Here is a 112419-nt window from a genome sequence, read left to right as displayed (position 1 = left end):
TCCGCCCGTGGAGACTATGATGTCGGCCCTCTCCTGTACCTCCGGCTCGCATTCCGGGTGAACCATCAGCTTGGCGTTGGGGTAGAGCTTTCTTGCGCGCTCGACATCCTCAAGGGTGAACTGCCTGTGCACGTAGCAGTGGCCGTACTCAGGAACGGGGATGACCTTCTTTCCGGTGACCTTGGCGACGTAGTGGGCCAAGTTTTTGTCGGGACCGAAAATGATGACGTCAGAATCGAGCTTTCCAACGATTTTCGCGGCGTTGGCAGAGGTAACCGTAACGTCGGCATAGGCCTTGGTCTCGGCGGTGGTGTTTACGTAGAGAACCACCGGCGCGTCCGGGTACTGCTCCTTGGCCTTGAGGATGTACTCCACCTTGAGCATGTTGGCCATCGCACAGGTTGCCCTCCTCGCTGGCAGCAGGACGGTCTTCTCCATATTGAGGATTTTGGCAGTTTCAGCCATGAAGTCAACGCCCGCAAAAACTATGACGTCCGCATCAACGTTAACAGCTTTCCTTGCGAGTTCAAGGCTGTCACCGAGGAAGTCCGCTATGTCCTGAATCTCGGGCAGCTGATAGTTGTGGGCCATGATTATGGCGTTTCTCTCCTCTTTGAGACGTTCAATCTCCCTAACGAGCTCATCCATTTTCATGATCTCACCTAGAGAATGCTATGCTCAGGGGTATAAAAGCTTGTTCTAAAGCACAACGGTGATGTAAAGAAGCCCGAGCAGGAAGATGGCCAGAGCGGGAACCAGCAGCCTCAAATAGACCTTCCGGAGCTCGGCCCCGTAGTACTCGGCCGAGAAAACGAAGCAGAGATGGACAGGACTGAATAGCATCCCCATGTAGCCGCTTAGATAGGCAAGGGCGACCCTGTCAAAGCTCGTGAAGAAGGGGAGCAACAGCGGAAAGGTCATGCCGACGTAGGCGAAGCTTATGCCCGTCATCAGGCCGACAACGAAGGGCGTCACCATGAGGACAAGGATTACTGGGAGGTTCATGGCCAACATGCCCTTTGGGAGGGCCTCCACGGCCCCCGTAACCTCAAGGACGTATTTGAAGTACATGACCGAAACGAGGAGGAAGACTATCTTGGGCTGGAGGGCATGAGCAATGACCTCTTTCAGGCTCACCCTCTTCAGGTTGGGAATGAGAACCGAGAGGAAGCCGAGAAAAGCACCGTAGACCATGTCGATGCCCAGAACGATTGAAACGAGTATGATAACCAGTATGGGGTACGTGCTCTTCAGGAGGAGCTTTAGGCCGGTTCTGAAGTCGCCCTCGCCACTCCCGTCATCCGGAAGGGGCCGAATCAGCATCAGGTAGCCGATGATAGCCATAAGAACCGTCAGGGGGAACATCTTGGTGCTTATCTCCCTTATGGAAATCCCGACGATGGCGGAGGCGATTACTATGGCCTGGTACATCGGCCAGGAGTGCTCCCATATGTGCCTGAACCAGTAGTTGACCAGCGTCTTATCCTCTGGCTTCAGCTCAAACCTGCCCGCGACGGGCTCTATCATGGGGGCCGAAACGAGGGCGCCAGCGGGCATCGGCATGAGGCCTATGAGGGCCGGAAGCATTGCCAGTGAGTACTTGGCCTTGGGGAAGAGGTTGCCCGCGGCGGCCTCCATATCCTTCAAATAGCCGATCTGTGAGAACACCGAGGTCATCCCCATGATGAAGGCGATGATAAGTACGAGCCTGATGGTCTCCCAGGAGGTGGCAGAATGATAGAGGGCCACAACCGCATCGGAGGGGCTCATGCCGAACAGAAAGGCCAGAACAAGTGAGCCGACGAATATCGAGACGCCGATGTTGATTTTAAGCCAGATGAGGGCGATGATGACTGCGAAGGAGGCTATGAGGTAGAGGAGCTCCACCCGTTTCACCGGGTATGATAATGATTCGATGAGAAGTTAAATGTTTGGGCTCAGAGCCTGCACCTCCCGTCGAAGAAGCTCGGCCTCTCAAACTCCTTCCTCATGACGGAAAAGTCATCACGGTAGTGGCTCCCCCTGCTCTCCTCCCTTGCCAAAGCACACTCAAGAACACCCTTCGCGAGCAGCTTAAGCCTTCCATCAACCTCAATCCCATTAAGCTTCTCCAAGCCAAACCTCAGGCCTTCGGCAGTTCTCACTATTCCAGCGTGCTCCCACAGTATTTCCCTGAGGGCTTCAACATCACCCAGAGAGTCAAAGGTGTAGGGAACCTCTGGAACCCCGCCAAGCTTCGGCCTATCTCTCGCTATGGTTCTGGCAACTTCAAGTCCGCTCACGATGCACTCCAGCAGAGAGTTGCTCGCCAGCCTGTTCGCCCCGTGGAAACCGTTGCTCATGGCTTCCCCAACTGCGTAGAGATTCTTAATACCCGTGCGGTACCCCAGGTCGACCGCTACCCCGCCGATGGTGTAGTGGGCTATTGGAAAGACTGGAATAAGGTCCTTGGAGGGGTCTATTCCCTCCTTGATGAGGAAGGCGTATATCTGGGGGAACTTACGTTTGAAGTTCTCTATGCCAGTTGCATCGAGATAGACTCTCTTTCCAGCCTGCATCTGGTGGTATATGGCCCTCGCTACGATGTCCCTCGTGGAGAGCTCGTTCACGAAGCGCTCGCCGTCATCCGTCACGAGCTTAGCTCCAGCTCCCCTGACGGCCTCACTCAAGAGCTTGATGCCCTCCTTCCCGATGAAGCCTGTGGGATGGAACTGGACGAACTCCAGGTCCCTTGCTGGAGCACCTTTTATGACGGCATCGCCTATCAGCGTTCCGAGGTTGAGGGGCGAGCCGGAGGTGTACTTAAACAGCGAAGCGAAGCCGCCCGTGGCCAGAATGGTAGCGTCGAACTTCAGCAGCCCCCCATCGAGAAAGACGCCGTAGGCTATACCATCTCTAACGGCGAGCTCTTCGGCAAGGCCTTCGACGAAGTTCACCCCATGCTCTCTTGAGGCCATGTGGAGGAGCTTTATCAGGTGCTTTCCGGTCTCGTTCCTTATCGTGAAGACCCTGTGGAAGGAGTGTCCCCCCTCCGTCTCGTTGGCCTCAAACTCAAGACCGAGCGATGTTAGAAAATCGTAAGCCTCAGAGGATTTTGTCACGACGTTCCAGACGACCTCTTCGTCGTTGAGGTACTTGCCGGCCTTTACGGTGTCGAGAACGTGGGCTTTAGGAGAATCACCGCCTAGGATTGGAAAGGCTATCCCCGCCTGGGCGAGGTATGAGTTAGTGTTTTTGAACCCCTTTCCGATGACAGTGACATCAAAGCCGCGCCTCGCGAGGGCTATTGCAGCGGTCAACCCCGCGGCACCGCTTCCAATGATTCCAATTCTCATCCCACCACCAGGAGAAGAAAAGTGGAAGGGCTTAAACGGTTTTCCCCAGGCCAAAGAGCATGGCCGGGATGTCTCTGATTCTTTCATCGGTGTAATTGATGAACCGTTTGAGAAGGTTATAAATCTCGAACAGCCGTTTCTTGGTTTCGTCTCTCGGTTCCTCCTTTCGGTCAGCGCGGGCGAAGACTTCAACGACGTTGAACTTTCCGGCAAGAATCATCGGAGTTCCCTCTTCCATCAGTGTGTTGATGAAGTGGTAGACGTTAAAGGCCCTCTCTTTATTAACAGGGTAGAGCTTTCTAACGTACTCAAAGGCCCTGGGTATCGTTGTTTCAAGTTTTCCATCATCCAGTTCCTGAAGTGCCGTTAAGTACCCCTCCCTGAGCTTTTTTGTGAGCTCGTCTTCCTCCCAGCTCGCCTCCCAGAGATTGAGTCTCCCAAACATCTTTCATGGATTTCTGATGTAAACAGCCCCCTCATCACCGTCCACGATAACCTCGTCACCCTCTCGAATTACCTCACATCTACACCTGTGACGCACGGAATTCCGAGCTCCCTTGCTATTATCGCGGAATGAGAGAGAATGCTCTCAACCTTTGTCACTATACCAGAAGCCTTCATGGAGAGGCCGTAGTATTCAGCGTGGAGTACGTACGTCACGAGTACCCCTCCCTTGGGGAAGAGCTTTTCAGCCTCCTCAGGTGGCTGATCATCGAGAACGAAGTAAGCCTTTCCTCTTACTCTTCTAGGACCGGCTGGAACTCCAGTGAGCCTGTGCCATCCTTGTGAGGCCCTTGAGCTCTCCTTCACTTTCTTTGATTTTCGAGCCAGTACCGTTATGTCCCTCAACTGGAGGAGCCATAGGGTTCCGTCGTGGGCCCACTCGATGTCGTGGGGTTTCCAAAGAGTTCCTCAATTTCAAGAGCGGTTTCAATGAGTTCCCTCATCAAGGGGTCTTTGACCTTGGTGGGGTCGCGCGGAAGAAGGATACGCTTACCGCCCTCTTTCCCCCAACAAGCTTCTCGGGAAAACCTTTGACGAACTCAACTAATGCCTTATCTAATTCGTTTGGAGAGCGGGTGAAGAGTACTCCGGAGAGCTTTGGGTTTACCTGCCTCTGGACTACGACTGCCATCTTTGCCTCCCTGTCAATCCCGAGGCGCTTCATGTACTCCTTCACGCGCTTTGACTCTGCGCTCCTAAAAATCCGCTCAATCGCTTTGATTAATTCATCGAAGTAGTTAACTCCAGTTACGCTCTCAAAAACACCGGCAAAACTCGCAATTCCACCAACTAGCTTTGGGTGGTTCAATTGCCGCAGTGCAGGGCGTTAGAACAGTCAAAGCTTTCGTCTTCATCCAAAGGGAAGTCTTCTTCTCAAGACGTTTTGACCTGCTTTTGCAGTTCATAGGCTTAGCTTTGAACATAATCTTCATAGGCATCTTTGCCAAGCTGATAACAATCAACGCCAACATCGCTCAATATGGCACTCCAAACTACCTTGACTACCTTACTCATAGGCTCAATAATCCACAACCTCGTCTCTCTGCCGAGAGGGAGCATCTCATCACTTCGTTCTTGGAAGGGTGTTCCCAGTCCTTTACAACTCTCCGGCCTCACTAACTTCCATTTTCATTAGAATCAACGCTTGGCGAATTCTGTGGAACTTAGGATTGACATTTCTCATAACACTTGCGTACATCCTGTTTTTCGGTTTGAGAATTCACTTTAACCTCGGCGTTCTGGTCGTCATCTTGAGCGGTATCCTGCTAATTTTTGCCCTCGACCTGTTCTCAGCCGGATTCAGAATAGCAACCAAAGCCACCTAGGACCCTTTAAACTGGTTCTTCAATATAACTGCCCAGCTCGTCAGCGGGCTTTACTTTCCGCCCGATAAACTCCCCTCTTGACTCCAGCCCCTCTCAAAAATCCATCCCGAAACCTACATCCTTAAAATGGGCAAGCTCACAATGGGTGGCGGCTACTCGTTATCTCAAATCCTCCCCAGCCTGATGAACATGCTCCTCATCACGGCCATAATGCTCCTCGTAGGGTACCTCCCCTTCAGGTGGGGCTTTAACAAGGCGAGACGGCTGGGAACGCTGGGGCACATGTGAGGTGAGTCTAATGAGAGTACACATTCTCAAGGAGGAATGTGAAAACGGAAAACTTGTGTTGCTTCTCAAAGTGGAGATCGAACTAAACAATATACACAAGCACGAGCTGGGCGAGCTGGAGAGACAAATATTAGACTTCATTCTTGACAACAATGAGGTAACCCAAAAAGAATTAAGTAAGCTGTTCAGCAGAGCTAACACTTGCAGGGCTATCAGGAATCCTGAAGACATGGGATTGGTTCGACGTGAAAGAAAAAGAAGAACGTACGTAATCAGGGTGGTTTAAGTGATAGAGGCTGTTAATCTGACCAAGTACTACCTTCCTCCAATAAAGTCCCTGTTCGACTTGAAAAGCCTGTGGGACTTTCTCAGAACACCGCGGGAAGAGATTGCCGCATTGGTTGATATCAACTTTAGAGTTAAAGAAGGCGAAATATACGGCCTCCTTGGTCCGAACGGCGCTGGAAAAACTACACTCTGCAAAATCGCCAACGCCCTTGTTATACCAACGAGGGGCCACCTCTACATCAGCGGATACGATTCAATCCAAGGGCACAACAAAATCAGGGGTAAAATCTTCACAATTTTCGGCGGGGATAGGGATTTATTTGGTCTCTTCCAGTGGAGGGTCAGCGTGGAAAAAACCTTAAGTTCATGGCCGAACTGTGGAGAATTCCCAAGACAGAGGCCGAGAGAAGAATCAATGGACACTATCCTAAAACCTTCAGAGGAGATAGGGACAACAGTACTCTTGACAACCTACAACCGGAAGGAGGCTGAAATTCCGTGCGATAGAATCCTGTTGTTCAACAAGAGAAAAATATCTGAAGGAACTCATAAAGAGCTTATAGAGAAAGTTGGGGCCCTCAAAGCGGAGAGGAAAATCATTGTCAAAATTAAAGGAAAAATTAATCTCAAAGATTTTGATGGAATGGCTCAAAAAAATCGAGATTCAAAGCGATGGGAAGTGCTCGACGCTTTGTCAAAATACAACGCCGTCAATGTTCACACTTCTCAAGTTATCCTGGAAGAACCTTCATGCACCTCTGCAAAAGGGAAAAAGAACAGACTCAAAATCACTTCCCTACCGGATAGTTCGGCGCCTCGTTGGTGATGAAGATGTCGTGGGGGTGGCTCTCCTTGACACCCGCCTGGGTTATAATCACAAACTCACCCTTCTCCTTGAGCTCTTCGATGTTTGCTGCACCAACGTACCCCATTCCCGAGCGCAGGCCGCCGACGAGCTGGTAGAGAACCTCTCCAACACTTCCCGTGTAGGGGACGACCCCCTCGACTCCTTCGGGGACGAACTTGCGCGTCTTCATGTGACCCTTCTGGTAGTATCTCTCAGCCCCGCCCTTCATCATCGCTCCGAGGGAACCCATGCCACGGTACTGCTTGTATTTCCTGCCGTTTATGACGACATCCTTTCCAGGGGCTTCCTTGGTTCCAGCCAAGAGCGAGCCGAGCATAACAGCGTTGGCTCCAGCGGCTATTGCCTTGACGATGTCGCCGGAGTAGCGTATACCCCCGTCGGCGATGATGTGAATACCGTACTCCTGGGCCCTATCAGCCACCATGGCTATAGCGGTAATCTGTGGAACGCCGACGCCAGCGACAACGCGTGTGGTGCATATGCTTCCTGGCCCTATCCCAACCTTTACGGCATCGGCGAAGGTTAGGTCATCGACGGCCTTCGGGTTGGCGATGTTTCCGACGATTAACTCGGCATCAACGGCGTTCCTTATCTCCTTCATCGCCCTTATCGCTTTGAGGTTGTGGGCATGAGCTGTGTCGATGACTATAACATCAACCCCTGCCTCGTCAAGAGCCTTGGCCCTCTCCAAGTCGAAGGGACCAACCGCGGCGGCAACCAACAGGTCGCCGTTTTCATCTCTCACTGCGTTCCTGTACTTCTTCCTCATCATGAGGTCGCTCACTGTGATGATTCCGACCAGCTTACCGTCCCCATCGACCACGGGGAGGCGAGCAATCCTGTTCTCAACCATAAGGTTGAGGGCATCCTCGACGGCGATGTCCTCCGGAACCGTTATGACATCCCTGGTCATGACCTCCCTCACGAGCCTGCCTTCCTTCACAGCTATGTCCTTCTTGGTGATGATTCCGATAATTTTTCTGTCTTCTCCGACCACCGGAAGGCCGTCGATGTCGTTCTTCTCCATCAAGACGAGCGCATAGTCAAGAGTCTCGTCGGGTTCGATGGTTATAACGTCCTCGACGATGAAACGCTCGGCGCGCTTGACTTTTTTTACCATCTCGACCTGCTCCTCGATGCTCATGTTCCTGTGGATGACACCGAGGCCGCCCTCCCTGGCCATCGCTACCGCCATCTCCCACTCGGTGACGGTGTCCATAGCCGCGCTGAGAATCGGGATGTTGAGTCTAATCTTCGGAGTTATCTGGGTCGAAACGTCAACGTCCTTCGGCTCGACCTCGGTTGCCTGCGGAACCAGAAGAACGTCGTCGAAGGTGTAGCCCTTAATTGCATTGACAAGTTTTTGTTCAAATTCCCCCATAATTCGTGAACCTCCCCTTCCTTTTTAACATGAATCTGGCAGGGGTTTTTAAGGGTTTTCACATCGAGGATCGAACTCGGCCGCGGTTTCAATGTACAGCTTCGAACCAGTAGCTTTATATTTGACAACTTTACAAGTGTAGACTTTATAAACAAATGTGTACATTTGGACACGGTGGCACCCATGAAAAGACTCGCAATAGCCCTATCCTACGCGGCACCGATACTGCTCACGCTCGGCGTCATTGCCCTGATGATGTGACAAAAAGAGCAGAAATAAATGGCAGTTCGTCCGAGAGTTAGGTCCTTTTTCTCCACATTTTGTCATCACATCAAGACTATTGCCGAAAAGCCAAAATACTTCCAAACATCCTTCCTTTTGGTGATTCCACAATGAGGGGGGAGTACCAAACCCATCGCTAAGGAAAGGATTTTGAATGTGAGGGGATTTAGTTTTGAGGAGATTTTGGGTGAAATACTGAAGGAAGGCCTTTTCTGGGCGGCCCTCGGAAGGCCGTCGGAAGTGATACCGTTTCTGAGAGGCAAGCTTTTGAACAACGGGTACAGTGAAAGCACCAAGAGGGAGCTCGCGGATCTACTCAGGGAGCTGGAGATATTCTACAACCGCGTCGCCTGCTGCGGTCGCGTTGAAGAAAGGCACATGAAGGCAGTGAAATCCTTCCAAAGGGATATCATCGCAGTAATTTCCTTTGGGAAGGCTTAGCTTTTTTAACCCCCTTTCTCTACTCTTCTTGGGATGATGAGGGAAGTTTCGTCCGAGCGGTGAGGAAACTCGCATGGGCTGACCAACCCTCAACCTTTTAAGACGTTCTTCTTTCCTCCGTTTGGGAGCGAGAATGGAGCTTGAGAAGTTCATCAACCACCTCAAGGTTCTCGTAGAGTACGAGAGAAAGGCCGAGATAGAAGCTATGAGGGCAGAGATGAAAAGGCTGAGCGGCAGAGAGCGTGAGAAGGTAGGCAGAGCAATTCTTGGCCTGAACGGCAAAATCATCGGGGAAGAACTAGGATACTTCATGGTAAAATACGGTCGAGATCGGGAACTTAAAACGGAGATAGGCGTAGGAGATTTGGTAGTTATCAGCAAACGCGACCCCCTGAAGAGCGATTTAGTTGGAACCGTCGTCGAGAAGGGTAAGAGGTTCATTACAGTCGCCCTTGAAACTGTCCCGGAGTGGGCGCTTAAAGGAGTAAGGTTAGACCTCTACGCCAATGATATCACATTCAAGCGCTGGATTGAAAACCTTGAACACCTCTATGAGGGCGGAAAGAGGGCACTGGAGTTCTATCTCGGCCTAAGAGATCCAGAAGAAAGCGAGCCGGTCGAGTCTGATCCGATCGATAAAAGCCTGAACGCGAGTCAGAGGAGAGCAATCAGCCAGGCACTCGGGAGCCCCAACTTCTTCCTCATCCACGGGCCTTTTGGAACGGGCAAAACCAGAACGCTGGCCGAGCTGATAATGCAGGAAGTAGAGCGCGGCCACAAGGTTCTTGCAACGGCAGAGAGCAACGTGGCTGTGGACAACCTCGTTGAGCGATTAGCAGAATCGGGCCTGAAAATCGTCCGGGTTGGACACCCAAGCCGCGTTTCCAAACACCTCCACGAGACAACTCTTGCATATCTCATGACCAAGCATGACCTATACGGCGAGCTGAGAGAACTCCGAGTCACGGCACAGAACCTCGCGGAAAAGCGTGACACCTTCACAAAGCCCCTGCCGAAGTACAGGCGCGGATTGACCGACAGTGAAATCCTTGCGTTGTCGAGGAGGAGGCGGGGCACGAGAGGGGTATCAGCAAAACTCATCAGGGAGATGGCCAACTGGATAAAGCTCAACAAGCTCGTCCAGAAGACCTTCGACGATGCCATAAAGCTGGAGGAGAGAATAGCCAGAGAGATAATCCAGGAGGCAGACGTTGTTCTCACCACCAATGCTTCGGCCGGGCTGGAGGTAATCGGCTACGCAGACTACGATGTGGCGATCATAGACGAGGCGACACAGGCAACAATACCAAGCGTGTTAATACCTATAAACCGTGCCAAACGCTTCGTTTTAGCGGGTGACCACAAGCAGCTGCCGCCGACGATTCTGAGCGAAGAGGCAAAGGCGCTGAGCAGGACGCTCTTTGAGGGCCTGATAGAGAGGTATTCAGCCAAGGCCCAGATGCTCGAAGTCCAGTACAGGATGAACGAGAGGCTCATGGCGTTTCCGAGCAGGGAGTTCTACGGCGGAAGGATAAGGGCCGATGAGAGCGTGGGGAACATAACGCTGGCCGATTTGAAGGTGATGAGGCCAGGATTTGGAGAGCCCTGGGACTCAATTTTGAACCCAGGCGAACCGCTCGTCTTCGTGGACATATCCAAACACCCGGAGAAGTGGGAGAGGCAGAGGCGCGGGAGCGAAAGCAGGGAGAACCCACTTGAGGCGAGGATAGTGGCCGAGACCGTTGAGAAGCTCCTCGAGATGGGCGTCAAGCCAGAGTGGATTGGCGTGATAACGCCGTACGACGACCAGCGTGACTTAATCAGCTCACTCGTTCCCGAGGAAATAGAAGTCAGAACCGTGGATGGCTATCAGGGCAGGGAAAAGGAAGTCATAATCCTCTCCTTCGTGCGCTCAAACGAGAGGGGCGAGGTTGGCTTCCTGAAGGATTTGAGAAGATTAAACGTCTCGCTGACGAGGGCAAAGAGGAAGCTGATAGTGGTTGGGGATTCCGAAACTTTAAGCGTTCGTTCAACTTACAAAAGGTTCATCGAGTTCGTGAAAGCTGAGGGTAGGTTCGTTGAGATTGGAAATGATTTTAAGACCAACGGGGGATGAGGGGCCATGTTCCTATTTACCAAGAACTTCGACGAGCAGAAGGCCAGGGCGATGGCAGGCCTTAGGAAGGCACTGGAAGAGGGCAAGGTGGATGAGGACATAATTCCGCTCTTGGAGAAGATAAACTCGCTTGAGAACTACTTCACAACGTCCTCCTGCTCCGGAAGGATTTCGATAATGGAGATGCCCGAATTTGGAGACAAGGTTAACGCTGAATGGCTCGGCAAGTGGCACCGGGAAGTTACCCTTGAGGAGGTCCTCGATGCCATAGGGATGCACTCAAAGGGTCAGCTCTGGTTCCTCGTGAGGAGCCCCATCATACACGTTTCGGCGAGAACAATGGAAGATGCTGTTAGGATTTTAAACCTGGCAATAAACTGCGGCTTCAAGTATTCAAACATAAAGAGCATCAGCCACAAAAAGTTGCTCGTTGAGATACGCTCCACCGAGAGGATGGATGTCCCTTTGGGAGAAAACGGCGAACTCTGGGTGAGCAGGGAATACATCGAGAAAATAGTTGCCATAGCGAACGCCCAGCTTAGAAGAGCTAAAGGGAAATTGAAAAAGCTTGAAGAGGAGATTAATTCTGGAAGATAAAAAATTAAAACCACTGTCTAACGCACAAGAATCCAACAAGCATTCCTATAACTGTTCCGGCACTTGTTATTATCCAAGAACAGGAAGTATCAGCTATAAGTTTCTTAGCCACGATAACGATTAATCCACCTATCACCATTCCAATTGCTGTTCGAAGTACATTGCTCACTTTTGAATATACCCATCCTCCACTAAAAACTAAAACAAAAGAGATAAAAAATGCTGACGCGAACCCCACAATGCAATTCATAGACCTACCCCCCTAACAATATCAACAGCGTGGCAAGCAAGAAGACAGCACCAACCTTCTTGGTCCAGCCTTCCACGGAGGCACCCCCCAGGGTTGTCATTAGATGTAACGTTAAAATCCTTAAAAGTCTTTCTAATTACAAGTTTGAATAAGTTATGTTTTTTTTCGTAGGATATTTAATTTCCAATCGTAGCATCACGAAGAGAAGAAGATGAAAAAACCAGAGTAAAAGAATGGACAGATGAATTCAATTATGCACCATCCATCTCAAGTTTCAACATTATTGAAAATTTCAGTGGGAAGAACGAATGGGAACTAAGATCTACCTGTCGATGAATATTAAGCCCAAAAATCCAGCATTCCGACCAAAGAGACGGTTCAAAGAAAATCATTCTCCAAAAACAGGCCATCTATCAGGATATTCACATCTACAACTATCATTTCCTATCCTGTCCTCCTCAAGGAGCTCCGAGGGATTTTTGAATTTTGGAAGACTCTCGCTCAGTTCCTCAAGATTCCTAAGGGTAAAGTCAGACCTCCAGCGGAAGCTTCACGTACTCAAGAACACTCCCGCGGCTCTTCTTTGTCTCAACGTGCTCCACTAAGCCTTTGAACCCTCCGCCGGCGAGGCCATCCGCTATTATCGCGCTCCCCTGGGCGGCTTCCTTAGCCCTACCCTCAAGACCCCTCTGCTTGACAACGGGAAGTCCAAAGCGCTCCTCGAAGAGGTCTTCCACGTCCTTTCTGAGCTCGTCTATGCGCATCAGCCTGCCGGAGAGAATTATCTCCTTAGCGTTGCCCACAACGGCCAGCTCGCTTGCAACGGCCTTTAAGAAGCCGTCCTTCATGGCCTCCCAAGCCTTTGCGAACGGTTCCTCGTCGAGCCTCTTGGCAAACTCCCCCTGCGGGAGTATCCCGTTGGCGGCTATTACCGTAGCTCCGCCCCAGAAGCATACTCAGTTCCGAACCTTTTCGCTTGGTCGTAGATACCGAGCACTGTTATCGCCATCTTGTCGGCCGTTCCCATGTCAATCTTGTTGTACTTCCTCCACTCCGGCACCGTCGGGAGGTGGATAACGCCAGGGATGAACCAGACGTTCATGCCCCCCTCAGCCATCTCGCTTACTATCTTCTGTAACCCTATGAGAACAGGGTCATCTCGAAGCGGTCCCTGTCTGTCAGCTCGCTTATGTGCTTCAGCGGGACTCCGTAGCCGGAGGGCCCGATTATAAGATCGGCATTGAAGTCCTCCATGGCCTTGACAATCTTTTCAGGTGCCTCTGCAACCACTTCACTCGGAAAGGTAAGGTCAAGCTTTATCCTCCCGTCTTCAAGTCCGATAACGTCGAAGCTCTTCGTTCCGGGATCGACGCCTATGACCCTCATGGAAAACACCCCCTCGTTTATCCCAGTTAAGAATGAAATGTTCTTTAAAAGGCTTGCCACCAGAGAAGCCCAGCCAAAAGTCGGGAGAACAGAAAAGGTAGAAGAGCTAAAGCTCAAAGCCTTCAGTCGAGGTCGCTGCCGAAGTCGTCGCCGCCCTTGTCTCCCTTGTCCTTCTCAAGCTTGCTGGCGGCGATGACGTCATCTATGCGGAGTATCATTATTGCCGCCTCGCTGGCGCTCTTGATGGCCTGCTTGGTGACCCTGAGCGGAGCAATGACACCCTTCTCCATCATGTCGGCCGGCTCGCCCTCGAAGACGTCGACACCGATGGTCGGGCCCTTCTCCTTGTGGGCGGCGATGACCTTAACGAGGGTCTCGACCGGATCAAGGCCAGCGTTCTCGGCGAGGGTCCTCGGGATGACCTTGAGCGCCTCAGCGAAGGCCTCGATGGCGAGCTGCTCCTTGCCGCCAACCTCCTTGGCGTACTCGTCGAGCCTGATGGCGAGCTCGATCTCCGGGGCACCGCCGGCAGCGACGATCCTGCCGTCCTCGACGATGTCCTTGGCGACCTTGACGGCATCCTCAAGGGCCCTCTCAACCTCGTCGACGACGTGCTCGGTACCACCCCTGATGAGGATTGTTACTGCCTTTGGATTCTTGCAGCCCTCGACGAAGATCATGTTCTCTCCGGCAACTTTCCTCTGCTCGACAAGCTCGGCCTCACCGAGGTCTTCGCTGGTGAGGTCGCGGATGTTGGTGACTATCTTGGCACCGGTGGCCTTGGCGAGTTTCTCCATGTCGCTCTTCTTGACGCGCCTGACGGCGAGAATGCCGTACTTGGCGAGGTAGTGCTGGGCAAGGTCATCAATACCCTTCTGGACGAAGACGACGTTGGCGCCGACCTCCTTGATCTTGTCGACCATCTCGCGGAGCATGCGCTCCTCCTGCTCGAGGAAGGCCTGGAGCTGCTCTGGGCTGGTGATCCTTATCTCGGCGTCGGTCTCGGTCTCCTTGACCTCGAGGGCGTCGTTGATGAGGGCTATCTTAGCGTTCTCAACCCTCTTGGGCATGCCTGGGTGAACGACCTCCTTGTCGATGACGACACCCCTAATGAGCTGAGTCTCCTTGACGCTGCCACCCTCCTTCTTCTCGAACTTGATGTTGTCGAGGTCGACCTTGTACTTGTCGCCGACCTTCTCGGCGACCTGCTTGACGGCCTCGACGGCAATTTCGGCGAGGTACTCTCTTTCCTCCTCGGCGGCCTTACCGGTAATTGAGGTGACCGCGGCCTTCTTGAGGATCTCCTTGTCCTCGACGTCAACGTCCTTGGAGATCTCGTCGAGGATCTGCTGGGCCTTCTCGGCAGCTAAAGCATAACCCTTGATGACAATGCTCGGGTGGATGTTCTGGTCAAGAAGCTCCTCGGCCTTCCTAAGAAGCTCGCCAGCGATGACGACAGCAGTGGTGGTACCGTCACCGGCCTCCTTATCCTGAGTCTTAGCAACCTCAACCATCATCTTAGCAGCAGGGTGCTGAATGTCCATCTCGTCAAGGATGGTGGCACCGTCATTGGTGATGACGATGTCGCCGAGGCTGTCGACGAGCATCTTGTCCATGCCCTTCGGACCGAGGGTGGTCCTGATGGTCTCGGCAACAATCCTCGCGGCGAGGATGTTAAGCCTCTGGGCGTCCCTTCCAACGTACCTCTGGGTCCCCTCAGGCAGAATAACAACCGGCTGTCCAGTGAGCTGGGCCATCTCCCCTCACCCCCACCCGTTCTCTTTTTTATTGTTGGGAGACTTTTAGTTACAATTAGTGTATCCATTTTATCGTTCCTTAGGGCTATTTATAAATTTTTCGGTATAGCTTAGTAGCATCTATAGTAAAAGATTATATAAAAATAATATTTCATATACAACGTGAAGATTCGGAGGTGAAATTCTATGATAAAAAAGAAAATCTTTAACATACTATTGGGGTTACTTGTAATAGGACTTGTAGCTGTGGGCGCTTTTACCTCCGAACATTCACCCCAAAATGCCGGGACAGAAAAGCCGATAAAGAATACCGTACCTGTTTATTATCTCGGTCGCGATCTTTATGGCGTCTTTGAAACTATCCATCCCTTCCAGAACGGGATTCCCAAAGAAGCGCACATACTAATCGTTGATGGGCCCTATGTTGCCGAACATCCTGAGACTAAGGAAAGCATAAAAGACGAACTTCTTAGAGGGATTCCCGTAATAGTGGTGAATGGACACACAGAAGTCATAAAGTCACTACTTCCTCACCAGTTCAAACCTGAGATTATTAGTGGCAAAACACCTGATGGCAGGCCAATAAAAGGAGAGAAAGTCTACGGTTACATAGTGTATCCCATAAGTGAGGGCGTACTTGTGACAAAGGTATTTATTTCACCAGATCCTGGAAGAAGAGCCGTAGAAGAAGCATACAGATGGGCAGTTCGCAACATGCCCCCCAACGCAGGAACTATTGATGTGAGCATAGAGTCCACTGGGGAGTGGACTCAGATATACCAGCTGGATTTCTCTACTGTTGATCTCTGGGAACCCTACGGTAGGTTAAACGTTAGATCATTATATTATAAACTCTCCAACGATGGTTCGTATACCTACGACTGGTACAGCGTTCACGTTAGGCAGCAGTCTGTTCCGGGAGAGTATCTCTGGGACTCCAGCTGGAAAACTGCTGATATGTACACGTGGATCGACGCTGACTATTATAACAGTGACTACTTCCTTTCAGACTATGCTCCCACCACAACCGTTGGCTCCACCACAGTTGGGGTTTCAATTGGCGTCTCCGCAGGTGAAGATGGTGCATCAATCTCCGCCTCGCTTTCTTGGAGCTATACTCTACCTGATGTCGTCGTATATGATCAAAGCGACTACTACCTAGAGCTGGCTAAATGGTGGCATAACGTTGACGAAGGTGCACCCGTGGGCTCTTCAACCTACCAGATAGAGCCAGGCGCAACGATTCGGGTCCCCCAAGGCTCTCCCATGGACTGGGTGGAACACTATGGGGCAAAGTATGGGAAAAAGACCCTGTTTTGGTGGGACTACACCACTGAAGGATACGTGGAGTTCCATATTTACAGTGGATGAAGTATTTCCCTTTTCTACTTTGTTTTAGAGACGATTCTATTGAGATACTAAAAAAACTGATGGCTTTTAGGCAGACTAAACTTTGTGTACCTTCGCCCCCACAACCTGCTCCAGGATGGGGACGTAGGACAGGCCCGGGTTTATCCCCCTCCCTCTCGTGTCATAAATTATAAGCCCAATATCCTTCTTTTTCAATGCTTTCGCTAATTCAACTATTTCCTCCTTAATCCTCTTTCCAAAAAGTGGAACGTTGGCCTTTCCGTCAGTTATCAAGAATGCCCTAACTTTCAAGGACTTGTCTTTTCTCCTCTCATGTTCAGCAAGCAGAAGAAGATTATAGAGGGCAGAGCTTAAAGGTGTTCTGCCCCCAGTTGGAACGCTCTCTATTTTCTCGAGCACCTCCCAGTAGTTCTTTGTAGGTGGGACAAATATTTCCGCCTGATTACCTTTTGCGACTATCAAAGCTACCTTTGACTTTTTGATGTAGCCGTTCTCAACCAGCTTTTCCGCTATTCCCTTCGCGATGCTTATCCTCTTCTGCACGGCCATGCTTCCGCTCGAATCCAAGAGCAAAACCCAGAGTGTTGGTGCCTTTGCCTTCCTGACCCTAACGCGAAGGTCGTTTAAATCAAGCTTTATTGGAGGCTTTTTTCCATTCAACACCGCCCAGACCAGAGAGCTGTAAAAATCAACGTCCTTAATTTTGCCGTTGGCCGGCGGAAGATACGAAACTGGAACGCCCTTGGGGAAGTTTACCACTGTAACGCTGACGTCCCTTGAGGAGCGGTATCCCATGAATTCGCTTCCATCAAAGTTTTTGCTCTCTATCCTTGGGATTCTAACTTCACTTGAACGAAAATTCTGCTCCAAATTCCCGATCCCCTGACTTCGAGACTCCTGGTTTCTCCTTTCACTTTTTTCTTCCTTCTTGTGCTCATGCCTGTGATCGTGTTTATGATCGTGATCCTGCTTGCTATCGTCCTTAGGCTTTGGGGGCCCCATCTGGGGTGGCTTTTGGAACGGTCTGTCCCTCAGGCGGTGCGGTAAAGCCAATTCCATAGCTTTTTCTAAGTCTTCCAGTGAGACCCTTCTCCTTCCATTTAGGGCAGCTATCGCTTTGGCTGTCTTTATCGTGGCTATCTCAGCTCTGTTGGTTTTAATTCCCAAATTGACGACTGTTTCAGCCAAAAGCTTCAGCAAATTGTCGCTTATCTCAACCTTCGGCAGAATTTTCCTTGCCTTAACAATCCTCTCCGTGAGCTTCTTCTCTTCGCTTTCGAACTTCTTATAGAAGCTTATCGGGTCTTCATGAAACTCTTCGACTCTCTTAACTATCTCTATTCTCTCCTCGGGATTCATTGGAGCGCTTACCTCAACGCATAAACCAAACCTATCGAGGATTTGAGGTCTGAGCTCGCCTTCCTCTGGATTCATACTTCCAACCAGGATGAACCTCGCCGGATGTCTGAAAGAGATTCCTTCCCTCTCTATCGTGTTCCATCCCATTGCAGCAGCATCTAAGAGTGAATCGGCTATGTAGTCATCCAGGAGGTTCACCTCATCGATGTAAAGCACGTTTCTGTTTGCTTCTGCCAAAATTCCAGGCTGTAATGCCTTTCTTCCTTCTTTTAAAAATCTCTCGACATCAACGGTTCCAACGAGCCTGTCTATTGTAACGCTTAAGGGCAGGTCCACAACGCGCATCTTCCTCTTTGCTACCGGTAACTCTTCTCCCCGCTCATACCTCTCATAACAGCTGTCACACATCTCCAAAGGATTCCTCGGATTGCAGTTGAAGGGACAGTTTGCCACGACTTCAATCTCGGGCAAAACGTTAGCCAAAGCCCTAACCAGGGTCGATTTCCCTGTTCCCTTATCACCCTTAAGCAGGACACCACCGATCAGCGGATTAACAGCTACACAAAGTAAAGCTAATTTAGCCTTTTCCTGCCCGACTATTGCAGAAAATGGAAATACTAAGCGTTTTTCACGAGGCTCCATATTTTATCCACCTCCTCAATGTTTTCATTCCAGTGCTCATCGTCCCGGGCAGTGAAGATTTCAATCACTCCTCCCTGGACTTCCCCTTCGCCGAGACTTTCCTCCAGAATTCCCTCAATTTCAGAATAAACCTCCCTGAGCTTTTCAATCAATTCCTCACTCGTCTTCCACAAGCCACGCTCATAGGCTTCCATCAGCCTTCTCGCGATTTCCTCAATGGCGTAAGGATTGTGCTCCTCGAACCATCTCCTCATCTCTTCATCCAGAACGTATTTCCCTGCTATCTCGTCAAAAACCCAATCTTCAACGAGTTTCGTCGTTGCCTCCCAGCCGTATAGGTGGAGGATCTTCCTCGAGAACTCACTAGCCCCTCTGTAGCCGTGCTTCTTCATCTCCTCAATCCACCTCCCATTGAGAAGCTTTGCCCTAACGACCCTTTCAAGCTCGACTTTCATCTCAACGATTTTGGCGTCACTTATGTCTCTCGTGTCCGTCTGAACCACCTCAACGTTCTTGCCCGTTAGAGCATCAACGGCTGTCTTAAAGCCCCCGTGATATGCAAAATAGCAGCAGCAGTTCGTCGGATCGTGCTCATCGCTTATGTGGTTCCTGTTGATTATATCCACCTCCCTCAGGTTCAAAACAAATGAGTCATATGCCTCGACGCCAAAGGCCTCTTTTCCATAGGCATAGCCGCTCCACTGAACCCACACTTTAGCTAAATCCTCGTCATTCCTCCAGCCCGATGACTCAACCGCCAAATTTACTCCAGCCCCGTAGGCACCCGGCGGGGCTGAAAAAACTCTAAAGCGTGCAAACCTTTGGGCTTCTTCAAAACTCTTGCCGAGTTCAACGAGCTTTTTAATGTGCTCAATGTAGTGCTTTTTAATGTAGTTCATCTCCAAAGGCTCATCCAGCGCAACAACTTTTTCTATGGCCTCGTCAATTAGGTAGATGTAGTTTGGCAGAGTATCTCTCACGATTCCACTTATTCTGACCAGAACATCAATCCTTGGTCTTCCGAGCTCTTCCAAGGAAATTACCTCAAGCCCAGCAACTACATCTCCTTTCCAAACCGGCCTAACTCCAATCAAATAGAGGATTTGAGCTATCTGCTCCCCATCCGCCTTATAACCGTCTATGCTCCAGAGAACCTGTCCGACGCTCTCCGGATATCTCCCGTGCTTTTCTTTGTAAGCTTTCAAAAGTTTTTCAGCAGTTTCAACTCCTATCTGCCATGCTGCCTTAGTTGGTAGAGTTCTTGGATCAACTGCATAGAAATTCCTTCCCGTCGGTAAAATCTCGAATTTCCCCCTTGTTATCGCTCCCGACGGGCCAGGCTCGATGTATTCCCCACCAAGTCCCTTCAGAAAACCGTCGTATTCTCTTTCACATTCAGCTATTTTCTTTGCAACTTCAAGGGCTTTCCTAAACATTTCTTCGAGCTTTTCCTTCTCCTTCTCCTTAACTTTGAATCCGAACTTTTCAATTTCCTCCTCGATGACATCGAAGCTCTCCCCATTAAGTAGGCGCTCCAGGCTTTTGACAGCTATCTTGTGGAAGATATCCAGCAGTTCCCTGTTCGTGAACCCGTTTGTGGTTCCCAATGGGTTCTTTTTTAGTTCATCGTAATCCAGACCCATTGCCTCAGCTATAACGCGCTTAATTGAAGGAGAAGAGTAGGAATCATAAGCCATTGCTGTGGCAACGTATCCCGCTAATCTATTGGGCTCTTTTGGGGGACAGCCAAAGACGTGGAGGCCGAGGTTTATCTGGGAACCTCTCATCAGCTCAACGTAGCGGTGTATTTCCTCTACAGTCTTCTCTTCGTCTTCGGGATTCGCTATTCTCAGCCTGTTTTCCCTTGCCTTCTCAAGAATCTGCTCGTAAATCTTCTGTCTCCTCGCATCATCTCCAAGGTTCTTTGCCTTTGCATACTGGGTCAGGAGGGAATCCAAATCGTCCAGAACCTCCGCCATCCCCATTGGGGGATAGATGTGGTCTATAAGTGCTGCATAGCTCCTCCTCTTGGCAATAACACCCTCCATCGGATTTGAAACCACGTAAACGTACAGGTGTGGAATGTCATCTAAGCTTGCCTCGGGAACGCATGAGGGGGAAAGACCAACGCCTTTTCCGGGCCTGAATTCAAGGTAGCCGTGGGTCCCAAAGTGTATAACCACATCAGCACCAAATTTGCGCGTTATCCATCTGTAAACGGCCCACCACTGATGCGGAGGGACTATCCTTGGATCATGCAAAATTCTACACACCTTTCCGTCGCACCTGGCCCCAGCACAGCCGAACTTAGGCTGGGGCGTAATGAGGACGTTCCCGAACCTTATTCCCGGAACTACAAACCTCCCGTTATAGACCATCCCAACCATTTCTTTGTTCACCTTTCCAGCCAGGACATCCTCCGGCTTTCCCCAGTCCTCTATGATTCTCTCCCTTAAATCTTCAGGAAGCTCGTTGAACCACTCCAGATACTCCTCCAGGCCCACGAAGTCAATTGCTCCGCCGCTTTTGACTATCTCATCAACGCTTGTCCATCTGAACTCACTTATCGCTTTTCTCCTCAAAATCAACTGTATAAGCTCTTCACCGTTCTCCGGCAAGTCTTCGCCAACGTGGTAGCCCTCCTCCTTAAGCCTGTGCAGGAGTCTGACGATGCTTTCCGGGACATCCAAACCAAGGCCAACGGCAACGTTTGCCTCAAGCCCCTTACATGGGGGGTTTATCAGAACTATGGCGATTTTAACTTCCCTTTTTGACTTCTTCCTGAGCTCGACCCACTTCTTCACCCTCCGGGCCAGATATTTCATATGCTCTTCGTAGGGCTCCCCCACCTTGTAACCTTCAATGTTCCTTGTCCCGGATATGAAAATCGGCTCAATTGTTCCAGCAACTTCCGGAATTATTACCCCATAAACCTGAGTCATGTAGTCTACGCCTCGCTCGCTCCTCCTCCATTCCTCAAGGGACTGGTAGTAAGACCTTACTGGGGCAAAAACCGGAACGTTAAGCTTTTGCAGATTCTTTAAATCAACTGTGCCAAAGGAGATTAAGCTCACAAGGGCCTCTATAATCGGCCTTCCGTCCTTAATGAAGAACTCCTCAACAGCCTCACTTTTTTCCTTCCCGAGACCGGTAGTTGAGTCTTTTCCGTAGGTGAAGACAGGAATTACCCCGAGGCCTTCCTCTTCAAGGGCTTTGATGAGCTCTTCAATTGGTTTAAGCTCATTATAGAGCCATGCACTCCTCCAGAAGAGGACTCCAATGAGGAACCTCTTCTTGTAAACCGTTAAGTAATCATCCAGGCTTTCAAAAAGGCCCAGCTCGGGGTGATAGATACCGTGCATAGGGATCTCCTCCGGTTCTTCATATTTGACCGTTTCCCCAGATAGGCTTACCAAAAACCTGACCATGTTCCTGAGATTCTTCTCGCCCCCGAGAACGTAGTAGGTCTTCGCTTTGATCAGAACATCTTCCGGAACGTTGGTCAGGCTTTCAAGCCCGGCACATGCAATGACCTTTGCATTGCTTTCCTTGACTTTCTCCATCACTATCTCGGGAAGCTCGTGGACGTAGATGAAGATTACATCCGACTTCTCTATCCCCTCCAGCTCACTCTCACAGTTCTGGTCGGTGAGCACAAGCCCATCTATTCTCTCCCCCTCAAGTATCTCTTCCAGCAGGGGCAGGGGCCTCGCGCCGTATCCTAAGATGAAGCATATCATTGAATCACCTCCGTTTTTGGAAGTATGATCCTAAGCCCGTTGAATTCAAGGACACAGACCGGAACACCATAAACATCTTCAAGAATTTCCTCCCTCAGAATCTCATCTGGTTTTCCAATGGCCTTAATCCGTCCGTCTTTAAGAAGGGCTATCCTATCAGAATACATCGAGGCCAGATTCGGATCATGAAGGGCCATAACTGCCGATATCCCTTCCCTCCCTGCCAATCTCTTTACAATTTCGAGAACCCTGACCTGGTTCTTAAAATCCAGATGGGCGGTGGGTTCATCCAGGAGAAGAACCCTTGGCTCCTGAACCAGGGCCCTCGCTATTAACACCAGTTGTAACTGACCCCCGCTCAGCTCCGTGTAGGGCTTATCCTTAAAACGCACCATTCCCACGAGCTTAAGTTTCTCCAGAGCCTTTTGATAGTGCTCTTTTTTGGGGCTCTCAAAAACTCCAAGCTGAGAGGCCAAGCCCATGACCACAACGTCCAGAACTGTGTAGGGAAAGGGAGGATGATGGGACTGTGGAACGTAGCCAACCAACCTGGCCCTCTCCCTTAAAGGTAGGGAGTGACAATCTTTGCCATCTATGAAGACGCACCTTTCCCTGGGCCTTAGCAACCCGTAAATGCTTTTCAGAACCGTCGTTTTCCCACTGCCATTCGGGCCGAGCAGTGTTAAAATCTCACCCTCTCCCACCTCAAGACAGACATCATCAACGCTGAAATCACCGTAGCTAAATGATAAACCTCTAACCTCAAGCATTCCAACCACCGCCCGTCTTTCTCAGCAGGTAAGCGAAGAATGGAATCCCAAGGAGAGTTGTCAAAATACCAATCGGAATTTCATAGGTGGCTATTGACCTCGCCAGCGTATCGGCCAGAACCATGAATGAAGCCCCCACAGTTATCGTCAGAGGTATCAGGGTTTTATGATCAGGTCCAAACGCCATTCTAACGATGTGCGGAATCATCAGGCCAACCCACCCGATTATCCCACAGAAAGCAACTGAGACGGCAGTTATGAGGGAGATTATCACAATAAAAGCAAACTTCAGCTTCTCGGTCTCGACACCCACGATTTTAGCCTCCTCACCGAAGGAGAGCACATTCAGCTGCCAGCGCATTGAGTATATCATGAAACAGCCAGCGAGGATCACCGGGAAGGCCACTCTGACCGAGCCCCAGTCAGAGTTGGCGAAGCTCCCCATGAGCCAGTAGACGATGCTCGCCAGCTTATCGTGCTCCATAAGGAACTTGAGAAGGGACGTTAAAGCTGAAAAGAAGGCGTTGACTATGATTCCAGCGAGTACGAGCGAGACTGGGGTTATCCTCCCACCAATTTTGGCCAGAGAGGTCGTCATAAACACAGCGAGTAGGGCAAAGGCAAACGCCAGAGGTGTAACGCCCAGGCTCAGAGAGAATCCTATGGCCAAAGCAGCCCCGAATGCCGCCCCGGAAGAGATGCCCAATATATAGCTATTCACGAGGGGGTTCCTGAATATGGCCTGCAAGACGGCGCCCGAAATGGCAAGGGCCGAGCCGACGAGCATGGCCATCAAGACGCGGGGGAGGCGTATCTCAAAGAGTATGGTCTGGTAAACGCTCGGGTAGGGAATTATGACGGGGAAGGATATCTTCCCGAGGGTTAGAATTTTCAAAACCTCGGAGATGAGCTGAGCCCCTTTAAGGAGCACCATACTCACTACGGCGGAGGGAGGAATTGGATAGGTCCCTATACACAGGCTTACGATGAGGGCAAGAACTGGAGAGAGCAAAAAGGAAAGGTGGAAGGCCTTCCTCATGCTCACTCACCAGGGTAGAACGGGCTGTAGAACTTCTCAATCAGCTCGTCCCTGACCGACTCCCAGCTCTGGTAGCGGTCGGGGTAGATTATGTTGGCCATCTGGTAGAGGCCGACTATTATCCTCGGGCCCCAGTCGAGATAGCCCTTTGAACCTGCGAGGATGCCGTAGACGTGTCCTTCCTTCACGGCCTTGATTTCCTGCCACCTTGAGTCATTTTTAATGCCGTTCATGGCGTCCTCAAGCCTGTCCTGACTGAATGACGTCAGGATTAAAACGTCCGTGTCGTTGCCCCAGTAGGCGATTATCTTCTCGAGGTCGAGCTTGGGCCATTGGGTATCGAAGGTCATGTCGGAAGCTAAATTGTGGGCACCGATGAGCTCCACCATGCTCGCCCACGCGCTTCCGTTGGCGTAGACAGTGACCGGGCCCGCGATGTCCTTGGGGGCACTTATGAGGAGGGCGTTCTTCCTCTCACTCTCCGGAATCTGGGCGGCGGTTTCCTTCACGGCGCTGAGCTTCTCCTCCATCCATCCAGCCAGCTCACCGGCCTTCTCTTCTTTATCAAAGACCTTTCCAAGGAGCTCGACGACCTTCACATTGTCCTCGATGGTCCTAGCAGTGAGCGCTATGACGGGTATGCCGAGCTCTTCCGCCTTCTGTATCGTCTCGGCGTCGGCGTACTTGCCGCCGTACCAGTCGATTATTATGAGGTCCGGGTTTAAGCCGACGACGGTCTCCCAGTTGAGGCCCTTGAAGTTGCTGCCAACGACTGTCCTGTTCTTCACATCATCCGGAAGGTAGGTGTCATAGGGGACGTACTTGCCTATGCCGACTATCCTGTCCTGGACGCCGAGGACGCATAGTATCTCTGCCCAGTAGCCGGAGAGCACTATCACTCTCTCGGGCGGCTTCTCTATGGTGACGGTCCTTTCCGCGAAGTCCGTAACGGTTATCGGGTACTTGGGAGCGGCAGTGGTGGTTGTTGGGGATGAAGCAGCCTCCGTTGGGCTGGAAGAGGGCGCGGTGATGGTCGTTGTAGTAGTTTCGCCACCTATACAGCCGCTCGCCACGACGGCGAGGAGCAAGACGCCGACCAGAAACAGGGTGAATATCTTTCCGCGGGATTTCATTGTGCTCACCACCATGTTGTGCCACTGATTTCAAATCTAGTAATACAAAACCGATGGGATGTAGCTAACTTTTAACACTTTTTAAAACAACAAGTTCCAAACTTATGGTTTTTGATGATACCAAAAACGAAAAGAATTAGATCCATCCGTTCATGTGGACCTCGATGCCGAGCCCCTCAAGCCTTTCCCTGTACGCTCCACCCCTTCCTCTAACCAGGGATTTAGCACTAGTCATTGTTCCCGAGCCTTTAGAACCAAGCAAGGTCCAAGTCTTTGATGGCACATCGACCGGATATAGGCCCATACCTTTTTAACTGGTTTAGGCTAATCGAAGGCAGGTGATGAGGAATGAACGAGTTTGAAACGGCGTTAGCCGAGAAGGACTGCGAGAAGCTGCTCGAGCTGTTTGACGACTACATTGAGAACATCGAAGATGAAGATACTCTGAGGGAAGAGCTGAAGAGGCTTGAGGAAGTCGTCATCGAGTGCAAGGATCCCTACGATTTGGCCCACGAGATAGCTCACGTTTACGCTCACCTCGACGACGCCGAGAGCGGCATTGAGCTCTACAAGAGGATAGCCGAGAGGAAAAAGGAAGATCCGGAGGAGTACGCGACGGCGCTCTACTACTTGGCCGATGCTTACGAGCACTTTGGCATGCCAGAGGAGGCAATAGAGACCTATGAGGAGCTGCTCAAGCTTGAGGAGAAAGTCCTCAAGAACGAGAGGGAGATAGCGCTAACGCTGGCCAACATTGCGGTGAACCTCGACGAGATCGGCGAGACCGAGAAAGCCATAGAGCTCATGGAGCGCGCGAGGGACATATTCGAGAGGCTCAGCGACGAGAAGAACCACCTCATAAGCCTCCTCGACCTGGCGCACTTCAGATACGAACTCGGAGACTATAACACGGCCGAGGCGCTGATAAACGAGGTTCTCAAGAACCCGAGGGACAACGAGATAGAGATAAACGCCAAGCTGGTAGAAGCTGAGATCTGGGCTGGCAGAGAGGACTACGGAAAGGCCTTCAGGGCCCTCCGCGACGCGCTCTTGAAGGCCGTCGATACGAACGAAGAGATTTTCGGCCTCGTCTTCGACACGCTCGTTGACTTCATCGAGGGGCTATTCAACGAGGAGGCCTACGAGGACATCCACGAGAACATCGGGCTCTTTGTTGAAGCCTTCAAGGATGATGAAGGTTACAGAACTTTCTTTGAAGCTTTGAGGGAGCTCGCAAAGTTTAAACTTGGTGAGGAAAGCAGCCTTGAAAAAATTTACAGCAAGATCCCGGAGGAGCTCAGGGAATTCATCGATGAACTGAGGAAGCCCAAACTGAATATGTCCCTTTAGGATTCACCCTTCCGCATAAAGCCAGAAGTTTCCGGTTTCTCCAGATACGAGCATAACCTTCCCATCGTCGCTGAGCCTTATGTAGCCAATGGAATCCCCTGGAACCTTGACGTTGAAAACCTCGTGGAAATCATTCAGCGAGTAGCAACGAATCGTCTCCCCCTTGGCAGTAACTACGAAGTTCTCGTTGGCGAAGTACGGGAAGCCCGGTAGCACCTTAACCTCCGTTAGATTCCAGGTGAAGACGTGGGTATCTCCAAAGGGTTCATACCGGAAGATGTAACGCTTTGTAGGAATCAGAGTCCACCTTAAGAGGGTCGTCAATCCAAAACCGGCCTTTTCCCTGCTCGCCAGTACCTCCCCCTTAAGGGCGAGGATTTTTAAGGTATTGTTTTCGCTCACGAGCAATTTGTCATCGTGGGGTATAACGCTGGGAGTGTTCAGGGTTAAGAGTTTTTTCCCGTTCTTTGTTACTAAGGCTTCACCCGCCAATTTCCTCCTCAGTACCACGACTCCAGTATCGGAAATGGCGTTTATGGCATAGTCCGTTGATTCAAGTTTCGTTTTTAGTCCATCGCATGTTAAAAGCTGTTCCGTCGGAGACAGTGTCACGAGATGGCACATGTGACTACCATCCGGGGACCTCATTATACAGTCTGCAAAACTCCCAACCCTTATTTCGCCGACTTTTCCATCCCATGAGTAAATTCTCATTCCGGAGAACGCCTCATAATTCCCGAGCACATAGACGTTTCCCCCTTTGACTATTACCCCAGTTATTACCGGTTGAATGGCATCGCTTCCCTGAAGGTCAATGGATACACTATCCCCCGTGGGCTTAATGAGGTGCACCCTGTGATCATCTATAACCGCAGAAAGGCTTCCGTCCTTGGCCATGTCCATAAAAGGTATACCCACTGTGGAGATGTTCCAGACGAGTTTCATACTCCATGTCGAGGGCACGTTAGCTGTTTGTGTATGTGATGGGTAAGGCTGGGAAGATGGTGTTCCTCCTTGAGAATCAATGCAGGCCGCTGAAATCACCACGGAGAAGAGGATAAGAATAAAAAATGGAAAATGCCTCATCCTTTCACCTTCTCAAGCCTTAACTCCTTGAGTTCCAAGTAGGCATAAACAGTTCTCCATCTATTGTTTTCCTTGTAGGAGAAACTTCCTTCCACCAAAATCGGAATCGGAAGGGAAGGGGATACTTTCCCAGACCCACTTAGAGTAACGTTTTCTGGCACTCCTGCATAGCTCCATTCAACGTCTGCCGTTTTGAAATCAAAACCCCCGATTGAAACCACTCCATCAGGTTTTATTGAGTACCTCCAGGTATGGCCCTGCATATCGCTCCATGTGCCTTGATAGGGGGACATGAGATTTTCTTCAGCTATGGCACTCCAGACCGCCAGATGGAGCACGGAAACCCATCCCATGTAAATGTTGGTGAGATCCTCATTGAGACTGCCCAGCAACTCATCATTCCCCTCAAAGTACGGCAATAATCCACTCTGGAAGGGGGCTGGATTCATGAAGAGGAACTTTTCTCCTTTGTACTCAAATTCCATACCTACGAACTCTGTGTTTTGAGTGTAGGGAGATATCATGGCAAACCAGGAAACGTCCCATGGATAGAGGAATGCGTTGCTCTTGTTCGATACATACCAGATGGTGATGACGAGCTTACTGTCCATGGAAACTGCTTTAACGGGCGTTACAACCGTTTCATAGGCATAGACCTCATGTTCTCCCAGATCAATCTTGTTCAATCTCATATCCTGCCCATATACATGAATTTTTGTCTTTTCCACATGTTTTTCCAAGATGTATTCATAAACGGGTGAAGTCTGATTTGGCCTAACCTTATAGGCGTACCTGTAGTATGTGATGGTATACATAGCATCTCCAATTTCCACAGGAGCGTATTCCCACGGATGACTCCAGTAGGCTTCCTCAGCAGGGGCTTGGGTTGAGGTTGTCGTGGTTGTCGTGGTTGTTGAATGCGACGATGTTGTTGGGCTTGTGACTGTTGTTGAGCTTGAAGTTGCCGGTGAGGTGCTTGTTGTCGTGGTGTGTGTAGGGGATGAGCTCGGAACGGTTGGGGTGGTGGGGGATGAGTGTGGGGTAGTCGTGGGGGATTCATCTGTGGATGTTCCACCCAAGCATCCGCTGGCCAGTACAAACCCAACTATCAACAATGTCACCAGCATACTCAAACTTTTTTTCATATATATAACCTCCTTAGAGCCCACAAAGAAAAGAAAGCGGATGTATATGGTCAATGGAAACTTATGCACAAGAACTATAAATAGCTTTCTAACACTTTGAATGAAGTTGTAACATTACAAAAATGGCAATATGCACAAATGAAAAACAAATAAAAAAGCTCAGATCCTTGAAACGGTCTCAACTTCGGCGCTCTCGACGTTCTCGACCCGCCTGAAGAGGTCGGCAACCTCGTCGTAGGAGTAACCCTCCTCGTCCTTACCGAGGACGTAGAACTTGAGGGCAACGAGACCGAAGGCAATCGGCTCGCGCTCGACCTTGGCGAGGCCGAACTTATCCGGGATGACGGCCTTGAGCTTCTCCTCGAGCTCGTCGAGGTTGACATCCGGGTCGGTCGGCATGACCTTTATAACGCCAACAAGGTTGTAGTCAGCCATTCTTTTCACCTCCTAAACTTCACGGCCCCTCCCAGCCGCACTTGGGGCACTTGTAGGGGACTGAGAGGACCCTGCAGCTTTCGCAGCGCCAGATGATCTCCTCGCCACAGTTTGGGCAGACGAAGTGAGTGGCGTGCTCCCTGGGGGTTATCTCCTTTCCGCATGATGTGCATACGGGTATCTCCAACTTGGCTTCCACTGCGAACACCTCCAAGAAAGGTGGTTTTTAATCACTGGTGGGCATTGAGGGAGTTGGCTTATAAACCTTTCTCTGGGGAAAGGCGCAAACTACAGAGGGATCACCTGGCCAAGTTCTTCAATTCTGAGCTTCAGGCTTTCTATCCCATCCATAGACCCACCCCAGTATCTTCTCCTTTCCAAGGTTGTCTATCACTTTCCACCCCTTAATGCTCCTCCCGAGGGAGGGAAAAGTTGGAACGAGCTTCGTCCAGCTTCTAACCCTGCCCATTATATAGTTAAGAACCCTCTCCGGAACATCAACTCCGAGATCGTCCCTGAGGAGCTCCAAGACGTAACCAGTTCTCTGACAGAGGGAGTCGCTGGCAAAGCGTTCGAAGTAGCCCAAGAATTCGTCCCAGTCAAGTTTTCCGGCTTCATAAAAGGCCTTGGTTATCTCGGAGTAGCCCCCGCAGTATCTCGGCTTGTAAAAGCAGTCGAAGAACGTCTTCGCGAGGGTGGATGTATAGATTCCATCCTTAAGCGTCATTCCTGTGGCCTTTTCTCCCAGGGCAACGGCCTTGATCGTGCACTCCCCAATGGTTCTCTCACCGGATTTTTCTCGGTGTGGCCACGAATATCGTGAACGGCTCGTAGTCAAGCAGATCGTAAAGCCTCAGGGCGGAAGAGAAGGCTATATATCCTGGGAATATGACAAGGGCTATCCGATAGGGGTTTTTATTGAGGGGTTTCCAGGATGTTCATTGACGAGGTAGAGGCCTTTCTTCAGCCTTGTAAAGTATCTTTTTTGAGAGGCTCCAAAGGACCTTTTTAACCATTCCCCTGCTGAGACCTGGAAAGAGCCCTCTAATCTCGTCAGTACTCACTATATCAGTCCCTCGTATTGCTCGCATTATTACCTGTTCAGTTTTTGTGAGGTAGTAATTTTTTGCATATAGTGGCCAATATGGTAACTTTCTTAATAACATTTTTGGAATGAGGTTAAATGGGTATAACCTATGGCATTCTATAACTACTCACTTGATAGGGTGAGATGCGGGGTTCCACCCCGCACCCCGGTTTTATTTGAATTACTGGGGGGCTCCGCCCCCTGTGGAAACCTTTTTATGATGTCGGACAAATGGGTTAAATGGTGATACAAATGGGTGCCAGCGTGAAGATCACCGCCAGGATTCCCCCGGCACTAGTGGCCGAAATAGACCGGCTGGTTCAGGCGGGGTACTACTCCAGCAGGAGTGAGGTCATCAAAGAGGCCCTCAGGGACTTCATAATGAGAAACAAATTCCTCCCAAAGGAGACCAAGGATGAAGAGTACCTGAAAGCTATCCAGAAGATGGTAGAGCCCATCCTTGCCGAGGATTGGGAAAGCGAGGCCGACGAGTACTGGAGCGAGGTTAAGGGTGTGAAGTATGAGCCAGAGATGTGAGCCCAAAGGAGATCTCCAGCAGTGGGAGATTATTACGGTGGCCTTTCCTTTTACCGACTCGGCACAGAAGAAGCCCCGCCCCGTTTTGATCCTCTCAAACTCAAAGTTCAACAGAGTCAGCAACAGCATCGTGGTCTGCCAAATAACGTCCAAACTTGGGAGCGGGTTCAAGGAGTACAATGTTGAAATAACGGGAGATGACGTTTGCCTTTATGGGGGGCCTTTATCCGGCCGAGCCTCATAAAGCCGCACATTATGTTCTCCGTCTCAAAACGTGAAGTCCGGACCAGAATGGGGATGCTGTACCCTGAAAAAATCGATGATGTTAGAGCCAGCCTGAGAAAACTATTTTTAACCGGGCTCTAGTTCAATGAAACTAAAATTCCTTACCCGGGCAAGCATCGTTGTCTTCCCAACATCACGGAGGCCGTAGAGGACAAGAATCCGGCTCTCCCCGCTCCTGAGGAAAGATCCTCACCACATTATAGTCTGTCCAAACAGAACAAAATCCCCCATGTTTTAGTCGACTTGAACAGACTAGAGCCCAAATTTGGTGGAGATTAACTTGGTTTCTGTCTTATAATCTCCGAAGGACAGTGTCCCTAGAACCACGCGCAAACCTTCCGCCAGCACTGAAACTTTGTCCAGCAAAGGTTGCTGAAGGCTAGCACCCAAACTGTCCGTACATTCGTTAAGTTTCGTTAAGCAGAGCAAAGTTTGACCAAAAGATTTCCCTTTTTGTCAACTTGGCTGGAACTTAAAGCGTGCACATTAAAATCGCCCTTAGAATGGTGGTTTAACTTTAAAACCCGCCCATTCAACAGTTTCACTCTCATTCTGGCGTTCTTTGAACGCCTTGTCGGAAGTGAAATCCTACAAAATTGGTGATTAAAGAGTGAACCACTCTAAAGCAAGTACATTTAAAATTACACGCCATCTTTCCGCCAGCGCTGAAGCTTTTGAAAAAAGCTTCACCAAAAGTTCGTAGCTCATCACTAAAGGCGTTATTACGAGTTGGTTTTCCAAGTTGAAGTTTCCTTTTTGAGTGAGAACCTGTTTAGGGGAGTCCTTGAAGTGGGTTTACTTCCTCTGACGCCCTACGGGCGTCTTTTTATGGCTAAACCCTTTACGATGAGTCCTTAGATAGGTTCTCACTTAAAACAATGCTTTTAATGTAAGAAACCTCTCAAGAACTTGCACCTCAAAAAGGAGCTACCAACCTTGGTCAAACTTCGCGAAGGCGAAGTTTGTAAAACTGGTGGGCCCGCGGGGCTTCGAACCCCGGACCTCCCGCTTATCAGCGGGCGCTCTGACCAGGCTGAGCCACGGGCCCGCGAGAAAGGTTTTGGTGCCCCGGCCGGGATTTGAACCCGGGTCGCGGGATCGAGAGTCCCGCATGATTGACCGGGCTACACCACCGGGGCGTGTCCGAAATTAGGGAGGGAAGAGGATTTAAAAAGTTTTCGGTGATGGGAACAGCGACACCCGGACAATGGCAGATGCCCATGAGACTACGGGCGGGGGATTGAAATAAACTAGCGTAGAATTCCGGCCACAGTGGATGATCCGAACGTCATTAAGATGTCCTTTGGATGTCCAGAGGGGAACATTATTCAAGTTTCAGCATGAATAGTAGTCTTCAAGTACCACAATGTTAAAGAAATGTTCTAATCTGACATCCTTCAGGACGATTTCCATCAAATGACGTTCCACATGCGAACCAAAATATCTCCCATGGTTAGAAAAACTTAAAAGATAGAATATACGTATTATGTTTCAGGTTAGCAAATGATACCCTTGGCTAAAATTTATAATGTTAATTTAAAGATATTGTAACGATTTCACCGGTGAGTGTCATGGAACACAAAATCCTAATCATCATCCCAGCGTATAATGAAGAGTTAACCATCGGCTCGGTCGTTGCTCTGGCCAAAAAGTACGGGGAAGTTCTGGTAGTTGACGATGGCTCCAAAGATAGGACTCATGAGATCGCTAAGAAGGCGGGAGCGACTGTTTTAAGGCACGAGACCAACAGAGGGAAGGGGAACGCCCTCAGGACGGGGTTTGAGTATGCATTGGCCAAGGGTTACGATGCCGTCGTTTGCATTGATGCCGACGGACAGCATGATCCAGATAAGATTCCACTCGTATTGGAGCCGATAATGAAGGGCGAGGCGGATCTCGTTATAGGTTCGAGGTATCTAAACGGGGCACATAAAAACATCCCGTTCTACAGGCGAATCGGGTTGGGCGTTTTAAACCTGACCACGAACATGGCCTCCGAAGTTAAGGTAACCGATTCACAGAGCGGGTTCAGGGCTTTGAACAGAAAAGCCCTGGAATCGTTAAGTTTAAATTTCTCGGGCTATAACGTTGAGAGCGAGATGATAGCAGAGCTATCGGAGAAGGGATTAAGAATTAAGGAAGTCCCTATAAATGTAAGGTACGACGTGCCGAACAGGCATAAAAAGCACCCGGTAGCCCATGGCCTTGGCGTGTTAATGGAGGTCGTGAGTTTAATCGGCTACAGAAGGCCCCTGTTGTTATTCGGTGCCCTGAGTATGATAAGCTTCATAACCGCGGGAGTACTTGCATACCTTGCACTGGAGCCCTACTGGGAGGGCGGAAGAGTTTTCCTGACCCAGGCAATAGCCGCGGGGATTTTTGCACTCATAGGAATTCAGCTGTTTATCGCCGGGCTGACGTTAAACGTTTTAGCAAAGATGGTTAGGAGGGATTAAAACACTATGGACATATTAATGACTTCAATAGTAGACCTTGTTAAATCACAGCACAACAGACCTCACCAATTTGTAAGATATCTCTCCAAGAATCATGATATAACCTTAGTTAGCATTAATGATTGGTGGAAAGGAAAACAGCACAACTTTGAAAAATACAGTAAAGAATGGGAAAAGATACTAGAACGAGTAGACATAATGTATATAACAGACAAAAAAGTTAGCCCAGTTATCCAAGAAAATGTTTATTCCTATTTTGCTATTAAGCGTCTGCTCAAAAATAGATCCTTTGATGTTCACATAAATTACAACAGCCTTACCCTCGGATATTTTGCGACCAAATCTCTATTAAAACAGAGCGTTCCTACAATATTTGACCTTGCAGACGATTTGGTTGGGATGATAAGCGAGTCTCCCCAAATACCAAGACCATTAAGACCTATCGGCGCAAGAGTAGGAAAAGAAATTTTAAAGAGAAACATTAAATTATCTAAAAAAATCACTGTTACAAATAGTCACCTAAAAGAAAAGTACAACATTCCTGATAATAAGACTGTAGTTCTGCCAAATGGCGTAGACACTGAGCTATTTAAAGATTATGGTAACACTAAGTCTCAATTTGGTTTAGAGGATTATTTTGTCATTGGTTATGTTGGAGTGTTGAGAGAGTGGGTTGACTTTGAACCCATATATCAAGCCCTAAGAAAACTCCCAGAAGATATTATATTCGTAGTTGTAGGGAAAGAGGGCAGATATCGAGAAAATATAGAGCTTGCAAAGAGATATGGTGTTATCGAAAAAGTTAGATTTGTCGCCAATGTTCCCTACTCTAAGGTGCCTATCTACATCTCCGCGATGGATGTAGGAGTCATCCCGTTTAAGCTAAACTCTATAACTGAACATGCCCTGCCCCTCAAATTATTCGAGTATATGGCATGTGAGAGGCCTGTTATATCCACACCGTTGCCTGCGGTTGTTGATATTGCTAGAGAGAAAGTACTTTATGCAAATACAGCCAAAGAATGGGAAGAAAAAATCTTGTCGCTTTACAATAATAACGAACTAAAGAAATCCTTCAAGAAAATTGGGAGAACGTTTGTAAAAGAAAAATATGACTGGAAACGGATACTAGAGATGCAAGAAAACATACTGGAGGAAAGCATAAAATGAAAATAGGAATCATATGCTCACCTGGAGGACATTTGACAGAGATATTACAATTAACAAGTGCATTTAGAGAGCATGAAATCTTTTTGATAACATACAATGAAAACTTTTTGAATCTGCCCAAAGAAATAAAAAAAATTTATAGAATTGAAAATCTGCTTATTAAGTATCCCGGAGTAGCAGGAATAAAAAGGAGTATTATACTTTTTGCCCATTTTTTCCTACTCTTTATTAAGGAGCTCCATATATTACTAAAAGAGAGACCGGATATTTTGATATCAACTGGTTCTGAAATTGCAATTCCAGCGTTTTACATTGCGAGTCTTTTGAATATAAAAAAGGTGTACATAGAGAGCGTCTGTAGAATTGATGAGCTCTCATTTACGGGAAAAGCTGTATATCGTATCTCGGACTTATTTGTTGTTCAATGGAAAAAACTAGCTGAAAGATATTCAAAAGCAAAATACCTCGGAAATGTGTTAGTACCAAAAAGAGCGCATATTAATCAGTCAAAAATGACTAAGAAAAATGTAGTGTTTGTAACAATAGGAACGGCTCCTTTTGATAGGTTAATTAAACTAGTTGATGAGATTTCACCTAAGCTGGAATTCTACGAAATGGTGATACAAAAAGGAAGAACCAAATATAATCCAAAAAACGCTAAGTATTTCTTGTTTGTTCCCGAATACAAAGATATTATACGTTTTAATATGAATTCCAAGATCATTATATCACATGGAGGAGTGGGCAGTATTATCCTTGCTCTGAAATATGGAGCGATTTTGATACTCTTTCCAAGATTGAGCCGATATGGAGAGCACAATGATGACCATCAATTAGAAATTGCAAAATTCATGAAGCATAGTGGGCTTTCTGAAGTGGCACATACTGAGGAAGAGTTATATTCCCTTGTAACTTCCTTGGCAAACTATCCTGCAAATTATACAAAAACACTACTCAAGCTTGCCAAAAAAATTGAAAAAATCTCCAAAAATAATGAGGCTAACTTCCCTAACAATTTAAAAAGAGCCTTGGAGGAGATAATATGGTAAAAAAGAACTATTATTCTGTCCACAATATCCTTAATTTTGCAGTAATTGATAAAACAAGCATAATTAACCGACTTATGGACAAATTTGAAGTTCACTATGCCAATTTTAAAGTTGAAGATGAACCCGAAAACTTGGATATAATATTTGAAATTGGTAAATTCAAACCCAAGCTTTCAAATACTTACAATGTTGGCGATGGAAAGTATTATTTTGGCCAAGATTATATCTATGTTCCCCATGAGCAATATAAAGGTGCTAAGTGGAGCTTCGAAATTGAGGGAATAGAAGCTTCAACGACTCATATAAGGATTTCTTGTAACCCGCTAGGTAGGATTTTTATCGTCGGGAATGTCATAGATTTTCTAATACATTTCAAACTAGCGGAGATGGGCTATCCGATGATCCATGCATCATCACTATGCAAGGATAATAAGGCGATTTTATTTTCAACAAGGGGAGGAGGAGGCAAAACTACAATAGCCCTACATTTGGTTGAACATGGTTTTGGTTTTCTTGGAGATAATTTCACGATTTTGCATAAAAGTACTGCACTAAGCTTTCCAACCTCTTTGAGCATATTTACGTATAATCTTGCTCCGATTATCAAGAACAATCTAACACAAAAGCAAAAAATTGAATTGCAGATTAAACATTTGATATATAGAATGACTAAAGGGTATGCAAAATTTTTCACTAAAGTAAATCCAAAGAGAGTGATAAATAGTATGTGCGAAAAGGCCAAAATCGAAAAAATGGTTATTATCTTCCCGAGAACAGATGTAATAGAACCAAAAATCATTGAGACTAAAAAAGAAGAAGTCCTCGATCATCTCGTTTACAATCAAATGTTAGAATTTCCTCTGTTTAACAGATATATTTATGAATATTCTTATTTCTTCCCGGATTCTCCTCTGTCACGTCACTGGGAAACTTATAAGAGAAAACTCGATGAAAATCTGGATGATGATATTGAGTATTATAGGATCATACCCCCAACCAGAATCAGCACACAGACAATAGAAAAAATTTTGGAGGTTGTTAACAATGGCACTAACTAGAAATTATAACATCCATAATATTTTAACTATTCAAATTAATACCCAAAACAAAGCAAAACTCCCAGAACTTAATTTCCCATTAAGTTATTTTGAAGTTGATGAAGACATAACAGATCCAGATATTATCCTTAATATTGGACCATTTAAACCAGACCTCAGCGGCTCGTATGTTGTAGATCACAAGTATTACATTAAGGATAATTATTTCCATTGCTCTGATACCGCTAATGGAAAAGCCTCGTGGAAATTAGAGATTATTGGTTTTGAGAGACCTCCTACAATCATAAATTTTCATGGAAAAATTCGTGGAATCTACCAACTCTTAGCGCCGGATTTATTGGCACAAGATCTAGCCCTCCTTCCAATGATCGAGCTAGCATTAGGACTAAGAGGGTTTATGTTGCTCCATGCAGGAGGCATATCAAAAAATAAACATGCAGAAATATTTGTTGGTAGAGCGGGTAGTAGAAAAACTACTATAATAATGGACAGCATCAAAAGTGGATATAGAGTCTTAGGGGATGATCGAGTCATACTTGACTTGGAGAATTATACAGTACACAGCTTTCCAATATTCCCCAAAATATTCGAATTTATTGTCAAATATTCTAAAAGGGAAAATTTGTCACTCTATCATAAGATCCGGCTATTATATTTTCTTAGGGAAGAAACTTCTATCATTCCCCAAATATGGGAAAACGAAAGCGTTAAATTAAGATCAATATTTTACCTGATATTTACTAATAAAGAGCTAAAAAACCCCACCACAAATAATAAAGATGCGTTATTGTTAAGGATGATATCTAATAATATTGCAGAGCTTTATACAACCGTAATTCCATCAATATTACAAAGGCGTGCTTTTCCGAATTATATTCTTGCATATAGTTACATCTTCCCAGAGAATAACTGGATTAGACTGTACAATAATATTTTAAAAACAAAGATAAAGCAAATCATTAAAACTAAAAGAGTCCATATTGGTGCGGTAGATAATATTCAGAGAACAATTAGTACTCTTTAACATCCGTGGGGGACACATCATGAGTTATGCATTGATAACTCCAATAAGAAATGAAATTGAAAATATGGATAGCTTATTTAAGAACATAACTAGTCAAACAATACAGCCAGTAATCTGGGTTATTGTGGATGGAAATAGCACTGATGGGAGTTTTGAATATGCAAATACTCTTGCAAAAAAGTATAACCATCCACACAAATGGATATACGTAATAACCCAAAAACATTATTTCAGAAATAAACATCCACACCTAAATTTTGCATTAGCTGTATGGGAAGGATACGAATATGCCAAATGGATTGCCAAAAAAAAGAAGATTAGGTTAGAATATATAGGCAAAGTCGATGCCAGCGTTAATATACCTCCCAATTATTTTGAGAGGTTATTATTAGAATTCCAAAAAGATAATCGTCTAGGAATAGCAAGTGGAGTCCAATATTTAATAAAAGATGGAAAACCCATCAAATACGTTTCTACATACTCTTATGAACTTCCAGACACGAGGTTATATAGAGTTCAATGTATAGAGGATGTAAGCGGATTTCCAATAACTTGTTCACCTGATGTGGTTATCGTATTACGAGCTATTAATAAAGGCTGGAAGACAAAAAGAGTAGAGAACTTACCTTTTTATGAATATAGAGTTGGAGGTAGCAAGGAAGGCTTAAAAAAAGGATACATAAATAAAGGCAGGGCTATGTATTATCTTGGATACAATCCTGTTTTGATTGTCCTAAACGTTTTCTATTATCTAAGCAAAAAATCTAAACTAGGGATCTGGATGTTTAAAGGATACATAAATTCTTGGATGTTCAAAAAACAGAGAATTCCAGATAGGGAAATACGGGAATATTTTGAAAAAGAACGTCTAAAAGAGGTAATTCAGACAATGTTCACAAGGGGGAACTATAATGAATAGGCGTCATGATAATCATGTTAACTCTACATTTGGCATACTATTTTATGCACTATTTTTTGCTTATTTTGTAGGGGGACTACTTGCTTTTATTCTCTCTTACTTCCATCACTGGAATAAGGAGCATATTGGGATTTCATTTCTATTGGCCTTTAGTTTCTCACTGTTAATGTCAAGACGCCTAAACTTGTCACTACTCTTTGAAGAGGGAGGCAAGATAAAGAACAATTCCCACATTCTTAAGATAACGTCTATGTCTTATTTCTATTTATTAACAGTATCAATTTTTATTTCCATAAACTCCAAATATGAGTATCACCTACCAGAATATTACTTTCTAATTGTCTCTTTGCTCAGTGCCTTTACATCATTTCAAATTCTAAAAGAGTATGCTTTATCAAGACTTCATGTGAGTTTAATATTACTCGAAATTCTTTTTATCTCCATTTCGCTAAGTACGGCATTTTTGTTTTTGTTTCCTGGACCTTACGGAAATGATTCCCCATATCACGTGGAATTCATAAGGAGCATTATCCTCTCAGGCAGGATTGATGATTTTTATGGGCACTACCGTTATTACCCAGTATATCACCTACTGTTCGTTTTTATTGAGGTGATTGCAAACATAAACAATCTAAAGTTAGTTCAACTTAATATGGCGTTAATTCAGATTTTGTTCCTACTTTTTCTTGTTATATTAGTGACAAAGTTATTCAATATAAAGATCGCTCTAATGTCAATGCTTTTAGCTTCCCTTTCTCCTCATGTATTACAACCAAGATATATGTACTTTCCTTCTTCATTTACTGTAATATTCTTTATTTTTATTGTATATCTAATCCTATCTACCCAACCCACACTTAAGTCATACATCCTGTTGGTTATAGCACTTATAGTAACACTTTTTAGTCATCCGTTAATCCCATTAATTCTGATATTTACATTTTCCGTAATACTTGCTACATCCAAATTGTTGAAAATAAGCAAGATGACCCTATCGAGGTCAATTATTTTATTCTTTGTCATACTCACTCTGACTAAGTGGATGATGTCCACTAGTAGTGGAGAGACAAGCTTTTTTGAGCTTTTCATTTTATCAGTAAAACACGCTCTCACATCCGAAGAAACCTTCATCACATCGGCGACATTAGCTCCATTATACACCTGGAGCGATATTATCTTATATGATCTAGGAATGGTCATTTTGATGTTTTGGGGAATTGTTGGTGGGTTTTATATCCTGTCCTCTCATCTAGACCGGAGAAGAACAGAGGACTATCCTAAGAAGGAGAAAATTAAAAAATCGTCACTATTATCAATTTTCGCCTTACTATTCATCCCTCTTCCGTACATTCTTACTGTGTTATATCCCCAGAGTTTACCTAGTAGGTGGTTTCCTTTCATAGAAATCATTATGAGCATATTTGGAAGTGTTGGCATTATAATAACTTCTCAAATATTATCAAAGCGTAACTTCCAATATGTGGCATCTCTAATAACATGTATTTTGGTCTTCTTCATGATAACTTCTCCAATTGTTAATCCAAATAGTCAAATTTATGCAACGAAACTCTCCAATAGACAGGCATTAACAGAGTCAGAAATTTACTCAGGGTTATTTTTGAATTCACTCCATATTAATGAAGTCCATGCAAATTCAAAGTACCTCATCTTTGTAAACACAAGTCTGGCTAGGCCCGAGAACTTTATTAATCCCAAAAATCCTAACACATATAAAAGTGGATTGGTAGTTATAAGGAATTATGACCTTCAAAAGGGCTTCACTATTCCGCTTTTTGGAGCTAAAGGGAAATTATTAGAAATAATCCGCCCAAGTAAACAGTTTTATAATTTTCTCAGGAATTCCAATAAGATCTATGAAAATGGGGAAGTGCGGGTATATTTTAGCTAACAATAGGAGGTGTGAACATGAAAGTGGTAATGCTCGCAAAATGGTCCGAAAAAGAGCTGAGTGGAGGAGTTGCTGTTCACACGATAAACTTGGTTAGGAGTTTGAGTAAATTCGATGAATTGGAGTTATATGTGATCTCATTTGGCAATGAGTCAAAAACTTTGAAGATAGGTAACGCAAAAGTGATTTTAATAAAAGCTCCAAAATTGTACTATATATTTCCTATTCTTGCTTTAATCCGATTAGCATGGGAGGTAAAGAAAATAAAACCAGATATAATTCATGTTCAAGGAAGCAATTTAAGCCCATACTTGCTGTATGCGGTATTTCTTAATAGAAAAGCAAAGAAAGTTATTACTTTCCATTCATATCCAACAATAGAACTTGTAGCTCATAAAAAACTAAAAGAAGGTTCATTTAGATATAGAATTTTAAAATGGCTGGAAAAAATGACTGTAGAGAAAGCAGATGTTCTAATCTCTGTAGATACTAGAATAAAAAGTTGGATTGTTAAAGAGTTCGGAATAAAGCATGCTAATAAAACTATCGTAATTCCAAATGGTATAAATACGCGCAAATTTAATCCATTGTCATATAATAACAGAAAACGACTAATTAGAGAGAAATACAATATTTCACAAAAAGATACTATTATCTTTCATGCAAAGGCATTTACTCCAAAGAATGGCCAAGAGTATTTGATTAGAGCAATGAAATTAATTTTAAAAGAAAATCCTAAAACAAAGTTAATACTTGCTGGCGATGGTCCGTTAAGAAAAAAGTTAGAGACATTAACGCATGAACTGAACATAACTGAAAATGTAATCTTTGTGGGGAATTTACCCAATGATTTAATTCCAGAATATTTAGCCGCGGTGGATATAGTGGTAGTTCCCTCGATTCATATTAAAGGTTTAGAAGAAGCGACATCAATATTTTTAGCAGAAGCAATGGTTATGGGAAAACCAGTCGTTGCAAGTAATATCGGAGGTCTTAGAGAGACAATTGTGGACGGCGTCAACGGTATACTCGTACCCGATAAAGATCCAAATGCCATCTCAAAAGCTGTATTAAAAATTATTGATAATCCCGTCTTGAAAGTGAAATTAGGACGAAACGCAATAAGATATATAGAAAACAAGAGAACCTGGGAAACGCTTGCTAAGAGAACTATTAAGATTTATAGAACACTTTTGAAGGCATCTTAAAAATTTCAAAAAATCTCTCACCAAATATCGTATGATAAAATACTATCCAAGGATCTAGGCAGGAGGAAGGGGTATGGACTATGTGAATGTGATATTTATACTCATTGATACTCTAAGAAAAGATTATGCCAAGCCTTTGGAAACGGAGCTTAAAAGGTTAGACTTTATATCCTACGAAAATGCCATAGCCCCAGCACCTTGGACAATTCCAAGCCACGCTTCTCTGTTTACCGGGTTTTATCCTGCACTCCACGGAGCACATGAAACCAAAAGCAAAAAAGGCGCAGATGTAAAACTCAATGACAGTTATACCATGACCATTCGGTTAAAAGAACTTGGGTATGAGAGTTGGCTCTTAACTTCGAACCCTTACATTCATCCAAGATTTGGATTCAGCGGTTTTGATTATATTTACGAGCCCCCATTATTAAGCAAAATGTGGGATGGAATGCTATCACTATCCGAACGAGAGAAGCTGAAGAGACTTAAGCAAATTCACAATTGGAAAACAAAATCAGAGATCATTAGAATTCTTTTATTAGAGAAACACTTCAAATTGCTTGTTAAAATAAGTTTAGAACATGTTATCAGGAGATTGTATATAAATCAAGCACTTTCAATGTTTAAAGGATGGCCCAAAGAAAAAGGGTCGAGAGATATCATAGAAGAACTGAAAAAGTCGGACACTCTAACAAATGAGCCAAAGTTTATTTTCATAAATCTAATGGAAGTTCACGAGCCTTATTCTCTTTTTGAGAAACCTATACAAGAGACCCTAGAAAATTTAAAGAGAAACAAACCTGTTGACCCAAATCTTGTTAAAAACTGGAGAAAGAAGTATCCTGAAGAGGTTGAGTATGTAACCAAGAAAATTTTAGAGATGATGAGAATATTCAAAGAAACGGAAATTTTTGACGACTCTCTAATAATTGTGACTAGTGATCATGGCCAGTTGTTGGGTGAGCATGGCAGGATAAATCACGGAACTTTCCTTTATGATGAGCTTTTAAGAGTCCCATTACTGATAAAATACCCAACAGATTATGAAATTGAGCATGTAACGGAGGACTCAAAGTACATTAGCTTAACTAAGCTTAAACCGTTTATTTTCGGAATTATAGGGAACGATTTAGACGATGATTCTATTCTATATGAAGAGACGGTATTTGCAGAATCTTACGGAACTCATCTAAATGTTGGAGAACCTTCAAACGAAGAGGAAAAGAGAAACATCGAGCAGCTTGAAAAATACCGCATAGCTATCTACTACAAGAACTTTAAAGGAATTTTCAATGTTACAGACTGGAAGTTTGAAAAAATCAAATCATACGATCCAAACATTGAAGTTACAGATGATATCGTAAAACATATGAAAAAAGAAGTGATAAAGTTCCTGAAAACAGCAACAATAGCAAAAGTTCCAAAGATAAAACTCTAAACAAACCTCCTTAAAATTTTCTTTATTATCTTCAGATCAATTCCCATTTTCTTCTCAATTGCGAGCAGAAGGTCAATATCTTCCCTATCAACGCTCCTGCTTAAAAGAACCAAAAGCGAATAGACCGCAAGGAATACAACCAAAACCGGGATCGCATACCAGATGTTTGGCACGTTCAGGTGCAATGCCTTAATTATCCCCAAAAGCACAAAACTAATAACCAGAGGCTTCACGTAGTTCCGGCTGAACGGGTGGATATTTGTTACCTGATACAGCCTTATGGAATTCAGCAGATTGGACACAAGATAGGAAACCGAAGTGGCAGTTGCCGCCCCTATCATTCCGTAATTTGGTATCAGCAAAGTGTTCAAAACCACGTTGAGGACTGAGGCAATGAATGTTGAGAGAGATATGAACCTGCTCTCGCCGGCTATTATCAAACTCAACCCGTTCAACCCCAGTAGAGTATGGAACATGAAGCCAGTAGCAAGGATTTGCAGTGCCGGAGCTGCCGGAACGTACTTTTCCCCAAAGAAGAACACTATAACCGCTTTGGGAAAAAGAAACATTAGAGCGAAGAGGGGCAAAGTCAGCAAGAACACCCACTTCGTTAAAATCTGATAAACCCTGCCCATCTCATCAAGCTTTCCCCGGGCATAGAAGCCCGAAGCTAAGGGAACGTAAAGGAAAGATGCCGAGCTTAAAAATACCGGTAGCAGTTTGGCTATTGGTGATGCTGAATTGTAGAGACCAACGACCTCAGAGCCTTTATAGTAGCCCAGCATCAGCGTGTCCGCCCAGGTCATGACAAAACCTAGAATTCCGGTGAAGAGCAACGGAATCGAAAAGGCTATCAATTCCTTCCCAAGTGCCAGATCGAGATAAAATCTGAAACGTAAGATCTTCATCCGTGATGCATCAACCATCAAAGCCAGAAGCGTAAAAGCCTGAGCAGTTATGTATGCAAGGAATACGAAGTTAAAATCGAGGTTCAAAAGCACTCCAGAAATGATGAGGAGCAGGAACGCAGTAGGATAAACAACGTTCTGGAAGTAAACCCTCTCCCTGACCCTGCCAAAGCCTCGGGAGATTGAGATTATAATGCTTGTTAGAGCGGAAAATGGCAGGGCAAAAGCGATTACAGTTAATGCCTGAGCCAATCTCTCATCTTTGAAAATCCGAGCAATGTTTCCCGCTTCGAGGATTAAGAACATCACCAGTAAGATGCTGCTCAGCGCGACGATTATCAATGCAGTTGGGATCAGCTTATCAATCCTTGAGGGGTCTTTTTCTTTGTAAAAAGCAATCTCCCTCGGCAATGAATTTGGAAAGCCGAGCGTAGCTATCACAAGGGCAATGCTCAAAACGGTCAACGCTAGATTAAACACCCCATACTCCCCTGTGGAAAAGTACCTCGCAATCAAGGTCCTGCTCAAAAACCCGAAGAACATCGAGATAACGGTTCCGGCAAATATTATCCCCGTTCCCCTCGCAATCTTCTGCAAAGCCTGGCTTGCTTCGCTCATGGGTGTCACCCTTTAATTATGATGGCTTTGGGGACTTTAATTCTCATAGCTTAACACTCTCCCCGAGTTCCTCCAAGAATTTCAGAACGTCATTCCAGACTTTTTCAAATTCTGGAAGTGAATTTATTTGATGTGCCAAGCTCCTCTCCCAGGCTCTTTCATAATAGAGCTTACGTCTTTCAAATTCTTCAAACTCCAGCTGAACATCTTTAACCTTAAACTTCCCAAAGATTATTTCAGTGATTTCCCCCCACTCCATAATATCTTTCAAACGCCAAATATTATATAAATCCCTTGGTCTCATTCTCTGGAAGAGCGAGCGGACTTTCTCGGCAAAAATCTCCTCGAGGGAATACACTAAGACCTCAGCACTGCACCCATCAGAATAAGGATGAACAATTTTCCTTTTTTCCAGCGGATTGATTTTTAGCGGTGGTCCTGATGCCCTTATTATTCTGAAATAGACCGTAGCCTCATAACCATTTGGCGTCTCTTTAAAAGCAATATTCTCTTCAAAACTTATACCGCTTTCTTTTCTGGCAATCTTAACACTCTTCACCAGTTTCCCTTGTATTGTTTTCCCATCATATTCCTCCAAGGGTGTGAAATCCAGATCATCGGAAAATCTGTAATCCTCAATGTAAACCTTCCTTATCCCCGTTCCTCCCTTTAATGCCATTTTGAGGGATGTCTTCGAAAGCCCAAACAAAAGCCAGTTCTGGGCGTAATCCCTCTCCACAGTACTCTCGGGAACTCCCTTCTTTCTTGCAATTGCCTTGATTTCAAGTATTGGTATCATTCCAACCCCTCCAGCTCAACATTAATTATGACCTTCCATTTACTGTCAACATGCCCTTCTCTGGGCATTGTTGGGTCGAGGAGAATGTAGTTCCTCGTTTCTGGCTTTGGTAAGTCAATATCCACTCCAAAATAGTCGCAGAGGTAGCCGAGCCTTCTTATGACGGCGGAGTTATTCATTCTCAACGCATACTCTCTGAGCCTTTCTGTGTCAAGCTCCTCCCTGAACGCTTTGGCAACCTCGATTATTCCTCCACAATATCTCGGCTTGTCCAAGCAGTCAATTACAGTCTTTTCCCCATCTGTTATGGAAACTTGAAACCCCTCAATCCACACTTTTTCAATGCCGAAGAATTTCTCGGGCTTTATCCTGACGATTTTATACCTGACTCCAAAAATTCTGAGGTCTTGTTTTTTCTTTCTTGCCGTCGTCTGGACGAATACGGTGTTGGGAATTTGCTCGGTAAAGCCGTGATAGTTAAGGGCTGACCAGTAAGCTATGGCTGAGGGCTTTACAAGTAATGATCCTATTATGAACTCGTGGAGCGTGTATTCTCCTTTCTCTGCCCCCAGAGGGATTATAATGTATTTTCCCTTTTCAATTCTCTCAAGCCAGCCTCTTTTTTCGAGCCTGCTGAGGAGAACTTTCAGGGGGTTTCTATCGATTCCTGTCATATTGGCGATTTCATCTATGGTGAAGATCTTCTTTCTTGCGAGTTTGTTGAGCAGTTCGATTCTCATGATTATCCACCATAATTAACAATTTTGATAACTTTGGTGTATATTTTTAAGATCCATCCTATTAAATCTTTTGGGGCTGTTTCGTAGGTAGTAACGAGTGAAATATTTAGTAATTTTTGTTTTTTGAAATTTTTAAATAGTTTTGGAGTATAGATAGTGATGTAACTCGATATGTGGGGTTGTAAGCCCGAATGGGGGCCGTTGACTGAAGATGTGCCCTCGCTCCCCCGAAAGCCAGCCGATGAGCAGAGGCTGGAAATTATCAACTACAATTACAAAAACGGCGGATAACCAGAACGGCTTCAACTTATACCCGGTCTCGGCACTCCACTGGGCCCAGGTATACTACGAGAGAGGCGATTACAATGCCATGCTCGAAATCCTGGACGAGCTTCTTCCATTCGCCACCCACAGCACCTACAACGACACTGAATACGCAGTTTCAACGTTTACTTACACTTACAGAACGCGAGCGTCCCGGGGTTTCAGGCTACGCCCAGGGCATGACAGCAGGGCTTTATGCACGGGCATACAACCTCACTGAAAACGAAACTTATCTCGAAACCGCAAGGCTCTTCCTGAACTCGTTCAACCTGCCACTCAGTCAGAACGGCTTCGTTGTCCAGACAAAATATGACCCCTGGTACCTGGAGTACAACTACTACCCGGAGCAACTCGTTCTGAACGGCCACATAATAACTCTCCAGGGGCTGTACTACTGGAAAGTCACCGGCGACGAGAGGACTTACGACCTCTTCTGGGAGGGCGCGATGAGCGTCAAAAAAGCCCTGCCCGATTTTGACACCGGGGACTGAAGCAGGTATGCGAGCATCTACGACTCCTCGAGCGAGTTCTACCACAGGCTCCACATAAAGCTCCTCGTCTGGCTCTACATGAAAACAGGCGGCGGGACGTTTCTAGAATATGCCGAGAAGTGGAACGAATATTTAAGAGAAAGGGGGCTAGAGCCGGAGAACATCCCCTGGCTACTCAAGGATATGGGGAAGCGACCTCAGCACGGGCAGCGTTGCCGCCAGGCCCACAAAGACGTCTATGGCGCTCTGTACGGCGTTCGGTAGGCCGATAGCAACCCAGAAGGGCACGTGGGTCCACTCCTCGACGGTCTGAACCACGAGTTCTCTGGGGACGCCGAGCCATATCGGGAGGGCGTAGTAATAGTTGAGCGCGAGCATGAGGGGTATCCTGATGGCTATTCCAGCCAAGAAGCCGAGGATGGCAAAGAGGATGGCCTTCTCTGTGGAGGAGTTCTCAAAGTCGAAGCGCGTTATTCTTCTGGAGATTTCAAGGCCTATGAGAACGGCCAAAGTCGCGGTGGCCTTCATGCTGGCTCCGAGCCAGCTTGAGGGGGAGACTATGCTCAGCCCAACGAAGAGCAGGAAAACCGCAACGAGACCGCCCATGAACCCCGTGAGGAAGGAGGCCATCACTACTGGAACCGCGACGAGGTCTATCTTCATGCCCCACATGGTGGGCATCTCTATTGGCATGACCTCAAGCATCAGCGAAAGACCGAGCATCATTCCGATTACCGCTATTTCCCTTGGCGTAAGCTTCCTCATGTTCCCCACCGCAGGGAAATTTATTCCAAGATTTATAAATATATGTTCCATATATAGAACATATGTGGGCATCTTAAGGTGCAAGTTTTATGAAGAATCTTCCACACTTTTCTCCGGTGGTGCAGGTGATTACCACAAGACCATGCACAAGCATGAAAGCAGTAACGATAGTTCCAGAAAAGAAGTACCGTATTGACCTTAGAGAACTATGCGAATGCCTCAAAAAGAGAGAATACAGAGTAAAAAAGGTCACCCCGTTCCTTGCCATTGTGAGCAGGGAGTTTGAGGTGAGCATCTTTCCCAGCGGCAGAATTATAGTTCGGGACACTTCCGACGAGAACGAAGCCTTAAAAATAGCCAGGGAAATCTACGAATGCATAGAGGACCCAGGTGGTTGAATGAGAAGTATCCCAGAAATAGAGGCGCTCGTGAAAAAAATCAGAAGGGAAAACGGCTTTCCAGATACTCCGTTCAGAATAGACGAGGTCCGCTATGACCCAGAGGGCGACAAACTCTTCATAATAGCCCATGTCAGGACGGATAAAAGTGTTGTGATCGGTAACAGCTTCGTCATAGGAAAGCTCAGGAACGCACTCGGCGTCAAGCAGGTGACGGTCTACTCGAACCTCGACCTCGAGATAAAGCGGAGGAAGCTGAGGAAAAACGCTGAGCTCGTGAGGGGAACGGTTCTTGAGTTTCTGCTCCCAATAATAGATGTCGAAATGAAATTCCCACCGAGGAAATGGCCGGAAGTTAAAGGGAACGTAAAAACACTCGTCTTCATGAGCTTCAACGCAAAAGCCTTGATTGGCTTTGCGAGGAGACTAAACCTCGAATACGATACAGTTGGAATACGCTACGCGTTCCCCAAGCTCGAATACGAGACCATCGAAGGAGAACCGAGGGAAATTTTGTTCCCCAACGAGGAAAGGCTCCTGAGTCTCGCCAAGGATAAGGGCGCAAAACTTGTCCTTGCAGACTTTCCCTTTGAAGTAAAATTCAAAGAGGGAGTTGCGCTCTTGAATCCATTCAGATCCCTCCACATAGGGTTTTTCGAGCTGAAATATCTGTTTGGCTTTGAGAAACCGGTGATCTACGATAAGAAAGCCCTTGTAGAGTTCATTATCAGCCTGACTTACGAAGGTCTGATGGAATCGACGGACGGTGCAAACCTGATATGGAGGATGTGGAAGAGATGATAGTCGGTGTCGTCGGTAAGATAGCGGCGGGAAAGACAACCATTGCAAAGTTCTTCGAGGAGAAGGGCTTCTGCCGCGTGAGCTGCAGCGAGCCGCTGATCGACCTCCTCACCCACAACATCGCCGACTATTCCTGGGTCCCCGAGCTGCCTGAGAAAGGGGAACCCACGAGGGAGAGACTAATAGAGTTTGGGAAGTACCTGAAGAACAAGTACGGTGGGGACGTGCTCATAAGGCTCGCCATTGACAAGAAGAGGCACTGCAGGAACATCGTCATTGATGGAGTCCGCTCCAAGGAGGAGATAGAGGCCATAAAACGTGTCGGCGGCGTCGTGATCTACGTTGACGCCGACCCAGAGACACGCTTCAAGCGCCTCATGGACAGGAAAGCAGGGAAAGACAGGGGCATTAAACGTTTCGAGGACTTTAAGAGGATGGACGACGCCGAGGAAGAGCTTTACCATACCTCAAAGCTGAAAGACATGGCAGACTATGTGATAGTTAACGACAGAACCCTAAAGGAGCTCCGTCGAAGGGTTGAGGAGATAATAAGGAAGGTGGTCGAATGAAGCTCCTTATCACAGCCCCGTGCCTTTTAAGCCCCTTCTATGTCTATCGTGGGCCGAAGGAGAAGGAGTTCAAGACTGCTGAAGGTTTGAGAGAACTCCTCGCCGAGCTCGGCGATGAATGGCAGGTTCTGGCTTATCCATGCCCCGAATACGAACTTATAGGCTGGCCAAGGCGCCCATGAGCAGGGAAGTTTACATGCACCTCGGGATGGTAGAGAAAGCAAAAACGATAGCCGACTTCATAGGTCGGATTCTGACTGAGGAGAAGCCCGAGAAAGTCATCTTTCTCGGGGTGAAGGGCTCACCCACCTGCGGTGTCTTCCACACCACTAAGAGCAACCCAGATGATTTCGACTTTAAGGCAATGCAGGAGTTCTTCTACATGTCCAAAGGGGGGAGACTCGAGCGCTCTAAGGAGGTAATGGAGAAGGCGGGATTTAAGCTCGTTCCCGGGGAGGGGATACTCTTCGAGGTGCTGAAGGATAGGTTTCCGGAGGCGGTTTACCTGGAGTTCGACAAAGATGACATTGAAAGAAGCGTGGAAAGGGTAAAAGCAGCCCTCAGGAACTAAGCCCTCGCTATTGCGTCTTTTACCAGCCCCTTAGCTTTCTCCATCAATGCCCTGGCCTTTTCTTCGGTATGGGCCTCGAGGGTTATCCTCATTATCGGCTCCGTTCCGCTCGGCCTAAAGAGAATCCACCAGTCGCCGTTCTCAATCCTAACGCCGTCTATGTCGATAATCCGCTCATAGTCAAAGCTGTTGAGAGCCTCGCGCACTATTATCCCCATGGCCTTCGCTTTCTTCTCGTTGGGGCAGGGTATCTTTGCCCTGAGCGTCACGTAGCGCGGGACGTCCTTGGCGAGCTCACTTATCGGGCCGAGCCTGTCGATCATCTCCAGAACGAGTGCTCCCGCGAAGATGCCGTCCGGCGTTAGGTTCCACTGGGGAATGATCCATGTTCCGCTCGGCTCGCCTCCGAAGATTCCGCCGTGCTTCGCCAGCTCGTCTGCCACCGCAACATCACCGACGCGCGTCCTCAGCACTTCGCCGCCAAGTGGCCTAACGTAATCGTCGAGGGCAAAGCCTGCATCGACCGTCGTTACTATCTTCCCTTTCCCGAACTTCCGGAGGGTGTATCCCGAAATGAGGCTCAGCATGACCTCATACTCCACGAAGTTGCCCTGGTCATCAACGACGCCTATTCTATCCGCATCACCATCGTGAGCTATACCAATGTCGGCTTTCATCACTTTGACTGTTTTAGCGAGCATGGCCAAGCTCTTCGCGTTCGGCTCAAGCTCTCTCACAAAGAAGCCACTGGGGTGGGAGTTGAGGCTGATAACTTTGTTCCCAAGCTCGCGCTGGAGGTAAGGGCTAAGAATAGAACCTGCACCGTTTCCAGAATCGATTACAACGGTGTAACTTCCCTTAAGCTCAACCATATCAAGGGCCGCTTTGATGTATTCCTCCTTCGGGTCGGCCGTCCTCAATGCTCCAATCTCATTCCAGGAAGCTTTCCTGAAACTCCCGGAGTCAATTATAGTCTCAAGCTCCGCCTCCATCTCCGGTGTGTAGGCCATCCCGTTGGCCTGCCACACCTTTATGCCGTTGTATTCGGGCGGGTTGTGTGAGGCGGTAATGGTAACCCCTGCATCGGCACCGTAGAGCTTTATTGCGAAGCCCGTCAGCGGGGTGGGGGCGAGACCTATGTTGATAACATCAACACCCGCACTTAGCAGACCACTTATCACTGCCTTTTTGAGCATCTCTCCGCTCGTCCTAGTGTCCTTGCCTACTACAACTGTTCCACCATCAAGATAAGTCCCTAGAGCCCTTCCGACATTCAGAGCAAGCTCCGGAGTCAGCTTCTCGTTCACGATTTCCCTAATTCCGCTGGTGCCAAAGTACTTCCCCATTTCCGTGCCCCCTGCAAGTAACTGAACCTACTCTCCAGTGGTGGGATATAATTTTTTCCATGATGGAAAGACTAAAGATGAAAAAGATGTCAGTCCCTCTCAACCGAACGGTATATCTTCACAGAGACAGAGTACTCTGCGTTCGGGTTAGGCCCGTTGTAGTTGATTCTGACCTGGAATGAGTTGGAAGAGCCATAGATAACGTCGTCGCCCTCGTATTCCGTAATGGCATCACCAGTATTGGGGTCGAGTGTCTGTATCTTCTCAACCACCACATCGCTTTCAGCCACGATTCTGTATTTCCCTGCCTGGAATACCTCTGAAGTATAGTACACTGGCCCCGTAATGGCCGCATTGCTGCTGACGATAAGTTCTTGGTCGTAGTGGGAGAGCACGTAGTAGTAAATGCCAAAGGCCCCTGCTATGCCTAGGAACAGCAGAACGAAAAACCCGATGACGAGCTTTTTGATAAGCCCCATCTTTCTCACATCATTACCCTTCTGTCGAGTTGCCGAAGGAGTCGTAGCACTCCTTTGCGGTTAGATATTTTGCATAGGCCTCCTCAGGCTCCTCCTGGGTGGAGCTGGCCTGCTGGAGGCCTAGTTTGGAATACTCCACCTCTGTAAAGCAGGAAAGCTCGCTCGGAAATCCCTCCGGAACCCAAGCAGACCCCGGGAAAACGCTCACGGTGAGCAGCACGAAGACCAAAAACGGGGCAAGCTCACCAACCATCGTTCAGCGTCCCTCTGAAGAATCGACACTCGTCTTGTCCATGATTAGCTCCCAGACCCATCGTGCCCCAAAGATCGGGAGGAGCAGAAGGCTAAAGGCCATTAACGTGCCGATGAGCAGGCCGAATACATGCAAACTCGCGGAATAGCTCCCATCCTCTAGAGCTGCCACTAATGGGGCCTGCAGAAGGACAGGACTGGATAACACTGCTTTTCTCATTTCTATCGCCATTGAATCAAAACCATCTCGCAGAAAAGAAAAGAGGGACAGATTTTGTTTTTAGTATTACTGGATAATACACCTTTCGGAGAAAAATATTCAGAACTGTGGCAGTCAGAGGCCCCTTTTCCGAAGTTCTTTCGCCAGCCTAATGAGTCTCTCAGCCCTTTCGGGGTCTATCTCGTTCTTAACTTTTCCGCATCTCTTTATCCATGTGCCCACTATGAAGCCATCTGCATAGTTCCAAAGCATGGGCAGGTTGTCGTAGCTCGTGCCCGAGCCGACTATGACCGGAACTGGGGAGATTTTTTTCGCGAGCCTCAGCCGCTCCAGATCAACGGGACTTCCAGTTGCCCTTCCGCTTATTACTACAGCATCGGCTAAGCCCCTCTCGACGGTGTCCCTTATGGAGTCCTCGAAGTCCCCGAAGTGGACGGCGTGCTTGACGTGGACGTCTGCGAAGACCTTTATCCTGGCCGGAAGAAGCTTTCTGAGCCTAGCCAGCTCGTAGGCGATTCCCTCTATTACCCCTTGGTCGGTGTAGGCAACACCGCTCAGGACGTTCACCCTTATGAAGTCCGCCTTTACGGCGTAGGCTATGGAGTAAGCAGCCATCCCGTCGTTCCTGAGGACGTTTATGCCCACGGAGATGGAAACTTCATCCCTTACTGCCTTCGCCACGGCCGTGAAAGCGGCAACCGTAGTCTTATCAACATACTTTGAAAAGGGCACGTCACCGAAGTTTTCCACCATAATCGCGTCGAAGCCCGCTTCTTCCAGAGTTCTCGCATCAGAGAGAGCCCGCTCGATGACCGAATCAAGATCACCGTCGTAGAGGTACGCACCAGGGAGTGGCTTCAGATGAACCATACCGATGAGAACCTTCCTTCCGAAGTCCATGATACCACCAGAGAGGATTTGTACGCGAGATATTAAACCTTACCCACAGAACCTAGAATTTCACGGGTCAGCAGTTCGGGGTATCTTCCCCCTAACTTTTACACTATAGCAAAACGTTATATAAACCAAAAGAGAAAGACAAAACATCATGGCGAGACGAAAGTACGTTACGTTCTTCATCCTCATCCTCCTCTCCATCTTGATAATCTCCTCCGTGCTGGGCCCAGTTCTAATAAAAGCGCCCCCCCAAACAAAGAGCCTCGAGAGGTTCCTCCTTCAGTGGGAACCCACCAGGAACGAGACAAACGAAACGGGTCCGCCGATCGAGGTTCCCGAGAACGGGCAGTTTATGCTTCTTGTAACCGGCGCTTCTCATGTCTCCTACCTCCGCGCTAACGTTTACACGGACTACATCAACGGGAGCTGGCTCACGAAGAACACCTCCGTTCTCCTGGCAAACACGGTTGCCCCACCCATGCCCGAAGTCCCGCACCACGCCGAGAGGGACACCATCGGTGTCATCTCCTTCGCCCCCCTAAGCGGCAACCTCTACACCTCGCTCTACACGACGATGGTTAACGCGAGCGGCGTTGAGGCCCTCCCCGAATACAACCTCTTCAAGACGGCAGTTAACGTGAGCACATACTCCTTTTCGGCCGTGAGCTATACCTTTCAGCCATACTTCCTTCACAACCTGAGTGCAGGCAACCTCACCGACTACCTAAGCGCCCCCAACGATACCCGACTCGTCTCCCTCGCTAGGGCCATAACGAGGAACGCGACCGATGACTACGAGAAGGCCCAGCTCATCGCCGAATTCCTCAGGAAGCACTACACCTACTTAGAGAACCCCGAGAGGCCGAACGGTACGGACCCGCTCACGTGGTTCCTCTTCGAGTCTAAGGAAGGCACCTCCAAGGACTTTGCCTCAGCGTTCGTCATCTTGGCGAGGCTGAACGGCATTCCAGCGAGGCTCGTGGAGGGCTTCTACATCAGGGCCGTTCCTGGAACGCAGATCATCAGCAATAAAGACCGCTGGTTCTGGGCGGAGCTGTACTTCGATAAAGCTGGCTGGCTGACCTTCGACCCCCTTAGGAAAGACCCGAACCTCTTCAGGCCCTTCGAGCTTGAGGTATCTCCAAACAGCCTTGAGCTCCAGCCCGGCGGGGAGATAAAGCTGAACATAACCTTGATGAACGTCGTGAATAACTCAAAGGTGTATCTCTACGCGTATGTTCCAGAGAAGCCTGCCCTGGTGTTTCTCCTGAATCCAGGAACCTCGGAGATAACGCTGAGGACACTCCAGAGCCCAGGCAGCTATGGAATAGTCCTAAAAGCCATGGTAGAGCACCACGGAAAGGTCATGAAGGAAGACGCCATTGTGATTGTCAACGTCAGCGGAGGGGTCAAGCTCAGAGCAGAGCCCGCCTACCTCGTAATTAAAAGAGGAAGTCTCGGGACGGTGCGGATATACACCGAAGACAATGTCACTGAACTTATACTCCTTCCTATGGATTCCTCCTTCCTCCCAGTTCTCCTCCCTGACCGCAAAGGGGCATTTAACCTGCTCTTTTATGCACCATCTGAGCCCGAGTGGCACTTCTTGGGCATTAGAACTGCCGGAGAAAACCCTTCCTTTTTATACATCCCCGTGAAGGTAATCGATTGGGCAAAGGTGACTCTCTTTGACTGGCCCCAGAACGCGACCGCTGGGGACACGATTACCATCAGTGGCACTGTCGCTGATTCCACCGGCGTTGTCTTGGATGAGGGAACGATATACACCACACTGGACTACGGGAACCGCTCCATTCTGCTCGGTTTTGAAAACCTCACGGGAAAGCTCTTGCAGGTGAACTTCACCCTGCCGAGATATCTGGCCCCGGGTGTCTACAACATCACGTTCCACTACTTTCCAAGCTGGGGTGCCCCATACGTCCCCAGAGAAACCTGGATAGAGATTGCAGTGAAGGCTCTCGCCGAGTTTGATGTTCCTGAGCAGGTGGTTTCCCTTGAGGGGAACGTGACCGTCAAGGGGCACCTCGTGGGCGGGGATGGAAAGGCGATAGCCAACGCTAGCATCGAGTATTCCCTCGACAAAAACTATATGGGGACAGTCAACACCTCTGAAAACGGCGAGTTTTCCCTCCGCGTACTCCTGACCCAACTCGGAAGCCACAACTTAAGCCTGTACTATCCAGGAGACGCAAGCTATTCCCCAGCGGAGGTAAATGTTGAGATAGCCATCGTCGAGATGGAGCTTCCTGAGAAGGTTGAAGCTGAGCTCGGGAAGCCCGTTAAAATTACGGGAGGGATAATCGGACTTGAAAAAGGCCAGATATCCGCCCGCATTTATCCAGGAAAACTCTACAAAGTGCCGGTCAGCAACGGGAGCTTCACGCTTACCCTCGAGCCTTTCAACTTTATCGGCGAGAGGAGCATAGACTTCTATCACGGTGACAACCTCCTTGCTAGGACAACCGTTGTCATCGTCTCACCCATCAAGATAGAGCTCCTAACGAACAGAAGTGAGGGTGAAGAAACGACAGTAATCAAGTTTAAAGCTCTGGACGCCCTAAACGACCCCGTTCCAAATGTCTTTCTCACAGTAGAGATGGAGAACGAAATTAGACAGGTGATGACGAATGCCTCAGGGATAGCGACACTGGAGGTGCCGGTGCCCGACGATGAAAAGAACGTGACCGTTAGGGTGTTCTTCAGAGGCTCCTCATACTACCTTCCGGCCGAGGAAACCTTTCATGTTCTAATCGTGAAGAAGAGGGAGATACCCTGGCTCTACTTGGGCATTGCACTGCTCCTCGCCGTGGTAATAGCTAGATACGGGCTGGTAAGGAAAAAGGCCCCAAAAGTCGAAAGAGAGCCAGTACTGAAGATAATCTTCAACAATGGAATCCCGCTTTTCAAAGAGGGTGAGGTAATTGAGATAAGCGTCGAGTGCGAGAACGAACCGGAGCTTTACGTGGACGGGAAGCCCGTCGGGAAAGGGAAGGACTTCAGACTGAAGCTTCCCCTTGGCGAACACACCATCGAGGCCCGCTGCGGGGGGCTAGTGGAGAGAGCAACCGCGAGAATAGTGAAGAGCTACAACGACGCCGTTGTGGAGCACTACGATAGGTGCTTCCTGCCATGGGGCAAGGAAACCGGAGTAAACGTCGACGAGCTGACGCCGAGGGAGATAGAGGCTGTGCTAACGGACATGATGTATCCATGGGAGCCCCTCGATGTGCTCACCGAAATCTTTGAGAAAGCCAAGTACAGTCACCGCGAGGTCTCAAGGGAGGAGTTCATACGGTTCTACCGCGCCCTGTTAACCCTCATTGGAGGTGGTTGTGTTGTTTAACCCGAATTGGGGAAGGCTTGCGCTTTACATAGGCTCGGTTACGCTGATATACGCCATGTCCGCCCAGATTGAGTGGTTGAGAGCATTGGTAACTCCGGCCCTGGTTCTCGCTGCCTCTATGTTCGCAGCGGACATCCTCGAATACTCAGGAAGGAAAGTCGAGTCTCCCCTAATGCGCATCGCCGGGGCAGCCGCGGCCCTCACAGTTCTTCCGGCGGAGATATTCCCCTGGAAAACCCAGATGGCAATGGTGGTTATCGGCACCGGAACTGCCCTAGTGGGCCCTTCATTAAAGAGAAACTCCCGGCTCGTCAGGGGAACGGGTATCTTCATCCTTTTCTACGGCCTATCGGAGATCAATGCCCTCCAACCCGTGAGGAGCGTCTTCCTCTGCGCCGGTGCGTTTCTCTTTGTAGGCTACGCCGTAGCAGAGTTCGACCATAGGGGACACCTATGGGCCGAAACGGTGGAGCGCAATCTCATTGGAATCGGCATCCTCGGGGGAATCCTCGGCCTCTACACCAGCGTCAGGGGAGAACTAAGCACCAGCTATCCAGGACTGGTCTTCTACGGCGAGTGGATCGCGCTTGTTCTCGGCGTTGTCGTGGCGGGCTCGATGGTCTACTCCGTCGTCTCGAAGAGTGACCCCGAGAAGTACCTCATATCCCAGTGGAGGCGCCATGAGGCCAAAACCGTCGAGAGGTTCGGGCCAGAGATGGCGAAGGCGAGGAAAGCCGTCGAGGACTTCGTGGTGAGAGGTAAGAAGGGCCCGCTCGTGACGTTCATAGCCTACTACGGCGCCCAGCTCTTCGGGGACAGAGGCAAAGTGGAGGAGCTCGTCTCGAGGATAGCCGACTACGAGGAGAAGAAAACATCCCCCCTCACCCCTCTCTGGATAAGGAAAGCCTACGAGAGGAGAGAGCTTGAAAACAGGCTCAAAATCGTTGAGGAAGTTTTTGATGAGCTCAAGAGGATGATGGGGTGATCTATGATGGAGATTAAAGATGCCTTTGAGATCTCAAAAGAAATTATCGAGAGAATAGGGAGCGTTTACCTCGGCAATGAGGTGGTCATTAGGAAGACCTTAGCCGCTGCGCTGGTGAACGGCAACGTGCTCTTTGAGGATTATCCGGGTCTCGGAAAGACACTCTTGGCCAAAGCCTTCGGGAAAGTTCTCGGCCTGAAGTACACGCGCGTTCAGTTCACTCCAGACCTTCTACCAGCCGATATTCTGGGAACAAAAGTCTGGCGTCAGAATAAGGGCACCTTCGAGCTCATAAAAGGCCCGATATTCACGCACGTTCTCCTCGCTGACGAGATCAATCGCGCACCACCGAAGACCCAGAGCGCTCTCCTCGAGGCAATGGAGGAAAAGCATATAACTATAGAAGGCGAGACCTTCCCGCTGGAGCTGCCCTTCTTCGTGATTGCCACCCAGAATCCAATAGAGTTCGAGGGAACCTATCCCCTGCCAGAGGCCCAGCTCGACAGGTTCCTTCTCAGACTTCGCGTGGGTTACCCGAAGGGCCTGAACGATGAGATCGCCATTCTGGAAGCGCGCCTGAGCTGGGCCAAAGACGACCCTACAGTGGAAATGGAGCCTTTGATCGACAGGAAAACCTTCCTCAAGATGCAGGAGATCGTAGAACGGGACATCTTCATTAGCATGGACCTGCTGAAGTACATAGCCCAGCTCGTGAGGAACGTCCGCTCCGACGAGCGCGTGGAGGCTGGACCGAGTCCAAGGGGTGGAATCGCACTCATGAAGGTTGCTAAGGCGAACGCACTCCTAAACAATAGGGACTACATGCTTCCAGATGACATCAAGGTCTTCGCGGTTGATGCCCTCGCACACAGGATTATGATCAAGCCTGAATACGCATTCGAGGGCGCTACTGGGGAAGAGATAGTCAAGGAAGCCCTCAAAAAGACGCCAGTGCCCAAAGAGAGCGGACGTGAGTGATATGCAGAAGAATCTGCTGGGCTACCTTCTCTGGGCGATCCTCATGGGAACCCTCTTCCTCGCCCCAGGAATGGTTAGCTTAGCTGTGATTCCGCTCACAGTTTTGGCCATTGCGATGCTCATCGACCCCCCGAGCGGTGTCTCGGTCAGGAGGAGAATCTCGAAGCGGGAGGTAAGAACTGGAGAAAAGGTTGAGATAAGCGTCGAGGTGATGGTCGAGAGAGGAGTGGGCATAGTAGTCGTTAGGGACCCGCTCCCCAAAAACGTCGCATTGGCCGATGGGAGCAACGTGGGAGTCTTCTTCAAGGGGCTCAAGCCGCTGAAGGTGAGCTACTCCTACAGGATAAAGCCCATACTGAGGGGCTTCTACAACCTCCCAAAGAGTGAGGTAACGACGAGGAACCCCCTCGGGGTGCGCTACCTATGGGGCGTTTACGGTGAGGAGCTTCGCCTTAGGGCCGTTCCAAAGATCCTCGGGAACGTGCCCATATTGGAAACAAGACGGAACGTCAAGATAAGCGTCCCGGAGACGAGCTTCTCCATCAGGGGGCCGATTTCAACGGACTTCAAGGAGATAAGAAAATACCAGACAGGAGATCCGATGAAGCTGATAAACTGGAAGGCCACCGCGAGGACTAGTCAGGTGCTGGTGAACGAGTTCGAAAGGGAGGGCAAGAAGGCGATACTCTTCATCGTGGACGCGAGTGACTTAATGAAGGTTGGCACGGAGAGCGAGAGCCCCTACGAGCACGCCATGAACCTCGTTGCGTCCATGGCGTACCGCTTCCTCAAGAAAGATTACCACGTCGGCCTCTACCTCCTGGGTGCGAGGAAGTTCCTACCGCCAGCAACGGGGCCGAAACAGCTTCACAAAATTGTGAAAACAATGATGGACTTCGAGAGGGTTCACACTGGGGATGAGAACTTCTGCGATGCCGTGGAGAGGCTCAAGAGGATACTCCTCCAGTACACACCGCTGGTGATCCACGTCTCCAACATCCTGGAGAACAACAAGGCCGGCGTTAAGAAGGGGGCTGTGATGCTGAGGAATCTCCACAGGGGCCGGATTCGACCTGTGATAATCGATGTCTCCGTCTACCCAATCCTTGACCCCCAGACGGGAGTTCTGCTCGAGATGGAGAAGAGGGCGATAGTAAGGGAGCTAGAGAGCATCGGAGCCTACGTGGTGAGGTGGCTGCCCGGCGAAGAGGACGTGAGCGTGATTCTAAGCAAACTGCTGGGTGAGATAAGATGAAACCCAGGACCATCTTTACCATCCTCAAGCTGATCATAGCACTGCCCGTGATAGTCCTTCTCGCGTTGGCTTACTCGAGCCTGTTTCCAGCCGGGAACTGGTACGTCGTCTTCGCCTCGATAATCTTAATACTCCTTGGAATGCTGCTCTCCACAGGCTCGGCTGGCAGGGTCATCTCGCTGGCGATGGTTCTATACACAGTTCCCTACGCCATAGGCGCCTCCCAGTTCCTCCCCATAGCGTTTCCAGAGACCTACAGGCAGACCGGGGAGAGGATACTCACCAGCCCATACTTCTCAAACTTAGGGCTCCCCTCACTGTTCCTCCTTATGGGGCTCAGCCTGATGACGGACTACGTAAAGGGCGCGGAGGAGTGGGAGAAAGTTTTGGCAGGACTAGGAAAAAAGAGGGTGGGTCTTAAAACCCTTGCATCCAGTCTCACCGTTCTTGTTATGGCCTTCATCCTTTCTTGGGGACTCCTGAGCCTCGGAGAAAGACTTCCGCTCAGGATAGAGGGAATCGTCCTGCCAGTAATCCTGTTCGCCGTTGGAATGGCAGTTGCCTACGGCTCCATCGTAAGCGGAAAGTACAAGAAAATCGTGCTCGCCGTGGAGGTCAAGCCCCAAGGCGGGGGAGAGGTGATAGTTCAGACAAAGGAAGGGGAGAAGAGGTTTCCCATAAGCCCATCGGCCGCTTTCGAGTGGGAAATGGTAAGGTTTGAGACCGAGCTGATGGAGAGACCACTCTGTGTTTTTCTGAGGAGGGGAGAGAGGAGGAAGCGTCTGGCTCCGCTGATAGAGAACGTCGATGGAGAGACCCTCTTTCTCCTCTACCGCGAGGAAGGTTAATATAATCAAACGATGAGATGCTAATGGTGAGAGTCATGAGTGAGAAGCGTCCCAAGGACTTAACAGAGCATCTGCATCCCAACGAGGAGGTTCTCTACGCAGTTAAAAAGAAGCTCGGCATCGAAAAGCCAAAGTGGCTCGTTGTGACGACCCACAGGATAATCTACTTCGACGAGAAGATACTCGGGAGGTACGAGATGAAAGCCATCCCCTACGAGAAGCTCGAGGAGGTCTACGTCAAGATAGGAAAGATGTATGCCGAGTTCGTCATAAAGGATGAGAGCGGTGACGTCATAAAACTTGACAAGATGGACAAAGAGAAGAGCAAGAAAGCAGTAGAGGCTATAAGGGACGCCCTCAATGCGATAGCCGTGGAGCCCGTCAGCATAGAGAAGAAGAAGCACCTGATGGGCGAGGAGTTATGGATACACAAACCAAAGGAGACCGTGAGCAGATCCCTCAGGATAGCCGCCCAGGGCACGGCAGCAAAAGATGATCCGCTGGAGAAGCTCAAGAAGTTAAAGGAGCTTTACGATATGGGCGTCATAACACAGGAGGAATACAAGGAGAAAAGGAGAAAGCTCCTGGAACAGATTTAGGGGCCGAGCCTAACACTTCTTTTTCTTAATGCATAACAGTGGAAGAAAAATCAAAATCGGCCCTTCCTCAAAATCAAGAAGGCCAAGGTAAGCCCAACCGCGATAATCCCCGCATAAGAAATCCAAACTTGAAGATTCGCATGGTGATTCGGGGGACGTTAAAATAGGTGTTTCCGTGGGAGTGCTCACCGGTGGCTCCGAATTGAGGAGGATCGTAGAACCAGCTTTTCCATAGAGGGTAACGTTAAGGGGCTCAAGTTCGCCCCATGGAAGACCGCGGTAGAGCTCGACTGAAAAGACCGTGCCGTTTGGAAGTGGGACAACGGTGAAGTAATAGCCCGTGCTCGATTTGATGAGATACCTCGGCTCCGCCAACTCAGGAAGGTCTCCATCGACCGGAGCCCGCCCGTCAGGTTGCTCCCGTTCACCACCAGCGCAGGAATCTCGTTTTCGGAGTAATAGCGGAGCTTAACCCTATTGCTATCCTTTCCGTCCACCTCAACGTAAACAGGAACCCAAGCATCGCTGGTCTTCAGCCTCGGGACTTCCACAAGTATCTGGCTCCAGTTCCATGAGATTATCCTAGCCTTCTCGCCGCCAATAAAGACGGTTCCGCTCTTCCCAAAACCGGCGCCAGCTATGAGAATCTTCTGGCCGGGCTGGGCTATGTAGGGCGTAACCGAGCCGATGAGAGGTTCGTTCTGATCGTCCTCAATGTGGAACATATAGAAGGAGTTCCTCGGAAGAGTTACGAGGGCCTTTCCTCTATTCACGACCATATCGGCTCCGTAGAGTGCGTCGCGATAGGTCCCGTCGCTCCAGTTGAGGGAAAGCGTAAGGTTCTTCTCTGGCCCATTGTTCAAGACCACGAGGAGCCTGTGGGAGCCGAAGGCTCTCTCAAAGGCCCAGACGTTGTAGTCGGTGTAGATGGTTCTAAAATCGCCGAAGGCTAAAGCGTCGTTGGTCTTTCTAAGGGCGGCGAGGGTTCTTATTATCCGGGCCGCCTCAGTGGTGTTGTTGAAGACCATCATGGGCCTGTTGTAGGGGTCCCCTTTCCGTCCCTGCTCACCAGATAGCTCTCGTCACCGTAGTAGATGACCGGAATGCCGGGGAGGGTCATCGTCAGTGCAAAGGCCATGCGGTAGCGATCCAAATGATAGTTCTCGTTGAGGAACCTCACGAGGTCATGGCTGTCGAGGAAGTTAACAGCTTTGTTCGGATAGACGAAAAGGGAGTAGTAGTCCTCCAGCTCATTAGCGAGGTCCTTCATGCTCCTGCCGTAGGCGAAGGTTCTCACGACATCATTCCTTATCGGGATGCTGAGCAGCGGAGTCACGTTGGAGTACTGGTAAAAGTAGTACATATCGTCGGTTTTCTAGGGGCTGAGGGAGTAGTATTCGCCGTAGATGAAGAGCGGCTCCTTCAAGCTCGAATACAGATCAAGGTAAAAGTCCTCCAACCAGCCCAACTCCATGTGCTTGACGGCGTCTATTCTGAAGCCGCAGGCGCCGGCTTCAACGAAGAGCCTTGCACCTTCCTTCAGGTAGGAATCAACCCACGGGTTGTTCTGGTTGAAGTCAGCCAAGCCGAACAGATCGGCATACTTGAGCTGAAAGCCGAACCACTCATTTATGTCGCCGTTGTGGCGGTAGATGAGCTCCCTGCTCCCGGTGTAAGGATTCACTATTGCGTTCTTGCCGTCATAATAGTAGTTCGTCACAAAGGTGCCGTTGTCGTAGAGGGAGCCAAATTCACCGTCCGTTGCGGGATTCGAGTGGTTGGGAACATAGTCAACGACGATGCAGATTCTCCTCTTTCTGGCCTCTTCCACGAGGAGCTTAAAGGTCTCCCAGGTTCCGAGGTGCTCTTCTATGCGCTTGTAATCGCGCGTCCAGTAGCCGTGGTAGGGAGCGCTGCCAGAGACCATCCTGTTGTGTTGTCGTTCACCGGCGAGAGCCATATCATCGAGACGCCGAGACTCTGGATGTAGTCGAGCTTCTCGATGAGGCCCTCCAGGTCACCGCCCCAGTAGAGGCGATAGTTCGTGTGTGTTGGGTCGTAGAAAGGCCCGTTGTTGCTCTGGTTTCCATCGTAAAAGCGGTCGACCATAACCTGGTAAATGACGCCTCGTTCTGGAACCTGATATGCCGCAACCGAGGATGAGAAGAGCAGGATAATGAAGACCAGCGCAATAGCTTGCTTCATCATATCACCAGAAGTGATAAGAAGAGAGGCAATTAAAAAGGTTCACATCCCGCTACGCCCCGGAAGCGCAATGAGGCGTTTGAACCCAGGATATCACTACTGACCGACTTGACAACCCTGAGCCAATACTTGTCCTCTCCCACATCCCGGCGGAGGACGTACTCGATACCTCCTCTAGAAGGCTCAAAAGCTCCGGAACGTACTCCTCCATCACATCCCTGTTCATGAAGTACGGGGCAATAAGGCTCTTTTTCCTACGAACGTTGAGACATTACGGATAAGCCTGATGGCCTCCCTTCTTTCAAGGGTTAGGAAACTTTACACTATTTTGCCAATTCCCAGAATTCTCGGGGAGTAGAATGAGCCAACTCTCTCAAATTCCTTTCCAACGGCCACCACCAAGTTGAACAGCTCGAAGACGTTGCCTACGAGCATGTTATCCTTGAAGGGCCTGACATCGCCGTCCTTTACTACGTAACCCAGCTCAACCGTGAGAGAGAAATCGCCGCTTATCGGGTTCGCCGTGTGCTCGCCAAAGACCTTTTTGACGACAACTCCCTCGAAGTCGTCGAGGCTCTCCTCTCCAGGTTCAACCACGACGTTGCTCGTCCCGACGTGGGGCACCGTCCTGAAGTCCCTCACCGCGTTGCCCGTGCTCTCAATTCCCAGAAGTCTGGCATACGTCTCGTCCAGCAGGAAGCCCTTCAACGTGCCCCTCTCCACGAGGACGGTTTTCTTTCCAGGGTTTCCCTCACCGTCGAAGGGGTAGCTGCCGACACCACCATCGACGGTCGCGTCATCGATTAGGGTCAATTCTTCACTTGAAACTTTCTCTCCAATCTTAGTAAAGCGGGAGCGGCCGTGGTAGACGTTGTCGCCAAAGAGATTCTCCAGGAAAATCCCCACAATGGCTCTAAAAGCCTGGGGTTCAAGGAGAAGTTCACCCTTATAGGGAGGTAACTTTTCCGCCATATAATTCATGTGCGCCTCTTCGACTGCCTTCTCAACCGCCACTTCAAGCTCCTCAAAGGGCTGGAGAGACCTGTAGGACTGGTAGTAGGAGCCGCTTCCGGTTTTTGTCCCCTTCTTCACGGCGTAGGTGCTCACGCTCATTCCCGTGCTCCTGTCCTCGAGAAAAATCCCGTTTGAGTTCGCTATCCCGTAGAAGTTCACACCAAACGCGAGGCTACCGGAAAGCGTGTACTTCTTCCGTCCAGCCTTAAGCTCAGCTATCTTCTCCGCGAAATCCCTCGCAATCGCATGGGCATCCTCGAAGGGAATATCATCTATACGTTTGTCGTAGAGACCCTTAACCTTGGCGGGAGATTTCTCCGAGGGGAACCCCCTAAAGGGAACTTCACTGACTTTGGCCAGCTTTACCGTCCTCTTCGCGAACTCCTCCAGCGTCTCTTTATCATGGTTGAGGCCCGTTATGTAGGAGAAGCCGAGCTTCCCTCTGTAGCCAACCCTGAGACCTATTCCAGATTGGAACTTCCTCTGAGAACGCTCCAGCCTCTCGTTCTCTATTCGGAAGGAGCCATTCCTGCTCTTCTCCCAGTAGAGCTCCCACTCGACGTTTTCCCTCTCGAGGATTCCGATGAGCCTCTCAATCACAGCAATCCCCCCACTACCGCCCTTGTGAGGACGTGAGGCCCGCCATCATCGACGGGAACCCACTGGCCCTTTCCGCAGTACCCTGGGAACTCGATGGTGAGGTCTTTTCCGATGGCTCTGATGCTCCTCAGCACATCGAGGATTTTGCCTGACAGCGCAACGTCCTTCACCTGCTCCTTTATCTCGCCATTCTCGATGATGTAGCCCTCCTTCGCCCCGAAGGTGAAGGTGCCGTTGGCTGTGTCGACCTCTCCGCCCTTGTCGCCTATCACATAGAGGCCCCTTTTAACCTCCGCGAGCATCTCCTCAAACGACCAGTCTCCAGGCTCGACGTAGGTGTTGCCCATCCTCACGAGGGGCTGGTAGTTGTAACTTTGAGCTCTTCCGTGGCCGTTCGGCTTCAAATTCAGAAGCGCAGCTGTCTCCCTGTCGGTTAGATAATTGACCAGAACACCGTCCTTTATTATCTCAACGCGTCTCGCCTTTATTCCCTCGTCGTCATAGATGTAAGAGCCGAACTTGCCCGGCAGAGTGGGGTCATCTACAACTGTCAGTTCTTCAACGGCTATCCTTTCGCCGAGCTTTCCAGCGAGTATGCTCTCACCCGTCTTCACTGAATCGGCCTCAGCGGCATGACCGAGGGCCTCGTGGATGAAAACCCCAGTGAGCTCGGGATCCATTATCACGTCGAACTCACCCGAGGGAGGGGACTTCGCCTCGAGCAGTAAGAGGGCCTTCTCGCGGGCGAATGCCGTCCAGTGGGTTAAATCAACCCCCTCCAGGAGCTCCCAGCCAGCAGTTCCCCCAAAGCTCTTCCAGTAGATCTGCATGTCGCCGCCACCTTTGGCGGTGACTGAAAAGCTCAGCCTTATCCTCGGAACGACCGTCTCTATCTCGCTCCCGAGCGAGTTGAAGTAGAGCTGCTCCTTAACCCCATCGCCGTAGGAAACGCTCCTGTTGGAGATGGAACTGCCCCTGAGGAGTGAATCAACCTCCTTAACGAGGGCGAGCTTGTCCTCTATGTCCATGTCAAGGAACGAACGCTTCATTGGAAGCTCGGCCCTATCATTTGTCGGATCATCGAGGTAAATCCTGGAGTCACCCCTGGAGAGCTTGGCTATTTTCATTGCCGTTTCGATGGCCTTTTCAGCCCTCCCCATGTCGTTGGCTGAGGAGAAGCCCCACGCACCATTGAATGCTCTCACACCTATCCCAATCTCTGTGTTAACAGAAAGCTCCTCAAGCTGACCGTTCTGCATGGTTAAGTGGGAAGCGCTCACCTTGGTTATCCTAATTTCATAATATAATATACGGTAACGTCTCGCCAGTTCCTCCGCTACTCTCACCAGCCTCTCCATGCTTTCACCGCAGGACATAAAAAGGTTGTCTTTATATGGATTCCCATAGACGGATGAACCACAACGGTTTAAGTGTTGGGTATGGAGCGTCGTAATGAAATCCTCCAATACATTGAGAACAGACCCGGCGTAACCTTCAGGGAGCTGGCGAGGGAGCTGGGGGTTGGCATAGGCGACCTTCAATACCACCTCCACAGGCTGGAGAAGGAAGGCAAGGTGTTTTCAAGGAAGATAGGCAAGAAGCGCTATATATTCCCCAAAGGGTTCAAGAAGGAGTACGAGAAGCTCATCATAGCCATCTCAACGGAAACGCGAAGGAAAATCCTGCTGCTCCTCATGAAGGGACCGAAGGGGCAGAGCGAGATAGCGAAGAGGCTTAGGCTCAGCCAGCCGACGGTGAGCTACCACATGGATGAGCTGGTAAAGCTTAGAATAGTGAGCGCTCGAAAAGAGGGGAAAAACGTGACATACACGCTTTCATACAACCCATCCGTGATGGCGAGGGTGATAAGAGACTACCGCCCTAGCCTGTGGGAGAAGCTCGCCGACAACCTGATAGACCTGCTCACGAGCGTGGGTGATAAAAATGATTGAGATGGCCCTTGCCGTTATCGGGATAGCCCTTGCCCTTGCACTAGCGGGAGTGTCGCTCATAGCCTACAAAAAGAGCCATTTGCACGCTGCTCTATACCTTATAATCGCCTTCTTCCTGCTGGCGATAAAGAAGACCCTTGAAACCCTTCACTTAGCCGCTTGGGTGGGGAGGGACATGAGCGTGATAGTAGGGATACTGGAGGTGGCGGTGCTCTTCCTCTTTGTGCTGGCCCTCTGGAGGCGCTAGCGGACTACCATAACAGGGGGATTTATAGAGCCAGCCACCTCCTCCAAAAGGCTTCCTATCCTTGTTTTTCCGCTCCTTCCATAGGCGCCCATGACCACAAGGCTGTACTTCCCACTATTGGCCTCCTCCAGTATCTTGCCCTTAGCTTCGCCCTCGACTATTCTTATGGAGCAGTTAACGCCCTCCTGCTGGCAGAGCTCGAGGAGATTTGTCATTATGTCCCTTATACTTCTCTTCATCTCCTCCCAGATTTCCTCTTCAAACTTCTGAACGTTCCTCAAGTCCTGGCTTATCATACCCATGTTGAAGGCGAGGGCCCTGGCTTCTCTTCTGTCGAGAACGGAGAAGAGCGTAACCTTGCCCCTTTTCTTTTTGGCTATCGCTATGGCGTGGAGCGCCGCTTTTTGGCTCCACTTCGAACCGTCGACGAGCACGAGGATCTTCATTGTCTCACACCCCAACGTACCTTATCCAAAGAATTCCCATACCCAAGGCGACCGTCGTGAACATTATGACGAGGCCTATCTTGAGGAAGTCTATGAAGGTTATCTCCACCCCCTCGCGGGAGGCTATTCCCAGGACAACTATGTTGGCAGATGCTCCAATCGCCGTTCCATTGCCGCCGAGGCAGGCTCCCAGGCTTAGGGCCCACCAGAGAGGGTAGACGTTCATTGAGGAGCCCATCGACTTTATAAGCGGTATCATTGCCGCCGTCAAGGGAATGTTGTCGACTATGGCGGAAGCTATGGCCGAAAACCACGTTATCATCACCAGCGCCTGGCCAGTGGTATAGACGTATCCCAAAAGCCACTTGGCGACGTCGTCTATGACGCCAGTCTCGACGAGGGAGCCCACTATGATGAAGAGGCCCATGAAGAAGAATATCGCCGTCCACTCGATTTTTTCGAGTATCCTAGTCGGCTCTATCCTGCTCCACATGAGAAGAACCGAGGCCCCGGAGAGGGCAACCACCGCCGGCGGAATCCCCAGCCTATCATGGACGAAGAAGAGCAGGACAACGCCGATTATAATGATCAATGACTTCCTGAAGAGGAAGTAGTCTTTAATTGCCTCGTCCTCCCTGAGCCTCTCAATCGTCAAGAGGATTCTCTCCCTTTTAGCTTTGCTCGTCTTTATAGTCCCCCTGTAGGCGAGGTAGATTATCCCCAGGGCCGCGACTAGGTCAATGGTCGCTATGATGCCCATGTTGATGAGGAACTCTGTAAAGCTAAGCCCCGCTGCCGAGCCTATCATTATGTTGGGGGGGTCCCCTATCAGGGTCGCCGTTCCGCCGATGTTCGATGCAAATATCTCCGCCAAGAGAAAAGGAACGGGATTAACGTCCATGAGGCGGGTTATGTAGAGCAGCATCGGAGTTAAGAGGAGAACAGTCGTGACGTTATCAAGAACGGAGCTGACGAGGGCGGTAACAATCGAGAACAGAATTAGAACCTTCATGGGACTGCCCTTTGCGAACTTGGCCGTTTTTATCGCTATATACTCGAAGAGGCCGCTCTCCTTGGCAGTGTTGACTATTATCATCATGCCTACAAGAAGGAGGAGCGTTCCAAGGTCGAGGTACTCCGGCATCCTTTCCCATGGAACGATGCCAAGGAAGAGGACTACCGATGCCCCAAAGAGGGCCGCGACCGTTCTGTGAACCCTTTCACTGATTATGAGGGCGTAAGTAAAGAGGAACACTGCAACCGCTATGACTACCTGCTCCATGTGCACCACCTAATAGACTATCGTCGGCTTAACCACGTGCTGGACTATCCTAAGGACGAGGGGACTCATGGGGGACATCTTAGTTATCTCCGAGCCGTAGCCCCTCGAAATCACGAGGAGGTCAAAATTCTCGGCGAGCTTAATCACGTTGTCACTCTTGTTCCCAAAGAGGTGCCTTTTAGTAACCCTCAGGCCGATGTCCTCCAAGCTGGACGCTATCTCGACAAGGACCCTTTCTCCCAGCTCCCTCTCGGCGGCCTTCAGCTTCTCCGCCTCATCCCTTCCGAGGGTCTGCTCTATCATTCTGAATGCCATGCTCTCGGAGACGTAGACGAGCATAACCGAGGCTCCAGAGTAAGCCTCCAGCGTCTCGTAAAGCTCGGAAGGAATCTCGTGGGCGAAGCGGTCTATCGGAATCAAAATCAAATGTATCTCAGGAAGAACAAACTCATCTGGGAGAAGAAGGAACTCCCGATAGCGCTTCAGTATCTCGTCGTATCTGTCACCGGCGATGTTCCTGAACTTCCTCGTAACCAGTTTGTTGAAGACACCCATCATTATCCCCAGGGTTTTATCGGATAAAGAGGAAATTTAAGCTTTTGCCCTCGAGTTTTAGAGAGTTGAACCACAAACGCTTTATTATTCCTTATCGAGCTAAAAATCGGGGTGAGAAAATGAGAAAGGCCTTGGTACCACTGCTGATGCTCATGCTTCTTCTGCCTTTCGTTCCCCTCACAGCGGCCCAATGCCCCGGCGAGGGACACACGGTAATGCTCAAGGCGCCAGCGGTTTCAAAAACCGCAACCGGCGAGCTCGTCGGTGTCGCCACCGACTTCGTCATAACGGTGGCTCCCGGAAGTGGACACGTTTACGTCGAGACCTGGCCCTTAGCAGAGGTGGACATGCAGGCCAGTGCGAGGCTCGCGGCGCAGATAGCTGGAAAGGTTCTCGGCGTTGATATGAGCGAGTACGACGTTTTCATACAGATAAAGGCCGATTCTCCAATCATAGGCGGACCGTCAGCTGGCGGAACAATGACCGTCGGAATCATAGCGGCTCTTGAAGGATGGAAGGTTAATCCAAAGGTCATGATGACTGGAATGATAAATCCCGACGGAACCATAGGGCCCGTCGGCGGAATCCTTGAGAAGGCCTCAGCGGCGCACGACGTCGGGGCGGAGATATTCCTCATTCCGCAGGGACAGAGGATTCAGTACGTGCAGGAGACCCAGCAAAACGAGATAGGAGGGATAGTTGAAATAAACACCCAAACCAAGAAAGTGGACGTCGTCGAGTACGCGAAGGAGCGCTGGGGACTCCAAGTAATCGAAATCAAAGACATCTACGACGCCGTTTACTACTTCACGGGCCACAGGATACCGAGGCCCCAAGCACCTGCCTATGTCAAGATAGACACATCGTTCCTCAGGGACGATGCCGTGAAGGACTACGAGAACACAACCGCCTACTATCAGCAGACCCTCGAGAAGCTGAAGAAGAGCGACGTGAGCTACGCAACCTACATCACCCTTATGGAGGCCCTCAACGAGGCGGCCGGAATACTCAACCAGTCGAAGGAAGCCCTCGACGACGGCCGCTATTACACCACCCTGAGCAAGGACTTCCAGGCCAGGATAATAATCCGCCACGTGGACTGGTATTTAGACGTGAACAGCCCCAATGACGTTGAAAGAATTCTGAAAACGGTAGATTCCCAGATAAACAGCTCCGAGAGGATTGTGTCAAACCTCACGATTAAGGGCATCACCATGCTGCAGGCCGTGGCGGCGGCCGAGGAGAGGGTCGAGCAGGCCAAGGGCCTTCTCCAAGAGGCGTGGAAGTACTACTACAGCGACGACTACTGGAACGCCGTTGGGGATGTCGCCTTTGCGTATGAGAGGGCAAAGACAGCCGTGTTCTGGGCCCAGCTCGGGGAGAGGTTCGCGGGCAATGACGTCATAAGCAAGGACGTCGTTAAGGCAACAGCAAGGGACTACATCGACAGCTCGAACCTCATAGTTACCTACATCGAATCTATGTATGGAGAGGTCATAGGAAACGACCTCACCCAAAGCATCCTCCAAGCGGAGCAGTACTACGAGGACGGAAAATACTCGGCGGCTCTCTTCACGGCGATGGAAGCCCGCGTAAGGGCCGAGGTGTTCCTCGACACGCTCGGCATAGACAACCAGACGATACTCCTTGACAAGCTCCAGACCATGAAAGAGGACGCCAAAATCGCCATAGGCCTCGCCCAGAGCCAGGGAATAACCCCAATACTCGCGATAGCCTACTACGAGTTTGCCGAGAGCTATGAGGAGAACGGAAGTTCCGCGGACATCGAGACTGCGATGATATTCTACCAGTACGCTAGAGAAACTGCGCAGCTTTTCCTCACATCAACGCCAGCACCGGTCAACGTGGGAGAAGACAACACCACTACGGACATCCCACAGATAGTCATCCCTACCGGGACGGAGACAAACACCCCAACGACCACACCAAGTGGATCATCAAAGAGCCTGAGCGATGGGTTAATAATAGCCCTCCTCGTGGGTACGTTCCTGGTAGGCGCGGCCGTTGGCAAAAAGCTATGAGTAGCTCACGAGGAGCTTCTCCACCCCCTTTTCTTCAAAAGCTCGACCTCCCATTCTGCCAAGCTCGGACAAACCGTACAGCCAAGTCTGTAAAAGCCCTCGTAATACAGCGGATGCAGCTGAAGGCCCCTCATGAGTATGAAGAGCTGAACCATCATGCCGCTCCAGAACTTTATGGGCATTACTTCCAGGAACTCGCCGAGGAGCTCGTTTCTTCTCTCAATCACTGGCGGCTTCAGCCTTCTCCTTGCGCTCTCGCCGTCGCGGTCGCCGACAACTAAAAGAGGTCTTTCGAACTCGCTCGCCGCTTTATAGAGAGCCTCCACCTTTTTCCTTGTACACCAGCGGTTGTTATGGGTCGGCATGCCGAACTCGTCGAGCGGCATTGGAACATCAACGCGGATCAGCTCAACGCCGAGCTTCTTGGCGGTCTTTTCCACGTATTCGTCCGTCAGGAGCATTTCGTATTCCATGCTGATGTAGATGGCCGTGACCTTTCCGAACGTTTCCTTCGCCAGGTTAGAACCGCGGTGGAGTCCTTGCCCCCGCTCCACGGGACAATAATGTCGTAGTCCGCAAACTGCCAAAGAAACGCCTTTGAAGCATGAGCAAAGGCCTCGATGTAGTCCCCGTTGAGCTCGATTAGGCTCTCGAGGGAGACGTCTTCACTGCAGGGGCACTTCCAGAGAACTTCAGTCGGAACGCCGAGCTTTTTGCTGATCTCGGCAACTTTGTTGGGGCCGGAGAAGTAAACCTCCCGGTTCATGAGCTTCCTCAGGATGAGTGAGTTCTCGCCGAGCTCGACGTCGAGAATACCGCTCATCGCCTCCCTAAAGCCCTCGCCGATGGCCAGGTAGATGTCGTAATCCGGGTGAATCTCAACCCCAAAGGGGTCCTCGGGATTGAGCTTGTAACCACCGCTCCACTCGATTCCGAGCCTGAAGCGAGCCTTAATCTCTTCGAGGTGACCGTAAAGCTCATCGACGCGCATGTTCCTAACCCGTTTCGTCCTCAGAGTCCGGACGTAGAACGGTTTTCCCGACTCCCCCAGGATCGGAAGAACATCCTCCATTAAATCCTTCTCCTTCTCGCCGAAGAGGAGGATCAGGATGTAGGGATTCCTCAGGAGCTCCTCGAGGGTCTCCCCGACTTCTTCAACAGTTCTACCTCCCCCAAGGCTAGAAACCTCCAAAAAGCCAGCGTAGTTGCGCTCGTTTATGTACTGCAGTGCCTTCGCGTCCTTCCTTGCCCTGGCAATAACTTGGAACATGAAAAAGGGTTTAAAGGGAACCTTAAAACCTTTGCCGCCGATGACGACAACTCCCTGGACTGAGCCGTGATGAGGACCGGCTAACCGGGGCTACGCTAAGGCCTTTAAGAACTCGACGTAGAGTCTCTTCACCCTCTTTACCGACTCCAAGCTCACCCACTCATCGCTTGAGTGCCAGTTGCCCCCAATGGGACCATAGACGAGTGTCGGCCTGCGCAGGTAGGCACCGAAGTAATTGAAGTCACCAACGCTTTTCCCGTAGGTTACCTTAGGCCCCGTACCGAAGAGCGAGCCGTGAATCTTCTTGAAAAGGTTCACAAAGCGGTCGTTTTCCCCCACAGTGTAGGGCAGCATCTCGGGCGTCAGCCTCGGGAACCTCTCCACCCTGAGCTCTGCCTTTATCCTGAGCTTCTCGGCGAGCCTTAGGAGCTGTCTCTTAACGTCCTCCCAGTCCTCGCCAATGACGATGTGCCTGTCTATTATGGCCTTCGCGTAATCGGGAACGCTCAGGCCGTCGGCGTTGCCCTCGAAGTGCAGCGTGCAGTAGGAACCCTCGCCAAGCTTGCAGTGGTTCTTCATACGTATCCTCGAGAGGTTCCCCACGAGTTTCCCAAGCTCCTCAACGGCGTTGATTCCGAGCTCGGGTCGGGCGGCGTGGGCCTTTCTTCCAAAGGCCTCAACCTGTATGACGAACCTGCCCCTCGCGCCTAGCATCAGCTTCTCGTTGGTGGGCTCGGCGATTAGAACGAGATCGACATCGCCGAGCTTGCCGCTCTCTATGAGTCTCCAAGTTCCCCTTGAGTAGCCCTCCTCGTCGGAGACGGCCGTGAGGATTACGTTAGGCCTCTCGCTTTTTGGGAGCTCGGCTATCTCAAGGAAAGCCGCCATCAGCGCAGCTAGACCAGCCTTCATGTCTGCACTGCCGAGGCCGTAGAAGCGGTCGCCTTCGAGCTCTCCCCACGGGTTCCTCGTCCAGCCCCTCGAGAGGTTCACTGTATCCATGTGCCCGTTAAGGACAACGGTGTAGCCTCTTCCTGGAAGGTAAGCTATGACGTCATCGCCGAAGCCCTCAACTGGAAGGAGCTCAACTTCAAAACCGTGCTCCTCGAGAAAAGACGCTATGAACCGTGAGATTTCGTTCTCTTCTCCAAAGGGAGAGGGTATCGAAACGAGACTGCGGAGGAGTTCGAGCTCCATGAGGATCACCAAAAATTAAAAAGGCGAGGAGCTTAAGGATTTTTCTTTTTATTTACAAAAGCACGGCAATTCCTATGCCCTTCTTTCTTATCCTCAAATTACCACTAGTATATCAACAATTATACGAAAGAGTTATATAGTTTAAATCCAACTAATACAGTTAATACTATGTTAACTCATAATACGTTGGAGAGGTAAAAACTTGTGGAGAAAAATGCTCGGAGTTATCGCCGCGGTTGTGATTTTAGTTATACTTTTTTGCCAGTATTCCAAGCGTGTGAAGAAGTCCCATATCAGACCATAGAAAAGTATGAAGTACCAGTTAACTACAAAGTTGTGGACGCTTCTTGCTATGGGACCAGCATTCTGGATTGGGAAATAGAATGCACAGTCAAAATTGAAAATGCAGACTCGCAAGGAGGCACATTTACAGTTACGCTAGATTATTCCAATTCTGATAGTTTAGCATACTCAACTAGTGACTCTAAATACACAGGACCAGGACAAAGTGTGGAATTCAGATTCAAAAGCAGTGGATTAAGTTATTCAACAGACTGGAAAAGCAGGTACAGTGTGGATTATGACATCAATCCCCTTAAAAAGATAGAAACAAGAGTGGTCACAAAATACAGAAAAGAATGTAGATCAGTAAATTTAATACTGGGAACATGAAATTTTAATCCAGTACCTTCCTTGCTTCTTTTTTTAACCACTACCAAAAATTTTTAAACCCTTGCCAGGTTCACTATAACCTGGAGTGGGCCGGTAGCTCAGCCTGGTACGAGCGCCGCCCTCGCAAGGCGGAGGCCGCGGGTTCAAATCCCGCCCGGTCCACCACAACTTTGCTGGCGCAAGTTTCATCAAAAGTTTCTGACTGTTCTAACGGGCAGATGTTAAAGTCGCATTTAATAGAATGGCAAAACTGTATCTTGCAGTAGATTCCTGTCCTAAAGTAGAGTTCTTCTCAGTCGACGCCCTTCGGGCGTCTAAAAATGTTTGAACTCAGTGTTGAATTGCCTCTTTGGTTGGAATCCTTCTCAAAGAGCACTCGACAAGTGAATACACATTAAAAATGCCTTCGCCCTCTCCGCTTTTCGCGAGCCTTTCCAAAAGACTCCGCGAAGTTTGATAAAGGTTCTACAAAGTTTGCCAGCTTGGAAGAGATTATAATGAACACAAGAAAGGTAAAGATATGGACATATCGAAGCCCTTTTAACTTTTACATGCCAAAGGACGTCGGTAAAAGCATGAACCCCCTCGAATTCCACAGGAACAACTTCCCGAGCAACGGGAAGATAGAGGTCATTCCCAAGGTCGAACTCACGAAGGAAACCCTGAGCCTGGCCTACACACCGGGCATTGCCGAGGTGTCACTCAGAATAGCCGAGAACCCAGATGAAGTCTATGAATACACCAACAGGGGAAACACCGTGGCCGTTGTGAGCGACGGCTCGCGCGTGCTCGGCTCGGTGACGTCGGTCCGCTCGCTGGTCTGCACGTGATGGAGGGCAAAGCGCTTCTTTTCAAGGTCTTTGGCGGCGCCGATGCCTTCCCAATAATGCTGGCCGGGAATGACCCCAAAGATATTCATCGAGGTTGTCAAAACTATCTCGCCCTCTTTCGGGGGAATAAACCTCGAGGACATAGCCTCGCCTAAGTGCTTCTACATCCTGGAGCGCCTGAGGGAGGAGCTGGATATACCCGTGTTCCACAACGACCAACAGGGGACGTCCCCCGTGGTTCTCGCCGGGCTGATGAACGCCCCCCAGGTAGTTGGGAAGAAGCTGGAGGAAGTCACGATAGCGCTCTTCGGCGCCGGTGCAGCTGGCTTCGCCACACTGAGGATACTCACTTCAGCAGGGATGAAGCCAGGGAACGTCAGGGTCGTCGAGCTGGTAGGTAAGAAGCCGAGGGTTCTGACCCCCGATTTACCGCTGGAAGAGCTGTTCCCCCACAGGGGTTGGCTCCTGGAGAAGACCAACGGCGAGGGCATCGAGGACGGCCAAGAGAAGGCCCTCACCGGAGCAGACGTGCTTATATCGTTCACAAAGCCTGGACCCGGTGTCATAAAGCCCGAGTGGATAGCCGGGATGACCGACAACGCGATAGTATTCCCCCTGGCCAATCCAACGCCCGAGATACTCCCAGAAGAGGCAAAGAAGGCCAGTGCGAGAATAGTGGCAACCGGAAGGAACGACTATCCAAACCAGATCAACAACCTCCTCGGATTCCCAGGCATATTCCGGGGTGCACTCGATGTCAGGGCGAAGACTATAACCAATAGAATGGTAATAGCCGCCTCGGGAGCAATGGCTTCCATTGTTGAAGAGCCCAGTGAGGAATTGATAATGCCATCCCCCCCTCAACCCAGACGTCCACGCAAAGGTGGCGAAGGCCGTCGCGGAGGAGGCTAGGAAAGAGGGCACCGCTCGGAAGAAGGTGAGCGGAGGGTGGGTCGAGGAGCACATAAGGAAGCTCAGGGAGTTCTACGCGGGCATGATAGTCCGCTGAACGCGGAAAGAGAAAGGTGGGCTCAGCTGTAGGGAGAGTTGCCATGACGTCTATAGCTACCAGCAGGGGAAAGTCCTCCACCCCAAGAACCCAGACGGCCTCTGAAACGCCGAACTCGTCGAGCCAAAGGACATCAATGACCCGTTTGATGCTTTTAGCGGCCAGGGCTCCAGCACCGCCCGTGAAGGCGAAGTAGACGGCCTTGCACTTAAAGGGCTCGACGTCCATACCCCCTTGCATAGTATTCCCCTCACCCCAAGGCCCAGAATCCCGTCGAGGTAGGCGTTCATTCTTGCGCTCGTCGTTGGGCCCGCTGAGATTATCTCGTATCCATTCCCAATCCTTTTGACGACGGGGCCGCAGTGGTAGATGACGGCTCCTTTGATGTCAATAGGCAGCTCTCCCCTATCCGCGAGCTTCAAAATTCGTTTATGGGCAAGTCACGAGCGGTGTAGATGATGCCGGAGAGGTAGACTGCATCCCCAGCCCGAAGGCCCAAAACCTTTTCCTTGCTAAGGGGCGTTCTCAGCTTACTGCCAGACTCTAACGCTCCCATCGGCGCTCACCTCAAGAAACTCCCTCCTGTTGGCCCAACACTGGACGACAATGCCAGCCGGAAAGGAAGCAGGATGTCTGTGGGCATACTCGATTTTGACGTCTAAGGCTGTGGTCCTACCGCCCATCCCCATCGGGCCGATTCCAAGGGCGGTTATATCTTCCAAAAGTTCCTCCTCGAGCTTGGCTATTCTACCGTCGGAGTGCCTCTCACCTACCGGCCTGAGAAGGGCTTTTTGGCGAGGGTTAAGGCCGTCTCGGCGCTTCCCCCTATTCCGATTCCAAGCACAACAGGGGAACAAGGTTTGCTACCTCAGGAGCTGACGTGCCAAAGGAGGAACTCTTTAAGACCCTCCAGGCCACGTGAAGGAGTTAACATAGCCAGAGCAGTTCTCACTTCCACCACCCTTGGGAAGAAAGGCTATCCTTAGCGAGTCACCTTCAACCCGCTCCCAGTGGATTACCTGCACGAAGCGGCCAGTATTGTCGCCTGAGTTTTGGTTAGTGAGCAAATCAACGGCGTTCGGCCTCAACGGTATATCCTTCGTTGACCTTTTAGTTGCCTCGATGATCCAGGCCTCAACTTCGCCGAGAAAAGGGCTTCTTACCTGGCTTCAATGAAAAAGGTCAGGGTCCCTGTGTCCTGACAGACGGGAATGCCCTCCTCCTGCCAATTTCTATCGCCCCGAGGATATTCTCGAGGTTGAACCCGGCTACTGGATTTTCCTCAAGCCAGTAGGCCCGCCTAATTGCCAGAACGGTGTCCTCTGGAATACCGTGACGGCAAGTCTGATGGCTTCTACAATGGCGTCAATCAATTACCAACCACCTGTAAAGAATACCACCTTTAGTTTAAAAAGTTAATAGAGAAAAGGTAAAGAGCTTAGCCCTTCAGAATCTCAACTATCTGCTCCGCCACCTGGACGCCCGCCCTCATCTGGGCCTCGACCGTTGAAGCGCCTATGTGGGGCGTTAGAACGACGTTATCGAGCTTAGTCAGCGGGTGGTCCTTCGGCAGGGGCTCCTCCTCGAAGACGTCCAAGCCAGCTCCAGCTATCCAGCCCTCCTGCAGAGCCTTGACGAGAGCATCGGTGTCTATAACGGCTCCCCTGGCCGCGTTGATGAGGATGGCGGTTGGCTTCATGAGCTTCAAGCGTTCCTCGTTTATGAGGTGGTAGGTGGCATCGATGAGCGGGACGTGGATGGTAATAACATCGCTCTCCTTGAGAAGCTCCTCCAGGCTGACGAACTTTCCTCCGACTTCTTTGGCCCTCTCCTCATTCGGGTATGGGTCGTAGAGGAGGACGTTCATGCCGAGAGCCTTTGCTATCTTAGCCACGTTGTAGCCTATTCTGCCGAAGCCGACTATGCCTATGGTCTTGCCCTCAAGCTCGATGCCCATGCTCTGCTTCTTCGCCCAGACTCCCTCGCGCATCTTCCTGTCGGCGAAGGCTATCTTCCTTGCGACCGCGAAAATGAGAGCTATCGTCAGCTCGGCGACGCTCCTGCTCGAGGCGGCCGGGCTGTTGACGACCTTTATGCCCTTCTCCTTCGCGGCCTCAATATCTATGTTGTCGAGGCCGACTCCTGCCCTTCCAATGACCTTGAGCTTAGGGGCGGCCTCAATGACCTTCCTGGTGACTTTCGGTTTGCTCCTGACGATTATCGCCTCGACGTCCCCAACGAGCTCTATGAGCATCTCCTCGTTGGGATACTCTTCATAAACTACCTCAAAACCGGCGTTCTTCAAAACCTCTATTGCCTTCTCGTGCAGCGGTGCGGCAACCAAAACCTTGACCACATTCATCCCCTCCTTTTTATTGCCATGAGCATGACCTGATCGGAGGCGTCCTCAGCGCGGTCGGCTATGTCGCCGATTTTGGTCAGGATTTGATTCCATATTATCTTGGCGTACGTCGTGATGGTCTCGCTCTCAAAAATTTTGCCTTTGACGTCGTACTCAACATCGTCGGCCTTCTCCTCGGCATCCTCAACAACCTTCGCAAGTTCTATGGCCCTGTCGACGTCAACGTTGAGGGCCTTCACAGCATCCACAAGAATGCTGTACGTTTCAAGCGCTGAATCAACGAGTTCCATAAGCTCACCTTCAAGTTCAAGCGGAACCTTCGGCTTGGCCAGAATGAGGGTGTGAGCGGCGCTCTCGGCTGTATCAGCCACCTGGTCGATCAGCTCAGAAAGCCTGACATAGTCACCCCTGTTGGTGGGCAGAAAAGCTCCCTCGTAGAGCATTGTTTCTATGCTTCTCCTGAGCCTGTCTGCTTTACTCTCGAGCTGGTCTACTTCCTTCTCGAAGGCCTTCGCCCTTTCAAAATCCCCTGACAGATAAGCGGCTATGAGCTCCCTAAAGGCAACAAGGGACTCATTAACAGCCTCAAGATGCGTCTCAATGGCCTCAAAAACATTGCTTTCCTTACCACCGAATATTGGCATTCTCTCTCCCCCAAGATTAATTCACCCGAGAGGTTTATCTACTTTGCCCTTCCTTGGCCTTGATAAGCGCCCAGAGAAGCTCGTTCCTCGGTGCCTCGAGACCCACCGTTTTAGCGTATTCCACGATTTTCCCGTGGATGTAGTCAACCTCTGTCTTCTTCCCGCGCCAGATGTCCTGAAGGGTCGAATTATAGTTCTCTCTTGTCTTTTCTATCGTGTCCCAGAGGAGTTCCAGGGGATGGACTTCAAACTCTATCCCGAGCTGCTGGGCCACCATGCAGCCCTCACGGGCGATGTCTATCGAGATACTCTCAAGGTACGGGTCGTCCTTCAAGAAGCCGTTCTTAACCTCTAGAATCGTTCCGAGGCCGTTTATGACTGAATTAACAATGACCTTGGCCCACTTCCACCCAACGACATTCTCAGTTGTGTAAGTTTCCAGCCCCGCCTCGTTGAAAGTTTTTGCGATCTCATCTACGAACGGATGGCTTCCCGTGAGATACTTTCCGATGACTGTAACACCCTTACCTGTCCATTTCAAAACGCCCCCCTCAACGAGCATCGCCCCGTTGGTGGTTATCCCCCCCAGAACATTTGGAGTGAACTTCAGTGCCAGTTCCTCGTTCCCCAGCCCGTTTTGAATGCTGAGTATCCACGTTTCCGGACCGATGCATCTTTTAGCGCACTCCAAGGCAGTCTTGGTTGAGTAGGACTTCGTGGCAAGTATGAGCAGATCAGGTGGCTCCTCTGGAGCGTAGATACTTGCCTTTGGATGAACAACGAATTCTTCTATCCCAACAACCCGGAGTCCGTTCTCTCTTACCGCTCTTACCTGATTCTCGCGGCCGATAAGCGTAACGTCGTTCCCTGCTCTTGACAAAAGCGCCCCAAAGAGCGAGCCTATCGAGCCCGCACCGAGCACATAAATCTTCATCCCACCACCACAACCGTTTAAAACCTTTTCCTTAAAGCCTTACCGATGAAGATCGTTTTAGTGGAACCTGAGGGCCCGGCCAACATTGGCATGGTTGCAAGGGTGATGAAGAACTTCGGCTTTACCGAGCTGGTTCTGGTTAATCCCAACATCACCAAGGAGAGCTACGCCTACGCGGTTCACGCGAGAGACGTTCTGGAGAGAGCCGAAATCGTGGAGACGTTCGAGGAAGCGTTGGGGCTCGTTGATTTGGCAATTGGAACGACGGCAAAGTCCGGAAGACGGTACATCCCCGAAAGGGCACCCATCACGCCCTGGGAGCTGAGAGAAGCGCTCAAAGGCTATCCAGGCAGGGTTGGCATCTTCTTCGGGCGCGAGAGCATAGGACTGAAAAACGAAGAGCTTGAAAGGATGGACTTAACTCTCACGATACCGACGAGCGAAGCTTATCCAACCATGAACCTCAGCCAAGCGGCCGCGGTTATCCTCTACGAGCTGAGCAAGACAAAGAGAGAAGCTGTTCATCCATCGCTGGAGCCAGCAACTCGGGAGGAGAAAGAAGTCCTTGTGGATACGTGGAAAAGGCTCCTCGATGTCCTGGACTATCCAAAGGATGAGGAGAGAAAAGAAGTTTTTGTCAAAGTTTTCAGGCGCTTTGTAGGCAGGGCCTTTCTTTATGGAAGAGAAGTTCACACGCTAATCGGGCCCCTAAGGAAAGCAATCTTAAGGCTGGAGGAGTGCAAAGATGCTGAGTGTTGAGCGCTTTACCATCGCCGGGAGGGAGGTTTGGATAGGGGTTCTCTTCGGGGAGAGGATTCATGGAATAACCTTCTCCCTGGACGGAAGGGACTACCTCAAGGAGAGAATAGCCAGTCTGAGGTCTTTCCTCGAGAGGAGGGGCGTCGAAGTTGAGTTGGTCCCAAAAGAATCCGTTTACCCCAAGCTGGTTCACGATGTCCTGGTCGGGAGAAGAGACAACGACGAACTCCTCGGCGAGCTGAGCTTCCACGGGATAACTGATTTTGAGCGTCAGGTGTACGAATGGCTAACAAAAAGGGTTAAAAGAGGAAGAGTTGTAATGTATGGAGAGCTGGCAAAGACCCTTGGAACTTCACCGAGAGCCATCGGAGGGGCCATGAAGAGGAACCCCTACCCCATAGTCGTTCCCTGTCACAGAGTCGTGGCCCAAGGTGGGCTCGGCTATTACACGCCAAAGCTCGAGTACAAGATCTGCCTGCTGAAGCTTGAGGGGGTGGAAGAATGGACAAGCTCAAAGCTTATCTGATAGGATTCTTAATTGCTGTCATAATGATAGCCGCTGGCATAGTCTGGTATGGTGGCTGGAAGCTGCTACTCCAGGTGGTTCTAGCCCTTGGATTCCTCAGCGTCACGCTGATGCTGCTCTTCTTCACAGTGCTGACGCTCTACGCCGAGAGCTGGAAGTACGGAGGGATACTGGCGATTTTCACTATCATCAGCAGCTATGGTCTCTACTTAAGTGCCACTTGGAGTCGCACCGATTGGCAGCATCTTTACCCCGTTGGTTGGATAATAGTATTCTTCGTTGCAATTCTTGCCTTCGGCATATGGTACATCAGCGAGCCCGATCTGGGCCTGGCCGACCGCTTCCGTTCGGCTGAGAAGCTCGAAAGGATGGGCAAGTACAAGGCCGCCGCCAGAAAGTACGAGAAGGCCGGCAACTACCTGAAGGCCGCTGAGATGTATGAGAAGCTCGGCTGGATGGAGAGCGCAGCCTGGGCCTACGAGAAGGCCGAGAAGTACGAGAAAGCGGCCGAGATATACGAGACCCTGTACGAGAGGGAGAAGGACACCTACTACCTCAGGGAGGCCCACGAGTACTGGAAGAAGGCTGGAAACATGAACAGGGCAGCTAAGGCCCTTGAGAAGTACGCCAAGGAGGAGCCCTGGTTCTGGGAAGATGTCGCTAAGCTCTACGAGGAGCTGGGCAACGAGGAGAAAGCTAGGGAGGCATGGGAGAAGGCACTGGAGTACTACACCAAGGAAGCCGAGGAGGAGGGCGTCTTCTGGGAGGACGTTGGCAACATAGCGAGAAAGCTCGGAAAGGAGGAGCTCGCCAGGGAAGCCTACAAGAAGTTCCTCGAGTACTGCCTCAAGGAGGCCGAAGAAGACCCAATGTGGTGGAAGCACGTCGCCGAGGCCTACGAATACTTGGGTGAGAAGGAGAAAGCCAAAGAGACCAAGAAGAAATACGAGGAGTACAAGGCAAAGATTATGAAGGCGAACGAGGAGACGTCGAAGTTCCCCGCGGAAAGGTAATTCTCCACTCCTTCTTTTTCCAGGGAGTGAAAAATTGTCAAGAGATAGACCACCAAAGGAGAGGCCAAAGCTTAATATCCTCAAGCTGTCAAAGATGCCCATAAGGCTCGTAATGGAGAAGAACTTCCTCAGGCTCTCTCCCGATGATAAAATAGAGGAGCTCATAAAGAAGCTCGAGCATCAAACCTGCACCGTCGTCACCGATGACGATGGAAAGCTCCGCGGATTCATTTCGATCGACGAGATAATCAACCTCATAATTCCCCCCTCCGACTACATTCTCGTGGGACTTGACGCGATCAAGGAGGCACACTCCGACTGGGACAGACCCGTGAAAGACATAATGAACCCCAGATAGATAACCCTCAGTCATAACGACAGCCTCAGCCATGCCCTCGAAATGATGCTCGAAACCTGTATCAAGCAGTTCCCAGCTGTTGATAAGAAAAAGAATGTCCTAGGAATGTTTTCCGCTCAAAGTATCGTGAGGCTTCTAAGAGTATTCGCTCGGGCAACCCGTCGTCCTATGCCAGATCATCGGCGGCATAATGCTCGGCATGTTCTTCCCCCGACCACAGAGGTGGAGGATATTTCAATGATGCGTGAGCCTAACGGTCATGGTTCCCATGGAGCTCGACGCGCTCAAGACTGTTGAGGGCAACACCATACTGACGGCTGCCATAGTTGATTATATCCTCGGAATAGTCATCCTGAGCATTGTCATTTCGATGCTTGTCCATGGAGGCATTAATCCAATTGGAATAGAACTCATCTTTGCCAAGGTCATCATCTTCATACTGGTCACGGTCTACCTCATCCCGCCTGCGATAGATAGACTGCTGAGAAAGGTCGTCCATCTCGGCTTTGCCGACTCGACAATAACCCTATCGATGGCGGCCCTCTTCGCTTTTGCCTATCTAGCGGAACACATGAATCTAGCCTCTATCCTTGGAGCCTACCCCTTCGGTCTTAGTTTAAGCGAGACCAAATTCAGAAAGCCGATATTTGAGCACACAAGGATCCTAGACCACTCTATGTTCATCCCGTTATTCTTCGTTGACGTTGGCATGAGCATCCGCTTAGGAGCGTTTCTGAGGTAGGGGTCTTCTCATTGGTCTTCAGCCTTGGAGCGATAGCCAGCAAGGTGATAGGATGCGGCCTCGAAGCTCTCCTAGCTGGACTTAACCGCAAACAGTCGCTCAGGATCAGAATAGGCATGATACCAAGAATGGGCGTTGAGCTCGCGATGCTCGCTATAGCCATGAACGCTGGCATAGTCGATGAAGATACCTACGTGGTCATCGTGCTGATGATATTCCTGAGTACGCTTGTGACGCCGCCTCTCCTTAAGATGGCCTTTGGTGGAGAAGGGAACAATGAAGAAAAACTACTCAAACTCTTAGGGGAAAGTTAATATTTAACAATCACAAAACCTCCGATGGTGATAGAGATGTTTCCGATGGGTGGAATGAACCCGAGGCAGATGAAGAAGCTCATGCGCCAGATGGGCATCAGGATGGAGGAGCTTGAGGGAGTCAAGGAGGTCATAATCAGGCTCGAGAACAAGGAGATAGTCATCAAAGAGCCCGTCGTGACGGTTATAACCGCCCAGGGTGAGAAGAGCTACCAGATAATCGGCCCCGAGGAGGTCAAGCCGATAATCAGTATCTCCGAGGACGACATCAAGCTCGTTATGGAGCAGGCAGGCGTCGACTATGAGACAGCAAAGAAGGCCCTCGAGGAAGCTGAAGGCGATCTCGCAGAGGCAATCCTCAAGCTCACTGAGGGCTGAGAATTTTTCCTTTTACTAAATAAAAAGTAGAAAGGGAAGTCACTCCTTTCCATGCTCTTTTTCGAAGGCATCTATGGCCTTCATGAGCGGTATAAGGTGCATAAGCGCTGGACCGCCGGCCATGAGAACGGCGACGAGACCGGCCTCGATGAGCTCCTCTTTCTTAGCGCCCGCTTCGAGGGCCTTCTGGGTGTGAAGGTAGATACACCACTCACAGCCCTGGGCTATCCCCAGGGCAAGAGCTATGAGCTCCTTCTCTCTCGTGGTCAGGGCCTTGTTGTCGACGACCTCGCGGAGAAACCTAGAGAATGCAGAAATCTCTTTCGGGTGCTCCTTACCAAGCTTGTCAAGGAGCTCCTCTATTTCTTTCAGCTTAATCTGAACATCCTCACAATCCATAGGAACCACCATATAAAATTGCATTCTAAGTTTAAATGCATATCCCAAAATTTGGGTTGAGAACTACCCTCTCCAAAAGGATATAAAGGAAGAAGCTTAGTCGGGGACGATGAAAGCTATAGGAGTCATCAGGAAATCCAGGCGTGAGAGGATACGTAGGGAGGAGTTTGAAGAGCTGTTGAGAAGCGCTGGTTATGAGGTAGTGGCGATTCTCGAGCAGAACCGCGAGGAGCACCCGAAGTACAACATAGGAAAGGGCAAACTTGAGGAGCTCAAAGAGCTCGTGAGGGAGCTTTGGCCGGATAAGGTCATCTTCGCCAACAAGCTCACGCCAAGTCAAGCCTACAACCTCTGGAAGGAGCTGAGGGTCGAGATAATAGACAAATGGCAGCTAGTCCTCGAGATATTTGAAAAGCGTGCCCACTCCAAGGAAGCAAAGCTCCAGGTCGAACTGGCTAGCCTCCAGTACGAGGTTCCCCTTGTTAAGGAGGCAATAAGGCGCATAAAACTCGGCGACAGAGCGGGATTCAAGGGAATGGGTGAATACCAGACCCAGCAGTACCTCAAACACATCCATTACAGGATGGGTAAGATTAGGAAGGAGCTGGAGAGGATCAAGGCCGACCGGGAGGTTAAAAGGAAGCGCAGGGAAGAGGTTGGCTTCATCCTACTTGCCCTAGCTGGCTACACCAACGCCGGAAAGAGCACTCTCCTCAATACCCTCGCCAGGGAGGAGATAGAGGCCAGAAACCAGATGTTCACAACGCTCGATACCACCACAAGGCGCTTTAAGCTAGGCGGTAAAAGGGTTCTAGTTACCGACACGGTCGGTTTCATCGATGGCCTCCCGCCGTTTATCGTTGAAGCCTTCCACTCCACGCTGGAGGAGATAGTTAAGGCCGACATAGTCCTGCTCGTTCTCGATGTAAGCGAGCCCTGGCCGGAGATACGGAGGAAGTTCCTGGCATCGCTCAACGTCTTGAGGGAGCTTAAGACCTTGGATAAGCCTATGGTAGTCGTCCTCAACAAGAGGGACCTGACGAGCGAGGAGGACGTTAAAGATAAGGCTGAGAGAATAATGGAGATAGTCACAGAGAGGGGGATAAACGTCTCCCGTGTCGTTTCCATCTCGGCCAAGTTCGGTCAGCTAGAGGAACTTTACGGGGCGCTGGAAGAAGTGGTACTAACCCTGCCCAAATACGGGGCCTTCGAGATAACCGTAAGGGAGCCTGAGAAAGTCCCTCAGGTAATGGCTCTGACAAGTGCTATCGGTGAGGTTTTGTCGGTTGAGTACGGCGAGGAGACGAAAATAGAAGCCTACATCCAGACGGGGATGATAAAGGAGCTGACAAGGCTGGGGGTCAAGATACGGCGATTAAACCAGCCCGAACACCGAGAAAGCCTTAAAGATTCCGAGGGCGATGAATATCGCCGTTAGCGGCGTTGCCACCCAGCCGAAGACTATGTCCTTTATGACGGACTTATCGACCTTTTCTCCCGCTATCAGACCAACACCAATGACACCGCCAACGATGGACTGGCTCGAGCTGACTGGAAGGCCAAAGATGTTGGCCAAACTTACCGCCATGGCAGAGCCAAACTGAGCCGCGAAAGCCGAGACGGGACCTAAAGCTGTTATTCTCTTCCCAACGGTATGCATGACAGCGTAGCTGAAAGTGAGCGCGCCGATAGAGAGAGCTATGGCTCCAAAGATGCCCGCGACCTTGGGCCCCATGAAGCCCGCCCCAACCAATGGCCCGGAGGCGTTGGCAACCTCGTTGGTGCCGAAGTTGAAGGCCATGTATGAGCCGCCCAGTACCGCAAGGGCCTCATAGAGGGCTTCAATTGTCGAGACGCTCTTTATGCTCGAAATAACCCTGGAGTAGAACTTGTAGAGAAATATGGCAAGAACTCCTGACAGTATAGGCGAAATAACCCAGGCGGAGGCTATTTTTATGAGCGTATACCAGTTTATTGGGGCTTCAACCGCCAAACCGACCCCGATAACTCCTCCAACTATCGCCTGAGTGGTCGAAACGGGAAGGCCCCTAACGGTGGCCACGGTAACCCAAATACCAGCGGCAAGAAGTGCTATAACCGCCATCTCCATCGTGAGGTAGCCTTCGGGAACGATGCCCTTCCCTACCGTCTTCATGACCTTGTAGCCCTTCAGGTAAGCACCCATTAGGACGAATATTGCTATGGTGAGGGTTGCCTGACGGAAGCTGAGTATTCCAGCACCCACTGCCGTCCCCATGGCGTTGGCTGAATCGTTGGATCCTATGTTCCATGCGATGTAGAACGCCACTGCAATCGCTGCTATAGCTAGGCCATCCATGTACTCCACCTCTATAGAAGCATATAGTCTATATACCTAGTTTAAAGCTTTTCGATTTGTAGGTGTATACCACAGGTATAAATCGGACATCGGACATTTGATATGTTCATTCTTACCCAAAGACACCTGCCGAAGGCTGCTTAACCCAATACCGAAACTTAAATAAATGCAATAGATGAATAAGTTTTGACAAATTTAAGGAGGCAGGAATGATGATAGAGATTCGTTTTCACGGTAGGGGTGGACAGGGTGCAGTTACCGCTGCCAACATATTAGCTTCAGCCGCTTTCCTTGAGGGCAAATACGTCCAAGCGTTCCCCTTCTTCGGAGTTGAGAGGAGGGGTGCCCCAGTCACAGCATTCACCAGGATCGACGAGAAGCCGATAAGGGTAAAGACCCAGATTTACGAGCCGGACATAGTCGTCGTCCTCGACCCGTCGCTTCTTGACACCGTCGATGTCACCGCCGGTCTCAAGGACGGTGGAATCGTCATCGTCAACACCGAGAAGAGCAAGGAAGAGGTTCTTGAGAAGCTCAAGAAGAAGCCCGCCAAGCTCGCCCTTGTCGATGCCACCACCATAGCCCTTGAGATACTCGGCCTTCCAATCACCAACACCGCCATTCTCGGTGCCGTCGCCAAGGCCACCGGCGTTGTCAGCCTTGAGCATGTCCAGAAGGCCATCCAGGACGTATTCTCTGGAGCCCTTGGTGAAAAGAACGCCAAGGCTGCAGAAGAGGCCTTCAACAAGACTGTCATTTACGAGCTCTGATTCTCTTTCCTTATAATCCTTACAAAGGGGTGAAGCGCGTTGAACACGTTATTTGGTGAAAAGAAAGAAGGGGCCACAAAAATCGTCCTCAAATCCGTGGACGAATATCCCGATGCCCCGATAACCTTAGGAACGACTCTTATCAACTTCACTGGTGACTGGAGGACATTCATACCTGTTGTCAACAATGATAAGTGTGTCAAGTGCTACATCTGCTGGAAGTTCTGCCCGGAGCCAGCAATATACATCCGCGAGGACGGCTACGTTGGCATTGACTACGACTACTGTAAGGGCTGTGGAATCTGCGCCAACGAGTGCCCGACCAAGGCCATAACCATGGAAAAAGAAGAAAAGTGAGGTGTTGAGCATGAAGTACAAGCCGATTAGGAAGGTTGTGAGCGGCAATTACGCCGCTGCTTACGCCGCCAAGCATGCGCGCGTTGAGGTAGTGGCGGCTTACCCGATCACCCCGCAGACGAGCATCATCGAGAAGATAGCCGAGTTTATATCCAACGGTGAGGTTGAGAACCTTCAGTACGTGCCCGTTGAGAGTGAGCACTCCGCCATGGCCGCGTGTATCGGAGCTTCAGCGGCTGGAGCAAGGGCCTTTACGGCAACCTCTGCTCAGGGTCTTGCTTTGATGCATGAGATGCTCCACTGGGCGAGCGGCGCGAGGCTGCCGATAGTTATGGTCGACGTCAACAGGGCTATGGCCCCGCCGTGGAGCGTCTGGGACGACCAGACGGACAGCCTGGCCCAGCGCGACACGGGATGGATGCAGTTCTATGCTGAAAACAACCAGGAAGTTTACGACGGTGTTCTCATGGCATTTAAGGTCGCCGAGACCGTTAATCTGCCAGCGATGGTCGTCGAGAGCGCCTTCATCCTGAGCCACACCTACGACATCGTCGAGATGATTCCCCAAGAGCTCGTCGATGAGTTCCTTCCTCCGAGGAAACCGCTCTACACCCTGACCGACTTCGACAACCCGATTGCCGTCGGCTCCCTTGGAGGGCCAAACGACTACTACGAGTTCCGCTACAAGATAGAGAAGGCCATGGATGATGCTAGAAAGGTCATCAAGGAAGTCGGCAAGGAGTTCGGCGAGATGTTTGGAAGAGACTACCGCCAGATGATAGAGCTCTACAGGACTGACGACGCTGACTTCGTCTTCATGGGCATGGGTTCACTCATGGGAACCGTCAAGCAGGCCGTTGACGTTCTCCGCGAAGAGGGCTACAAGGTCGGAGCAGCCAAGGTCCGCTGGTTCAGACCGTTCCCGAAGGACGAGCTCTACGAGCTGGCCAAGAACGTGGAGGGAATAGCCGTCCTCGACAGGAACTTTTCCTTCGGTCAGGAGGGCATACTCTTCAACGAGGCCAAGGGTGTGCTTTACAACACCAATGCCCACCCGATCATAAAGAACTACATAGTCGGCCTCGGAGGCAGGGACTTCACCGTGAACGACGTCAAGAAGATAGCGGAGAACATGAAGGCCATCATCGAGAAGGGCGAGCTGGATGTAGAGGTGGACTGGTACCACCTTAAGAGGTGAGAATGATGGAGATTCCAGAGAACGTTAAGAAGAGGTTGAGCATACCCGCGGAAGAGCACTTCTACGCGGGCCACACCGCCTGCCAGGGCTGTGGTGCTTCACTCGGCCTTAGGTACGTCCTCAAGGCCTACGGAAAGAAGACAATATTCGCGATCCCCGCATGCTGTTCAACAATCATCGCCGGCCCATGGCCATACTCCGCCCTCAACGCCAACCTGTTCCACACCGCGTTCGAGACCACTGGTGCCGTCATAGGCGGTATCGAGGCCGCTCTGAAGGCCAAGGGCTACAAGGTCAAGGGTGAGGACGGAATAATGGTTGTCGGCTGGGCCGGTGACGGTGGAACGGCCGACATAGGCCTTCAGGCGTTGAGCGGCTTCCTCGAGAGGGGGCACGACGCGGTCTACATCATGTACGACAACGAGGCTTACATGAACACTGGAATCCAGAGGTCAAGTTCAACCCCATACGGAGCCTGGACCACCAACACCCCAGGCGGAAAGATGCACTTCTTGGAAAAGAGGAACAAGAAGAAAGTCATTGACATCGTCATAGCCCATGATATACCCTATGCGGCAACGGCCAGCGTCGCCTACCCAGAGGACTTCATAAGGAAGCTCAAAAAGGCTCAGAAGATACCGGGACCAAGCTTCATCCAGCTCTTCGCGCCGTGTCCAACTGGCTGGCGCTCACCGACCGACAAGAGCATCGAGCTGGCCAGGCTGGCGGTTCAGACCGCTTACTTCCCGCTCTTCGAGTACGAGAACGGCAAGTACAAGATCAACATGCCGAGCACCAAGAAGGAGCCCAAGCCGATAGAGGAGTTCCTCAAGCTCCAGGGCAGGTTCAAATACATGACCAAGGAGGACGTTGAGATCCTCCAGCAGTGGGTGATCCACGAGTGGGAGAAGCTCAAGAAACTCGCCGAGGTCTTCGGCTGAGCTTTCCATCTTTACCCTAAAGGTTTAAGTGTCAAGTTGACAACTCACCCGAGGTGATATAAATGGCCGAGAGTCCGTTTAAGGCCGACATTGAGAGGGTTCAGAAGGAGTATAGCGAAAAGATGACCCCGGGAGCAATTGTTTACCTCCCGGGAAGTAGCGTCGTGAACAAGACCGGAAGCTGGAGAGTTTTCATGCCAGAGTTTAACAGGGACAAGTGCGTTAGGTGCTACCTCTGCTACATCTACTGCCCAGAGCCTGCCATCTATCTCGATGAGGAGAACTACCCTGTCTTCGACTACGACTACTGTAAGGGATGCGGCATCTGCGCAAACGAGTGCCCGACCAAGGCTATAGTTATGGTTAGGGAAACTAAGTGAGGTGGTGGAGATGCCGATTAAGAAGGTTATGAAGGCTAACGAGGCTGCCGCCTGGGCGGCTAAACTCGCCAAGCCGAAGGTCATAGCGGCGTTCCCAATTACGCCCTCGACTCTCGTCCCCGAGAAGATAAGTGAGTTCGTCGCCAATGGGGAGCTTGACGCAGAGTTCGTCAAGGTCGAGAGCGAGCACTCAGCGATTTCTGCCTGCGTCGGTGCTTCCGCGGCAGGCGTTAGGACCTTCACCGCAACCGCTTCCCAAGGTCTCGCCTTGATGCACGAGATACTCTTCATCGCCGCGGGAATGAGGCTCCCGATAGTTATAGCTATTGGTAACAGAGCCCTGAGCGCCCCGATCAACATCTGGAACGACTGGCAGGACACCATCAGCGAGCGCGACACCGGCTGGCTCCAGTTCTACGCCGAGAACAACCAAGAGGCCCTTGACCTCATCCTGATAGCATTCAAGGTTGCCGAGGACGAGAGGGTTCTCCTTCCAGCCATGGTCGGCTTCGACGCGTTCATCCTGACCCACACCGTCGAGCCGGTTGAGATTCCAGACCAGGAGCTCGTCGACGAGTTCCTCGGCGAGTATGTGCCAAAGCACGCTTACCTCGACCCGGCCAAGCCGATAACCCAGGGTGCACTCGGATTCCCAGCCCACTACATGGAGGCCCGCTACGGCGTCTGGGAAGCCAACGAGGCCGCGAAGAAGGTCATTGATGAGGCCTTCGCTGAGTTCGAGAAGCGCTTTGGTAGAAAGTACCAGAAGATTGAGGAGTACAGGACCGAAGATGCCGACATAATCTTCGTCACCATGGGCTCCCTCGCCGGAACCCTCAAGGAGTACGTTGACCACCTCAGGGAGAAGGGCCTCAAGGTCGGTGCTGCGAAGATCACCGTTTACAGACCGTTCCCGGTTGAGGAGGTCAGGGAGCTCGCAAAGAAGGCAAAGGTTCTCGCACTGCTCGAAAAGAACGTAACCTTCAGCGTCGGTGGAGCCCTCTTCCAGGACTTCAGCAGGGCGCTGATAAACGAGAGCGAGAAGCCGAAGATAGTTGACTTCATCCTCGGTCTTGGAGGCAGGGACGTCACCTTCAAGGACCTCGACGAGGCTCTGGCCATAGCGCAGAAAGCCCTTAACGGGGAGAAGGTTGAGGAAGTCAACTGGATCGGCCTGAGGAAGGAGATTCTGTGAGGTGATGAAGATGGCAGTTAGAAAGCCCCCCGTTACCACTCGCGAGTACTGGGCACCAGGTCACGCCGCCTGTGCTGGATGTGGATGTGCGACTGCTTTAAGGCTCGCCACCAAGGCCTTCAGTGAGGTCATGGAGGAGAAGTACGGGGACCCGGACGCCTTCGCGATAGCGCACGCGACTGGATGTATGGAGGTCGTTTCGGCGGTCTTCCCATACACAGCCTGGAAGGCCCCGTGGATTCACGTCGCCTTCGAGAACGCCGCTGCCGTTGCCAGCGGCATTGAAGCTGCTTGGAAAAAGCTCGGCAAGAAGGGTAAGATTCTCGCCATCGGTGGAGATGGTGGAACGGCAGACATCGGTATGCAGGCCCTCTCAGGAATGCTTGAGCGCTGGCACAACGTCGTCTACCTGATGTACGACAACGAGGCTTACATGAACACTGGAATCCAGAGGTCAAGTTCAACCCCATACGGAGCCTGGACCACCACTTCACCGCCGGGCAAGTACTCCATCGGTGAGGACAAGCCCAAGAAGTGGGTTGCCCTTATTGCCGCAGCCCACCAGATTCCGTACGTCGCCACAGCAAGCATAGGCAACCCCTTCGACTTCATCAGGAAGATGAAGAAGGCCGCCAAGGTCGATGGCCCTGCATTCGTCCAGGTCCAGTGTACCTGCCCGACCGGCTGGAAGAGCCCGCTTGAGAAGGGTGTCGAGATCGCCAGGCTCGCCATTGAGACCGGTGTCTGGCCGCTCTTCGAGATTGAGAACGGCGACATCTGGAACATCAAGATACAGGCTCCAGGTGGGGGCGCTAAGGTCAAGCGCAAGGATGGCAGGGTCGTTGCCATCGAGTTCAAGAAGCCCATCGAGGAGTATCTCAAGCTCCAGGGTAGGTTCAAGCACCTCTTCAAGCAGCCAGAAGCAATCGACCAGCTCCGCGAGCAGATCAAGACTATGTGGAAGGCCCTCGGCGTTGAGGTTACTCTACCCAAGCCGGGGGAGTGAGCCCCCTACTTTTCTTTTCCACTTTGCCATATTCAAAGGTGAACCAAAGTCCTTTTGTCAATCTTCTGTTGAGAATATCAGTAAGAGTTCCGCGGTTGAAGAGAGCCTCGACCTCGTGCACGTTCTGATCCTCATTGAATTGAAGGGAAGTAAAGCTGTGGAGCAGATATGGAGGCCTCAGAGATTGTCCAAATGATATCATTGACACATTCCGGATAGCGTTGTCTATTCTTCAGCCCTCCCCTCACGTGTGACATATTATTGTTAAACAATCGGCCCAAATAACTAAAAGTTTGTCAGATTTTCTGAAAAACACTCCAGACCCCACCGGGATTAGTGAATCTTCCTACCCACGGGCCCCCCACATCCCGAACATCCTGTTCCCGGTTTTTTCGTTAATTGACGATTATCATTTTGACAATAACCGTAAGAAATTTAAGACAACTTAATTCTGAGAAAGTCGGTGATTCCTATGCAGGTCGGAGAAGGATTTCTCCAGGAGAGGTACATTCCAATGCAGCATTTCAATGAGCTCCACAGAGGGTCGATAGAGAACTTGGAGGAGTTTTGGGCAGAGCAGGCGAAGGTTCTCGACTGGTTCAAGACATGGGACAAAGTCCTGGACGACTCCAAAGCACCGTTTTTCAGATGGTTCGTCGGCGGCGAGCTGAACGCCTCTTACAACGCCCTCGATAAGCACATAAAAGCCGGAAGAAGGAACAGGGCCGCGATAATCTGGGAGAGCGAATCCGGTGAAACGAGAACGCTGACGTACTATGAGCTCTACAGGGAAGTTAACCGCTTCGCCTCGGTTCTGAAGAACCTCGGGGTTAACAAGGGGGATAGGATAGTCATCTACATGCCACTAATTCCTGAGGTAGTTATAGCCATGCTTGCGAGCGCGAGAATTGGAGCCATCCACAGCGTCGTCTTCAGTGGCTTTTCCGCCGAGGCTCTGGCGACGAGGATAAACGATGCCAAAGCCAAGGTCGTCATCACGGCTGACTACCTCTACCGCCGCGGAAAAGCCCTGAACATAAAGGAGATCGTCGATAAAGCACTCCTTGAGACGCCGAGCGTGGAGAGCGTTGTTGTCCTAAAGAGGGGCGAAAACGGTATCAAAATGGTGGAGGGAAGGGACTACTACTGGCACAACCTTCTCGAAGGCGCCGAGAAGTACGTCGAGCCCGTTCATGTTAAGTCCAATCATCCGCTATTCATACTTTACACGAGCGGAACCACTGGTAAGCCGAAGGGAATAGTCCACTCCACCGGTGGCTACCTCGTCTACGTGGCCAAGACCATGGAATGGGCGTGGAAAATTAGGAATGACGACCTGTTCTGGAATACCGCAGATGTTGGCTGGATAACCGGCCACAGCTACCTCGTCTACGGCCCTCTGACCCTTGGATTAACGGTTATGATGTACGAGGGCGCCCTGAACTATCCGAAACCAGACAGGCCGTGGGAGATAATCGAGAAGCACGGCGTTACGATATTCTACACAGCACCGACGGCCATAAGGATGCTCATGCGATACGGGGACGAGTGGGTGAAGAAGCACGACCTTTCAAGCCTCCGCCTCCTCGGCACCGTAGGTGAGCCGATAAACCCCAGGGCCTGGAAGTGGTACTACGAAGTTGTTGGCGGCAGGAGGTGTCCGATAATAGACACCTGGTGGCAGACTGAGACCGGTGGCTACATGATATACCCCTCTGCAGGGATACAACTTCCTCCGCTAAAGCCGGGCTCGACAACCTTCCCCGGCCTTGGGGTTGACGCGGACGTTTTCAGGCAGGACGGAAGTCAGGCTGGACCCAATGAGAGGGGATTGCTCGTCATTAAAAAGCCCTGGCCCGGAATGCTCCTAGGCATATGGGGCAATGACGAAAGGTACATCAGGACATACTGGAAGCGCTTCAGCAGGCCGGAGGAGGGGGTGTGGATCTACTATCCGGCCGATTACGCAATGAAGGATGAGGATGGCTACTTCTGGGTATTCGGCAGAGCCGATGAGGTGCTCAACGTCTCCGGCCACAGACTCGGAACGGCTGAGATAGAGCACGCCCTTGTTCTCCATCCGGCAGTGGCGGAAGCTGCCGTAATAGGCAGACCCGACGAGGTCAAAGGTGAGGTTCCCGTTGCTTTCGTCATACTCAAAGAGGGTTATATCCCCAACGAGAGGCTCAAGCTCGAGCTGATCAGCTATGTCAGAGAAACTCTCAGCCCGATAGCGGCTCCAGCTGAGGTCTTCTTCGTCAACAAGCTCCCGAAGACAAGGAGCGGCAAGATCATGAGGCGCGTCCTCAAGGCCATTTCAACGGACAAGAGCCTAGGCGACCTCTCAACGCTGGAGGACGAAGCGAGCGTTGATGAAATAAAGGCAGCTCTAGAAGGCTTTAAAATGAGGTGAAGCTTTGACTTCAGTTTTTATCTTTTCTGAAGACGATGTCTAGATAGCCTGACTTGCCATCGAGGCCAATGTCCGGCCGCTCCACAAGATCAATCTTTGAGCAGCCAGAGGCTATTGACCAGCCCGCGAGCAGATAAAGGCCATGTGAAAGGTTCTCGGTGTTGATACTTCCCAAGCCGGGATAGTGATTTTCTCCCTCTCTGGCCGTCACTCCGTCAGCCCGCACTTCAGACTGCTGTCTATTCCACAAAAATGCCTAATAAGGGTCTCTTTATGACAAAACTTTTAAGCCCTTAGGCAGACCTAACTTCGGAGGTGGTTAAAAATGACTATCAAGACTCCCCCTACCCTGAACATAGCAGGATTGGGCGCTGACCCGCTCATCCAGAGGATAAACGAGAAGCAGAAAAAGTGGAAGTACAAGATAGCCGTCCTAAGCGGTAAGGGAGGCGTTGGGAAGAGCACCGTTGCTGTCAACCTCGCCGCTGCCCTTGCAAAGAAGGGTTACTTCGTCGGAATCCTCGACGCGGACATACACGGACCGAACGTGGCAAAGATGCTCGGTGTCGAGAAGGCCGACGTACTCGCTGAGAGGATGGAAGACGGCAGGTTCGAGATGATTCCGCCAATGAACGACTTCCTTGGCCAGACTACACCGATAAAGGTTATGAGCATGGGCTTTCTCGTTCCCAAGGATCAGCCGATCATCTGGCGCGGAGCCCTCGTCACGAAGGCCATAAAGCAGCTCTTCGGCGACGTCAAGTGGGGCGAGCTGGACTTTATGATAATTGACTTTCCGCCGGGAACCGGCGACGAGATCCTCACCGTCACTCAGACCCTCCATCTCGACGCGGCGATAATCGTCACGACTCCCCAAGAGGTTGCTCTCCTCGACACCGGCAAGGCCGTCAACATGATGAAGAGGATGGAAGTGCCCTACATAGCAGTCGTCGAGAACATGAGCTACCTCATCTGCCCGCACTGCGGCAACAAGATCGACCTCTTCGGAGAGGGAGGTGGAAAAAAGCTCGCCCAGAAGGAGGGCGTTGACTTCCTCGGTAAGATACCCATTGACCTCAAGGCCAGGGAAGCGAGCGACGCGGGAATCCCAATAGTCCTCTACGAGGACACCATGGCTGCAAAGGCATTCATGGAGATCGTCGACAAGCTCATAGCCAAGCTTGAGGATATGAAGAAGGATGAGGAAGAGAGCACTGAGGAATCCAAGGAAGAGTAAAAACATTTAAGCCCTTTTTCCCAATTCTTCACCGCGGCTGAGGCGGGCGGACGCCGTTGCCGTGAGGCCGCGCTGGACCTGGCTACATTAACTTTTTAACCAGACTTGGGTATTTCACTGGGAGGGATAGAATGAAGCGCGCCCTCGTTCTCATGCTCATCATCCTACTCACCGTTCCCTTCGTTTCTGGGGGTGAGCTGACTTACTATCCAGACCAGAGGGCATTTCAGGCGTTTCTAAGCTCCAACGCCACTTACAGGGTTGTAGGAGGAAACGAGACGTGGGCCAGGGCATGGGCGTATTACGTCGATGAAAAGCTCTCAACAGTAAAAGAAAGGGGAAACGAAACGCTCGTTCTCGTCGGGAACGTCTATAACAATCTCATGATAAAAGCACTCTGGCCCAAGACTGGTCTATCGGAAAACGCCTCACTTCTGCCTTCCGTCATCGTGCTCAACGGGACGGTTCTCATAACCGGCACGGAAGAGAACATCTATATGACAGAAAGGGCATTCGAAGAGCTCTGGAGCCCACCAGTGGAATCTCAGGTAAGCTTCGCAGTTCTGCTCGCTCTAATAGCCATCGTTTTCATGCTCGCCCTCAGAAAGGATAAAACCTACGCTGGCAGTTTCTACGCTCTGACCCTGTCCCTATTCGTACTGTGGTACCTCACGGCCCAGATCCCAAGAATGAGTGAAGTTTTCCTCCAAGACTTCCTCCAGGGCCTTAAATTCGCAGTTGGAGGCTCACCGGATTCTCCCCTGGGAGCGATACTCGGCGGATTCTTTATGGTCGTAAGACCCATTGAGGAGAACCTTGTCTTCGCCCACTGGATACTCATCCTTCTGCTCATATCGTTCTCCTTTTACATAGCACCGAAGCGCGCTCGGGAACTGGGATTCATAGTCTTCGGCCTGAGCTTCGCTTCGCCGATGTTCAGGAACTACCTCCACCATCTCGATGGAACCACCCTCGGCTTGGCCTTCTTCTTAATCACGCTGGCGATAATAAGCAACATACATTTCTCGCCCAACAAAGTGAAAGCCTTCATCCAGACCCTCATACTCTCGACGTTCACTCTATTGACTCTGGCAATAAACCCATACCTCGCCGCAATTCCACTCCTCTTCGTCATGGTATTTCCCAAGAGGCGCCTAAGAAACTATGCATACCTGCTCATGACCGGCGTTGGACTGGCGCTCCTATACGTCTACTTTGGCCTCCCAAGTGGTGTGCCGAGGCACATGAACCCCAACGGCTGGCGATACCTGGTGAGGTTCCTCCTGAACACGGCGCTAGCGATTCTCGTTATAGTTTACGCGGTGATCTACAGAGAAAAAAGCACAAAGATGAGGGGCCAGACGCCCTTCCTGATGATGATGGCGGCAATTTACATCCCGCTAGCACTTTTTATTCCGGAGCTGCTGCCTTACTGCTTCATAATCCTTTCCTCACTTGTTGCGAGGATAATTTACATACTCACACTCCAAACTTGATGGCGCCTATAACAGCCCGTCTGAGGTGCGGGCCAATCTCCTTGATGATTCCCGGTGCTTGTGTTCCCTTCTTTAGTATTAGGAGTGTCTCCATCAGGCCCAACTCTTCTATGCGCTTCACGTCCCTGCCGTGGCCCGTTGTTATGAGGGCCTTTTCAACGTTCTCACTGATGGTTCCCGTTACGAAAAGCTTGTCATGACCGTCGCTCAGCCAGGACTTTATGCGCTTGAGCTGAGCATCGGTGAATGCCACTTCGACCTCCCTCGCGCCGAACTCGACAGTCGTAACAACGACCTCAACGGGCAGGTTGTCCACCCATCCGAACTTTCTGATCATCTCCCTGACGGGCATCTCACCAAAGGTTTCCTTGAGGTAATAGAGAGAAAGAAGCGCGTCCTTAGGCTTAGGAGAAAAAATTCCCATGTCAACGTAGGCGCCGTATCCGACCTTTCCAAGGTCTATGAACCTGCCGCGGTAAACTTCACTCTCTTTAACCGCACTCAGCCTGTAGGGAACTTCTCCGAATTCCTCGCGCACGAGGTTTGCCGATATTTCCTCATCTTCTCCGTTTAGACTGACCTTAACCCACTGCTTTTTGACAGCTGAAAGCTTCCACTCAACTTCTAAATCACCAAGGAACGACTTAAGCTTTTTGTCAAGCTTGAGAAAGCCGCTCCTGTCCCCGTAAACCTTCTCCAGAATAACTACTTCCTGCATCTCTACCATCCCCGAAGTTCATTAAATAGACCATTCAACTTGACTTTTTCGTGGACCTCTTTGGCTTCTTCTTGAGGCCGAGCTCGATTTCAAGATCCTCTATGCGCCTCTTGAGCTCCTCAACGACGACAGTGTTGTCGTACTGCATGAGCATGTTGCCGCATATCGGACACTGGAATTCGTACTCAATGGCCTCATCAAAGGTCAGCTTTGGATGTCCAGGAGTTCCGCAGTGGTAGTAAATCTCGCTGGTTTCTTCCTCAAGCATTTCCTTGAGCTTCTTTAGCTCGGCCATCTTTTTGGAGCGAATTATCTCCGGCAACCTCTTGGTCTCAAGGCGCCAGTAGTAATAATACCAGCCGGTCTCTTTATCCTTTATACGCTTGAACTCGGCCAAACCTTGGTCGTAGAGCATGTAGAGAACCTTTCTGACGGTGTTGACTCGGATGCCCGTTATCTCCGCTAGCTCTTCATCGGTTGACTCCTTCTTTTTCTCGAGAGCCTTGATTACCTCAACGGCCTCTTCTCCACCCATGTCCATAGCGAGTTCCAAGAGCTCCTTGTCCTTTCTCCTTGCCACAATAACGACCTCCAGAGAATATTTGACGATTCTGGGTTTGACCTCTGAGCTCTGTCCAATAATAGACTATGTGGTCTAGAGTATATATAGGTTTTTGTCAGATTTCCAACTCCAATGAACAGAAAAGAACATTGAATGAAAATTAGTCAGTGAAATACTCATCGAGCAGTCCTTGGCAGAGGGCTTGTAGAGCTCCATCACCTCGATATCCTCGATGACGTTGCCCTCCTTGAGCTTGAGCTTGACCTTGCCCCCGTATACCTGGAGATCATCGAGCATGCCGTAGATTGCATCCTCAGCCTCCAGAGGGCTCTTGAACTTCATTACATACTCTCCACTCTGGTCAATAAGCTTGACCCAGTACTCGTTCTTCCTCTTGAATGGTCTGGTGATCTTTGGTTTGAAGTTGTCCACTACGATTTCCAACCGAGTCACCTCCGAAATCGAGGTTCCCTGTCCTTCTTAACCCTTAGGGGTTCAATCTTTTAAGGGTTTCTAAAAAACTCAGGGTGGGTGGAGGCCTTAGGAGTGGCAGGATGCACCGGGAGCCCACAATAATCACCCTCAAGGCCTATCGAAGGGCAGCCTAAAGCCGAGCTCCTCCGCAATATCCATAACCTTTTCGAGAGGCACTATGGCCGCCCTGGCCCCTACCTTCTGAACGGTCAGATAGGCGAGCAACATTCCGAGAGTGGCGGCATCCCTTAGATGCCATCCGTTGAGAACACCGTATATCAGTCCAGCATCAAATGAATCACCGGCTCCGGTTGAGTCAACTACCTCAGCGCTGAGGCCCCTGACCTCATAAACGTTACCGTCCTCGTCCCGCAGAAGTGCCCCGCCCCCGTTGAGGGTTACAATAACGTTTTTGGCACGGGATTTGGATAGGTCAAGGTCACCAAACTTCCGCCTGAATTCATCCTCGTTCATTAGGAGGTAGTCAATCTTTTCCTCAATCCCCACTGGAAGCTCCGCCTCACCTATGTCCAAGGATACCTCTATCCCATTTTCATAGGCAAAGTCGACGACTTTAACTATGACCTCTGAAGGATTCGAGGAGAGGTGTACGTGCCCAGTACGGGCGAGGTAGTCAAAATCAACTTCCTTCATCAGGTTTGCGCCTGGATACTTAACTATCCTCTTGTCCTCGCCGTGTATCATCGCCACGGCTATGCCCGATGGAGCATCAACGACTTTTATCCCGTCGGTATTGACACCTATGCGCTTGAAATATGCCAGATGCGCCTCACCGATCTCATCCTTCCCAACGGCACCTATGAACCCAGTTTTAAGCCCGAAGTGCGCCAGCCAGGAGATTGTGTTAGCGGCCGCTCCCCCCAGACCAAAGAACGCACTTTTAGCACTCACCTTCTCGTGGAATTCAGGAAAGCGTTCAACGAGCATTATGATGTCATAGTTCAGATTGCCAATTCCTATTACGTCAAACTTATCCATCACCCTCACCTCTGAAAAGAAGGATACATGCTCTTTCGTTAATAACCTTGCGGTGATTCATGCGCAAGAAGCTTTGCATGGTAAAGTTGCAACTTTAGAACAATTAATACTTTTCTGCCACCATCAGGATGCTTGAGCGTTATCGAAAGTAGCACTTGCCAAGGGTCAAGACCAGGGAGAAAGATTTAAATATCCATTCTTACCCATATGTGAGTAAGAGGTGAACAAAAATGATGCTCATACTTGAGGTGTATTTCAAGAACTACCCCGCAAGGAGGAAGGTGGCGGAGTTCCTTTTCGAGAACGGCCTCAGCGTCAAGAATGGAAAGATATACCTGCGGAACGTGGAGGTCCCAATAAGCGAGCTATCCAGAGTTATCGGTGTTAACAGGAAGATCGTCTACCACACAATAGAATATATCGAGAAGACGTACCCGCTTAAACTCATATTCGAGAAGCTCAATCCTCTGTCTAGTCTGATAGAGGTCGCTCCGCTAATGGGGTGGGAAGTGCTCGAGATAGAGTTGGAGAAGGACGCTTATCTAACAGGATTTTCGAAGGTTCTGGAGCTGCTGGCAGAGAACGGGGTTCCAGTAATGGAAGTGTTCAGCAGAAACCTCCATGAGGAGCCGGGCAAGCTCTACATCGTCATCGATGGAACGCTGCCCGTTGATGTTTTCATGAAGATCAAGGAGATGGAGGGCTTCAAGAAGCTCATCCTCCACACACCGGAGAAGGATAAAGAAAAGTTCGTCTGCAACTACTGTGAGGTCAAGTACTGCCCCAAAAGGGTTCTCCTCGAGAGGGCATAACTCATCCGGCAACTCTGGAGCCCTGCTCTCCCCGAGGTTCTTCCCATTTTACCTCCACACGGGTTACCCTCGCCAGTGGCGGCCCCTGATGCGCCCAGCCTATCAAAGCCTCAACCCTCTCCAAATCGCCTTCAAGAACTGCCTCAACGGTTCCATCGGGCATGTTCTTAACCCACCCGCTCACGCCGAGCTTTCTCGCCTCTCTCTGCATGCTCCATCGGAAACCAACGCCCTGAACGCGGCCGTAGATTTTAATGTGTGCCCGCACCCGCTGCATATGGCATCCCACCGTTATTAACCCCGCAACCGATTTAAGCTTATCCATCGAAAACTCCTTGGAGGTGAGGGAAATGGAGATGATACTCGTCTACACCACTTTTCCAGACTGGGAGAGCGCCGAAAAAACCATCAAAACCCTACTCGAGAAGAAGCTCATCGCCTGCGCCAACCTGAGGGAGCACAAGGCCTTTTACTGGTGGGAGGAGAAGATCACAGAGGACAACGAGGTCGGCGCGCTCCTAAAGACCGACGTGAGTAAGTGGAAAGAGCTGAAGGAGGTCATCATAGAGCTTCACCCCTACACCGTGCCGCTCATAATGAGGGTAGACATCGACAAGGTAAACGGGGAGTATGCCCGTTGGCTCGAAGAGGTTCTGAAGTGATAAGGAAGGTCAAGCCCCAGGTCCGCGTGGTTGGCTTCGACGACGGGACTTTCTTCTTTTCTTCCAAGCTGAACCGAGATAAGACCATCCTAATCGGTGTCGTCATGAAGGGCTCTCAGGAGGTTGTCGGGGTTCTCTCGCGCTGGATAACAGTGGACGGAACCAACGCAACCGATGCAATGATAGATGCCGTCCTCAACTCCCGCTTCAAGGATCTCCGGGTCATCATGCTCAAAGGCATAACCTATGCCGGATTCAACGTCGTGGACGTTGAGAGGCTCCACCGCGAGACGGGACTTCCCGTTGTGATCGTGATCAGGAAAAAGCCCAACCTAGCGGCCATGGAGGAGGCTTTGAGAAAGCACTTTCCAGATGCCAGCGAGAGGATTTCCCTGCTAAGGAGGGCTCCTCTCCTGGTAGAGCTCGTCCCTAGGAGGCTCTACCTTCAGGCCGTTGGGCTTGACCAAGAAACCGCGGCCGAGATAGTTAGGGTGACCACGAAAACGGGACTCACCCCCGAACCTTTAAGACTAGCCCATATGATAGCAAGTGCAGTAATGACGGGCGAAAGCACTAGGGAGTAGCTTTTTAAGGTATGGAACAAAGGAAAAACGACCGATGATGGCAACAGGGTAGCTACCGAATTTGATGTGGAAGCCGTTCCAGTCTGAGGTTAGTCACACGGCACGAGCAGGACGGGGAGTTTGGAATCCCTTATGACCCTCTCCGCCGTGCTGCCGAGGAGCAGGTCCTTAATAAAGCTCCTCCCCTTCTTACCGATAACTATGAGCGTGGCCCTCTTGGCGATAGCGGTTCCTATTAGTGCCTGAGAAGCCGAACCAATGAGCACTTCCATCTCAAAAGGCACCTTAAAGCCCTTTGCAGACTTCTCGAGGTTCCTCTTGGCGATCTCTATGTTGTGCTCCAGATCATCAATCTTTCCGTAATCGACGGAGTGAAGAAGCACCCCTCTCTCCACGAGCTCCTCGAACTCCCTGACGGTTTTCAGCACCTTTATAGAGCACTTAGAGAAGTCTATTGAGATGAGGGGTTGCTTAAAGATCTCAGCGCAGTCCAGTGGAAGTTCAAAGCCCTCATCGTTCTTCACGTACTTGAGAAGAAGGACGGGCTTCTTGGTGGCTCTCGCGAGGTTCGAAGCCGTGCTACCCACGAACATTACCCTCCAGATGTTTTCGCCCACGCTCGGGATCACCACAAGGTCGATGTCGTGCTCCTCAGCTGCCTCAGAAATCTCTATCGAGGGGATGCCGATTCTCACTATGGGATTTACCCGCACGCCCGTCGTCTTCAGCTCCTTGGAGAGTTCTTCTAACCTATCTCTGTAGATATCCTCCAGTTCAAAGGCCTCGAACTCCGCAACGGTGATATCGATGACGTGGATGAGGTGAAGTTCCTCCACACCCAAAGAGAGCAACTTCGGAATGCAGTTCCTGAGCGCGTGGAGCGATATCTCGGAAAAGTCAGTCGGATACAAAATCTTCTCAAACATCCTTGACCACCCCAGTATTGTTTTGTCCATCGATGTTTATTACTGTTGCCCTGCTAGTGGAAAGTATTATAACACTCAGAGCCAATTTTGAGCGGTGATGATTATGGTGAAGAGGGTGCACATCTTTGACTGGCACAAGGAAAACGCCAAGAAGGTTGAGGAGTTTGCTGGCTGGGAGATGCCCATCTGGTACTCCAGCATAAAGGAGGAGCACCTGGCCGTTAGAAACGGCGTGGGCATCTTCGACGTTTCCCACATGGGTGAGTTCATATTCATGGGCAAGGACGCCCTGGAGTTCCTCCAGTACGTTACCACTAACGACATAGCCAAGCCGCCGGCCATAAGCGGAACCTACACTCTCGTTCTGAACGAGAGGGGCGCTGTAAAGGACGAGACGCTCGTCTTCAACATGGGGAACGACACCTACATGATGGTCTGCGACAGCGATGCATTCGAGAAGCTCGAGGCCTGGTTCAACGCGATAAAGAGAGGAATCGAGAAGTTCGGCGAGCTCGACCTTAAGATAGAGAACAAGACCTACGACATGGCAATGTTCTCCATCCAGGGGCCGAAGGCGAGGTACTTGGCAAAGGACCTCTTCGGAATAGACATCAACGACCTCTGGTGGTTCCAGGCCAAGGAGGTAGAGCTCGATGGCATAAAGATGCTTCTCTCGAGGAGCGGCTACACTGGCGAAAACGGCTTCGAGCTCTACTTCGAGGACGCCAACCCTTACCACCCCGACCCAACAAAGAGGGGCGAGCCCGAGAAGGCCCTCCATGTCTGGAAGACGATTCTGGAGGCCGGTGAGCAGTACGGCATAAGACCAGCTGGCCTCGGCGCTCGTGACACGCTCAGGCTTGAGGCTGGCTACACACTCTACGGCAACGAGACCAAGGAGCTTCAGCTCCTCAGCACGGACATAGACGAGGTCACCCCACTCCAAGCCAACCTTGACTTCGCGATATTCTGGGACAAGGAATTCATAGGAAAGGAAGCCCTCTTCAAGCAGAGGGAGCGCGGCATTCCGAGGAAGCTCGTCCACTTCAAGATGGTCGACAAGGGCATACCCAGGGAGGGCTACAAGGTCTACAAGGACGGGGAGCTCATCGGAGAGGTCACCAGCGGAACCAGCTCACCTCTCCTCGGCATTGGAATAGGCATCGCCTTTGTCAAGATGGAATATGCCAAGCCGGGCATTGAGCTGGAGATCGAAATAAGAGGCAAGCCCAAGAAGGCCGTGACCGTTGCTCCCCCATTCTATGACCCCAAGAAGTACGGCGCCTTCAGGGAGGAGTGAAAGCTTTTTATTTCCCTTTCCCATTTCTCACCATGTCCAAAAAGCACGCGGTTGGAGCGATTCTGCTGTGGTCAACGGTTGCCTCTGCATTCAAGCTCTCGCTTAGATACCTAACCCCCTCCAGCTACTATTCTACGCTTCCCTAACGTCGCTAATTCTCTTCGGGGTTCTCTGCTCCAGGGACTTCTCGCTTAGGGGAGAGAACCCCCGCTCAGCTTATCTTGGCCTGATAAACCCTTTCCTCTACCACACTGTCCTCTTCTCAGCATATGAACGCCTACCATCTCAGGAAGCGCAGGCTTTAAACTACACCTAGCCCCTAATGCTCGTCCTCCTCTCAGTTCCCATTCTGGGAAAGAAGCCGAGCTTTAGGGCACTGGTCGACCTGCTCCTCGGCTTCCTCGGTGCTCTCGTGGAGCTACGAAAGGAAACCTAGCCGACTTGGACTTTACCGATCCTCTCGGCGTTCTCTTCGGCTTCGGGAGCGCGATAATATGGGCTCTCTACTGGATTCTCAACCTCCACGACGAGAGACTTTTGGTGGAGAAGATGTTCTGGAACTTCATCTTCGGCTTTGCCTACAGTTCAGTCATAGTTTTTTCTCAGCGGGAGCATTGAGATATCAGAGGCAAAGGCTCTCGCCGGAGCCGTTTACGTCGGCCTCTTTAAGATGGGGATAACGTTTCTCCTCTGGTATAAAGCCGTTGAAAGCGACGTGGCTTTCGCATCGAGCCTGGCTTATTTAGTGCCATTCCTCTCGTTGGTATTCATATCGGAGGTCGTAGGCGGGAGCATAGCCCCGTCAACGGTTGTGGGACTGGCGATGATAGTTGGGGGCATACTGCTCGGAAAGAAGTGAACAAGCTTTGAATTAGCGGCAACCTTTGCGAAGTTGACCAAAGTTGTGACTGCTCGATAAATTGACCGATTACCAGTGTGCACCCCCAATGCGCTCACATGAAGTATGATTTCAGTGTAAGGAGCGCATTGAATCTTGAGTCTGCTTTTCTTTTTGACGCCCGAAGGGCGTCGATTGGGGGAACTCAGAATGTAGGTGTGTTGTGAAATTCTAAAGAATATAAAACATCCTCTTGGGGATGCAACTTTAATCTGGCCTGTTAAAACAGTCAGAACTTTTTGATAAACTTCGACTTCGCGAAGTTTGAGAGAATGGTGGGGGCGCGGGGATTTGAAAACGGTCGGATCGGATGACGTCCGCGGGTTTCTCCGGGTCAGAGCTCCAAAGGCTCATCCCCAATCAGCAAACCCGCAAGTCCTCATACCTCTGGAGCCCGCGATGATGGACCAAGCTACACCACGCCCCCATCCAGCCTAACCTTACTGAGAGCAGGTTTATAAGTTTTGTGTTGGACGGAAGTTTTATTAACTTTGGCTTATAAAAATTTAACAAGGTGATTGTTATGGAGGAGCCCATCCTCATCGGAAAGGACAAGTTCATGATAAGCGAGGACGAGACAGCCAAGAGGGAGCTCCGCGTTGTTAAAGTCCACGACGACGTCATCCAGGTTCAGGAGGAGGTTCACGGGATAATAGCCCTTGTTGGCGCCAGCTCAAGCGTCAATATCAAGAAGGAAGAACTGAAGAACCTCATCAAGGTTGTCAAAGAAAAGTTTGGCTGGACGGACATCTGCGAGTGAGCTTTTCGCTTCTTCCCAAAACTTCGGTTTTTGACGTCTTTCTGTGTATCATTTATGGTGATATTAACGTTTTATAAGTATAAAAGTGATTAGAGATACCGAGGTGATTGCTATGGCCATTGGAGAAAAGATAACCATCAGCGTCATCAAGGCAGACATAGGTGGCTGGCCCGGGCATTCGAGGGTTCACCCTCAGCTCATCGAGACGGCTGAAGAGGCTCTGGCTAAGGCCAAGGAAGAAGGCACCATAATTGACTTCTACGTAGCCTATGCAGGTGATGACCTCCAGCTCATCATGACCCACAAGAAGGGCGTTGACAGCCCAGATGTTCACGGTATGGCCTGGAAGGCCTTCGAGGAGGCCACCAAGGTCGCCAAAGAGCTTGGCCTCTACGGAGCCGGCCAGGACCTTCTCAAGGACGCCTTCAGCGGCAACATTCGCGGTATGGGTCCTGGCATTGCCGAGATGGAGATAACCCTGAGGAAGAGCGAGCCGATAGTTACCTTCCACATGGACAAGACCGAACCTGGAGCCTTCAACCTGCCGATATTCAGGATGTTTGCGGATCCATTCAATACCGCCGGACTGGTCATAGACCCCAGCATGCACATTGGCTTCAGGTTTGAAGTCTGGGATATACTCAAGCACAAGCGCGTTATACTCAACACCCCAGAGGAAGTCTACGACCTCTTAGCTCTTATCGGCGCCAAGAGCCGCTACGTGATAAAGCGCGTCTTCCCGAAGGAGGGCCACAAGATAAGCAAGGATGAACCGGTAGCCGTTATCAGCACGGAGAAGCTCTACGAGATAGCCGGCGAGTACGTCGGCAAGGATGACCCAGTTGCCATTGTTAGGGCCCAGAGCGGCCTCCCGGCCCTTGGAGAAGTCCTCGAGCCCTTCGCCTTCCCGCACCTCGTCAGCGGCTGGATGCGCGGAAGCCACAACGGCCCTATAATGCCCGTTCCGATGCACTACGCCAACCCCACGAGGTTCGACGGTCCACCGAGGGTCGTTGCCCTCGGCTGGCAGATAAGCCCAGAAGGAAAGCTCGTCGGCCCAGTTGACCTCTTCGACGACCCAGCCTTCGACTACGCCAGGCAAAAGGCCCTTGAGATAACCGAGTACATGCGCAGGCACGGACCCTTCGAGCCTCACAGGCTGCCTCTCGAGGACATGGAGTACACTACACTTCCGGGCGTCCTCAAGAAGCTGGAAGAGCGCTTTGAGGACATAGAGTGATTTCCTTTCTCCTTTCTCGTGTTCTATTCTCAGTTTCTCCTCCTAACTTATGTAGACACACAACTTTTAATATCCCAACGACCTAATCCTTACATAGGCTCGCCGGAAGCCTTAAATATTCTTGATTCCGATATCAACACTCGAAGTGATACAAAGGGGTGAGACCATGAAGTTCACTGTCCTCAAGCTCAACCTAAGTGAAAATAAAGTTGAGAGCGAGGAGCTAGAAAAGGAAGGAATCTATGGAATCATCGACTATGGAATCGAGCTCCACGAGAGCCTTAAAACTTATGAACTCAAACCATATGATCCAGAAAATGTTGTCGTTATGGGGATGGGACCCTTTGCGGGCTCGACACTTCCCGGAGCTCACAGGCTGATGTTCTTCTTCCGCTCACCGCTCTATGGAACGCTCTTCCCCTCGGCCATGGGTGGAGCGGCCTACGCCTTCAAGAACGTCGGGATTGACTTCGTCACCTTCGAAGGCAAAGCAGAGAAGCCCGTCGTGGTACTCCTCTACAACGACGGCAAAAACGTCAAAGTCAAGCTTCACGAGATTGATGCTGAGAAGGTCATCGAGATCTGGCGCGGCTACAAGGACGAAGAGGGTGTCTATGCCCTTACGCAGTACCTAATAGACATCGTCGGCGAGAAGGTTCAGGGTATAGAGTACAGAATAGCCGTCGTTGGCCCGGCCGCGCTGAACACCAACTACGGCGCAATATTCTCTCAGGCATTGAGGAACGGTAAGAGGCTAGTTGGAAGCGAGGACTGGGCCGCCCGCGGTGGTTCCGGAAGCGTTCTCCTCAGGGCACACAACGTGGTCGGCATAATCTTTGGAGGAAAGCCAAAGAAGAAGGCCTTCCCAGAAGAAGACATCTCCAACTTCAAGACCGCCAAGACCATCGTTGAGGGCGTCCACAAGAAGTCCTACAACGAGATTATCAGCGAGAAAACAACGAAGTACCGCTTTAACCCGAAGCTCAACACTGGCGGAACCTTCGGCGGCAACTATCCGGCAGAGGGCGACTTCGTCCCGATACTCAACTGGCAGATGCCGTACATCCCAAAGGAGGAGCGCATAAGGATCCACGAGAGCATAATAAAGCATTACTGGGAGCCCTTCAATAAGGAAGCCATCGAAACCAAGAACTGGACGACCTGCGGCGAGCCGTGTCCCGTCGTCTGTAAGAAGCACCGCCGCGGCCACCACGTTGAATACGAGCCCTATGAAGCCAACGGCCCGCTCAGCGGAAGCATAAGCCTGAAAGCAAGCGACATAAGCGTTCATGCGGTTGACGCCATGGGCTTCGACGCGATTGAGTTCGGCGGAACGGCAGCGTGGGTCCTTGAACTGGTTCACCGCGACCTGCTCAAGCCAGAGGAGGTCGGTGTGAGCGGAAAACCAGAGTTCACCAAGGAGGCCCTCCTTGAACGCCCGGTCAAGGCGAGTGAGGTCAATGCTAAGCTCGTGGCCGAGTTAGCGCACCGCGTTGCCTTTGCTGAGAACGAGATAGCAAGAATAATTGGCTTCGGCAAGAGAAAGGCAAGCAAGATACTCGACGAGAAGTTCAAGGACAGGCTTAAGTACGGCGAGAGCTTCAGGGACTACGGCGTGTTCGTCCCGCTCGGCGAGGACGGTGAGATGACGCCGACGATGTACTGGGCCATAGGTAACTACATCCCGCTGCCGATTCAGGGAAGATACTGGACATTCTACCAGTTCGGCGTCTTCCTTGAGCCGGAGGAGCTGGCGAGCAGGATAATAGCAAGCGCACTCTGGGAGTTCTGGTACGACAACGTCGGCTGGTGCCGCTTCCACCGCGGCTGGATGAAGCCCGTCCTCAAGGCACTCTTCATGGACGCCTACGGAGAGAACGTCGACATGGAGGAGCACGCGAAGAAGCAGATAAAGCGCCTCATTAAGTTCGCGAAGAAATCTGGATATATTCCAGTATTCTGGGACAGCATGCGCGTCATTGACCTAGTCGCTGCCGGCAGCGAGGAGTTCGGCAACGAAAAGTGGACGGAAAAGTTTAAGATAGACAAGGTTGGCACGGCGAAGGAATACCTTGAAAAAGTGCTCAATGCGTACAGCGAGATGCTTGGAGTCGATTGGAGGCTCTGACCTTTCATTTTCATCTATTTGTGAAGAAAGACGATTGTCAGCTTTCTATCCCTGTAAACAGGTTTAAATCCAAAAATGTTGGAAAAACAAAAACGTGGGTGGCTAACTATAACCGAGAAGCCTAAGGATATCGAGCGCTAAAAACGTTGCTATCGGATCCCCCTGCTTGGGATTCTCGTAGGGAGCGTAAGAAAAAAACCGTAGGGACACTTTCTCCGCTCAAGGGCCTTTACTATCTCTTCTTTGCCTTCAACTTTGGCCCCACATGAATTTAGAGCCAGCAGCGCGTATCTAGTTATTGGCAGAGACCACCACAAGGCGCCGTTTCTGTTGGATTCAATAAACTTCACTGTCTTTCCATCCCTGTAACCGTACCCAAGCTCGTTGAGGATTAAAACTGAGTAAAGCGTTGTTTCGAGCCTAACAATTTTTATTTTGGATATTTTGCTGCCAAATGCACCATCATCCCTCAAGTCCAAAACGAAGGAGGTTACAGTTTCTTTCCATGATTCGTCGATTTCAATGCCCAGTTCCCTACTCATTACAAGCAGATAGTATACATCCTTGAGGAGATAGTGGTTGTGATAAACAGCGGACAGATTCAGGTTGGTGATGAAGTTCTGCAAGCGGGGCTTTACAATCTTCTTAAGATTCTCATTGGGGATACCCAATACCCTTAAGGCCCTGTACTCTGCCCATATTGCACTCGGTTTGTCTTCGTCTGAAAGCTCTGAGAGCAGGTAGTCCTTGACTTTCTCCTCTCTTGGCACTGTATAGTTCAGACTGCCCAGTGGGTAGTGTCGATGTACCCTCTTTTGGCCCCATTCGTATCGGAGTACGAACCATCTGAGCACTTGTATTTGGAAATATCGGCCAATATTTCTCTCCTGAGTGTCTCGTTTTTGATGTTTTCTTCCTTCATAAAGCGCGCAAGAGTGTGAAGATCATAAAAGCCAAGGTTATTTACCTCACGGGATGCATCATCAAACACTGTTCTCGCCAGCTCATACATTCTGGTGTAATTTGGTATCTCCGCAGGGGAATAGCCGGACATCACGAGAAGCTCCCTGAGCTGAAGAAAGTTCCACACAAAATTTAAGGAGTGCTCCGGCTTCAGGGAGAGCCAGAGGGACATGGAAACGTTCTTCGCAAGGGGGGAGTTCAGTAAAATAAGGCTTTTTGCATGCAAGAAAGTCTCGTTTGACTTCTTCATATCTTCAAGGATGAAGTTTTCAATGGTTTCCCTGCTTCCCAGACTCAAATTAAACTCCTTGAGGAGCGTTAACAGGTAATAGACATCAACAACGGAAAAATAATCCTGCCTGTTGTAGAACTCCCCCTCGTAGTCCTTCAAAAATTCCCGGGTTTTCTGGGGATGTGCAGGGCTCAGGTTCAGTAGAGCCAACGTCAGAACCCCGTGGTACTTCGCATATAGGGTGGGGAGTATCGTAAAAGACACGTCACTGTCCCAGCCGCCCGTAACCAGATCCTGGGCAAGTTCAAGGCGTCTTACCGTCCAGTTCCCCCAGGAGGGGCTTATCACTCCCTGAGCGGTCGGTTTTTCAGTGTGGGGGACTTTTGTTAAGGCCACAATAGCCGCGACGCTCAATAAAATCAAGAGAGAGGAGAGAATTTTTTTCTCATTGTCTCACCTCAAAACGCAGAGGAGTCTACTGCCACGGATGTACTCGTATCGAGACTTCTAAATACACCCTTTTTGACCCAAATGTTGCTATAGGCTTAGAGCTCACCCTATACATCCGCACTTGAAATAATCATAAACAGTTAGTGTCCCGTCGTATGGATGGAATATTGAGTCGTAATTACTGACACTGTCTTCTCCAAAAGAACCATCTATTGAAACCCATGAACTACCGCCGGACACTTGAATCGATAGTCTCGGTGGAAGCTATATAGTAACCCCTATGCTCCAACCGTCAGTGTATGTTTCTCCGTAGAACGATAATTTGTTGATCAACTTGATGCTCTTACAGTTGTATTGGTAGGTTAGGTAAGGTGGATATTCCATAATTGCTGTAC

At 50.1% G+C, this 112419-nt stretch carries 116 protein-coding genes, 4 tRNA genes and 7 pseudogenes (2 of these 127 cut by a window edge); 67 read left to right on the top strand and 60 right to left on the bottom strand.

Translation table 11 applies throughout. The features are described from left to right. The 6 genes from nadA to A7C91_RS10775 all read right to left on the bottom strand — a co-directional run. Positions 1–657, bottom strand: the 5' portion of a protein-coding gene (gene nadA / locus A7C91_RS05350; protein WP_199920129.1) for a quinolinate synthase NadA. 255 nt of this gene lie to the left of the window's left edge; only the first 657 of its 912 coding nucleotides appear in the window; its start codon is at positions 655–657; its stop codon lies beyond the left edge, outside the window. A 42-nt stretch (positions 658–699) separates the two neighbouring features. Beyond that, positions 700–1887, bottom strand: a complete 1188-nt coding sequence (locus A7C91_RS05345; RefSeq protein ID WP_068665567.1) for a TIGR00529 family membrane protein — start codon at positions 1885–1887, stop codon at positions 700–702. Positions 1888–1937: 50 nt separating this feature from the next. After that, positions 1938–3335 carry an L-aspartate oxidase gene (locus tag A7C91_RS05340; protein ID WP_068665565.1) on the bottom strand — a complete coding sequence of 466 codons (1398 nt, stop codon included), beginning with the start codon at positions 3333–3335 and terminating at the stop codon, positions 1938–1940. Between the two features lie 31 nt (positions 3336–3366). Next, on the bottom strand, positions 3367–3780 hold the full coding sequence (locus A7C91_RS05335; RefSeq protein WP_068665555.1) for a hypothetical protein: 414 nt from the start codon (positions 3778–3780) through the stop codon (positions 3367–3369). A gap of 68 nt (positions 3781–3848) precedes the next feature. Further along, the gene (locus A7C91_RS05330) at positions 3849–4145 is read right to left on the bottom strand and encodes a PEP-utilizing enzyme (RefSeq protein ID WP_199919975.1); all 297 of its coding nucleotides are present in this window, start codon (positions 4143–4145) and stop codon (positions 3849–3851) included. A 136-nt stretch (positions 4146–4281) separates the two neighbouring features. Beyond that, positions 4282–4647 carry a PEP/pyruvate-binding domain-containing protein gene (locus A7C91_RS10775; protein WP_199919974.1) on the bottom strand — a complete coding sequence of 122 codons (366 nt, stop codon included), beginning with the start codon at positions 4645–4647 and terminating at the stop codon, positions 4282–4284. 8 nt (positions 4648–4655) lie between these two features. On the opposite strand from A7C91_RS10775, the gene A7C91_RS11725 reads away from it, so the two are divergent. The 4 genes from A7C91_RS11725 to A7C91_RS05310 all read left to right on the top strand — a co-directional run bounded on the left by A7C91_RS11725 (position 4656) and on the right by A7C91_RS05310 (position 6566). Then, on the top strand, positions 4656–4958 hold the full coding sequence (locus A7C91_RS11725) for a hypothetical protein (RefSeq protein ID WP_234394302.1): 303 nt from the start codon (positions 4656–4658) through the stop codon (positions 4956–4958). Between the two features lie 332 nt (positions 4959–5290). After that, entirely contained in the window at positions 5291–5452 is a 162-nt protein-coding gene (locus A7C91_RS11720) for a hypothetical protein (protein ID WP_234394301.1), read from the top strand. A gap of 10 nt (positions 5453–5462) precedes the next feature. Then, positions 5463–5738: a helix-turn-helix transcriptional regulator gene (locus tag A7C91_RS05315; protein WP_068665549.1), complete on the top strand. Its 276-nt coding sequence runs from the start codon at positions 5463–5465 to the stop codon at positions 5736–5738. Next, positions 5739–6566 carry an ATP-binding cassette domain-containing protein gene (locus A7C91_RS05310; RefSeq protein ID WP_068665548.1) on the top strand — a complete coding sequence of 276 codons (828 nt, stop codon included), beginning with the start codon at positions 5739–5741 and terminating at the stop codon, positions 6564–6566. Here A7C91_RS05310 and guaB read toward each other — a convergent pair. Further along, positions 6529–7989 (bottom strand): IMP dehydrogenase, encoded by a 1461-nt coding sequence (gene guaB / locus A7C91_RS05305; protein WP_068665547.1) that lies wholly within the window; start codon positions 7987–7989, stop codon positions 6529–6531. The genes A7C91_RS05310 and guaB overlap by 38 nt on opposite strands. A gap of 438 nt (positions 7990–8427) precedes the next feature. On the opposite strand from guaB, the gene A7C91_RS05300 reads away from it, so the two are divergent. The 3 genes from A7C91_RS05300 to taw3 all read left to right on the top strand — a co-directional run bounded on the left by A7C91_RS05300 (position 8428) and on the right by taw3 (position 11425). Continuing rightward, positions 8428–8712, top strand: coding sequence for a hypothetical protein (locus A7C91_RS05300; protein WP_394326651.1), 285 nt, complete (start codon positions 8428–8430; stop codon positions 8710–8712). Between the two features lie 133 nt (positions 8713–8845). After that, on the top strand, positions 8846–10828 hold the full coding sequence (locus A7C91_RS05295; protein WP_068665545.1) for an IGHMBP2 family helicase: 1983 nt from the start codon (positions 8846–8848) through the stop codon (positions 10826–10828). 6 nt (positions 10829–10834) lie between these two features. Further along, positions 10835–11425: a tRNA(Phe) 7-((3-amino-3-carboxypropyl)-4-demethylwyosine(37)-N(4))-methyltransferase Taw3 gene (taw3, locus tag A7C91_RS05290; RefSeq protein WP_068665544.1), complete on the top strand. Its 591-nt coding sequence runs from the start codon at positions 10835–10837 to the stop codon at positions 11423–11425. Positions 11426–11429: 4 nt separating this feature from the next. On the opposite strand, the gene A7C91_RS11125 is transcribed toward taw3, so the two are convergent. The 3 genes and pseudogenes from A7C91_RS11125 to thsB form a co-directional block, all read right to left on the bottom strand. After that, positions 11430–11675 carry a hypothetical protein gene (locus A7C91_RS11125; RefSeq protein ID WP_199919973.1) on the bottom strand — a complete coding sequence of 82 codons (246 nt, stop codon included), beginning with the start codon at positions 11673–11675 and terminating at the stop codon, positions 11430–11432. A gap of 530 nt (positions 11676–12205) precedes the next feature. Then, positions 12206–13061 (bottom strand): annotated as a pseudogene (locus A7C91_RS05285) (DUF1464 family protein). Positions 13062–13183: 122 nt separating this feature from the next. After that, complete coding sequence (thsB, locus tag A7C91_RS05280) at positions 13184–14818, bottom strand: thermosome subunit beta (protein WP_068665543.1); 1635 nt, start codon at positions 14816–14818, stop codon at positions 13184–13186. Positions 14819–15004: 186 nt separating this feature from the next. Between thsB and A7C91_RS05275 the strand changes: the two genes are divergently transcribed. Further along, positions 15005–16189 carry a hypothetical protein gene (locus A7C91_RS05275; protein WP_068665542.1) on the top strand — a complete coding sequence of 395 codons (1185 nt, stop codon included), beginning with the start codon at positions 15005–15007 and terminating at the stop codon, positions 16187–16189. A 75-nt stretch (positions 16190–16264) separates the two neighbouring features. Here A7C91_RS05275 and A7C91_RS05270 read toward each other — a convergent pair whose 3' ends face one another. From A7C91_RS05270 to A7C91_RS05250, 5 genes are read right to left on the bottom strand one after another with little or no spacing between them, the layout of a single operon-like run. Continuing rightward, a complete protein-coding gene (locus tag A7C91_RS05270; protein WP_068665541.1) occupies positions 16265–18190 on the bottom strand; it encodes a VWA domain-containing protein in 1926 nt (641 codons plus the stop codon). Continuing rightward, the gene (locus A7C91_RS05265) at positions 18166–21930 is read right to left on the bottom strand and encodes a cobaltochelatase subunit CobN (RefSeq protein WP_068665540.1); all 3765 of its coding nucleotides are present in this window, start codon (positions 21928–21930) and stop codon (positions 18166–18168) included. Before A7C91_RS05265 ends, A7C91_RS05270 begins: the two co-directional genes overlap by 25 nt. Next, on the bottom strand, positions 21927–22700 hold the full coding sequence (locus tag A7C91_RS05260; RefSeq protein ID WP_068665539.1) for an ABC transporter ATP-binding protein: 774 nt from the start codon (positions 22698–22700) through the stop codon (positions 21927–21929). Before A7C91_RS05260 ends, A7C91_RS05265 begins: the two co-directional genes overlap by 4 nt. Further along, positions 22693–23739: a FecCD family ABC transporter permease gene (locus A7C91_RS05255; protein WP_068665537.1), complete on the bottom strand. Its 1047-nt coding sequence runs from the start codon at positions 23737–23739 to the stop codon at positions 22693–22695. Before A7C91_RS05255 ends, A7C91_RS05260 begins: the two co-directional genes overlap by 8 nt. A gap of 2 nt (positions 23740–23741) precedes the next feature. Beyond that, positions 23742–24872, bottom strand: a complete 1131-nt coding sequence (locus tag A7C91_RS05250; RefSeq protein WP_068665535.1) for an ABC transporter substrate-binding protein — start codon at positions 24870–24872, stop codon at positions 23742–23744. A gap of 348 nt (positions 24873–25220) precedes the next feature. On the opposite strand from A7C91_RS05250, the gene A7C91_RS05245 reads away from it, so the two are divergent. Next, entirely contained in the window at positions 25221–26222 is a 1002-nt protein-coding gene (locus A7C91_RS05245; RefSeq protein WP_068665533.1) for a tetratricopeptide repeat protein, read from the top strand. A 3-nt stretch (positions 26223–26225) separates the two neighbouring features. On the opposite strand, the gene A7C91_RS05240 is transcribed toward A7C91_RS05245, so the two are convergent. Together A7C91_RS05240 and A7C91_RS05235 are read right to left on the bottom strand one after the other, a co-directional pair. Beyond that, entirely contained in the window at positions 26226–27308 is a 1083-nt protein-coding gene (locus A7C91_RS05240) for a hypothetical protein (RefSeq protein WP_234394300.1), read from the bottom strand. Continuing rightward, the gene (locus A7C91_RS05235) at positions 27305–28141 is read right to left on the bottom strand and encodes a hypothetical protein (protein WP_199919972.1); all 837 of its coding nucleotides are present in this window, start codon (positions 28139–28141) and stop codon (positions 27305–27307) included. Before A7C91_RS05235 ends, A7C91_RS05240 begins: the two co-directional genes overlap by 4 nt. A gap of 64 nt (positions 28142–28205) precedes the next feature. Between A7C91_RS05235 and A7C91_RS10770 the strand changes: the two genes are divergently transcribed. Beyond that, positions 28206–28553, top strand: coding sequence for a hypothetical protein (locus A7C91_RS10770; RefSeq protein WP_082871983.1), 348 nt, complete (start codon positions 28206–28208; stop codon positions 28551–28553). Positions 28554–28612: 59 nt separating this feature from the next. Here the strand turns inward: A7C91_RS10770 and A7C91_RS05230 are convergent, their stop codons facing one another. The 3 genes from A7C91_RS05230 to A7C91_RS11715 form a co-directional block, all read right to left on the bottom strand. After that, entirely contained in the window at positions 28613–28888 is a 276-nt protein-coding gene (locus tag A7C91_RS05230; RefSeq protein WP_068665529.1) for an elongation factor 1-beta, read from the bottom strand. A 19-nt stretch (positions 28889–28907) separates the two neighbouring features. After that, the gene (locus A7C91_RS05225; protein WP_068665527.1) at positions 28908–29087 is read right to left on the bottom strand and encodes a zinc finger domain-containing protein; all 180 of its coding nucleotides are present in this window, start codon (positions 29085–29087) and stop codon (positions 28908–28910) included. Positions 29088–29204: 117 nt separating this feature from the next. Further along, on the bottom strand, positions 29205–29615 hold the full coding sequence (locus A7C91_RS11715; RefSeq protein WP_234394299.1) for a type IV toxin-antitoxin system AbiEi family antitoxin domain-containing protein: 411 nt from the start codon (positions 29613–29615) through the stop codon (positions 29205–29207). A gap of 612 nt (positions 29616–30227) precedes the next feature. Between A7C91_RS11715 and A7C91_RS05215 the strand changes: the two genes are divergently transcribed. Then, on the top strand, positions 30228–30512 hold the full coding sequence (locus A7C91_RS05215; RefSeq protein ID WP_068665526.1) for a ribbon-helix-helix domain-containing protein: 285 nt from the start codon (positions 30228–30230) through the stop codon (positions 30510–30512). Continuing rightward, the gene (locus A7C91_RS05210; protein WP_068665524.1) at positions 30496–30756 is read left to right on the top strand and encodes a type II toxin-antitoxin system PemK/MazF family toxin; all 261 of its coding nucleotides are present in this window, start codon (positions 30496–30498) and stop codon (positions 30754–30756) included. The genes A7C91_RS05215 and A7C91_RS05210 overlap by 17 nt, the downstream gene beginning before the upstream one ends. A gap of 1012 nt (positions 30757–31768) precedes the next feature. On the opposite strand, the gene A7C91_RS05205 is transcribed toward A7C91_RS05210, so the two are convergent. Continuing rightward, positions 31769–31845 (bottom strand) — tRNA-OTHER (locus tag A7C91_RS05205). A gap of 13 nt (positions 31846–31858) precedes the next feature. Further along, a tRNA-Glu gene (locus A7C91_RS05200) sits at positions 31859–31936 on the bottom strand. Positions 31937–32368: 432 nt separating this feature from the next. Here A7C91_RS05200 and A7C91_RS05195 point away from each other — a divergent pair. The 9 genes from A7C91_RS05195 (at position 32369) to A7C91_RS05155 (ending at position 43028) form a co-directional block, all read left to right on the top strand. Further along, positions 32369–33253 carry a glycosyltransferase family 2 protein gene (locus A7C91_RS05195; protein WP_068665522.1) on the top strand — a complete coding sequence of 295 codons (885 nt, stop codon included), beginning with the start codon at positions 32369–32371 and terminating at the stop codon, positions 33251–33253. A 6-nt stretch (positions 33254–33259) separates the two neighbouring features. Beyond that, positions 33260–34423: a glycosyltransferase family 4 protein gene (locus A7C91_RS05190; RefSeq protein WP_068665520.1), complete on the top strand. Its 1164-nt coding sequence runs from the start codon at positions 33260–33262 to the stop codon at positions 34421–34423. Continuing rightward, on the top strand, positions 34420–35472 hold the full coding sequence (pssD, locus tag A7C91_RS05185; RefSeq protein ID WP_068665519.1) for a PssD/Cps14F family polysaccharide biosynthesis glycosyltransferase: 1053 nt from the start codon (positions 34420–34422) through the stop codon (positions 35470–35472). The genes A7C91_RS05190 and pssD overlap by 4 nt, the downstream gene beginning before the upstream one ends. After that, positions 35466–36530 carry a hypothetical protein gene (locus A7C91_RS05180; RefSeq protein ID WP_068665517.1) on the top strand — a complete coding sequence of 355 codons (1065 nt, stop codon included), beginning with the start codon at positions 35466–35468 and terminating at the stop codon, positions 36528–36530. The genes pssD and A7C91_RS05180 overlap by 7 nt, the downstream gene beginning before the upstream one ends. Beyond that, positions 36517–37554 (top strand): hypothetical protein, encoded by a 1038-nt coding sequence (locus tag A7C91_RS05175; protein WP_068665515.1) that lies wholly within the window; start codon positions 36517–36519, stop codon positions 37552–37554. Before A7C91_RS05180 ends, A7C91_RS05175 begins: the two co-directional genes overlap by 14 nt. A 19-nt stretch (positions 37555–37573) precedes the next feature. Further along, complete coding sequence (locus A7C91_RS05170) at positions 37574–38473, top strand: glycosyltransferase family 2 protein (RefSeq protein ID WP_068665513.1); 900 nt, start codon at positions 37574–37576, stop codon at positions 38471–38473. A gap of 730 nt (positions 38474–39203) precedes the next feature. Then, positions 39204–40382 (top strand): hypothetical protein, encoded by a 1179-nt coding sequence (locus tag A7C91_RS05165; RefSeq protein WP_234394479.1) that lies wholly within the window; start codon positions 39204–39206, stop codon positions 40380–40382. 17 nt (positions 40383–40399) lie between these two features. After that, positions 40400–41590, top strand: a complete 1191-nt coding sequence (locus A7C91_RS05160) for a glycosyltransferase family 4 protein (RefSeq protein WP_068665509.1) — start codon at positions 40400–40402, stop codon at positions 41588–41590. Between the two features lie 73 nt (positions 41591–41663). Further along, positions 41664–43028 carry a sulfatase-like hydrolase/transferase gene (locus tag A7C91_RS05155; RefSeq protein WP_068665507.1) on the top strand — a complete coding sequence of 455 codons (1365 nt, stop codon included), beginning with the start codon at positions 41664–41666 and terminating at the stop codon, positions 43026–43028. Here A7C91_RS05155 and A7C91_RS05150 read toward each other — a convergent pair. Genes A7C91_RS05150 through A7C91_RS05140 form a run of 3 tightly spaced genes read right to left on the bottom strand, consistent with a single transcriptional unit; the run spans position 43025 to position 46093 of the window. Further along, the gene (locus tag A7C91_RS05150; protein ID WP_068665505.1) at positions 43025–44554 is read right to left on the bottom strand and encodes a flippase; all 1530 of its coding nucleotides are present in this window, start codon (positions 44552–44554) and stop codon (positions 43025–43027) included. The two genes, A7C91_RS05155 and A7C91_RS05150, sit on opposite strands and share 4 nt — an antisense overlap. Positions 44555–44597: 43 nt before the next feature. Continuing rightward, positions 44598–45353 (bottom strand): nucleotidyl transferase AbiEii/AbiGii toxin family protein, encoded by a 756-nt coding sequence (locus tag A7C91_RS05145; protein ID WP_068665503.1) that lies wholly within the window; start codon positions 45351–45353, stop codon positions 44598–44600. After that, positions 45350–46093 (bottom strand): type IV toxin-antitoxin system AbiEi family antitoxin domain-containing protein, encoded by a 744-nt coding sequence (locus A7C91_RS05140; protein WP_082871982.1) that lies wholly within the window; start codon positions 46091–46093, stop codon positions 45350–45352. The genes A7C91_RS05145 and A7C91_RS05140 overlap by 4 nt, the downstream gene beginning before the upstream one ends. Positions 46094–46304: 211 nt before the next feature. Between A7C91_RS05140 and A7C91_RS11120 the strand changes: the two genes are divergently transcribed. Together A7C91_RS11120 and A7C91_RS05135 are read left to right on the top strand one after the other, a co-directional pair. Then, the gene (locus A7C91_RS11120) at positions 46305–46637 is read left to right on the top strand and encodes a hypothetical protein (protein WP_199920119.1); all 333 of its coding nucleotides are present in this window, start codon (positions 46305–46307) and stop codon (positions 46635–46637) included. Further along, positions 46597–46908 carry a D-glucuronyl C5-epimerase family protein gene (locus A7C91_RS05135; RefSeq protein ID WP_068665498.1) on the top strand — a complete coding sequence of 104 codons (312 nt, stop codon included), beginning with the start codon at positions 46597–46599 and terminating at the stop codon, positions 46906–46908. Before A7C91_RS11120 ends, A7C91_RS05135 begins: the two co-directional genes overlap by 41 nt. A gap of 171 nt (positions 46909–47079) precedes the next feature. Here A7C91_RS05135 and A7C91_RS05130 read toward each other — a convergent pair whose 3' ends face one another. Further along, the gene (locus A7C91_RS05130) at positions 47080–47673 is read right to left on the bottom strand and encodes an ECF transporter S component (protein WP_068665496.1); all 594 of its coding nucleotides are present in this window, start codon (positions 47671–47673) and stop codon (positions 47080–47082) included. A gap of 116 nt (positions 47674–47789) precedes the next feature. Here A7C91_RS05130 and A7C91_RS05125 point away from each other — a divergent pair, with 116 nt between their 5' ends. From A7C91_RS05125 to A7C91_RS05110, 4 genes and pseudogenes are all read left to right on the top strand, one after another. Next, positions 47790–48071, top strand: coding sequence for a hypothetical protein (locus A7C91_RS05125; RefSeq protein WP_234394478.1), 282 nt, complete (start codon positions 47790–47792; stop codon positions 48069–48071). Next, on the top strand, positions 48072–48872 hold the full coding sequence (locus A7C91_RS05120) for a hypothetical protein (protein WP_068665492.1): 801 nt from the start codon (positions 48072–48074) through the stop codon (positions 48870–48872). Beyond that, positions 48869–49441, top strand: coding sequence for an AAA family ATPase (locus A7C91_RS05115; RefSeq protein WP_068667402.1), 573 nt, complete (start codon positions 48869–48871; stop codon positions 49439–49441). Before A7C91_RS05120 ends, A7C91_RS05115 begins: the two co-directional genes overlap by 4 nt. Continuing rightward, positions 49438–50012 (top strand): annotated as a pseudogene (locus A7C91_RS05110) (hypothetical protein). The gene A7C91_RS05115 and the pseudogene A7C91_RS05110 overlap by 4 nt, the downstream one beginning before the upstream one ends. Here A7C91_RS05110 and glmM read toward each other — a convergent pair. From glmM to A7C91_RS05085, 5 genes are all read right to left on the bottom strand, one after another. After that, positions 50009–51358 (bottom strand): phosphoglucosamine mutase, encoded by a 1350-nt coding sequence (glmM, locus tag A7C91_RS05105; protein ID WP_068665489.1) that lies wholly within the window; start codon positions 51356–51358, stop codon positions 50009–50011. The pseudogene A7C91_RS05110 and the gene glmM sit on opposite strands and share 4 nt — an antisense overlap. An 89-nt stretch (positions 51359–51447) precedes the next feature. Next, positions 51448–51837, bottom strand: a complete 390-nt coding sequence (locus A7C91_RS05100; protein ID WP_068665486.1) for a hypothetical protein — start codon at positions 51835–51837, stop codon at positions 51448–51450. A gap of 13 nt (positions 51838–51850) precedes the next feature. Next, complete coding sequence (locus tag A7C91_RS05095; RefSeq protein WP_068665484.1) at positions 51851–52090, bottom strand: hypothetical protein; 240 nt, start codon at positions 52088–52090, stop codon at positions 51851–51853. 3 nt (positions 52091–52093) lie between these two features. Beyond that, a complete protein-coding gene (locus tag A7C91_RS05090; protein ID WP_199920118.1) occupies positions 52094–52261 on the bottom strand; it encodes a hypothetical protein in 168 nt (55 codons plus the stop codon). A 162-nt stretch (positions 52262–52423) separates the two neighbouring features. Next, the gene (locus A7C91_RS05085) at positions 52424–53209 is read right to left on the bottom strand and encodes a BtpA/SgcQ family protein (protein ID WP_068665480.1); all 786 of its coding nucleotides are present in this window, start codon (positions 53207–53209) and stop codon (positions 52424–52426) included. Between the two features lie 148 nt (positions 53210–53357). Here A7C91_RS05085 and A7C91_RS05080 point away from each other — a divergent pair, with 148 nt between their 5' ends. From A7C91_RS05080 to A7C91_RS05055, 6 genes are read left to right on the top strand one after another with little or no spacing between them, the layout of a single operon-like run. Further along, complete coding sequence (locus A7C91_RS05080) at positions 53358–56570, top strand: transglutaminase domain-containing protein (protein ID WP_068665478.1); 3213 nt, start codon at positions 53358–53360, stop codon at positions 56568–56570. Then, a complete protein-coding gene (locus A7C91_RS05075; RefSeq protein ID WP_234394491.1) occupies positions 56560–57555 on the top strand; it encodes a hypothetical protein in 996 nt (331 codons plus the stop codon). The genes A7C91_RS05080 and A7C91_RS05075 overlap by 11 nt, the downstream gene beginning before the upstream one ends. Positions 57556–57558: 3 nt before the next feature. Then, on the top strand, positions 57559–58533 hold the full coding sequence (locus tag A7C91_RS05070; RefSeq protein WP_068665474.1) for an AAA family ATPase: 975 nt from the start codon (positions 57559–57561) through the stop codon (positions 58531–58533). A gap of 1 nt (position 58534) precedes the next feature. Beyond that, on the top strand, positions 58535–59788 hold the full coding sequence (locus A7C91_RS05065; RefSeq protein ID WP_068665472.1) for a DUF58 domain-containing protein: 1254 nt from the start codon (positions 58535–58537) through the stop codon (positions 59786–59788). After that, on the top strand, positions 59785–60636 hold the full coding sequence (locus A7C91_RS05060; RefSeq protein ID WP_068665469.1) for a hypothetical protein: 852 nt from the start codon (positions 59785–59787) through the stop codon (positions 60634–60636). The genes A7C91_RS05065 and A7C91_RS05060 overlap by 4 nt, the downstream gene beginning before the upstream one ends. Before the next feature lie 17 nt (positions 60637–60653). Further along, positions 60654–61235 (top strand): PH domain-containing protein, encoded by a 582-nt coding sequence (locus A7C91_RS05055; RefSeq protein WP_324609524.1) that lies wholly within the window; start codon positions 60654–60656, stop codon positions 61233–61235. A gap of 185 nt (positions 61236–61420) precedes the next feature. Here A7C91_RS05055 and A7C91_RS12355 read toward each other — a convergent pair whose 3' ends face one another. From A7C91_RS12355 to A7C91_RS05040, 6 genes are all read right to left on the bottom strand, one after another. Next, positions 61421–62266, bottom strand: coding sequence for an IPT/TIG domain-containing protein (locus tag A7C91_RS12355; RefSeq protein WP_324609523.1), 846 nt, complete (start codon positions 62264–62266; stop codon positions 61421–61423). Continuing rightward, a complete protein-coding gene (locus tag A7C91_RS12350) occupies positions 62263–62598 on the bottom strand; it encodes an alpha-amylase family protein (RefSeq protein WP_324609522.1) in 336 nt (111 codons plus the stop codon). Before A7C91_RS12350 ends, A7C91_RS12355 begins: the two co-directional genes overlap by 4 nt. Before the next feature lie 12 nt (positions 62599–62610). Beyond that, positions 62611–63162, bottom strand: coding sequence for an alpha-amylase family glycosyl hydrolase (locus A7C91_RS12345; RefSeq protein ID WP_324609521.1), 552 nt, complete (start codon positions 63160–63162; stop codon positions 62611–62613). Then, a complete protein-coding gene (locus A7C91_RS12340; protein WP_324609520.1) occupies positions 63105–63443 on the bottom strand; it encodes an alpha-amylase family glycosyl hydrolase in 339 nt (112 codons plus the stop codon). Before A7C91_RS12340 ends, A7C91_RS12345 begins: the two co-directional genes overlap by 58 nt. 315 nt (positions 63444–63758) lie before the next feature. Beyond that, complete coding sequence (locus A7C91_RS05045) at positions 63759–65054, bottom strand: TldD/PmbA family protein (protein ID WP_068665465.1); 1296 nt, start codon at positions 65052–65054, stop codon at positions 63759–63761. Continuing rightward, positions 65051–66412, bottom strand: a complete 1362-nt coding sequence (locus A7C91_RS05040; RefSeq protein ID WP_068665463.1) for a TldD/PmbA family protein — start codon at positions 66410–66412, stop codon at positions 65051–65053. The genes A7C91_RS05045 and A7C91_RS05040 overlap by 4 nt, the downstream gene beginning before the upstream one ends. A gap of 81 nt (positions 66413–66493) precedes the next feature. Between A7C91_RS05040 and A7C91_RS05035 the strand changes: the two genes are divergently transcribed. Then, entirely contained in the window at positions 66494–67006 is a 513-nt protein-coding gene (locus A7C91_RS05035; RefSeq protein WP_068665460.1) for a winged helix-turn-helix transcriptional regulator, read from the top strand. Further along, a complete protein-coding gene (locus A7C91_RS05030) occupies positions 66999–67253 on the top strand; it encodes a hypothetical protein (protein ID WP_068665458.1) in 255 nt (84 codons plus the stop codon). Before A7C91_RS05035 ends, A7C91_RS05030 begins: the two co-directional genes overlap by 8 nt. Here the strand turns inward: A7C91_RS05030 and A7C91_RS05025 are convergent. From A7C91_RS05025 to A7C91_RS05015, 3 genes are read right to left on the bottom strand one after another with little or no spacing between them, the layout of a single operon-like run. Further along, a complete protein-coding gene (locus A7C91_RS05025) occupies positions 67250–67699 on the bottom strand; it encodes a universal stress protein (protein ID WP_068665456.1) in 450 nt (149 codons plus the stop codon). The genes A7C91_RS05030 and A7C91_RS05025 overlap by 4 nt on opposite strands. 4 nt (positions 67700–67703) lie before the next feature. Then, entirely contained in the window at positions 67704–68981 is a 1278-nt protein-coding gene (locus tag A7C91_RS05020) for an ArsB/NhaD family transporter (protein ID WP_068665454.1), read from the bottom strand. A gap of 9 nt (positions 68982–68990) precedes the next feature. Continuing rightward, positions 68991–69536 carry a hypothetical protein gene (locus tag A7C91_RS05015; protein WP_068665452.1) on the bottom strand — a complete coding sequence of 182 codons (546 nt, stop codon included), beginning with the start codon at positions 69534–69536 and terminating at the stop codon, positions 68991–68993. 119 nt (positions 69537–69655) lie between these two features. On the opposite strand from A7C91_RS05015, the gene A7C91_RS05010 reads away from it, so the two are divergent. Then, the gene (locus A7C91_RS05010; protein ID WP_068665450.1) at positions 69656–71578 is read left to right on the top strand and encodes a S16 family serine protease; all 1923 of its coding nucleotides are present in this window, start codon (positions 69656–69658) and stop codon (positions 71576–71578) included. Between the two features lie 5 nt (positions 71579–71583). Here the strand turns inward: A7C91_RS05010 and A7C91_RS05005 are convergent. Further along, positions 71584–72848, bottom strand: a pseudogene (locus A7C91_RS05005) (phosphoadenosine phosphosulfate reductase domain-containing protein). A 90-nt stretch (positions 72849–72938) separates the two neighbouring features. Then, the gene (locus A7C91_RS05000) at positions 72939–74045 is read right to left on the bottom strand and encodes a M20 family metallopeptidase (RefSeq protein ID WP_068665448.1); all 1107 of its coding nucleotides are present in this window, start codon (positions 74043–74045) and stop codon (positions 72939–72941) included. A gap of 204 nt (positions 74046–74249) precedes the next feature. Here A7C91_RS05000 and A7C91_RS11115 point away from each other — a divergent pair, with 204 nt between their 5' ends. The 3 genes and pseudogenes from A7C91_RS11115 (at position 74250) to A7C91_RS04990 (ending at position 76588) form a co-directional block, all read left to right on the top strand. Then, positions 74250–74717: a hypothetical protein gene (locus A7C91_RS11115; protein WP_199920117.1), complete on the top strand. Its 468-nt coding sequence runs from the start codon at positions 74250–74252 to the stop codon at positions 74715–74717. A gap of 87 nt (positions 74718–74804) precedes the next feature. Further along, positions 74805–74882: transfer RNA gene (locus A7C91_RS04995), tRNA-Ala, on the top strand. A 410-nt stretch (positions 74883–75292) separates the two neighbouring features. Next, positions 75293–76588: pseudogene (locus tag A7C91_RS04990) on the top strand (NAD(P)-dependent malic enzyme). Here A7C91_RS04990 and A7C91_RS04985 read toward each other — a convergent pair. The 5 genes and pseudogenes from A7C91_RS04985 to A7C91_RS04965 all read right to left on the bottom strand — a co-directional run bounded on the left by A7C91_RS04985 (position 76579) and on the right by A7C91_RS04965 (position 80496). Beyond that, a pseudogene (locus A7C91_RS04985) lies at positions 76579–77112 on the bottom strand (FumA C-terminus/TtdB family hydratase beta subunit). The pseudogenes A7C91_RS04990 and A7C91_RS04985 sit on opposite strands and share 10 nt — an antisense overlap. Then, a pseudogene (locus A7C91_RS04980) lies at positions 77087–77929 on the bottom strand (fumarate hydratase). Before A7C91_RS04980 ends, A7C91_RS04985 begins: the two co-directional pseudogenes overlap by 26 nt. 65 nt (positions 77930–77994) lie before the next feature. Then, entirely contained in the window at positions 77995–78918 is a 924-nt protein-coding gene (locus A7C91_RS04975; RefSeq protein ID WP_068665446.1) for a hydroxyacid dehydrogenase, read from the bottom strand. After that, the gene (locus A7C91_RS04970) at positions 78915–79562 is read right to left on the bottom strand and encodes a TIGR00153 family protein (RefSeq protein WP_068665444.1); all 648 of its coding nucleotides are present in this window, start codon (positions 79560–79562) and stop codon (positions 78915–78917) included. The genes A7C91_RS04975 and A7C91_RS04970 overlap by 4 nt, the downstream gene beginning before the upstream one ends. 34 nt (positions 79563–79596) lie before the next feature. Then, a complete protein-coding gene (locus A7C91_RS04965; RefSeq protein WP_068665442.1) occupies positions 79597–80496 on the bottom strand; it encodes a 2-dehydropantoate 2-reductase in 900 nt (299 codons plus the stop codon). 45 nt (positions 80497–80541) lie between these two features. Between A7C91_RS04965 and A7C91_RS04960 the strand changes: the two genes are divergently transcribed. The 8 genes from A7C91_RS04960 to A7C91_RS04930 are packed head-to-tail and all read left to right on the top strand — an operon-like array spanning position 80542 to position 84586. Continuing rightward, positions 80542–81255: an RNA methyltransferase gene (locus A7C91_RS04960; protein WP_068665440.1), complete on the top strand. Its 714-nt coding sequence runs from the start codon at positions 80542–80544 to the stop codon at positions 81253–81255. Further along, complete coding sequence (gene otg / locus A7C91_RS04955) at positions 81242–81781, top strand: methylated-DNA--protein-cysteine methyltransferase (protein ID WP_068665437.1); 540 nt, start codon at positions 81242–81244, stop codon at positions 81779–81781. The genes A7C91_RS04960 and otg overlap by 14 nt, the downstream gene beginning before the upstream one ends. Continuing rightward, positions 81757–82794, top strand: a complete 1038-nt coding sequence (locus A7C91_RS04950) for a tetratricopeptide repeat protein (RefSeq protein WP_068665435.1) — start codon at positions 81757–81759, stop codon at positions 82792–82794. The genes otg and A7C91_RS04950 overlap by 25 nt, the downstream gene beginning before the upstream one ends. 34 nt (positions 82795–82828) lie before the next feature. Then, complete coding sequence (locus A7C91_RS11710) at positions 82829–83152, top strand: CBS domain-containing protein (protein ID WP_234394477.1); 324 nt, start codon at positions 82829–82831, stop codon at positions 83150–83152. Next, complete coding sequence (locus A7C91_RS12335; RefSeq protein ID WP_324609533.1) at positions 83153–83449, top strand: CBS domain-containing protein; 297 nt, start codon at positions 83153–83155, stop codon at positions 83447–83449. Beyond that, positions 83412–83894, top strand: coding sequence for a cation:proton antiporter domain-containing protein (locus A7C91_RS12150; RefSeq protein WP_068665433.1), 483 nt, complete (start codon positions 83412–83414; stop codon positions 83892–83894). The genes A7C91_RS12335 and A7C91_RS12150 overlap by 38 nt, the downstream gene beginning before the upstream one ends. Before the next feature lie 11 nt (positions 83895–83905). Beyond that, positions 83906–84208: a cation:proton antiporter domain-containing protein gene (locus A7C91_RS12145; RefSeq protein WP_068665431.1), complete on the top strand. Its 303-nt coding sequence runs from the start codon at positions 83906–83908 to the stop codon at positions 84206–84208. Between the two features lie 45 nt (positions 84209–84253). Beyond that, positions 84254–84586: a nascent polypeptide-associated complex protein gene (locus A7C91_RS04930; protein ID WP_199920128.1), complete on the top strand. Its 333-nt coding sequence runs from the start codon at positions 84254–84256 to the stop codon at positions 84584–84586. 39 nt (positions 84587–84625) lie between these two features. Here the strand turns inward: A7C91_RS04930 and A7C91_RS04925 are convergent, their stop codons facing one another. Beyond that, the gene (locus A7C91_RS04925; protein ID WP_068665427.1) at positions 84626–84985 is read right to left on the bottom strand and encodes a carboxymuconolactone decarboxylase family protein; all 360 of its coding nucleotides are present in this window, start codon (positions 84983–84985) and stop codon (positions 84626–84628) included. Positions 84986–85094: 109 nt separating this feature from the next. On the opposite strand from A7C91_RS04925, the gene hflX reads away from it, so the two are divergent. Next, positions 85095–86423, top strand: a complete 1329-nt coding sequence (hflX, locus tag A7C91_RS04920; protein WP_068665425.1) for a GTPase HflX — start codon at positions 85095–85097, stop codon at positions 86421–86423. On the opposite strand, the gene A7C91_RS04915 is transcribed toward hflX, so the two are convergent. Then, complete coding sequence (locus tag A7C91_RS04915; protein ID WP_068665422.1) at positions 86361–87323, bottom strand: inorganic phosphate transporter; 963 nt, start codon at positions 87321–87323, stop codon at positions 86361–86363. The two genes, hflX and A7C91_RS04915, sit on opposite strands and share 63 nt — an antisense overlap. A 212-nt stretch (positions 87324–87535) precedes the next feature. Between A7C91_RS04915 and A7C91_RS04910 the strand changes: the two genes are divergently transcribed. The 8 genes from A7C91_RS04910 (at position 87536) to acs (ending at position 95583) form a co-directional block, all read left to right on the top strand. Next, positions 87536–88093: a pyruvate/ketoisovalerate ferredoxin oxidoreductase subunit gamma gene (locus A7C91_RS04910; RefSeq protein ID WP_068667400.1), complete on the top strand. Its 558-nt coding sequence runs from the start codon at positions 87536–87538 to the stop codon at positions 88091–88093. Between the two features lie 39 nt (positions 88094–88132). Further along, positions 88133–88450, top strand: coding sequence for a 3-methyl-2-oxobutanoate dehydrogenase subunit delta (locus tag A7C91_RS04905; protein WP_068665420.1), 318 nt, complete (start codon positions 88133–88135; stop codon positions 88448–88450). 10 nt (positions 88451–88460) lie between these two features. Beyond that, positions 88461–89648 carry a pyruvate ferredoxin oxidoreductase gene (gene porA, locus A7C91_RS04900; RefSeq protein WP_068665418.1) on the top strand — a complete coding sequence of 396 codons (1188 nt, stop codon included), beginning with the start codon at positions 88461–88463 and terminating at the stop codon, positions 89646–89648. Positions 89649–89653: 5 nt separating this feature from the next. Next, positions 89654–90589: a 3-methyl-2-oxobutanoate dehydrogenase subunit beta gene (locus tag A7C91_RS04895; protein WP_068665416.1), complete on the top strand. Its 936-nt coding sequence runs from the start codon at positions 89654–89656 to the stop codon at positions 90587–90589. Positions 90590–90651: 62 nt separating this feature from the next. Continuing rightward, positions 90652–90969, top strand: a complete 318-nt coding sequence (porD, locus tag A7C91_RS04890) for a pyruvate synthase subunit PorD (RefSeq protein WP_068665414.1) — start codon at positions 90652–90654, stop codon at positions 90967–90969. Positions 90970–90979: 10 nt separating this feature from the next. Continuing rightward, complete coding sequence (gene porA / locus A7C91_RS04885; RefSeq protein ID WP_068665412.1) at positions 90980–92164, top strand: pyruvate synthase subunit PorA; 1185 nt, start codon at positions 90980–90982, stop codon at positions 92162–92164. Positions 92165–92174: 10 nt separating this feature from the next. Beyond that, on the top strand, positions 92175–93170 hold the full coding sequence (porB, locus tag A7C91_RS04880; protein ID WP_068665410.1) for a pyruvate synthase subunit PorB: 996 nt from the start codon (positions 92175–92177) through the stop codon (positions 93168–93170). Between the two features lie 472 nt (positions 93171–93642). Then, a complete protein-coding gene (acs, locus tag A7C91_RS04870) occupies positions 93643–95583 on the top strand; it encodes an acetate--CoA ligase (RefSeq protein ID WP_068665406.1) in 1941 nt (646 codons plus the stop codon). 10 nt (positions 95584–95593) lie between these two features. Here the strand turns inward: acs and A7C91_RS04865 are convergent, their stop codons facing one another. Then, positions 95594–95794 carry a hypothetical protein gene (locus A7C91_RS04865; RefSeq protein ID WP_068665404.1) on the bottom strand — a complete coding sequence of 67 codons (201 nt, stop codon included), beginning with the start codon at positions 95792–95794 and terminating at the stop codon, positions 95594–95596. Positions 95795–95908: 114 nt separating this feature from the next. Between A7C91_RS04865 and A7C91_RS04860 the strand changes: the two genes are divergently transcribed. Both A7C91_RS04860 and A7C91_RS04855 read left to right on the top strand, forming a co-directional pair. Beyond that, positions 95909–96820 (top strand): Mrp/NBP35 family ATP-binding protein, encoded by a 912-nt coding sequence (locus tag A7C91_RS04860; protein WP_068665402.1) that lies wholly within the window; start codon positions 95909–95911, stop codon positions 96818–96820. 131 nt (positions 96821–96951) lie between these two features. Continuing rightward, the gene (locus A7C91_RS04855) at positions 96952–98316 is read left to right on the top strand and encodes a hypothetical protein (RefSeq protein WP_068665400.1); all 1365 of its coding nucleotides are present in this window, start codon (positions 96952–96954) and stop codon (positions 98314–98316) included. Here the strand turns inward: A7C91_RS04855 and A7C91_RS04850 are convergent. The 4 genes and pseudogenes from A7C91_RS04850 to A7C91_RS04835 form a co-directional block, all read right to left on the bottom strand. Continuing rightward, a complete protein-coding gene (locus A7C91_RS04850; RefSeq protein ID WP_068665398.1) occupies positions 98300–99034 on the bottom strand; it encodes a DUF2110 family protein in 735 nt (244 codons plus the stop codon). The genes A7C91_RS04855 and A7C91_RS04850 overlap by 17 nt on opposite strands. Positions 99035–99068: 34 nt before the next feature. Beyond that, positions 99069–99614 (bottom strand): transcription factor E, encoded by a 546-nt coding sequence (tfe, locus tag A7C91_RS04845; RefSeq protein WP_068665396.1) that lies wholly within the window; start codon positions 99612–99614, stop codon positions 99069–99071. A gap of 142 nt (positions 99615–99756) precedes the next feature. Further along, a pseudogene (locus A7C91_RS04840) lies at positions 99757–100040 on the bottom strand (hypothetical protein). 138 nt (positions 100041–100178) lie between these two features. Beyond that, positions 100179–101069 carry an ADP-dependent ribose-1-phosphate kinase gene (locus tag A7C91_RS04835; RefSeq protein WP_068665394.1) on the bottom strand — a complete coding sequence of 297 codons (891 nt, stop codon included), beginning with the start codon at positions 101067–101069 and terminating at the stop codon, positions 100179–100181. A gap of 230 nt (positions 101070–101299) precedes the next feature. Between A7C91_RS04835 and A7C91_RS04830 the strand changes: the two genes are divergently transcribed. Then, complete coding sequence (locus A7C91_RS04830) at positions 101300–101881, top strand: regulator of amino acid metabolism, contains ACT domain protein (RefSeq protein WP_068665392.1); 582 nt, start codon at positions 101300–101302, stop codon at positions 101879–101881. Position 101882: 1 nt separating this feature from the next. Here A7C91_RS04830 and A7C91_RS04825 read toward each other — a convergent pair whose 3' ends face one another. Further along, positions 101883–102158, bottom strand: a complete 276-nt coding sequence (locus tag A7C91_RS04825; RefSeq protein WP_068665389.1) for an acylphosphatase — start codon at positions 102156–102158, stop codon at positions 101883–101885. 73 nt (positions 102159–102231) lie between these two features. Between A7C91_RS04825 and cutA the strand changes: the two genes are divergently transcribed. After that, complete coding sequence (gene cutA, locus A7C91_RS04820) at positions 102232–102543, top strand: divalent-cation tolerance protein CutA (RefSeq protein ID WP_068665388.1); 312 nt, start codon at positions 102232–102234, stop codon at positions 102541–102543. Beyond that, on the top strand, positions 102540–103127 hold the full coding sequence (locus A7C91_RS04815) for an endonuclease dU (protein ID WP_068665386.1): 588 nt from the start codon (positions 102540–102542) through the stop codon (positions 103125–103127). The genes cutA and A7C91_RS04815 overlap by 4 nt, the downstream gene beginning before the upstream one ends. A gap of 89 nt (positions 103128–103216) precedes the next feature. Here A7C91_RS04815 and A7C91_RS04810 read toward each other — a convergent pair whose 3' ends face one another. Next, positions 103217–104053: a universal stress protein gene (locus tag A7C91_RS04810; protein ID WP_068665384.1), complete on the bottom strand. Its 837-nt coding sequence runs from the start codon at positions 104051–104053 to the stop codon at positions 103217–103219. A gap of 103 nt (positions 104054–104156) precedes the next feature. On the opposite strand from A7C91_RS04810, the gene gcvT reads away from it, so the two are divergent. From gcvT to A7C91_RS11695, 3 genes are all read left to right on the top strand, one after another. Then, a complete protein-coding gene (gene gcvT, locus A7C91_RS04805; protein ID WP_068665382.1) occupies positions 104157–105353 on the top strand; it encodes a glycine cleavage system aminomethyltransferase GcvT in 1197 nt (398 codons plus the stop codon). A gap of 441 nt (positions 105354–105794) precedes the next feature. Then, positions 105795–105971, top strand: coding sequence for a hypothetical protein (locus A7C91_RS11700; RefSeq protein WP_234394476.1), 177 nt, complete (start codon positions 105795–105797; stop codon positions 105969–105971). Positions 105972–106023: 52 nt separating this feature from the next. Then, positions 106024–106212 carry a hypothetical protein gene (locus A7C91_RS11695; RefSeq protein ID WP_234394475.1) on the top strand — a complete coding sequence of 63 codons (189 nt, stop codon included), beginning with the start codon at positions 106024–106026 and terminating at the stop codon, positions 106210–106212. 312 nt (positions 106213–106524) lie between these two features. On the opposite strand, the gene A7C91_RS04795 is transcribed toward A7C91_RS11695, so the two are convergent. Beyond that, positions 106525–106678, bottom strand: a tRNA-Trp gene (locus A7C91_RS04795). A gap of 96 nt (positions 106679–106774) precedes the next feature. Here A7C91_RS04795 and A7C91_RS04790 point away from each other — a divergent pair. From A7C91_RS04790 to gor, 3 genes are all read left to right on the top strand, one after another. Then, the gene (locus tag A7C91_RS04790) at positions 106775–107011 is read left to right on the top strand and encodes a hypothetical protein (RefSeq protein ID WP_068665380.1); all 237 of its coding nucleotides are present in this window, start codon (positions 106775–106777) and stop codon (positions 107009–107011) included. Between the two features lie 112 nt (positions 107012–107123). Then, on the top strand, positions 107124–108251 hold the full coding sequence (gene fbp, locus A7C91_RS04785) for a fructose-1,6-bisphosphate aldolase/phosphatase (RefSeq protein WP_068665378.1): 1128 nt from the start codon (positions 107124–107126) through the stop codon (positions 108249–108251). A 166-nt stretch (positions 108252–108417) separates the two neighbouring features. Continuing rightward, positions 108418–110379: a glyceraldehyde-3-phosphate:ferredoxin oxidoreductase gene (gene gor, locus A7C91_RS04780; RefSeq protein WP_068665376.1), complete on the top strand. Its 1962-nt coding sequence runs from the start codon at positions 108418–108420 to the stop codon at positions 110377–110379. A gap of 149 nt (positions 110380–110528) precedes the next feature. On the opposite strand, the gene A7C91_RS04775 is transcribed toward gor, so the two are convergent. The 3 genes from A7C91_RS04775 to A7C91_RS04765 all read right to left on the bottom strand — a co-directional run. Next, positions 110529–111149: a hypothetical protein gene (locus A7C91_RS04775; RefSeq protein ID WP_068665374.1), complete on the bottom strand. Its 621-nt coding sequence runs from the start codon at positions 111147–111149 to the stop codon at positions 110529–110531. Between the two features lie 8 nt (positions 111150–111157). Further along, entirely contained in the window at positions 111158–111988 is an 831-nt protein-coding gene (locus A7C91_RS04770) for a hypothetical protein (protein ID WP_199920116.1), read from the bottom strand. Positions 111989–112288: 300 nt separating this feature from the next. Then, positions 112289–112419, bottom strand: the end of a protein-coding gene (locus A7C91_RS04765) for a hypothetical protein (RefSeq protein ID WP_068665370.1). It continues 223 nt past the right edge of the window; the window shows 131 of its 354 coding nt (coding positions 224–354); the start codon falls outside the window, past its right edge; the stop codon is at positions 112289–112291.

This window comes from Thermococcus piezophilus (assembly GCF_001647085.1).
Lineage (GTDB): Archaea > Methanobacteriota_B > Thermococci > Thermococcales > Thermococcaceae > Thermococcus > Thermococcus piezophilus.
The sequence above is the reverse complement of the archived record's forward strand: the minus strand, read 5'-3'. Positions and strand labels throughout refer to the sequence as shown.

Bases quoted from the DNA above. Each gene is read 5' to 3' on its own strand.
- A7C91_RS05340 (WP_068665565.1), bottom strand. From the start codon at position 3,335: ATGAGAATTGGAATCATTGGAAGCGGTGCCGCGGGGTTGACCGCTGCA.
- A7C91_RS05335 (WP_068665555.1), bottom strand. From the start codon at position 3,780: ATGTTTGGGAGACTCAATCTCTGGGAGGCGAGCTGGGAGGAAGACGAG.
- A7C91_RS11720 (WP_234394301.1), top strand. From the start codon at position 5,291: ATGGGCAAGCTCACAATGGGTGGCGGCTACTCGTTATCTCAAATCCTC.
- A7C91_RS05315 (WP_068665549.1), top strand. From the start codon at position 5,463: ATGAGAGTACACATTCTCAAGGAGGAATGTGAAAACGGAAAACTTGTG.
- guaB (WP_068665547.1), bottom strand. From the start codon at position 7,989: ATGGGGGAATTTGAACAAAAACTTGTCAATGCAATTAAGGGCTACACC.
- A7C91_RS05295 (WP_068665545.1), top strand. From the start codon at position 8,846: ATGGAGCTTGAGAAGTTCATCAACCACCTCAAGGTTCTCGTAGAGTAC.
- taw3 (WP_068665544.1), top strand. From the start codon at position 10,835: ATGTTCCTATTTACCAAGAACTTCGACGAGCAGAAGGCCAGGGCGATG.
- A7C91_RS11125 (WP_199919973.1), bottom strand. From the start codon at position 11,675: ATGAATTGCATTGTGGGGTTCGCGTCAGCATTTTTTATCTCTTTTGTT.
- thsB (WP_068665543.1), bottom strand. From the start codon at position 14,818: ATGGCCCAGCTCACTGGACAGCCGGTTGTTATTCTGCCTGAGGGGACC.
- A7C91_RS05275 (WP_068665542.1), top strand. From the start codon at position 15,005: ATGATAAAAAAGAAAATCTTTAACATACTATTGGGGTTACTTGTAATA.
- A7C91_RS05270 (WP_068665541.1), bottom strand. From the start codon at position 18,190: ATGGAGCCTCGTGAAAAACGCTTAGTATTTCCATTTTCTGCAATAGTC.
- A7C91_RS05265 (WP_068665540.1), bottom strand. From the start codon at position 21,930: ATGATATGCTTCATCTTAGGATACGGCGCGAGGCCCCTGCCCCTGCTG.
- A7C91_RS05260 (WP_068665539.1), bottom strand. From the start codon at position 22,700: ATGCTTGAGGTTAGAGGTTTATCATTTAGCTACGGTGATTTCAGCGTT.
- A7C91_RS05255 (WP_068665537.1), bottom strand. From the start codon at position 23,739: ATGAGGAAGGCCTTCCACCTTTCCTTTTTGCTCTCTCCAGTTCTTGCC.
- A7C91_RS05250 (WP_068665535.1), bottom strand. From the start codon at position 24,872: ATGAAATCCCGCGGAAAGATATTCACCCTGTTTCTGGTCGGCGTCTTG.
- A7C91_RS05245 (WP_068665533.1), top strand. From the start codon at position 25,221: ATGAACGAGTTTGAAACGGCGTTAGCCGAGAAGGACTGCGAGAAGCTG.
- A7C91_RS05240 (WP_234394300.1), bottom strand. From the start codon at position 27,308: ATGAGGCATTTTCCATTTTTTATTCTTATCCTCTTCTCCGTGGTGATT.
- A7C91_RS05230 (WP_068665529.1), bottom strand. From the start codon at position 28,888: ATGGCTGACTACAACCTTGTTGGCGTTATAAAGGTCATGCCGACCGAC.
- A7C91_RS11715 (WP_234394299.1), bottom strand. From the start codon at position 29,615: ATGACGCTTAAGGATGGAATCTATACATCCACCCTCGCGAAGACGTTC.
- A7C91_RS05215 (WP_068665526.1), top strand. From the start codon at position 30,228: ATGGGTGCCAGCGTGAAGATCACCGCCAGGATTCCCCCGGCACTAGTG.
- A7C91_RS05210 (WP_068665524.1), top strand. From the start codon at position 30,496: ATGAGCCAGAGATGTGAGCCCAAAGGAGATCTCCAGCAGTGGGAGATT.
- A7C91_RS05195 (WP_068665522.1), top strand. From the start codon at position 32,369: ATGGAACACAAAATCCTAATCATCATCCCAGCGTATAATGAAGAGTTA.
- A7C91_RS05190 (WP_068665520.1), top strand. From the start codon at position 33,260: ATGGACATATTAATGACTTCAATAGTAGACCTTGTTAAATCACAGCAC.
- pssD (WP_068665519.1), top strand. From the start codon at position 34,420: ATGAAAATAGGAATCATATGCTCACCTGGAGGACATTTGACAGAGATA.
- A7C91_RS05180 (WP_068665517.1), top strand. From the start codon at position 35,466: ATGGTAAAAAAGAACTATTATTCTGTCCACAATATCCTTAATTTTGCA.
- A7C91_RS05175 (WP_068665515.1), top strand. From the start codon at position 36,517: ATGGCACTAACTAGAAATTATAACATCCATAATATTTTAACTATTCAA.
- A7C91_RS05170 (WP_068665513.1), top strand. From the start codon at position 37,574: ATGAGTTATGCATTGATAACTCCAATAAGAAATGAAATTGAAAATATG.
- A7C91_RS05165 (WP_234394479.1), top strand. From the start codon at position 39,204: ATGTCAATGCTTTTAGCTTCCCTTTCTCCTCATGTATTACAACCAAGA.
- A7C91_RS05160 (WP_068665509.1), top strand. From the start codon at position 40,400: ATGAAAGTGGTAATGCTCGCAAAATGGTCCGAAAAAGAGCTGAGTGGA.
- A7C91_RS05155 (WP_068665507.1), top strand. From the start codon at position 41,664: ATGGACTATGTGAATGTGATATTTATACTCATTGATACTCTAAGAAAA.
- A7C91_RS05150 (WP_068665505.1), bottom strand. From the start codon at position 44,554: ATGAGCGAAGCAAGCCAGGCTTTGCAGAAGATTGCGAGGGGAACGGGG.
- A7C91_RS05145 (WP_068665503.1), bottom strand. From the start codon at position 45,353: ATGATACCAATACTTGAAATCAAGGCAATTGCAAGAAAGAAGGGAGTT.
- A7C91_RS05140 (WP_082871982.1), bottom strand. From the start codon at position 46,093: ATGAGAATCGAACTGCTCAACAAACTCGCAAGAAAGAAGATCTTCACC.
- A7C91_RS11120 (WP_199920119.1), top strand. From the start codon at position 46,305: ATGTGCCCTCGCTCCCCCGAAAGCCAGCCGATGAGCAGAGGCTGGAAA.
- A7C91_RS05135 (WP_068665498.1), top strand. From the start codon at position 46,597: ATGACAGCAGGGCTTTATGCACGGGCATACAACCTCACTGAAAACGAA.
- A7C91_RS05130 (WP_068665496.1), bottom strand. From the start codon at position 47,673: ATGAGGAAGCTTACGCCAAGGGAAATAGCGGTAATCGGAATGATGCTC.
- A7C91_RS05120 (WP_068665492.1), top strand. From the start codon at position 48,072: ATGAGAAGTATCCCAGAAATAGAGGCGCTCGTGAAAAAAATCAGAAGG.
- A7C91_RS05115 (WP_068667402.1), top strand. From the start codon at position 48,869: ATGATAGTCGGTGTCGTCGGTAAGATAGCGGCGGGAAAGACAACCATT.
- glmM (WP_068665489.1), bottom strand. From the start codon at position 51,358: ATGGGGAAGTACTTTGGCACCAGCGGAATTAGGGAAATCGTGAACGAG.
- A7C91_RS05100 (WP_068665486.1), bottom strand. From the start codon at position 51,837: ATGGGGCTTATCAAAAAGCTCGTCATCGGGTTTTTCGTTCTGCTGTTC.
- A7C91_RS05095 (WP_068665484.1), bottom strand. From the start codon at position 52,090: ATGGTTGGTGAGCTTGCCCCGTTTTTGGTCTTCGTGCTGCTCACCGTG.
- A7C91_RS05085 (WP_068665480.1), bottom strand. From the start codon at position 53,209: ATGGACTTCGGAAGGAAGGTTCTCATCGGTATGGTTCATCTGAAGCCA.
- A7C91_RS05080 (WP_068665478.1), top strand. From the start codon at position 53,358: ATGGCGAGACGAAAGTACGTTACGTTCTTCATCCTCATCCTCCTCTCC.
- A7C91_RS05070 (WP_068665474.1), top strand. From the start codon at position 57,559: ATGATGGAGATTAAAGATGCCTTTGAGATCTCAAAAGAAATTATCGAG.
- A7C91_RS05065 (WP_068665472.1), top strand. From the start codon at position 58,535: ATGCAGAAGAATCTGCTGGGCTACCTTCTCTGGGCGATCCTCATGGGA.
- A7C91_RS05060 (WP_068665469.1), top strand. From the start codon at position 59,785: ATGAAACCCAGGACCATCTTTACCATCCTCAAGCTGATCATAGCACTG.
- A7C91_RS05055 (WP_324609524.1), top strand. From the start codon at position 60,654: ATGCTAATGGTGAGAGTCATGAGTGAGAAGCGTCCCAAGGACTTAACA.
- A7C91_RS12355 (WP_324609523.1), bottom strand. From the start codon at position 62,266: ATGATGGTCTTCAACAACACCACTGAGGCGGCCCGGATAATAAGAACC.
- A7C91_RS12350 (WP_324609522.1), bottom strand. From the start codon at position 62,598: ATGTACTACTTTTACCAGTACTCCAACGTGACTCCGCTGCTCAGCATC.
- A7C91_RS12345 (WP_324609521.1), bottom strand. From the start codon at position 63,162: ATGGTCTCTGGCAGCGCTCCCTACCACGGCTACTGGACGCGCGATTAC.
- A7C91_RS12340 (WP_324609520.1), bottom strand. From the start codon at position 63,443: ATGATGAAGCAAGCTATTGCGCTGGTCTTCATTATCCTGCTCTTCTCA.
- A7C91_RS05040 (WP_068665463.1), bottom strand. From the start codon at position 66,412: ATGGAGAGGCTGGTGAGAGTAGCGGAGGAACTGGCGAGACGTTACCGT.
- A7C91_RS05035 (WP_068665460.1), top strand. From the start codon at position 66,494: ATGGAGCGTCGTAATGAAATCCTCCAATACATTGAGAACAGACCCGGC.
- A7C91_RS05030 (WP_068665458.1), top strand. From the start codon at position 66,999: ATGATTGAGATGGCCCTTGCCGTTATCGGGATAGCCCTTGCCCTTGCA.
- A7C91_RS05025 (WP_068665456.1), bottom strand. From the start codon at position 67,699: ATGAAGATCCTCGTGCTCGTCGACGGTTCGAAGTGGAGCCAAAAAGCG.
- A7C91_RS05020 (WP_068665454.1), bottom strand. From the start codon at position 68,981: ATGGAGCAGGTAGTCATAGCGGTTGCAGTGTTCCTCTTTACTTACGCC.
- A7C91_RS05015 (WP_068665452.1), bottom strand. From the start codon at position 69,536: ATGGGTGTCTTCAACAAACTGGTTACGAGGAAGTTCAGGAACATCGCC.
- A7C91_RS05010 (WP_068665450.1), top strand. From the start codon at position 69,656: ATGAGAAAGGCCTTGGTACCACTGCTGATGCTCATGCTTCTTCTGCCT.
- A7C91_RS05000 (WP_068665448.1), bottom strand. From the start codon at position 74,045: ATGGAGCTCGAACTCCTCCGCAGTCTCGTTTCGATACCCTCTCCCTTT.
- A7C91_RS04975 (WP_068665446.1), bottom strand. From the start codon at position 78,918: ATGAATGTGGTCAAGGTTTTGGTTGCCGCACCGCTGCACGAGAAGGCA.
- A7C91_RS04970 (WP_068665444.1), bottom strand. From the start codon at position 79,562: ATGCCAATATTCGGTGGTAAGGAAAGCAATGTTTTTGAGGCCATTGAG.
- A7C91_RS04965 (WP_068665442.1), bottom strand. From the start codon at position 80,496: ATGAAGATTTATGTGCTCGGTGCGGGCTCGATAGGCTCGCTCTTTGGG.
- A7C91_RS04960 (WP_068665440.1), top strand. From the start codon at position 80,542: ATGAAGATCGTTTTAGTGGAACCTGAGGGCCCGGCCAACATTGGCATG.
- otg (WP_068665437.1), top strand. From the start codon at position 81,242: ATGCTGAGTGTTGAGCGCTTTACCATCGCCGGGAGGGAGGTTTGGATA.
- A7C91_RS04950 (WP_068665435.1), top strand. From the start codon at position 81,757: ATGGACAAGCTCAAAGCTTATCTGATAGGATTCTTAATTGCTGTCATA.
- A7C91_RS12150 (WP_068665433.1), top strand. From the start codon at position 83,412: ATGGTTCCCATGGAGCTCGACGCGCTCAAGACTGTTGAGGGCAACACC.
- A7C91_RS04930 (WP_199920128.1), top strand. From the start codon at position 84,254: ATGGGTGGAATGAACCCGAGGCAGATGAAGAAGCTCATGCGCCAGATG.
- A7C91_RS04925 (WP_068665427.1), bottom strand. From the start codon at position 84,985: ATGGATTGTGAGGATGTTCAGATTAAGCTGAAAGAAATAGAGGAGCTC.
- hflX (WP_068665425.1), top strand. From the start codon at position 85,095: ATGAAAGCTATAGGAGTCATCAGGAAATCCAGGCGTGAGAGGATACGT.
- A7C91_RS04915 (WP_068665422.1), bottom strand. From the start codon at position 87,323: ATGGATGGCCTAGCTATAGCAGCGATTGCAGTGGCGTTCTACATCGCA.
- A7C91_RS04910 (WP_068667400.1), top strand. From the start codon at position 87,536: ATGATAGAGATTCGTTTTCACGGTAGGGGTGGACAGGGTGCAGTTACC.
- porA (WP_068665418.1), top strand. From the start codon at position 88,461: ATGAAGTACAAGCCGATTAGGAAGGTTGTGAGCGGCAATTACGCCGCT.
- A7C91_RS04895 (WP_068665416.1), top strand. From the start codon at position 89,654: ATGGAGATTCCAGAGAACGTTAAGAAGAGGTTGAGCATACCCGCGGAA.
- porD (WP_068665414.1), top strand. From the start codon at position 90,652: ATGGCCGAGAGTCCGTTTAAGGCCGACATTGAGAGGGTTCAGAAGGAG.
- porA (WP_068665412.1), top strand. From the start codon at position 90,980: ATGCCGATTAAGAAGGTTATGAAGGCTAACGAGGCTGCCGCCTGGGCG.
- porB (WP_068665410.1), top strand. From the start codon at position 92,175: ATGGCAGTTAGAAAGCCCCCCGTTACCACTCGCGAGTACTGGGCACCA.
- acs (WP_068665406.1), top strand. From the start codon at position 93,643: ATGCAGGTCGGAGAAGGATTTCTCCAGGAGAGGTACATTCCAATGCAG.
- A7C91_RS04860 (WP_068665402.1), top strand. From the start codon at position 95,909: ATGACTATCAAGACTCCCCCTACCCTGAACATAGCAGGATTGGGCGCT.
- A7C91_RS04855 (WP_068665400.1), top strand. From the start codon at position 96,952: ATGAAGCGCGCCCTCGTTCTCATGCTCATCATCCTACTCACCGTTCCC.
- A7C91_RS04850 (WP_068665398.1), bottom strand. From the start codon at position 99,034: ATGCAGGAAGTAGTTATTCTGGAGAAGGTTTACGGGGACAGGAGCGGC.
- A7C91_RS04835 (WP_068665394.1), bottom strand. From the start codon at position 101,069: ATGGATAAGTTTGACGTAATAGGAATTGGCAATCTGAACTATGACATC.
- A7C91_RS04830 (WP_068665392.1), top strand. From the start codon at position 101,300: ATGATGCTCATACTTGAGGTGTATTTCAAGAACTACCCCGCAAGGAGG.
- A7C91_RS04825 (WP_068665389.1), bottom strand. From the start codon at position 102,158: ATGCAGCGGGTGCGGGCACACATTAAAATCTACGGCCGCGTTCAGGGC.
- cutA (WP_068665388.1), top strand. From the start codon at position 102,232: ATGGAGATGATACTCGTCTACACCACTTTTCCAGACTGGGAGAGCGCC.
- A7C91_RS04810 (WP_068665384.1), bottom strand. From the start codon at position 104,053: ATGTTTGAGAAGATTTTGTATCCGACTGACTTTTCCGAGATATCGCTC.
- gcvT (WP_068665382.1), top strand. From the start codon at position 104,157: ATGGTGAAGAGGGTGCACATCTTTGACTGGCACAAGGAAAACGCCAAG.
- A7C91_RS11695 (WP_234394475.1), top strand. From the start codon at position 106,024: ATGGGGATAACGTTTCTCCTCTGGTATAAAGCCGTTGAAAGCGACGTG.
- A7C91_RS04790 (WP_068665380.1), top strand. From the start codon at position 106,775: ATGGAGGAGCCCATCCTCATCGGAAAGGACAAGTTCATGATAAGCGAG.
- fbp (WP_068665378.1), top strand. From the start codon at position 107,124: ATGGCCATTGGAGAAAAGATAACCATCAGCGTCATCAAGGCAGACATA.
- gor (WP_068665376.1), top strand. From the start codon at position 108,418: ATGAAGTTCACTGTCCTCAAGCTCAACCTAAGTGAAAATAAAGTTGAG.